At 36.4% G+C, this 81,416-nt stretch carries 77 protein-coding genes, 7 tRNA genes, 3 pseudogenes and 1 riboswitch; of the genes and pseudogenes, 58 read left to right on the forward strand and 29 right to left on the reverse strand.

The genetic code is table 11. The features are described from left to right. Positions 1 to 79: 79 nt before the first annotated feature. The 6 genes from AC58NB_RS14535 to AC58NB_RS14560 all read left to right on the forward strand — a co-directional run bounded on the left by AC58NB_RS14535 (position 80) and on the right by AC58NB_RS14560 (position 618). Positions 80 to 153, forward strand: a tRNA-Trp gene (locus tag AC58NB_RS14535). 5 nt (positions 154 to 158) lie between these two features. After that, positions 159 to 234 (forward strand) — tRNA-His (locus AC58NB_RS14540). A 53-nt stretch (positions 235 to 287) separates the two neighbouring features. Next, positions 288 to 362: transfer RNA gene (locus AC58NB_RS14545), tRNA-Gln, on the forward strand. A 7-nt stretch (positions 363 to 369) separates the two neighbouring features. Beyond that, positions 370 to 444, forward strand: a tRNA-Gly gene (locus AC58NB_RS14550). Between the two features lie 11 nt (positions 445 to 455). Beyond that, positions 456 to 529 (forward strand) — tRNA-Cys (locus AC58NB_RS14555). A gap of 7 nt (positions 530 to 536) precedes the next feature. Beyond that, positions 537 to 618: transfer RNA gene (locus tag AC58NB_RS14560), tRNA-Leu, on the forward strand. 258 nt (positions 619 to 876) lie between these two features. Here the strand turns inward: AC58NB_RS14560 and AC58NB_RS14565 are convergent. After that, positions 877 to 1,104, reverse strand: a complete 228-nt coding sequence (locus AC58NB_RS14565) for a hypothetical protein (protein WP_497427550.1) — start codon at positions 1,102 to 1,104, stop codon at positions 877 to 879. A 673-nt stretch (positions 1,105 to 1,777) separates the two neighbouring features. Here AC58NB_RS14565 and arfA point away from each other — a divergent pair. Continuing rightward, the gene (gene arfA, locus AC58NB_RS14570) at positions 1,778 to 3,289 is read left to right on the forward strand and encodes an arabinosylfuranosidase ArfA (protein WP_497427551.1); all 1,512 of its coding nucleotides are present in this window, start codon (positions 1,778 to 1,780) and stop codon (positions 3,287 to 3,289) included. Positions 3,290 to 3,714: 425 nt separating this feature from the next. On the opposite strand, the gene AC58NB_RS14575 is transcribed toward arfA, so the two are convergent. Both AC58NB_RS14575 and AC58NB_RS14580 read right to left on the reverse strand, forming a co-directional pair. Continuing rightward, entirely contained in the window at positions 3,715 to 3,897 is a 183-nt protein-coding gene (locus AC58NB_RS14575; protein ID WP_497427552.1) for an ROK family protein, read from the reverse strand. Between the two features lie 58 nt (positions 3,898 to 3,955). Beyond that, positions 3,956 to 4,156 carry an ROK family protein gene (locus AC58NB_RS14580; RefSeq protein ID WP_497427619.1) on the reverse strand — a complete coding sequence of 67 codons (201 nt, stop codon included), beginning with the start codon at positions 4,154 to 4,156 and terminating at the stop codon, positions 3,956 to 3,958. Between the two features lie 281 nt (positions 4,157 to 4,437). Here AC58NB_RS14580 and AC58NB_RS14585 point away from each other — a divergent pair, with 281 nt between their 5' ends. The 14 genes from AC58NB_RS14585 (at position 4,438) to AC58NB_RS14650 (ending at position 19,409) form a co-directional block, all read left to right on the forward strand. After that, on the forward strand, positions 4,438 to 4,668 hold the full coding sequence (locus AC58NB_RS14585) for a lichenicidin A2 family type 2 lantibiotic (RefSeq protein WP_497427553.1): 231 nt from the start codon (positions 4,438 to 4,440) through the stop codon (positions 4,666 to 4,668). Positions 4,669 to 4,735: 67 nt separating this feature from the next. After that, positions 4,736 to 4,936 carry a lichenicidin A2 family type 2 lantibiotic gene (locus AC58NB_RS14590; protein ID WP_497427554.1) on the forward strand — a complete coding sequence of 67 codons (201 nt, stop codon included), beginning with the start codon at positions 4,736 to 4,738 and terminating at the stop codon, positions 4,934 to 4,936. 86 nt (positions 4,937 to 5,022) lie between these two features. Further along, entirely contained in the window at positions 5,023 to 8,049 is a 3,027-nt protein-coding gene (locus tag AC58NB_RS14595) for a type 2 lanthipeptide synthetase LanM family protein (RefSeq protein WP_497427555.1), read from the forward strand. A 21-nt stretch (positions 8,050 to 8,070) separates the two neighbouring features. Continuing rightward, positions 8,071 to 8,787 carry a flavodoxin family protein gene (locus tag AC58NB_RS14600; RefSeq protein WP_497427556.1) on the forward strand — a complete coding sequence of 239 codons (717 nt, stop codon included), beginning with the start codon at positions 8,071 to 8,073 and terminating at the stop codon, positions 8,785 to 8,787. Then, positions 8,780 to 9,850 carry a M50 family metallopeptidase gene (locus tag AC58NB_RS14605; RefSeq protein WP_497427557.1) on the forward strand — a complete coding sequence of 357 codons (1,071 nt, stop codon included), beginning with the start codon at positions 8,780 to 8,782 and terminating at the stop codon, positions 9,848 to 9,850. The genes AC58NB_RS14600 and AC58NB_RS14605 overlap by 8 nt, the downstream gene beginning before the upstream one ends. A gap of 4 nt (positions 9,851 to 9,854) precedes the next feature. After that, entirely contained in the window at positions 9,855 to 12,023 is a 2,169-nt protein-coding gene (locus AC58NB_RS14610) for a peptidase domain-containing ABC transporter (RefSeq protein ID WP_497427558.1), read from the forward strand. After that, complete coding sequence (locus AC58NB_RS14615) at positions 11,980 to 13,320, forward strand: S8 family peptidase (RefSeq protein WP_497427559.1); 1,341 nt, start codon at positions 11,980 to 11,982, stop codon at positions 13,318 to 13,320. Before AC58NB_RS14610 ends, AC58NB_RS14615 begins: the two co-directional genes overlap by 44 nt. Before the next feature lie 503 nt (positions 13,321 to 13,823). Continuing rightward, positions 13,824 to 13,985, forward strand: a complete 162-nt coding sequence (locus AC58NB_RS14620; protein ID WP_497427560.1) for a helix-turn-helix transcriptional regulator — start codon at positions 13,824 to 13,826, stop codon at positions 13,983 to 13,985. Positions 13,986 to 14,021: 36 nt separating this feature from the next. Then, positions 14,022 to 14,447, forward strand: a complete 426-nt coding sequence (locus AC58NB_RS14625; RefSeq protein ID WP_497427561.1) for a hypothetical protein — start codon at positions 14,022 to 14,024, stop codon at positions 14,445 to 14,447. A 258-nt stretch (positions 14,448 to 14,705) separates the two neighbouring features. Beyond that, positions 14,706 to 16,328 carry an aspartate 4-decarboxylase gene (gene aspD, locus AC58NB_RS14630; protein ID WP_497427562.1) on the forward strand — a complete coding sequence of 541 codons (1,623 nt, stop codon included), beginning with the start codon at positions 14,706 to 14,708 and terminating at the stop codon, positions 16,326 to 16,328. Between the two features lie 273 nt (positions 16,329 to 16,601). After that, complete coding sequence (locus tag AC58NB_RS14635; RefSeq protein WP_497427563.1) at positions 16,602 to 17,318, forward strand: DUF969 domain-containing protein; 717 nt, start codon at positions 16,602 to 16,604, stop codon at positions 17,316 to 17,318. Then, a complete protein-coding gene (locus AC58NB_RS14640; protein ID WP_497427564.1) occupies positions 17,296 to 18,225 on the forward strand; it encodes a DUF979 domain-containing protein in 930 nt (309 codons plus the stop codon). Before AC58NB_RS14635 ends, AC58NB_RS14640 begins: the two co-directional genes overlap by 23 nt. Positions 18,226 to 18,255: 30 nt before the next feature. Beyond that, positions 18,256 to 18,897 carry a pyroglutamyl-peptidase I gene (pcp, locus tag AC58NB_RS14645; protein WP_497427565.1) on the forward strand — a complete coding sequence of 214 codons (642 nt, stop codon included), beginning with the start codon at positions 18,256 to 18,258 and terminating at the stop codon, positions 18,895 to 18,897. Further along, positions 18,897 to 19,409, forward strand: a complete 513-nt coding sequence (locus tag AC58NB_RS14650) for a gamma-glutamylcyclotransferase family protein (protein WP_497427566.1) — start codon at positions 18,897 to 18,899, stop codon at positions 19,407 to 19,409. The genes pcp and AC58NB_RS14650 overlap by 1 nt, the downstream gene beginning before the upstream one ends. A gap of 164 nt (positions 19,410 to 19,573) precedes the next feature. On the opposite strand, the gene AC58NB_RS14655 is transcribed toward AC58NB_RS14650, so the two are convergent. From AC58NB_RS14655 to AC58NB_RS14680, 6 genes are all read right to left on the reverse strand, one after another. Continuing rightward, complete coding sequence (locus AC58NB_RS14655) at positions 19,574 to 20,260, reverse strand: YoaK family protein (RefSeq protein ID WP_497427567.1); 687 nt, start codon at positions 20,258 to 20,260, stop codon at positions 19,574 to 19,576. A gap of 290 nt (positions 20,261 to 20,550) precedes the next feature. After that, a complete protein-coding gene (locus AC58NB_RS14660) occupies positions 20,551 to 22,020 on the reverse strand; it encodes an amino acid permease (protein ID WP_497427568.1) in 1,470 nt (489 codons plus the stop codon). 218 nt (positions 22,021 to 22,238) lie between these two features. Next, positions 22,239 to 22,916 (reverse strand): ABC transporter ATP-binding protein, encoded by a 678-nt coding sequence (locus AC58NB_RS14665; RefSeq protein ID WP_497427569.1) that lies wholly within the window; start codon positions 22,914 to 22,916, stop codon positions 22,239 to 22,241. A 4-nt stretch (positions 22,917 to 22,920) separates the two neighbouring features. After that, positions 22,921 to 23,988 carry an ABC transporter permease gene (locus AC58NB_RS14670; RefSeq protein ID WP_497427570.1) on the reverse strand — a complete coding sequence of 356 codons (1,068 nt, stop codon included), beginning with the start codon at positions 23,986 to 23,988 and terminating at the stop codon, positions 22,921 to 22,923. A 174-nt stretch (positions 23,989 to 24,162) separates the two neighbouring features. Continuing rightward, complete coding sequence (locus AC58NB_RS14675; protein ID WP_497427571.1) at positions 24,163 to 25,050, reverse strand: MerR family transcriptional regulator; 888 nt, start codon at positions 25,048 to 25,050, stop codon at positions 24,163 to 24,165. A gap of 219 nt (positions 25,051 to 25,269) precedes the next feature. Beyond that, on the reverse strand, positions 25,270 to 25,416 hold the full coding sequence (locus tag AC58NB_RS14680; protein ID WP_497427572.1) for a hypothetical protein: 147 nt from the start codon (positions 25,414 to 25,416) through the stop codon (positions 25,270 to 25,272). A gap of 271 nt (positions 25,417 to 25,687) precedes the next feature. Here AC58NB_RS14680 and AC58NB_RS14685 point away from each other — a divergent pair, with 271 nt between their 5' ends. From AC58NB_RS14685 to AC58NB_RS14705, 5 genes are all read left to right on the forward strand, one after another. After that, positions 25,688 to 26,863, forward strand: a complete 1,176-nt coding sequence (locus tag AC58NB_RS14685) for an ABC transporter substrate-binding protein (protein WP_497427573.1) — start codon at positions 25,688 to 25,690, stop codon at positions 26,861 to 26,863. A 73-nt stretch (positions 26,864 to 26,936) separates the two neighbouring features. Then, positions 26,937 to 27,815 (forward strand): branched-chain amino acid ABC transporter permease, encoded by an 879-nt coding sequence (locus AC58NB_RS14690; RefSeq protein WP_497427574.1) that lies wholly within the window; start codon positions 26,937 to 26,939, stop codon positions 27,813 to 27,815. Positions 27,816 to 27,828: 13 nt separating this feature from the next. Next, complete coding sequence (locus AC58NB_RS14695; protein WP_497427575.1) at positions 27,829 to 28,797, forward strand: branched-chain amino acid ABC transporter permease; 969 nt, start codon at positions 27,829 to 27,831, stop codon at positions 28,795 to 28,797. Beyond that, positions 28,772 to 29,551 carry an ABC transporter ATP-binding protein gene (locus AC58NB_RS14700; RefSeq protein WP_497427576.1) on the forward strand — a complete coding sequence of 260 codons (780 nt, stop codon included), beginning with the start codon at positions 28,772 to 28,774 and terminating at the stop codon, positions 29,549 to 29,551. The genes AC58NB_RS14695 and AC58NB_RS14700 overlap by 26 nt, the downstream gene beginning before the upstream one ends. Beyond that, positions 29,551 to 30,258 carry an ABC transporter ATP-binding protein gene (locus AC58NB_RS14705; protein WP_497427577.1) on the forward strand — a complete coding sequence of 236 codons (708 nt, stop codon included), beginning with the start codon at positions 29,551 to 29,553 and terminating at the stop codon, positions 30,256 to 30,258. The genes AC58NB_RS14700 and AC58NB_RS14705 overlap by 1 nt, the downstream gene beginning before the upstream one ends. An 85-nt stretch (positions 30,259 to 30,343) precedes the next feature. Here the strand turns inward: AC58NB_RS14705 and AC58NB_RS14710 are convergent, their stop codons facing one another. Next, positions 30,344 to 30,760, reverse strand: coding sequence for a DUF1796 family putative cysteine peptidase (locus tag AC58NB_RS14710; protein ID WP_497427578.1), 417 nt, complete (start codon positions 30,758 to 30,760; stop codon positions 30,344 to 30,346). Positions 30,761 to 30,889: 129 nt separating this feature from the next. Next, positions 30,890 to 31,070, forward strand: a riboswitch (Lysine riboswitch). Positions 31,071 to 31,213: 143 nt separating this feature from the next. On the opposite strand from AC58NB_RS14710, the gene AC58NB_RS14715 reads away from it, so the two are divergent. Beyond that, positions 31,214 to 32,782 (forward strand): Na+/H+ antiporter NhaC family protein, encoded by a 1,569-nt coding sequence (locus AC58NB_RS14715; RefSeq protein ID WP_497427579.1) that lies wholly within the window; start codon positions 31,214 to 31,216, stop codon positions 32,780 to 32,782. 111 nt (positions 32,783 to 32,893) lie between these two features. Here the strand turns inward: AC58NB_RS14715 and AC58NB_RS14720 are convergent, their stop codons facing one another. After that, the gene (locus tag AC58NB_RS14720; RefSeq protein WP_497427580.1) at positions 32,894 to 33,151 is read right to left on the reverse strand and encodes a hypothetical protein; all 258 of its coding nucleotides are present in this window, start codon (positions 33,149 to 33,151) and stop codon (positions 32,894 to 32,896) included. Between the two features lie 220 nt (positions 33,152 to 33,371). Between AC58NB_RS14720 and AC58NB_RS14725 the strand changes: the two genes are divergently transcribed. Beyond that, positions 33,372 to 34,157 (forward strand): glycosyltransferase family 2 protein, encoded by a 786-nt coding sequence (locus tag AC58NB_RS14725; RefSeq protein WP_497427581.1) that lies wholly within the window; start codon positions 33,372 to 33,374, stop codon positions 34,155 to 34,157. Between the two features lie 123 nt (positions 34,158 to 34,280). Beyond that, positions 34,281 to 34,351: transfer RNA gene (locus tag AC58NB_RS14730), tRNA-Gly, on the forward strand. Between the two features lie 59 nt (positions 34,352 to 34,410). On the opposite strand, the gene AC58NB_RS14735 is transcribed toward AC58NB_RS14730, so the two are convergent. Beyond that, a complete protein-coding gene (locus tag AC58NB_RS14735) occupies positions 34,411 to 35,100 on the reverse strand; it encodes a B3/B4 domain-containing protein (protein WP_497427582.1) in 690 nt (229 codons plus the stop codon). Between the two features lie 83 nt (positions 35,101 to 35,183). Between AC58NB_RS14735 and queG the strand changes: the two genes are divergently transcribed. The 6 genes from queG (at position 35,184) to AC58NB_RS14765 (ending at position 41,220) form a co-directional block, all read left to right on the forward strand. Next, entirely contained in the window at positions 35,184 to 36,323 is a 1,140-nt protein-coding gene (queG, locus tag AC58NB_RS14740; RefSeq protein WP_497427583.1) for a tRNA epoxyqueuosine(34) reductase QueG, read from the forward strand. A gap of 69 nt (positions 36,324 to 36,392) precedes the next feature. Continuing rightward, on the forward strand, positions 36,393 to 37,262 hold the full coding sequence (locus AC58NB_RS14745; RefSeq protein WP_497427584.1) for an amidase domain-containing protein: 870 nt from the start codon (positions 36,393 to 36,395) through the stop codon (positions 37,260 to 37,262). Between the two features lie 72 nt (positions 37,263 to 37,334). Continuing rightward, positions 37,335 to 37,811 carry a tRNA (uridine(34)/cytosine(34)/5-carboxymethylaminomethyluridine(34)-2'-O)-methyltransferase TrmL gene (gene trmL, locus AC58NB_RS14750; RefSeq protein ID WP_491076299.1) on the forward strand — a complete coding sequence of 159 codons (477 nt, stop codon included), beginning with the start codon at positions 37,335 to 37,337 and terminating at the stop codon, positions 37,809 to 37,811. Positions 37,812 to 37,923: 112 nt separating this feature from the next. Continuing rightward, the gene (gene nfsA / locus AC58NB_RS14755) at positions 37,924 to 38,661 is read left to right on the forward strand and encodes an oxygen-insensitive NADPH nitroreductase (protein ID WP_497427585.1); all 738 of its coding nucleotides are present in this window, start codon (positions 37,924 to 37,926) and stop codon (positions 38,659 to 38,661) included. Between the two features lie 414 nt (positions 38,662 to 39,075). Then, positions 39,076 to 39,318 carry a hypothetical protein gene (locus AC58NB_RS14760; RefSeq protein ID WP_497427586.1) on the forward strand — a complete coding sequence of 81 codons (243 nt, stop codon included), beginning with the start codon at positions 39,076 to 39,078 and terminating at the stop codon, positions 39,316 to 39,318. Positions 39,319 to 39,324: 6 nt separating this feature from the next. Further along, complete coding sequence (locus AC58NB_RS14765) at positions 39,325 to 41,220, forward strand: PrkA family serine protein kinase (protein WP_497427587.1); 1,896 nt, start codon at positions 39,325 to 39,327, stop codon at positions 41,218 to 41,220. 88 nt (positions 41,221 to 41,308) lie between these two features. Here AC58NB_RS14765 and AC58NB_RS14770 read toward each other — a convergent pair whose 3' ends face one another. Then, entirely contained in the window at positions 41,309 to 41,671 is a 363-nt protein-coding gene (locus tag AC58NB_RS14770; protein ID WP_497427588.1) for a hypothetical protein, read from the reverse strand. 82 nt (positions 41,672 to 41,753) lie between these two features. Here AC58NB_RS14770 and AC58NB_RS14775 point away from each other — a divergent pair, with 82 nt between their 5' ends. Continuing rightward, on the forward strand, positions 41,754 to 41,951 hold the full coding sequence (locus tag AC58NB_RS14775) for a hypothetical protein (RefSeq protein ID WP_497427589.1): 198 nt from the start codon (positions 41,754 to 41,756) through the stop codon (positions 41,949 to 41,951). Between the two features lie 416 nt (positions 41,952 to 42,367). After that, positions 42,368 to 43,537 (forward strand): sporulation protein YhbH, encoded by a 1,170-nt coding sequence (gene yhbH, locus AC58NB_RS14780; RefSeq protein ID WP_497427590.1) that lies wholly within the window; start codon positions 42,368 to 42,370, stop codon positions 43,535 to 43,537. Between the two features lie 75 nt (positions 43,538 to 43,612). Here the strand turns inward: yhbH and AC58NB_RS14785 are convergent, their stop codons facing one another. Next, positions 43,613 to 44,992 (reverse strand): peptide MFS transporter, encoded by a 1,380-nt coding sequence (locus tag AC58NB_RS14785; RefSeq protein WP_497427591.1) that lies wholly within the window; start codon positions 44,990 to 44,992, stop codon positions 43,613 to 43,615. A gap of 426 nt (positions 44,993 to 45,418) precedes the next feature. Here AC58NB_RS14785 and arcA point away from each other — a divergent pair, with 426 nt between their 5' ends. After that, on the forward strand, positions 45,419 to 46,651 hold the full coding sequence (arcA, locus tag AC58NB_RS14790) for an arginine deiminase (protein ID WP_497427592.1): 1,233 nt from the start codon (positions 45,419 to 45,421) through the stop codon (positions 46,649 to 46,651). A gap of 67 nt (positions 46,652 to 46,718) precedes the next feature. On the opposite strand, the gene ald is transcribed toward arcA, so the two are convergent. The 5 genes from ald to ltaS all read right to left on the reverse strand — a co-directional run bounded on the left by ald (position 46,719) and on the right by ltaS (position 53,434). Next, positions 46,719 to 47,858: an alanine dehydrogenase gene (ald, locus tag AC58NB_RS14795; protein ID WP_497427593.1), complete on the reverse strand. Its 1,140-nt coding sequence runs from the start codon at positions 47,856 to 47,858 to the stop codon at positions 46,719 to 46,721. Positions 47,859 to 47,972: 114 nt separating this feature from the next. Then, positions 47,973 to 49,214: a PucR family transcriptional regulator gene (locus tag AC58NB_RS14800; RefSeq protein WP_497427594.1), complete on the reverse strand. Its 1,242-nt coding sequence runs from the start codon at positions 49,212 to 49,214 to the stop codon at positions 47,973 to 47,975. A gap of 131 nt (positions 49,215 to 49,345) precedes the next feature. Beyond that, positions 49,346 to 50,344, reverse strand: a complete 999-nt coding sequence (locus AC58NB_RS14805; RefSeq protein WP_497427595.1) for an inorganic phosphate transporter — start codon at positions 50,342 to 50,344, stop codon at positions 49,346 to 49,348. Positions 50,345 to 50,364: 20 nt separating this feature from the next. Next, complete coding sequence (locus AC58NB_RS14810; RefSeq protein ID WP_497427596.1) at positions 50,365 to 50,985, reverse strand: DUF47 domain-containing protein; 621 nt, start codon at positions 50,983 to 50,985, stop codon at positions 50,365 to 50,367. A 466-nt stretch (positions 50,986 to 51,451) separates the two neighbouring features. Beyond that, the gene (gene ltaS, locus AC58NB_RS14815; RefSeq protein ID WP_497427597.1) at positions 51,452 to 53,434 is read right to left on the reverse strand and encodes a lipoteichoic acid synthase; all 1,983 of its coding nucleotides are present in this window, start codon (positions 53,432 to 53,434) and stop codon (positions 51,452 to 51,454) included. Between the two features lie 1,200 nt (positions 53,435 to 54,634). On the opposite strand from ltaS, the gene AC58NB_RS14820 reads away from it, so the two are divergent. After that, positions 54,635 to 54,889: a GlsB/YeaQ/YmgE family stress response membrane protein gene (locus AC58NB_RS14820; RefSeq protein WP_497427598.1), complete on the forward strand. Its 255-nt coding sequence runs from the start codon at positions 54,635 to 54,637 to the stop codon at positions 54,887 to 54,889. A gap of 98 nt (positions 54,890 to 54,987) precedes the next feature. Here the strand turns inward: AC58NB_RS14820 and AC58NB_RS14825 are convergent, their stop codons facing one another. After that, positions 54,988 to 55,872, reverse strand: coding sequence for an RluA family pseudouridine synthase (locus AC58NB_RS14825; RefSeq protein ID WP_497427599.1), 885 nt, complete (start codon positions 55,870 to 55,872; stop codon positions 54,988 to 54,990). Positions 55,873 to 55,978: 106 nt separating this feature from the next. Between AC58NB_RS14825 and AC58NB_RS14830 the strand changes: the two genes are divergently transcribed. Further along, complete coding sequence (locus tag AC58NB_RS14830) at positions 55,979 to 56,371, forward strand: DUF5365 family protein (protein WP_497427600.1); 393 nt, start codon at positions 55,979 to 55,981, stop codon at positions 56,369 to 56,371. A gap of 33 nt (positions 56,372 to 56,404) precedes the next feature. Here the strand turns inward: AC58NB_RS14830 and AC58NB_RS14835 are convergent, their stop codons facing one another. Both AC58NB_RS14835 and AC58NB_RS14840 read right to left on the reverse strand, forming a co-directional pair. Then, complete coding sequence (locus AC58NB_RS14835) at positions 56,405 to 56,866, reverse strand: thioredoxin family protein (RefSeq protein WP_497427601.1); 462 nt, start codon at positions 56,864 to 56,866, stop codon at positions 56,405 to 56,407. Then, the gene (locus tag AC58NB_RS14840; RefSeq protein WP_497427602.1) at positions 56,863 to 57,300 is read right to left on the reverse strand and encodes a disulfide oxidoreductase; all 438 of its coding nucleotides are present in this window, start codon (positions 57,298 to 57,300) and stop codon (positions 56,863 to 56,865) included. The genes AC58NB_RS14835 and AC58NB_RS14840 overlap by 4 nt, the downstream gene beginning before the upstream one ends. Before the next feature lie 213 nt (positions 57,301 to 57,513). Here AC58NB_RS14840 and AC58NB_RS14845 point away from each other — a divergent pair, with 213 nt between their 5' ends. From AC58NB_RS14845 to AC58NB_RS14855, 3 genes are all read left to right on the forward strand, one after another. After that, positions 57,514 to 59,199 carry a glycoside hydrolase family 13 protein gene (locus tag AC58NB_RS14845; RefSeq protein ID WP_497427620.1) on the forward strand — a complete coding sequence of 562 codons (1,686 nt, stop codon included), beginning with the start codon at positions 57,514 to 57,516 and terminating at the stop codon, positions 59,197 to 59,199. A gap of 178 nt (positions 59,200 to 59,377) precedes the next feature. Further along, positions 59,378 to 60,919 (forward strand): GNAT family N-acetyltransferase, encoded by a 1,542-nt coding sequence (locus tag AC58NB_RS14850; RefSeq protein ID WP_497427621.1) that lies wholly within the window; start codon positions 59,378 to 59,380, stop codon positions 60,917 to 60,919. Between the two features lie 119 nt (positions 60,920 to 61,038). Next, entirely contained in the window at positions 61,039 to 62,766 is a 1,728-nt protein-coding gene (locus AC58NB_RS14855; protein ID WP_497427603.1) for a phospho-sugar mutase, read from the forward strand. 104 nt (positions 62,767 to 62,870) lie between these two features. Here AC58NB_RS14855 and AC58NB_RS14860 read toward each other — a convergent pair whose 3' ends face one another. Next, a complete protein-coding gene (locus AC58NB_RS14860) occupies positions 62,871 to 63,122 on the reverse strand; it encodes a YhdB family protein (protein ID WP_497427604.1) in 252 nt (83 codons plus the stop codon). 452 nt (positions 63,123 to 63,574) lie between these two features. Beyond that, complete coding sequence (locus AC58NB_RS14865; RefSeq protein WP_497427605.1) at positions 63,575 to 63,805, reverse strand: hypothetical protein; 231 nt, start codon at positions 63,803 to 63,805, stop codon at positions 63,575 to 63,577. Between the two features lie 316 nt (positions 63,806 to 64,121). On the opposite strand from AC58NB_RS14865, the gene AC58NB_RS14870 reads away from it, so the two are divergent. Further along, entirely contained in the window at positions 64,122 to 65,534 is a 1,413-nt protein-coding gene (locus tag AC58NB_RS14870; protein ID WP_497427606.1) for a SpoVR family protein, read from the forward strand. A 789-nt stretch (positions 65,535 to 66,323) separates the two neighbouring features. Here AC58NB_RS14870 and AC58NB_RS14875 read toward each other — a convergent pair. The 3 genes and pseudogenes from AC58NB_RS14875 to AC58NB_RS14885 form a co-directional block, all read right to left on the reverse strand. Next, positions 66,324 to 66,827, reverse strand: coding sequence for a DnaA N-terminal domain-containing protein (locus tag AC58NB_RS14875; protein ID WP_497427607.1), 504 nt, complete (start codon positions 66,825 to 66,827; stop codon positions 66,324 to 66,326). Between the two features lie 34 nt (positions 66,828 to 66,861). Continuing rightward, positions 66,862 to 66,970, reverse strand: a pseudogene (locus tag AC58NB_RS14880) (SpoVR family protein); the annotation flags it as partial. A 262-nt stretch (positions 66,971 to 67,232) separates the two neighbouring features. Then, a complete protein-coding gene (locus AC58NB_RS14885) occupies positions 67,233 to 67,454 on the reverse strand; it encodes a hypothetical protein (protein WP_497427608.1) in 222 nt (73 codons plus the stop codon). Positions 67,455 to 68,437: 983 nt separating this feature from the next. On the opposite strand from AC58NB_RS14885, the gene AC58NB_RS14890 reads away from it, so the two are divergent. The 9 genes and pseudogenes from AC58NB_RS14890 to AC58NB_RS14930 all read left to right on the forward strand — a co-directional run bounded on the left by AC58NB_RS14890 (position 68,438) and on the right by AC58NB_RS14930 (position 77,186). Beyond that, the gene (locus tag AC58NB_RS14890) at positions 68,438 to 69,049 is read left to right on the forward strand and encodes a TetR/AcrR family transcriptional regulator (RefSeq protein ID WP_497427609.1); all 612 of its coding nucleotides are present in this window, start codon (positions 68,438 to 68,440) and stop codon (positions 69,047 to 69,049) included. A gap of 185 nt (positions 69,050 to 69,234) precedes the next feature. After that, positions 69,235 to 69,466 (forward strand): annotated as a pseudogene (locus AC58NB_RS14895) (SpoVR family protein); the annotation flags it as partial. Between the two features lie 390 nt (positions 69,467 to 69,856). Further along, positions 69,857 to 70,057 carry a cold-shock protein gene (locus AC58NB_RS14900; RefSeq protein WP_050614125.1) on the forward strand — a complete coding sequence of 67 codons (201 nt, stop codon included), beginning with the start codon at positions 69,857 to 69,859 and terminating at the stop codon, positions 70,055 to 70,057. 677 nt (positions 70,058 to 70,734) lie between these two features. Next, positions 70,735 to 71,205, forward strand: coding sequence for a CarD family transcriptional regulator (locus tag AC58NB_RS14905; protein WP_497427610.1), 471 nt, complete (start codon positions 70,735 to 70,737; stop codon positions 71,203 to 71,205). Positions 71,206 to 71,779: 574 nt separating this feature from the next. After that, positions 71,780 to 72,256 (forward strand): annotated as a pseudogene (locus AC58NB_RS14910) (SpoVR family protein); the annotation flags it as partial. A 329-nt stretch (positions 72,257 to 72,585) separates the two neighbouring features. Further along, the gene (locus AC58NB_RS14915) at positions 72,586 to 73,578 is read left to right on the forward strand and encodes a DNA/RNA non-specific endonuclease (RefSeq protein WP_497427611.1); all 993 of its coding nucleotides are present in this window, start codon (positions 72,586 to 72,588) and stop codon (positions 73,576 to 73,578) included. 767 nt (positions 73,579 to 74,345) lie between these two features. After that, positions 74,346 to 75,626 carry an MFS transporter gene (locus tag AC58NB_RS14920; RefSeq protein WP_497427612.1) on the forward strand — a complete coding sequence of 427 codons (1,281 nt, stop codon included), beginning with the start codon at positions 74,346 to 74,348 and terminating at the stop codon, positions 75,624 to 75,626. A 240-nt stretch (positions 75,627 to 75,866) separates the two neighbouring features. Continuing rightward, positions 75,867 to 76,631, forward strand: coding sequence for an SDR family NAD(P)-dependent oxidoreductase (locus AC58NB_RS14925; RefSeq protein WP_497427622.1), 765 nt, complete (start codon positions 75,867 to 75,869; stop codon positions 76,629 to 76,631). A 354-nt stretch (positions 76,632 to 76,985) separates the two neighbouring features. After that, positions 76,986 to 77,186: a cold-shock protein gene (locus AC58NB_RS14930; protein ID WP_066102150.1), complete on the forward strand. Its 201-nt coding sequence runs from the start codon at positions 76,986 to 76,988 to the stop codon at positions 77,184 to 77,186. 606 nt (positions 77,187 to 77,792) lie between these two features. On the opposite strand, the gene AC58NB_RS14935 is transcribed toward AC58NB_RS14930, so the two are convergent. Both AC58NB_RS14935 and AC58NB_RS14940 read right to left on the reverse strand, forming a co-directional pair. After that, positions 77,793 to 78,368 (reverse strand): cupin domain-containing protein, encoded by a 576-nt coding sequence (locus tag AC58NB_RS14935; RefSeq protein ID WP_497427613.1) that lies wholly within the window; start codon positions 78,366 to 78,368, stop codon positions 77,793 to 77,795. 90 nt (positions 78,369 to 78,458) lie between these two features. Beyond that, positions 78,459 to 78,980, reverse strand: a complete 522-nt coding sequence (locus tag AC58NB_RS14940; RefSeq protein ID WP_497427614.1) for a hypothetical protein — start codon at positions 78,978 to 78,980, stop codon at positions 78,459 to 78,461. Between the two features lie 385 nt (positions 78,981 to 79,365). Between AC58NB_RS14940 and AC58NB_RS14945 the strand changes: the two genes are divergently transcribed. From AC58NB_RS14945 to AC58NB_RS14965, 5 genes are all read left to right on the forward strand, one after another. Next, positions 79,366 to 80,136, forward strand: a complete 771-nt coding sequence (locus AC58NB_RS14945; RefSeq protein ID WP_497427615.1) for a hypothetical protein — start codon at positions 79,366 to 79,368, stop codon at positions 80,134 to 80,136. Between the two features lie 83 nt (positions 80,137 to 80,219). Beyond that, entirely contained in the window at positions 80,220 to 80,393 is a 174-nt protein-coding gene (locus AC58NB_RS14950) for a hypothetical protein (RefSeq protein WP_497427616.1), read from the forward strand. A 150-nt stretch (positions 80,394 to 80,543) separates the two neighbouring features. Beyond that, complete coding sequence (locus AC58NB_RS14955; protein WP_497427617.1) at positions 80,544 to 80,780, forward strand: hypothetical protein; 237 nt, start codon at positions 80,544 to 80,546, stop codon at positions 80,778 to 80,780. 24 nt (positions 80,781 to 80,804) lie between these two features. Continuing rightward, on the forward strand, positions 80,805 to 81,035 hold the full coding sequence (locus AC58NB_RS14960; protein WP_497427618.1) for a hypothetical protein: 231 nt from the start codon (positions 80,805 to 80,807) through the stop codon (positions 81,033 to 81,035). Positions 81,036 to 81,321: 286 nt separating this feature from the next. Next, a partial coding sequence (locus tag AC58NB_RS14965; protein ID WP_497427471.1) for a cold-shock protein occupies positions 81,322 to 81,416 on the forward strand: 95 nt, incomplete at its 3' end.

Consider the following 81,416-nt stretch of genomic DNA (forward strand, 5'->3'; position numbering starts at 1 on the left):
AAGTGGCTAAACGCGGCGGACTGTAAATCCGCTCCTTCGGGTTCGGCAGTTCGAATCTGCCCCCCTCCACCATTTATATAGGGGCATAGTTTAAAGGTAGAACAGAGGTCTCCAAAACCTCCAGTGTGGGTTCAATTCCTACTGCCCCTGCCAATATGGCGATTGTGGCGAAGTGGTTAACGCATCGGATTGTGGTTCCGACATTCGTGGGTTCGATTCCCATCAGTCGCCCCATTTTTTTATAAATCTTGAATAATAGCTTATACTAACTATTTAATTTTAATTGTTGGGCTATAGCCAAGTGGTAAGGCAACGGACTTTGACTCCGTCATTCGTAGGTTCGAATCCTGCTAGCCCAGCCAACTTTATGCGGAAGTAGTTCAGTGGTAGAACATCACCTTGCCAAGGTGGGGGTCGCGGGTTCGAATCCCGTCTTCCGCTCCAACAAATATATTGGCGGCATAGCCAAGTGGTAAGGCAGAGGTCTGCAAAACCTTTATCACCGGTTCAAATCCGGTTGCCGCCTCCAAAATCATGCCGGTGTGGCGGAATTGGCAGACGCGCACGACTCAAAATCGTGTTCCGTAAGGAGTGTCGGTTCGACCCCGACCACCGGTATCATTAGACAGTAAGCCAAAGCTGTCAAATCAAGGTTCTCAGCATTTTATGCTGGGAGCCTTTTTTATTTTTCCTACACGACAAAAACGATGCATAATCGTGTGCAATGAATCGTGCGAATAGGAGTAGTAATAATGAGTGAAGAGACGAGATTCTATACTATGTAGAAGTTAGTTAAACAATTAATTCCTGTACTTTTCACGATCAGTACAGGAATTTTTATTTACTGCTATATTTCTTATTATATAAGCGTATGTATTAATCTTTCTCTAGTTCTCTTTTAAGTCGATTTATATATAAATCATGTATTCCCAGCTTCTCTGAAAGATATTTAACATCTTGTTTTAGTAGTTTCATTTCCTCATTAAGTTCTAATTCATTACCGACAGGTTCTTTAGTAATATTTATAATATCTTTAATAAGGCTATATCGTTCATCAAATCCCATTTGCTTAATAAGTTCCATAGCTTGATCATGTTTTTCCATGTTAAAATTCCCCCATTAATGATTAGTCCATAACGTATCCGAAATTCATCACCCTAATTTATCCATCATGGAAATTGTAACATTCTTTATTTCCAAATTAAATTCTCAAGATAGAAGAATTCCTTTATTAGTTCCTAATTTGCCCATAATAAAGTATGGAGAGGGTAGAGTTAGACAAGATAAATATGGTTAATATTCTGCATAAAGCCTATCCTTTAGTGTGAAAAGAGGTTAAGTATATAAAACTGAATGATAAAATGTCATTATAAAACATAATATCATAATTTTGTTACTTTACACTCATCCATACTCGATGAGTGTAGGAATAATACGAGGTAGCTATGTTTTAGAAAATAAGGCTAGAAGGGAATGAAGTCATGATTAAGTCTAATTCCGCTAAAAAAAGTAGAAGTAAATGAGGAGTTTTGAATAAGTACAAACGCATAGTGGCTAATGAGGTTATACCCTTACCCTATCAACAATCAATGTCCTTCCTTACAGTATAGAACGACCTGCGCTCATAGTGGCTCGATCATACGCTATCAAGCGAAACTTAAAAACCAAACCTGTCCATTTTCTAGGAAATCAAAATGGGAAACGATATCAAGCTGAACAGTTTGCATGTTTTTATAAAGGTAAGTTAGAAAAGACACCTAAAATGGAGGTATAGTAAATGACAGTCAATAAAGCAAATATGTTTCTAGAGAAAGATTTTAAGGTCGCTGAAATTGATAATCGTATATATGGTTCATTCATTGAACATTTAGGAAGAGCTGTCTATGGTGGTATTTATGAACCAAACCATCCTCAGGCTGATGAAAACGGATTTCGTAAGGATGTTCTTGAATTAGTAAAAGAATTAAGAGTGCCGTTAGTCCGATATCCTGGAGGAAATTTTGTTTCTGGATATAATTGGGAGGATGGTGTGGGGCCTAAAGAAGAACGCCCAAATCGTTTAGATTTAGCATGGCGTACTACTGAAACAAACGAAATGGGCACCAATGAATTTATGAAATGGGCTAAATTGGTGAATGCAGATGTAAATATGGCCGTTAACTTAGGAACAAGGGGGATTGATGCTGCAAGAAATCTAGTGGAATATTGCAACCATCCTGGAGGCTCCTATTATAGTGATCTACGTATCTCTCATGGTGTCAAAGAACCCTATCATATAAAGACATGGTGCCTTGGTAATGAAATGGATGGACCTTGGCAAATTGGACATAAAACTGCAGCTGAATACGGAAGAATAGCACAGGAAGCAGCAAAGGTGATGAAATGGGTAGATCCCACTATTGAATTGGTTGCATGCGGAAGTTCAAATCGCAACATGCCTACATTTGCTGATTGGGAAGCAACAGTTTTAGATTATACATATGACCATGTTGATTTTATTTCTCTTCATCAATATTATGGGAATCATGATAATGAATTATCAAATTATTTAGCGTTATCTCTAGAAATGGATGATTTCATTAAGTCCGTTATCTCCATTGCTGATTATATAAAGGCTAAAAAACGTGGTAAGAAAACGATTAATCTATCCTTCGATGAATGGAATGTTTGGTATCACAGTAATGAACAAGACAAACTGATTGAACCATGGAGCATAGCGCCTCCACAATTAGAAGACATTTATAATTTTGAAGATGCGTTATTAGTTGGCTGCATGTTGATTACTTTATTGAAGCATGCAGATCGAGTTAAAATAGCCTGTTTAGCGCAGTTAGTGAATGTTATTGCTCCTATTATGACTGAAAATAACGGACCTGCTTGGAAGCAAACCACATTTTATCCTTATATGCATACGTCAGTTTATGGGCGAGGAATATCGTTGAATCCTATTATCACTAGTGCTAAATACGATAGCAAAGACTTTACAGATGTTCCGTATTTAGAATCAACAGCGGTTTATAATGAAAGCGAAGACACTTTAACGATTTTTGCAGTAAATCGTCACCTGGAAGAAGGCTTGGAGTTAGAGGTTGATATACGTAATTTTAATGGGTATCAAGTTATAGAGCATATTGTCCTGGAAAATGAAAATATTAAACAGACCAATTCAGTCGATAAAGAGACAGTAAAACCACATTCAAATGGGAATGCAAAATGTGATAATGGCAAAATATTATCTGTTTTGCCAAAGTTGTCTTGGAATGTTATTCGTTTAGCAAAACAGAGATAATTAGAACGGCTGCCATATTTCCGGATCTAGAAAATATGGCGGATTTCTAGTTTTCCAGAAGGGACGATACACTTATTTTAAGCCTCTCAAGTATTCTAAAGTTTGGATAGTGCTTCTAGGCTTGACCATTAAAAAGTTACATCCAACAGGTTGCTTGAAAGAGCAAAAACCCTCTAAGTATCTATAAAGTTTTTGCTTCTCCCGTGATAAAGTTTTCTACCACGAACGCCGATACACCTAATGCGGTCGAATATATGCCGAGCTCTGAAAAATTAAATTGCAGTTCATTTTGAAGATAGGAAATAGCTTGGCTTTCAATCGTACTCAGGATTGGTTACTCATCCATTCCTTTACCATGGCTAACCAATTTCCGATGACATCCTGGTTAGGGTTAAAGATGTTTATAATATTATTAATACCGTATCCTAGATACTGGTCAATTTCTTCAAAGTGGCTAATAGCCGTTTCATCCCATTCTTTTGCTTTTTAATCAATGCCTCCAACGAATCTGTTTTTGCCGAGTCCAACAATGCATTTTCTGAAGCATATGATTCATAACAACCCCGACTGCCACAGCTGCATGTTTTTCCGTTTAGTTTAATGAACATATGGACCTCGCCTTAATAACCATTTTTTTCTTGATATAATTCTTTGTTCAAAATAACATCAATTCCGATTCCAGCACTGACATTTATGATGTTTTTGATAGTTCTGGCCTACACCGAATTGCTGCTCACCAAACGCACCGGAATTTACTTCGTTCTCAACTAAAAAAGGAACATTGCATAATGCCTCAAGTTCTTGTTTTAATGCGATATTAGTCCATCCTAGGTAGATAGTGCCTATAGTGCCTGATTTGTTTACAATGCCAGGGACCCCCTACACCAATTCCTGCAACACCATATTAGCTTACAGGATATAAATTCATATATATAGGGTTAGATTAAAGATAAAATTATCGATCACTTTCTATTTTTATAGTAAATATAGTGATTATTTACTATTTTTTGATTTTTCTGTAGATTACTAATGGTAATTCTGGTAATATTTAACTTGTTCACAGGTAAATTATCACTTGTTTTTTGTAACTATTTAAAACATTAATAGTTTAATTGTCGAACAATAATACTCAAAGGAGAGGAATAGAAATGACAGAAAAAGAGATTATGTTAATGAATTCAACATGTGGGGAAGGGTTAAAATCACTTGATATGAACAAAATGTCAGAGATTTATGGGGCATCTGATGTTGATCCGCGTTGGACACCGGTTGCATCAGCAGTAATTCGGTCTGTAGCCAAAAGTTCAAAGGCATGCATTGGTGGAGGTATATCTGCAATTAGTGGAATTGTAAGTTATAACAAAGACTGTTTAGGTTGATTTATTAGCTCAATGGTTTCCAATTATATAAGGAGTAATGAACAATTACTTAGATCGGAGGCAAGTCTTGTTGAGAGATACGTTTGTGAATGAGAGTCCGGTTGGACAAAGTTTAAAACAAATTAGTTTAGATGAAATGAATGTAATTTACGGTGGAACAGGTAGTGATGCAGATGTTAGGTCATCATTAGTATGCACAGCGTTAGCCTCATTCATTGGTAGTTATCTTGGATCAGCTGCATTCAAATGCGGTAAAGATAATAAATAACTAGGTAAAGGAGAAAGAGCGATTAAAGTTAGTCGCTCTTTTAACACTTGAATACTCATAAATATTAGTTGAATTGAGGAACCATAATGATTAACTTACATAAAGCTTTAACAATTGATGAAAGATATAATATTTTAGAAGACTCATCAATCACTGAAAACAATACAGCTCTATTTCGTTGGAGACAAGAGATGTCAATCATTTCTGAGCAAACTTTCAATGAATCATTAAGAGTGAAACAATATAAAAAAATTCTATTTTCGCATGCGGTCGATTATAACCCTCCTGAAGAGCTAAAAGAGAAATACACACTTGCTTCTAGAAATTCGGAATGGTACAAATTCTTTTTAGCGGGAATGGAGTTAGTTACCCCAAATGATTATAAATACAATAACTTCCTGCATTTATTACGTCCATTTTTGAAAAGTGCCTTTTTGTTATTGAATCAGTTTTTCAGTGAAAATAGATACCAATCGCTGCTAACTGAGAATGGAATGAACGATATTTTTGCGTTTTTAGAAACCGAATTGTCAGATATCGCCTATCGTACGATTGTCCTTGAACTTAACCTTGAACGAGAACAAGGTTTACTTAAAGGAGACACTCCTGAAGAAAGATTTTTGTACTTTATTAGAGGTTATAATTCTAAAGAAAAATTAAATGTATTTTATGACAAATACATAGTCTTAACTAGGCTTCTTTCAACGCGTACACAATTCTATTTGAAAAATATAAAAGAAATGATCCGTAATATTGAAGTGGATTCAGATGAAATAAAAAAAACCTTCGGTATTGACCGATTGGAAATAAATTCAATCAAATTTGGGGAAGGAGATACTCACCAACAAGGTAAAACAGTGACTGTTTTTCATTTAAAGGATGGTCCTAAACTTGTTTATAAGCCAAAGAATCTATATATAAATCATGCTTATAATCGTTTTGTCAATTGGTTGAACTCCATTGAGGAACCGAAATATAAAAAGCTGAAAACCCTACCTACTTTGTCAAAAGAAGAACATGCATATGAACAATTCATTGAGTACAAAAGTTGTCAGGATATGTTTGAAGTAGATGAATTTTATCAACGCTTTGGTCAACTAATGGCGATTATCCAGCTTTTAAATGGGACAGATATTCATATGGAAAATCTTATCTCTCATGGTTCGCATCCGATTATTGTAGATTTAGAAACACTGGTTCAACGACAAAATCCGATTTCAGGAGAAAATGAAGAATTGACCTTAAAGGAAATTCGAAATCGAACCTTTCGTCATGTAACAAGAACACTATTCTTACCAACCAATGGGGTTAAATTGGAAAAACTGGATTTAAGCGCGTTAAACGGCAGGGAAAGCGTATTGAATTATAAAGTACTCCAGCCTGTTAATGAAGGGACAGACCAACTAAAATACGATTATCTTGATTATAAGCTTAAAGGTTCGAATAATTTACCGTTTTTAGAAGCGGATTCCCTCACAGTTAATTATAAAACCTTTAAAAAAAGCATCATTGCTGGATTTGAACTTGTCTATAACATGGTCATACAAAATAAAGAAAAACTACGAGCAAGTGGTGTAATTGAAGAATTCGAGAAATTGAAGGTCAGAGTGTTATTACGGGACACTAGCCAATATGGCACGATTCTTATGCATATGCAGCATCCTGAAATGTTAACCGACATGCTTGATCGTGAAAAGGCACTTGAAAATATGTGGGCTTTTCCTTTTGCAGATAAGGAAATTATCAAGCTAGAAACCAAAGATATGATGGATAATGATATTCCGATTTTCTATAATATCACAACTGAACATGATTTAGAGGGTTCCTTGAATGATTATGTGAGAGGTTATTACGACTATACTCCGTATGACTATTTGGTATCGTCTCTTGATGAATTATCTCATGAGGAATTAAAAAGGCAGCTTTCAATCATTTCTTTGAGCTTTGGAGACTTTTCTACTACTAAAAGAGAGTTTAATAAAGGTCTATTAGGTTTTTCTGAACCTTTAATACATATTAATGGTTCAGTTGATAAAAGTGAATTTTTGCAAGAGGCCGTGAAAATTGCTGACCGGATCATGGAGAAATCAATCAATATTGATAAGGTTAATTGGATTATCCCTTACAATGTTTCCGAAAATGAATGGTCGTTAAATCCGATGAATGACGATTTTTATAATGGGATTGCAGGGATGTATCTCTACTTTAACCAAATGTATAACGTGACGAATGACACTAAATATAAGATATTTTACCAAAAAATTCTAAATCAATGCGAACCAAATTTGAATTTTGAGGCTAAGTTAGGGCTCACAGGTTATCCGGGATATTTACATGCCTTTTCATTAATCGATGATTATGCTGAAGATAAAATTAAGATTTACAAATATATCAATGATTATTGTATGAGAATAGAGGAAATTATCGATGAAAATTCGGAATCGGTTCAGGAATACGATTTTATCAATGGTGTGGCGAGCCTGATTAATTCCTTGGTCCGACTACACACTAAAACTCTAATTCCAAAATATGTTGAGCTTGCGATGAAATACGCAGATTTAGTCATCGAGAACTATGAGATAAAAGAGGATAACAGTTTTGGTCACGGAAATTTAGGGATAGGCATTTCCATTATGAAACTAGCCAAGCTAACTCGAGTGAAGAAGCATGAAGAATATGCACAGAAATTAATTCAATCCAGTCCCATTGCTTTAGAACATTTTAATAACAAACAACATTGGTGTACCGGTGCACTAGGAACCGTTATCGGTTTAAGAGAGTTAAATACGTTCTTGGATGCAGATGTACTTGTTGAAGAAATAGCTAAACTTCAAAGTGAATTGCAGAAGGAAGCATTTTTGAATAATGACAGTCTGTGTCATGGAAATATGGGGATTACAGATTTGTTTTTATCTTCCTCTGATCCTCGGGACATAGAATTGGCTAGAAAAATTGGCTTAACCATAAAGAACTTAAAAGAGGCCAATGGCTGCTACAAACTAATGGATACGGAAGAATATCCTGATGTAACATTGTTTACTGGTCTTGCTGGGGTAGGTTATCAATATTTACGTTTATTCAGCCCAAGAAAGGTTCCATCCGTATTATCTTAAAGAGGGTGAGGGTGATAAGTCATGAAGAAAAAGGTTTTTGTGTATATAGGATCACGTAATCCGGAATCAAGGCTCTACCAAAATACGTATGAAATACTCGAAAATTTCAAAAAGAAGGCAGAAGGGAAAATTGAATTAATGATTGAGCTTTATTCGCCATTAAATTCTCATTTAAATCCTTCTACTGGTTGCAAGGGCTGTTTTAACCATGGGAAATGTCCAAGTGAACTAACGGCTGAAGATGCTGGGGCGGAGATTAAGCAGAAGATGAGTGAAGCAGATATTGTGATTTTAGCCAGCCCGGTATACGCCCATAATGTTTCTTCAGATATGAAGGTACTAGTGGATCGCTTGTCCTATTGGAGCCATTTATATAAATTGGCGAAAAAGGTCGGGATCGTAATTACAACAGCCGAAAGTAATGGCTCCCACTTTGTTTCGGATTATTTAGATAAAACCTTAACTTTTATGGGTGCTTCCGTTTTATATAAAGCTAACTTCATTAATTCAGAAAATTTTTTACGGGCAGCGTATATCGAGGAAACAGTTGATGCCTTACTCATTGCTTGTGACGAAAACTACGAATGTAAGCCTACGAATCAACAAGAAACAACCTTCAATACATTGAAAATGGTATTGACTGGCTATGCTAAGGACCACTTTGAATACAGATACTGGGATGAAAATAGACTATTTGAATGTGAAACACTTGAAGAATATTTTAGAAAATATGCCTAACATAAAATATTTAGTTCTTCACCCATTATTCTGTGTGGTTTGTCTAGTTTTCTTATTAGCCTTTCTGTATTTAGTGACAGCTGACACCCTTTATTTATTAATTGGTCAAATAGCAGTTATGCTCATTATTACGATTGGCTTCCACGAACTGGGGCATTGGCTGTTTGGTACCTTATTGAATATGAAATTTAATTTCCTCGCGTTTTTATTTGTCTTGCTGACGAAAAGAGAGGGAAAAATAAGATGTGAGTTAAACAACAGCCTGCCGCTTTCTTTTGGAGTGACGAAAATGTATTTTGATGACAGCCTGTATGAAGGTAAGATTAGGAAAAGAAAAATCTGGTATTATGCTGGCGGACCATTAGTAAATCTTTTCTTGCTTACCGTGTCTTCTTTTTTATACGTCATGTTGGACTGGGAGAAAGGGAGTTTCAGTGATGTATTGCCTTATTTCATCATTCTGAATTTCATGATCTTAGTTGCCACTGTGATTCCATTTGAAGGAACAGACGGGTGGAATATTCTGCGAATTGCCAAACAAACAGATGAGGAGGTAAGAAGCGATAGTCAGTTACAATCATTCTATCACAGCCCCATCCAACAACTTACAACTCAAGACATTCTCTGGTTGAAGATGAAAATGGAAGATACTTCTAAGCCTGATGATGTCTTTAGTATAACGCTTCTGCTACTGCATTATTATCTGGCTACCCATCGTCCAGAGAAAGGGAATAAAGCCCTTCAAGCTGGGCTTGATAAAATTGAGGTAGGAAAGGAACAGGAGTTGCTAAGACAGATTCTTAATTTTTATAAAACATTAGTGGAATTCTATATGAACGAGAAACTCTCAGATAATGGTTACCAAGAACTGCAGAAGATTACCTTTTGGTATGGTGAGGCTTTTTATACGATAGCCCAGGCAATCATACAAGAACAAAATAACAAGAATGGACAAATGGTAGCAGAGCTTGAAAAGGGCTTATCAAAAACAGGCGAGTTATTAGATCCGAATCAACAAGAAATTCTTAGGATTGTCCTAACCTCAATCGGTAAAGTGAGATGATAATATGAATAAGGTAAATTTTATTCAACAAATGGAATTCAGTGAATGTGGATTGGCTTGTATGGCGATGTTACTTAACTTTTACAATCATCAGATAAGTTTAAATGAATTGCGCGATGAATTCCCCTCTCCTCGTGGAGGCTACTCATTTTTAAACTTGGTTCAAATCGCTACGAAAAAAAAGATGGAAGCACAAGCCTATCAGGTGAATATTGAGCAAATCCATTCTCTGAACCTACCTGTCATTCTCCATTGGGAAGATACTCATTTTGTGATTTTAGAAAAAGTGACGAAAAAGCATTATAGGATTGTCGATCCTGCTAAAGGAAAGATGAAGCTGTCACAGGATGAATTTCAAAGAAAGTTTACAGGATATGCCTTGACCGTAACGCCATCAACTGCATTTGTTGAGCGAAAGAAACAGGAAAAGAACATCATTTTTCAGTATTTAAAAAAACATAAAAACCTTTTGTTCGGTATCTTACTTCTCACTTTATTCTTGCAGGGAGTCATGATTACCGTTCCCCTTTTTACAAAATGGTTTACGGATTCTATTCTTATTCAAAAGGATAAATCCATGTTTGCTATGACAGGATTAATGGTAATAGGTATCTTTTTTTCTTACCTATTGTTAACGAGTTTAAGAGTTTGGATCTTGTCTCGCACGGAAACAATTTTAGATCGTTCGATTATGTCTGATTTTATGAGTAAGCTAGTTCATCTTCCTTTTTCCTTTTTTGACAATAGGACGAGTGGGGATATTATTTTCAGAACGAATTCTAATTTTTATATTCGCGATATCTTATCGACTATATTAATTACCGTATTTATCGATGTTTTACTTATTATCACCTATTCAATTATTATGTTCATTTTCTCTCCGAAACTTACGGTGCTGCTCTTATTTTTAACTATAGTCCTAATTATCGCTTTGTTTTTCAACAGCAAGGTGATTCGCAATCTGGTAGATAGGAATATTAAGGATAAAGTAAAAGTTCAGTCACTAGTCACGGAGTTCGTACATAATTCTTTGGATGTAAAAGTACTCGGAATCGAGAACCAACTATTCAACAAGTGGAAAACTAACTATCAAACTCAATTAATGAGCACGCAAAAACTGAATATCTGGGAAGGGATGATTCATACAGTCACCTCATCCATCCAAGTGATCATACCTCTTGTCATTCTTTGGATAGGAAGCAGGATGCTGATGAATAACGAACTGACGATAGGAACCATTATTGCTTTTAGTTCAATTGCCACCGCCTTTATTACACCTGTTGTTTCTTTGGGTAATCATTATACACAAATTGTGTCAATAAAGTCGTATTTTAGTAGAATAGAAGATGTGCTCAAGACTAAGGAAGAACAAGTTGAAAAAGATTATTTATTGAAAGTTAATAAGGTAGCAGGAAAAGTAGAATTCATAAATGTGGATTTTAACTATAATGTTTTCGGTGAAAAAATAGTAGATAAAATTTCATTTTCGATACAACCTGGGGAAACCGTTGCTATTGTAGGACCTTCAGGGTCTGGTAAAAGCACGATTGCCAAATTGCTTTTAGGATTGCATAAAACTTCCGGTGGAAAAATCTTAATCGATGATGTCCCAATCGAGAAGTACCACTTATCTTCATTGCGAAGCGCAGTGGGATCCGTTTTACAGGAGGCACAGCTATTTAATGGAACGATAAAAGAAAACATAATGATGAACGCAGATGTCTCTCAGGAGCAAGTAGAAGAAGCCGCAAAAATGGCTGCAATCTATGAGGATATCATGTCTACACCGCTTAAATTTGAAACGATCATTTCTGAAGGAGGAGGTAATTTATCAGGGGGGCAAAGACAGCGGATGATTATTGCTCGTGCCCTGTTAAACAAGCCTGGATTAATCGTTTTAGATGAAGCGACCAGTAATCTAGACAATATTACCGAACAGAAAATAAAAAGCTCCATAGACCAATTTAAAAGCAGTAAATTAGTTATTGCTCACCGGTTGGATACAATCATCAATGCTGATAAAATAATTGTTTTGAACCAGGGTGTCATTGTTGAAATGGGAAATCATGAATCTCTAATTAGCCAAAGAGGATATTATTATCATTTATATAATGAAAAGGGAGGACAAAATGAAGAAAAAAATTGCGACACTCTCGTTCATATTAACACTTAGCTTTGGAGCAGGTGTAACTATACATGCTGAAGAGCGAGAAAAGACCGAAAAGACCATCTTATTCAAAGAAAATATTTCTGAAAAGGAAATTGATATATTTATTAAAAAAAACAATTTAGAGGTTAGATATGACGTACCAGAAATTAATTTACTGAGTGTAAAGAGTATATCTGATAAACAATCCGACGTATTGGAAGAATCTCCGATTATTGAGGAAGTCTATTCTTCATCTATAGTAAAGTCTACAAAAGATACTGAATCTCTACAAAATGAGTATGATGATTTAGTCTGGAATATGCAGTGGGATATGCAGAAAGTGACAGGAAACAAGAAAAGCTTTAAAATGCAAAAGGCCGACAAAAGTACGATTATAGCTATTGTCGATTCTGGGATTACTTCTAATCATCCGGATTTAGTTGGTAGTTTAGTAAAAGGGTCAAAAAATATGGTTCCTAAGAATGGTTACAATGGCACAGAGCCATATGAAACTGGTGATATTCAAGATTTTAAAGATAAAATGGGCCATGGGACTGGGGTTGCAGGTCAAATTACAGCAAATGGTGTGATGAAGGGCGCAGCACCAGGAATCGGTGTTCGTGCGTATCGAGTGTTTGGTTTGAAGTCGGCCAAAACAGAGTGGATCTTAAAAGCTATAATCGAAGCTTCAAAAGATGATGCCGATATCATTAACTTAAGTTTAGGCGAATATATGCTCATTTCCGGAAAATATAGTAATGGTCAGAATGACCAGTCTGAATATAAGGCTTATAAAAGAGCCATTAAATATGCATATAAAAAGGGAAGCATTGTCGTTGCAGCAGTAGGAAATGATGGGGTTGATGTAACTAATAGAAAAGAAATAGGTAATCTTTATCAAGATCTGTTAGTAGATGACTCAATTTACGGAAATCCGAAGGTTGTAGATATGCCTGCAAGTATTTCCGAGGTCGTATCTGTAGGTTCAACAGGACCAACGGGAGAAAGGTCGATTTTTAGTAATTATGGGAAGCATTTTATTGATGTTTACGCACCTGGCGGAGATTTTAGGTATTTAAATACGTATGGACAAGAAGAGTGGATTAACGGTGGATGGTTTGAGAAGGAATTTGTTTTAACAACGTCCATTGACGGAACGTATTATTATGATGCAGGGGTTTCATATGCAGCTCCAAAGGTTTCTGCGGCTTTAGGTTTGGTCATTAGTAAATATAAGTGGGAGGACCGTCCATATAAGACATTACACCATTTAAAAAAACATGGGAAGGAATTAAATATTCCAAAACTGTTAGCTAAATAGTAGTACTGTTTTGGATTTTCTTCTATTAATTGGATATTTATGTTTACATTTAATAGTCGCCGCCAAAAATCTTGCTAAAAGATCAACCAGAGGTATCAGGTTGGTCTTTTTATTTTTCTAGAAGTGAGCCATATCCTTTTGGATTAACGAACTTAAAGCAGGATGGGGAGACCTAGAAGGCCTGGCTAAGTAATCCTTATTATAGACGTGAAATACCTGTGAACACTTAGAAGTTACCAATTATTTCTAATGCAGGTCAAGTGCTCAATAATATATTTGACCGTTATCAATGAAAATTTGGAAAATGATAGGGTCGTTTACATGTCCTTGGTTACGATGATGTTAGAGGTCGGAGGATAATAGTCTCCTACATTTTGACTGTGTAAGTCAACAAATAATAATAGAGATAATAAGATAAGGTATACAACAAGTTAACTTTACGCAAATATGTCATTATGTTACATTAATGGAAAGTATACTTTACATTTTGAAAGGGTGATTAGTTGAAAAATAGGTTGGAGGAAATTGGGAGAAAGCAAGGTATTAAACAAGAGGAATTAGCTGAGGTCTTGGAGATTACTAGACAAACAATAGGCTCGTTGGAAAATGGAAGATATAATCCATCCATCCTCTTAGCTTTTAAAATTCACGTTATTTCAATTTAAGTATTGAGGACATTTTTATATATGAGGTGGAAATAAATGGATAATAAACTTCACTGGTTATTAACGATTGTTGGCTGTGGGTTATTGATAATTGGGATTGTCATTGAATTGACTCAACCGAAGGAATTTATTACAGTGTTTACTCGACCAGATTTAGTTCCGTTTGCTATGTTATTTAGTGGGGTGCTGCTAGCTCTCATAGGGTTTACCGAGATACTAGATGCGAAACGAAAAACAAAGTTGCAACAAATAGAGGAAAATGATGAAAGGAATATTAAATTGAAACAATATGCGAAATCAAAAGCATTTGATTTTATGTCTTCATTATTTGGGATAGGACTATTACTATTGGCGATCTTTGGTTTAATAAACAAACTTTCCTTCTTTTTTATAGTCAGCTTGTATTTAGTTGTTCAAATTTATTACCTTTATCAGCAATCAGTTATAAAGAAATTAATATAGTGATGTCCAAACGAAAATTATCTGTTTTACCCAAGTTGTCCTGGGATGACATCTGTTTAGAAAAAGAGAGTAGGATAAGCGGCTTCCATATTTAGAATATGGAGGCTTTTCTAATAGGTTAAAGAGAACAATTTGACTTTTATACTCTTCTTTCCCCCGAATAATCTGTTACCCAAGAGAAATATCCGAGTCCGATAATATTCCATGTTTATTTGTGGAATACTTTTCTTATGGATACAGTTTGTTAGGAGGATTTTGATGGATGAACTAAAAAGAGAAAGTCTTCAATTAGAGAAAATAAGTCCGTTCGAATTAAAAGATAAACTCATTGATCTCGCTAAAGGAAAAAAGAGAATGACTAGAGCAATGCTGGATGCGGGCCGTGGTAATCCTAATTGGATTGCAGCTACTCCTAGAGAAGCTTTTTTCACACTTGGTCAATTTGCTATCACTGAATCAAGACGCATATGGGATGAAGGTGATTTAGCTGGCATGCCTAGTCGGATAGGAATAGCAGAACGTTTTCATCAATATGTAGAGGAAAATCAGCAAGCGCCAGGGATCCAATTACTAAAAGAAATCATTGATTACGGCATCACCATTAAAAAGTTTGAACCAGATACATGGATCTATGAATTAGTAGATGGGATTATTGGCGATAATTATCCAAATCCGGATCGAATGCTTGTTAGAACTGAACAAGTTGTGCTTGATTTTTTTATAAAAGAGTTGTGTGGTGAAAATACATCATCTGGTCCGTTTGATTTATTTGCTGTTGAAGGGGCGACAGCAGCCATGTGCTATGTATTCGATACGTTATATAAAAATTACTTACTGCCTAAAGGCTCAAAAATTGCAGTGATGGTTCCGATTTTTCCACCGTATATCGAGATTCCAGAACTTCCTAGGAATGATTACGAGCTTGTAAAAATTGAAGCATCTGCATTAGACAATGAAGGACAGCATACATGGCAATATCCAGTTGAGGAATTAGAAAAGTTAAAGGATAAGGATATTAAAGCACTCTTTTTAGTAAATCCGAGCAATCCGCCCTCCGTTTCAATGAATAAGGAATCCATTGAACAGATTATTCGAATTGTAAATCATGATAACCCAAATCTTATTATTATTTCAGATGATGTGTACGGCACTTTTGTTGAAGGTTTCCGCTCTCTAATTGTCGATTTACCATCCAATACAATTGGAGTGTATTCATTTTCAAAATACTTTGGTGTGACGGGTTGGCGATTGGGGATAATTGCCATAAATCAATCCAATATCTTTGATAAATTAATGAATGAGTTACCAGAAGAAGAGAAAGGTATTCTCAATAAAAGGTATGCTACCCTTACACCGGATCCAGATAATCTCAAGTTTATAGATCGAATAGTGGCAGATAGTAGAGATGTTGCGATGAACCACACAGCTGGATTATCTACTCCTCAACAAGTACAAATGGCGTTGTTCTCAATATTCTCCATGCTCGATACGAGAAATGAATATAAGCAAAAAACAATGGAGATTTTACATCGAAGAATGAATTTATTATACGAAGGATTAGGTTTACCTAAGAAACATTTGCCTAACGACGCAGATTATTATACAGAGATTGATTTGGAAATCTGGTGTAATCATCATTTTGAGAAAGGGTTTTTTGATTACCTGAAAGAGAATTATAAACCGGTTGATATTTTATACCGCTTAGCAGAAAAATCATCCATTGTCTTATTAAGTGGGGAAGGGTTTTTAGCACCAGTGTGGTCCATTCGCGTATCTCTTGCTAATTTAAATGATAAAGACTACACACATATTGGCCAAGAATTAAAAAATGTACTAGATGATTATGTAGTTGAATGGAAAGGGAAAATGGGCAATCATTAATTTTACATTTAAAGAAGCGAACTATATGTACAAGATACTTTTAAAAACTATTTTTAAATAATAATGTAGAACAAGCTTTGTTACAAAATTTATGTAGCAAAGCTTTTTTCTTTGTATTATTTCATGTATTCTCAATGACAATACCCATATTTTACTCCTTTACCCAATTAAAACTTTAAAGTATCTTACACCTCTTATTTACAATATTAGAAGATGAATATATAATTATAAATTATTGTAGAATAACAATTTGTTGGAACAGGAGAGTAGAGAATGGAGCTAATAGGGATCATTATTATAATAATTGGATTTGCCTTAAAGTTAGATACTATTGCAGTAGTAGTAGCAGCGGGTATTTCTACTGGACTAGTGGCAAATATGAATATCGTAGAAATACTCAATACACTTGGAGAAGCATTTGTATCAAATAGAGTAACTTGTTTATTTTTGATAACCATTCCTGTTATTGGGTTGAGTGAAAGATATGGATTAAAAGCAAAGGCAGTTATGCTTATTAAGAAAGCAAGCAGCTTATCGGCAGGAAAATTACTAAGTGGTTACACATTAATAAGAGAAATAACAATTGGTATGGGGGTAACACTTGGTGGCCACCCACAATTTGTTAGACCTTTAGTAAGCCCGATGGCAGAAGGTGCAGCCGTTGCTAAGTATGGAGATCAAGTCGACGAAAAAGATATTGAAAAAATAAAATCGTACTCAGCAGCATCTGATAATATCGGTAATTTCTTTGCGCAAAATGTATTTATTGCAAATTCAGGTGTACTTTTAATTGCTTCTACATTGGAAGGTCTCGGCATGCAGGTAGACACACTTGAAGTAGCGAAAGTTGCAATACCAATTGCGGCTATTGCATTTATATTCTGGACTGCTCAAAATATATTATTCGATAGAAAAATGAAGCAAAAGTATTCTAGTGAAAATATGGAGAAGGACGAGGTGACCAATAATGAATATAGCGCAACTCTCTAATATTTTATTAGAAACATTTTATATCATGATCGGTTTATTCATGGGAGTTACCATGGTGTTTACCTTAAAGGATAAAAACCACAAAACAAGAATCGGTACAGCTATGTTTTGGGGGATATTAGCGGTTATTTTCATACTGGGAAACTATATTCCAAGTACGATAGTAGGTATTTTAGTAGTTGTTATCGCAGTATTGTCGGCAACTAAGCAAATAAATATTGGAACGTTAAAACAATTAGAAGAGACATTTGCGCACTTAAAAGCAGAAAAATTAGGCTTGAAAATTTTCATTCCATCGCTGTCTATCGCAGTTATAGCTATGCTTGTGGCTCAATTTACAAGTTTCCCTGGAACTGTAGCGATTGGTATAGCATCCGCATTTGCTTTAATATTTACGTTTGTCTTAACTAAGGCGACTTCTAAAGAGCTATTAGAGGATACTAATAGAATGTATCAATCAATCGGATCATTTGCTATTCTACCTCAATTATTAGCTTCATTAGGGGTATTATTTACGACTGCAGGTGTAGGTGATAAGATCGCCTCTATTATTTCAAATGTTATCCCAACAGGTAATGCATTTATAGGTGTAGCAACTTATTGCGTAGGTATGGCTATCTTTACAGCTATCATGGGTAATGCATTTGCTGCATTTGCGGTAATAACTGCTGGAATTGGTGTACCGTTTGTATTTGCTATTGGCGGAGATCCTCTTATCTGTGGAACTCTAGCATTAACAGCTGGATACTGTGGAACATTATTAACACCGATGGCTGCCAACTTCAATATGTTACCAGCCGCATTGCTTGAACTTAAAGATAAGAATTCAGTCATAAAAGCTCAAGCTCCAATCGCTTTAACATTATTAGTTGTTCATATAGTTATGATGTATTTTTGGGGCTTTTAAGATAAAAAACGTACAATAGGAGAATAAGTGATGAAAGTATTACTAACGGGGTTTGATGCATTTGGAGGAGAACCAGTAAACCCGGCTGAAGAAGCTGTTAAAATGGTGAGCAATCAAATAGCCGGAGCTGATGTTATTAAAGTCATTATACCTACGGTTCAAACTAAATCTGTTAAAGCTATAGAGAATGCTATAGAGCAGCACAAGCCTGATATTGTCATATCGGTAGGTCAGGCAGGAGGACGGTTTGATATCACTCCTGAAAGAGTTGCTATTAATCTGGATGATTATCGAATTAAAGATAATGAAGGAAATCAACCAATCGATACAGTTATTGAATCAGATGGCCAACCAGCTTATTTTTCAAATTTACCAGTAAAAGCTATGGTTAAGCATATGAATGAACATAACATCCCGGCAACGGTATCAAATACAGCCGGAACATTTGTATGTAACCATGTTATGTACGGAATTCTGTATATGATTGATAAGAAGTATCCGAATATAAAAGGTGGATTTATTCACATTCCATATATGACTTCACAAGTGATGGATAAGAAAAATACTCCGTTTATGTCTTTAAATGATATTGTTAAAGGCTTAGAATTGGCTATTGAAGCTTGCGTTATCTATGACGAAGACATAAAAGCAATCGGCGGAGAGATTTGTTAATGAAACGGATCAATCTTTTTGTTTATGGAAGTTTAAGAGAAGGGTTTTTCAATTATAATAAGTATTTAGCTAATAAGGTTATTGAGAGAAAAGAAGCCAAGTTAGAAAATATGAAATTATATCATATGCCATATAAAGGATACCCTGCTATTACACCTGGTGAAGATGTAGTATTAGGGGAAATAATGGTCATTAACGAAGATTGTTATGAGGATACTATGAAGGCAATGGATGCAATGGAGGGATTTATCAGTGAAAATAATCCCGAAAATGAATACAATAAAGTTACTCTCGAAGTAGAAAATCTTCATACCAAACAAACAGAAAAATGCTTTGTTTATTTCTATAATAAAGACAAAGATATGTTTTTTGACAGTAATGCCATTTATATTCCGCATGGTGATTGGAAAATATATATGGTTGACGGAAATTTACAAAAAGATCTACCGAATAGAAAGATTATGGTAGGAATAGAGGAAAATGAAATGCGAGAGAGCTATGTTTTAAGCTAAGATCTCGCTTGAAAAATACTGATAGTTTATTTTAATTTATTTATAAGATTAAACAGCTGTATAGATGCAGCTGTTTTCTTTTTGTGATTTATCCTCAATATGCAAGCCCTTTTGTTGTAATCAGAAGGGCAAGTTTTGTGACAGGTATTGAATTATTATAGGGGTTATGATCTATCATTGTCTTCAGTTATTACCTTGTTTCTAGGATATAAAATAACAATGAAAAGAATAATTCCAGCAGCGATCCAGATAGACGTATTCCCCATATGGATACTGGTATAGGTCCCGATTAAGGCACCGGATATAAAGGAGAGGATAATAGCAGCAAACCCTTTAAATTTTCGCATTGAATCCGAATTGTGTTCTACGAATGCACCGTAAAAAGCCGAAGAAGCGGTTCTTAAATTTCCGGTTGTGATGGTCGAATTATAGCTCCAATTTTCCAGTTTGTTAAAGGTGGCAATTTGCAGAGAGGATACAAAGGCAATGCTCATCGTGACAATCATATTGGGAACACTTCCTGGTAACCAACCAACAATAAATAAAATGGCACATTCCAATAATAAAACAGCTCGTCTGTGCATCTCGTGTTTATCTTTTATGTATTCGGCTGTTAAAACTCCGGCAATGAAAGCTAAGAAAGGTGGAACATTTTGTATGGCTGCTCCATATTTTGTACTGGCTGCTCTCACTGCAAATAGAACAGTATTTCCTGTTTGTGCTGTCGCAAATACTCCGTCTCTTGTCACGTATGTATAAGCATCTAAAAATCCACCCACTAAGGCCAGAATCATTCCCATGGTTAAAGAATTAGCTGATAATGAGAAAAAATTTCTTATTCTGTGTTTCATAGTTGTCTCCTTACTACAGGCCCACTTTTAGGTAAGATTCCACATATCAAGGTGGATTATTCACAGACTTATCAAGAAATCCTTAAAGCTAAACCTGAAAATACGTACATGAGGAAACAGATGCAATATGTTAACTGTTACTAATGACATGAAATGACTTTATCACGGGCTGTTAGGCTATTTTGTTTTGAGGAATAGAAGAGAAGGTGTGGATGGTTTGTCTTCATCCAATACATAATAGAAAAAGAACCTCCATTGATAACTGGAGGTTCTTTATTCATATCATACCTTTATTTTTTAACATTCATTTCCATTAATGAGACAACTTTTGTCTTCTTAACAAATTTATATCCAAACCACAGAATCAAAAATAGTGGAAGACTGATGTAGGATACCATTAAGCCATACCAATCAATAGGTCCGCCAATTAGAGCATCAGTATTTTGACCAAGAATGATCAGGATGCATAGTGTAGCAGCGGTGAGCGGTGCGAACGGGAACCATTTTGCTCTATAAGGTAGATCATTTAAATCATATCCCTGAGCCACATATGCTCTGCGAAAACGATAGTGGCTAATGGCTATGCCAAGCCATGCGATAAATCCAGATAAACCAGCTGCATTAATGAGCCAGACATAAACTACACCATCTCCGAAAAATGAACTTAAAAATGCCAAACAGCCAACCAGGCCTGTTGCAATTAAGGCATTGACTGGTACACCCTTTTTGCTCAATTTTCCAAGGAATTTTGGAGCATGACCTCTTTCTGCTAAGTTCCATAGCATTCGGGCTGCTGCATACATTCCTGAATTACCTGCTGAAAGAATGGCAGTCAGGATAATTGCGTTCATAATAGATGCAGCAAAGGCAAAGCCAGCGCGCTCAAATAAAATAGTGAAGGGGCTTTTTGCCACATTATCAGTTGCAGCCAACTCTGGACTAGTATACGGAATAACAAGACCAATGACTAAAATAGATAGGATAAAGAATATTATGATTCTCCAAAAAACTGAATTGACTGCTTTAGGAATAGTTTTGCCGGGATCTTCACTTTCACCGGCTGTAATTCCAATTAGTTCTGTCCCCTGAAATGAGAAGCCAACTACCATGAAGACACCTAAAATAGCCATTATTCCTCCATTAAAAGGTGCATCATCAACGGTGAAGTTTTTGAATCCTATTGCTTCTCCACCCATAATTCCGAATATCATTAAGACACCTGAACCAATAAAAATAATAATAGCTATAACTTTAATTAATGAAAACCAATATTCAGACTCTCCAAAGCTTTTAACGGAGAGTGCGTTTAACAGAAAGATAATGAGCAAGAATAATCCGCTCCATAAAGCTGAAGGACTATTCGGAAACCAAAATTTCATAATTAACACAATCGCAGAGAGTTCTGCTGCTATTGTGACGGCCCAGCTATACCAATAATTCCAACCTTGTGCAAATCCAAAAGCGGGATCAACGAATTTCTCTCCATAAATACTGAATGACCCGGCAACTGGCATATGAGCAGCCATTTCTCCAAGACTAGTCATTAAAAAGTACACCATTATACCGACAATGCTATAAGCAACAAGTGCACCACCGGGTCCAGCTGTATGAACTGTATTTCCACTGGCAAGGAAAAGACCAGTTCCAATGGTTCCTCCGAGAGAAATCATCGTTAAATGCCGTGATTTTAAATTCCGCTTTAATTTTCTTTTCTTTTTATGCTTAAATATAGGTCGTTTTTTCTTTATGGAAGATTCCATTTTGTATGCCTCTTTCCTTCTTTTCTATCGTTTTTTTAATATAGTAGTTTTATATACCAATTTAGCAGGCAAGCTTAAACATTTTAGTAATAGTCGGAATTCACTGGAAATTAAACAGGATTGGATATGGATAAGTAGGGAGTTGGCAATAAAAAGAGCATCACCTCATTAGGGGAGATGCTCAAATTCTATACTATTGCATGGATAGAGAGAGGAATTTATCTGTTTGATTCTAGAGTAAGTGTCCCGTCAACGATTTTATAAACTTTATCACAATAATCGATCAGTCTAGTATCATGTGTAACCACAATCGTTGTTTTCCCGCGATTAGTCGTAGCAGCCTTTAACATTTCCATGACCTCAAAGGCCCGGTCTGAATCAAGGGAAGCAGTTGGTTCGTCGGCGAGAATGATACTTGGATCAGTATATAAGGCTTTAGCGATTGCAACACGCTGACGTTCACCGCCGGATAGATCAGATGGGAAACTGTTAAGCAGATCTTCAATTCCCAGTGCATCAATAAGGTTCTGAAGTTGTTCTGGCTGCATATTGCCTTTTTTTACTTTATCCAGTAATTGCATTTGCTGATTTACTGTAAGAAAGGGGACAAGGTTAGAAGCTTGCAAAACAAAGCCTATTTCTTTTAATCGGACAGCTCCTCGCTCTTTTTCCTTAAAGTTAGTCAAGTTTTGGCCGTTTACATAAACTTCACCATTGCTTGGTGCTTGAAGCCCACCTGCAATGGTTAGAAATGTACTTTTCCCGGAACCAGAGGGACCGATAACAGCAATTAATTCTCCTGCTTCAGCAGTAAAGTTAGTCGTTTTTAGAGCTTCAATTTCTGTACGACCGGATTTGAAGACTTTATTGACTTCTTTTAATTCCAATAATGCCACTATATTAACCTCCTATCGCATCTAAAGGATCGATTTTAACAATGGTTTGAACAGAGAATAGTGCTCCCAATATGGATACAACAATCAGGACTACACCGTAAATCAGCATGTCTATATAGTTAAAGGCAACAGGAACGGCAGCGGGTAAGAAATAACCCGTTATAAGGGTTAGAATAAAACCGACAATTACGCCTGCCAAAGATAGAATAAAGGTCTGCGCGATCACTGATTTTGATAAGTAGCTGTTAGAAATACCCTGAGCTTTCATAACTCCAAAAATACTAATTTTTTGAATCGTTAATACATAAAGGAAAATTGCCAGGATAACGGCAGATATAATAAATAAAAAATAAATCATAAAGGTTAAAGTTAAGTTTTGTTCAGAATATCCGGGCATATTTTCGATAAATGTTTGTGTAGATACAACTTTATGAGAATCATCGACAGTGACGTTGTCTAAGTTATCTGTACGAATGACGAAGCCGCTAATTTGGTCTTCTTTTTGTTTTGCAGCATCACCGAAACGAACTTCTTGAACAGTCTCTAGAGATCCGTACAAGACTGGAGCAGCATTGAATTTTGCGTCTTCTGTAAATCCAGTGATGGTAAGAGTGGTATCGGTGGAAGAAAGGCTCAATTCGTCACCAATTTTAAATCCCTCATCCTTAAGAGAATCATCAGCGATTACCTCACCAGCTTTGTTAAAAGATTTCCCCTCAGTTACCTCTGGCATGATAAATTCATCTTCACGAATTCCAAAAAGAGAGACATTTGATTTACGATCATCTACTTTTGCAATCGAGTTAAACTGAGATAATACGGCATACTCATCAGTACCATTACCTTCAAAATCACCAATTTCCATACTTGATTGAGGGAGTGTAATATCTGATTCATCTGTCAAAATAATCCCATTTGCATCCCATTTATCAACGGCTTCCTTATTAAGGTTTTCAAGCCCATTAGCTAATCCGGATAAAAAGAAGACAAGATAAGAAACGAGTGTTAAAACCCCAATAATTAAAATAAAACGTAGTTTATTATTTTTAATTTCATTCCAAGCTAAAAACATGCATCCCCATCCTCACATAATTCATATTGAAAATATAGTTAATATATAAATAATGTATAAGAAATATATAATAATAGCAAATAATTGAATTGCAGGTAAATTTGGTTAAGGGAAGGCAAAAACGCCCCAATTTCGATAAATTGGGGCGTGAATGGCTATTTTATTTTAGGATCATTAATTGATTTCGTTCATAATCTGTAGCCAATCCTTATCAGATGGAGATATATTCCAACGAAGACCTTGTTGTTTGCTTTCTTTAATTCCTAGCCCACCAACGATAAATTTAATCTGTGGATTTTGCTTAGAAACGGCATCTATATATTTTTGGACTGTCATTTCGTGTTTATCGCTGGAAATTGAAATAGCAACTATTCTAATATCTTTTTCCTCAATCAATTGATCTAACCCATCGAGTGGTGTGTCGGCACCAATATAATAGACCGGATAATGTTGCTCTTTTAAAAAGAGTGTAAACAGGATCAATCCGAGTTGATGGTGTTCACCTTCCGGGCAAATTGCCAAAACTTTGGGTAAAACAGGAGATGGTTGGAAAATCGTAAAAAAATTAATGGCGCGCTGAAGCACAATATTACTGATCATATGCTCCTTAATAACAGACAATTCTCCCTGCTCCCATGCATCACCTACCCTATACATAAGTGGGACTATAATAGAATAAAAGACTGTCTTATAGTGAAACTGGGAAAAGTATAAATCAAAAAGCTGATTGCATTTTTCAGAATCAAATTGCAAAACTGCATTAAAAATTTCATTAACTTGCATGGAGAAGGTTTGTTTTAATGTGTTGTCGTTGGATTGTCCCTGCTTGAAGGTACTATTATCTTTTTGAACTTTCAGAAGCTGGACAGCTTGGCTTACGCTCATTTTATTGTTATAAACCTGCTTTTTAAGCCATTTTAAATCATTTATATTTTCCTCAGTATATATTCTGTGACCTGTTTCGGTACGTTTGGGAGTAATGGCATGATAGCGAGTTTCCCATGAACGAATGGTAACAGAAGGCATATCTAACAGTTTAGAAACAGCGTTAATTTTATACATAAAAGAACATTTCCCCTAAAATACTTTAAATTCCTATATTTTAACAGTATATTAAATACATAAAAAAATGCAATTTTAAGCTGCTAAGGATGTATATTAATAAACAATCTCATCTTTTAAAAACAATAGGTATGTAAACTTGTTAGCTTATCAAATTTAATCTAACAACCAAAAGTAAACCCAGTCATAAGACTGGGTTCTTTTTGTTCATTATTTGTTTTAAGGTAATCTAGTTTCTTGATCCTTTAGGCGGTTTTGTTGATCGGGTTTACGTCCTTTATCAAATGCATTTTTAGGCTTTTCTTGCTCATTTTGCATTTTTCTTTCAAATTCACGTAATCCTTCTTTGTTATTTTTGTCTGTCATATTTTCGCCTCCTAAATGTGTTGGTTATATCTTCTATTCCCTTGTTACGGAGTTGAAAACGTCTTTATTCAAACAGGGGAGGCAATGTTTAACTAATTATTCCAATAGAATTAAAGGAATTTTTAAAGAGATAGAGTGTAAAATTTTAATCTAAAAAAATATATGTACATATTTTCCAGTAGGGGTTAAACTATATTCAGAATATTTTAATCTTTCAATCAAATCACCGTTTCATATCTTTATCTATATGAAAAAACAGGGGGCATGTGTAATGAAAAAGAAGAAATTCGCAGGTATTATTCTTTCATTATCATTAGGTATGGGTGTTTTGGCCGGATGCGGTGGAGAGAAATCAAGCGGTGGAGAAAAAGAGGATACCATCAAAATTGGAGCTAATCTTGAGTTAACCGGTGGTGGAGCATCATACGGGCAATCAATAGTGGAAGGTATGGAACTGGCACTTGAGGAAATAAACAAAGATGGTGTAGGAGGCAAAAAGCTAGAGGTTGTGAAGTACGATAATAAATCAGATGCTGCAGAAGCAACGACCGGAGCTATAAAGCTCGCCAGCCAAGATAAGGTGGATGTCATGATTGGTGCAGCAACAAGTACGAATACACTAGCACAGGTCCAAGTCGCTAATGATAATAAAGTGCCATTGATTACACCAACAGGAACGAACGAAACCATTACTTCCAAGGATGGTAAGGTTAATGAATATGTCTTTAGAACTTGCTTTATTGATCCGTTCCAGGGAACGGTTGCAGCGAACTTTGCTCAGCAGGAATTAGGTGCAAAAACGGCTGCTATTTATATTGATAGCTCAAGCGATTATTCCAAAGGGCTGGCAGCTGCTTTCAAAGATGCATTTACAAAATCAGGCGGTCAAATTGTAGCGGAAGAAGCATTCCTACAAAAAGATACTGATTTCCAATCGACACTGACAAGGATTAAAAAAGCAAATCCGGATTTTGTTTTTGTCCCAGCATTCTATGAAGAGGTAGGCTTAATTTTAAAGCAAGCTCGTGAAGCAGGGATTGATGTTCCGGTTATGGGAGGAGATGGATGGGATTCTCCTAAGTTAATAGAGATTGCCGGTACAGAAGCATTGAATAATACTTTTATCACGAACCATTATTCGGCTGGAGACCCGGACAAAAAGATCCAGGATTTTGTATCAGCTTTTAAAGAGAAATATAAAGATAAATCGCCTGACGCCTTTGCTGCCCTTGGTTATGATACAGCCCACTTCATCGCTGATTCAATCAAACGTGCAGGGGATGATGCGACACCGGAGAAGATAAAAGACGCACTTGCTGAAACAAAAGATCTACCACTTGTATCTGGTAATTTAACGATGGATAAAAATCATAATCCGGTTAAGTCAGCGGCCATTTTGAAATATGAAAATGGTGAGCAAGTTTTTGAAACGAAGGTAAATCCATAAGAAAGAGGAATAGGAAGCTTTGTTAAAAAGCTTCCTATTTTTAAAATATAAGGACCGAGGGGAGTCTTGGGTTATGGAATTCATTCAGCAACTTGTAAACGGTATATCACTTGGTAGTATTTACGCATTAATTGCACTCGGTTATACGATGGTATATGGAATTGTAAAACTAATCAATTTTGCGCATGGTGACGTATTTATGGTTGGGGCTTTTATAGGCTTTTATGCCATTACGATTATGGAATTATCTTTCTTTCCTGCACTTCTTCTTGCTATGGTTGTCTGTGCCATCTTTGGGGTTTTGGTTGAACGAATTGCGTACAAACCCCTGCGTAATGCGACTCGTATAGCAGCACTTATTACGGCCATAGGGGTATCCTTATTAATCGAAAACGGAATGATTTTTATAAGAGGAGCACAGCCTGAAGCCTATCCAACGAATGTTCTTCCAAAAGATACAATAGATATTTTAGGTGTGACGATAAAAAGTCAGTCTCTGATGATTTTGGGAGTATCCCTCTGCCTGATGATGATCCTACAATTTGTTGTTCATAAAACGAAAATCGGCCGAGCGATGCGTGCAGTTTCATTTGATGCAGATGCAGCTAAATTAATGGGAATCAGCGTAAATAATACAATCTCTGCTACTTTCGCTATTGGGTCAGCCCTTGCCGGAGCGGCAGGTGTTATTTTTGGGACCTATTATACAAAAATCGAACCGTTAATGGGTGTTATGCCAGGTTTAAAGGCCTTCGTTGCTGCCGTGCTTGGTGGAATTGGGATTATTCCGGGAGCGATGGTTGGCGGCTTATTGCTTGGTGTAGTAGAGGCTTTAGTTAGTGCGGCCGGTTTATCCTTGTGGAGAGATGCAGCTGCATTTGTTGTTCTTATCTTAATCTTAATCTTTATGCCACAGGGCTTATTCGGAAAAAATAAAAGAGAAAAAGTGTAAGGGAGACATAGCGATGACGATTCTAAAGAAGGTTAAAGGTTTTTGGCTCTCTATTTTACTCTCATTCGTCTTGTTTACCGTGATACAGATTCTCATTTCAGGCGAATTTTTAAATGTTTTTTATATCAATCTTATTATTACAATAGGAATCAATATCATTCTTGCTGTTAGTTTACATCTGATTATAGGCATCACAGGTCAGTTTTCGATTGGACATGCAGGCTTCTTGGCAGTGGGGGCATATGCTTCTGCAGTGATGTCCATGAATTTTGAGATGTCTTTCTTTATCGCCTTGTTAATTGGAGGCATAATAGCAGCCTTGGTCGGTATGATTATTGGAATACCAAGCTTACGGCTAAAGGGGGATTATTTAGCCATTGCTACACTTGGGTTTGGAGAAATTGTCCGTATTGTTTTTCTTAATATGGATTATATTGGCGGAGCAAGAGGAATGATGGTCACTCAAATGACAACCTGGTCTTGGGTTTTTGGCTGTCTATTAGTGACGATTATCGTGATAAGGAATTTCACTAATTCTACCCATGGGCGTGCTTGTATATCCATTAGAGAGGATGAAACAGCGGCCGATTCCATGGGAATTAACACAACATACTATAAAGTGGCTGCCTTTGTCATAGGAGCTTTTTTTGCCGGAATCGCCGGTGGGTTATATGCTCATAATTTTTATATTATCCAGCCATCTACCTTTGGCTTCCTGAGGTCCTTTGATATTTTAATTTTCGTTGTACTTGGAGGATTAGGCAGTTTGTCTGGCTCTGTGATTGCAGCGATTCTCTTAACATTCGTTTCCTCCTTCTTATCAGATTATCCTGAAACGAGAATGATCCTTTACAGTATTGTTTTAATTGTAACAATGCTATACAGACCACAGGGATTAATGGGGACAAAAGAGATTACTTCATTTTTCAAAAGGAAGACAAAAGGAGGCGCGAAGGATGCAAACCAGCAAACCACTGCTTAAGGTTGATCATATTGGAATTCGCTTTGGGGGATTAAGAGCGGTAGCAGATGTTAATATGGAGCTGTTTCCGGGGGAATTATGTGGGTTAATAGGCCCGAACGGAGCAGGAAAAACCACTTTTTTTAACCTTTTAACCGGAGTATACGTACCGTCAGAAGGAACCATCCATTTAGAAGAAAAAAAACTAAATAAACTGCCACCCTATAAGATTACTAGAAAGGGAGTTAGCAGGACGTTCCAAAATATTCGTCTATTCGGAGATCTGTCTGTTATTGACAATGTGAAAGTTGCCTACCATTCACAGGCTAAACATTCTATGGTCAGTTCGATCATAAGATTGCCAGGTCATTTTTCAGGAGAAAAAGATATGGACCAAAAAGCCGTCGAGTTCTTAAAAATATTTAATCTGGATTCGTATCGAGATGAAAAAGCCAAGAATCTTCCCTATGGAATGCAGCGCAGGCTTGAAATAGCAAGAGCTTTAGCGACGAGCCCACGGCTACTCTTACTGGATGAACCGGCAGCAGGTATGAATCCTAAAGAAACGAGCCAATTGATGGAGCTAATCAGCTTAATACGTGAAAGATTTGATTTAACGGTACTTTTAATTGAGCATGATATGCAGCTTGTGATGGGGGTATGTGAACGTATTTATGTACTTGATCACGGACAATTAATCGCACACGGAACACCGGATGAAGTACGGAATAATCCTAAGGTTATAGAGGCCTATCTTGGCGAGGAGGTATCCTGATGCTGAAGGTTGAAGATATTAATGTTTACTATGGGAACATTCAGGCATTAAAAGGTATATCCTTTCATATTGAGGAAGGGGAAATTGTCACATTGATCGGTGCAAATGGAGCGGGAAAAAGTACATTGCTCAAAACAGTTTCAGGTTTACTTAAACCGAAGCAAGGCCAAATCATGTATCAGGGTAAATCGATTGCCGGAAAAGCAGCACAAGCGATTGTGAAGCAAGGAATCTCTCATGTACCGGAAGGACGCCGAGTTTTTGCCAATATGACCGTGGATGAAAATTTACAGCTTGGTGCTTATTTACGTAAGGATCGAGTTGGGATTAAAGAGGATATGGAGAAGGTCTTTGATCTTTTCCCCAGGCTGAATGAACGATTGAAACAACCCGCAGGAACCCTGTCTGGTGGAGAACAACAAATGCTTGCAATGGGAAGGGCCTTAATGGCTAAGCCAAAATTACTTTTACTCGATGAACCATCTATGGGACTGGCTCCGCTTCTTGTTAAAACGATTTTTCGTATTATTGAAGAGATTAATGCGGCGGGAACAACCATCCTGCTTGTTGAACAAAATGCTAATTTAGCCTTATCGATTGCTGATCGGGCCTATGTCGTGGAGACGGGTAAAATCGTTCTCTCAGGATCGGCAGATGAGTTAACCTCGAGTGAAAAGGTTAAGATGGCTTATCTTGGCGGGCATTAAAGGGCTAAAACTTCTCTGTAACTTCCTGCAGAGGAGTTTTTTATGTAAGCCATTATCCCTATAATAGGTTCATGGCTTGCTATCATTACGGCAATTGAATATGAATACCAGATAAAATTCTTGCCCAATCTTCCGGGTCCAATTTTTTAATCATATTATTATAGAAATCATACGCTGAATTAATGGGAACGTTCACACATACCATTTGATCTAAATTCCAATCTGTCTCCTCAATGGCTGAAATTCCTTCTATAGGATTTACAATGAGAATGGTAAAAGGCTTGTCTGTTAGGGAACTTATAACAGTTCGAAATTCAAGGGCCTCTTCATAAGTTGCTTGTAATCTAATATATAAAGAGGACTGACTTGTTCTAATTTTATCCATAAATCTATCAATTCTCCGGTTCAATTTTACTCGAAAATCATTATAAGCTGAAGGCCAATCTGGATTTTCAGTTACCGGAAAATCATGAACGGATGTAATATTGTTGACCGTATCCAAGAGGACGTAGGTTTAGTTCTAACTAATTAATCAAATGATTGTAAAAAAATACACATCTATTCTACATTGTGTATAATATCGCAATCTGTTATATTAAAATAACAATAATAGAATAGTACCTTATCATTCCGATGGGGTAGAGGTGCAGGCTTCAAGAGTAAGCTATGTGAGGATGACAACAGAGAGCATAGCTGAAAGGGGAGACTGCCGAAGCAAGTTGATTAGTCAAAAATGAATTTGCTGGGGTTGTTTTGAACAAAAGCAACACTGTCATTATAAGAGGTTCTTATAATGAGGAGCTACAGGTCGTGATGGAGAAAGAAAAGCTGATACAGGGCTGCAGTAGATATTTCTCTAGTGCAGCCCTTCTTTATTTTCTTTTATGTTCAAGCAAAGAGGGCAAGTATACAGCACTCACGGCGGGTTGCCTCTAATTATTTGAAGGAGGAAAAAATGGAAGCGACAGTTTATACAATCATTCCCCCCTTATTAGCCATTTTAATGGTGGCTGTAACACGGAAGGTTTTATTATCCCTTGGAGTCGGAATTGTAGCATCAGCTTTAATGCTTGCTGATTTTAAAATGGGAGAGACGTGTATCCTTATATGGGATGCTGTAAAAGGAATCTTTATTTCAGATGGATCACTTAATGTATCCAATATATATATTATTTTATTCTTGCTCATCCTTGGTGTTATTACTGCCTTTATATCCATATCAGGTGGGAGCCGTGCTTTTGGCGAATGGGCGGTGAAGCATGTAAAAACAAGAGTAGGTGCACAATTAGTAGCGGCATTACTTGGAATACTGATTTTTATTGATGATTATTTTAATGCCTTGGCAGTTGGTCAAGTATCACGTCCGATTACAGACAGGCATAAGATACCGAGAGCTAAACTTGCCTATCTGATTGACTCTACCTCTGCTCCCATCTGTGTAATCATGCCGGTTTCCAGCTGGGGAGCTTATATTATTGCATTGATTGGGGGCATTTTCGCTACACATCAAGTGACAGAATATGGTTCCTTATCAGCATTCATTCAAATGATTCCGATGAATTTTTATGCGATTGCAGCCTTAGCGATGGTATTTATTGTGATCTATCGTAACTGGAATATTGGTCCGATGAAATTACACGAGGAAAGAGCTGTAGAGGAGGGAATCCTATATAATCCGTCCAAAACAGTCCCGGGTGAATTAAAAGAAGATTTACCGAGAAGCACGACAGGCGGGGTCGGAGATTTGGTTATCCCCATTGTGTCTCTTATTTTTGGTACAGTAGCAGCAATGATTTGGACTGGCTACCAGGCAGTTGCCGGTCATGCGACACTTCTGACTATTTTTGAAAATACAGATGTCACGAAATCATTGGTGCTTGGTGGTACAATTGGCATTATTGTAACAATCATTATGTTTTTAAGACAAGTCTTTACTTTGAATGGAATATCTATAAATGTTTTCATGACAGGAGTAAAACACGGAATCGGTGCCATGCTACCGGCAGTTTATATTTTATTATTTGCCTGGACAATCGTCGATCTAATAGGAAAATTGGGAACTGGCCAGTATTTGGCTGGACTTGTACAAGATTTAAACTTAAATGTATCTTTCCTTCCATTACTTTTATTTTTAATAGCAGGATTGATGACATTTGCAACAGGTACATCATGGGGATCGTTTGGTATTTTGCTTCCGATCGCGGGAGAAATCACTGCAGCGACAGATATTACAATGATACTACCAGCTATGGCAGCTGTTTTGGCAGGTGCGGTATTTGGTGACCATTGTTCCCCTATATCTGATACAACCATTCTTTCTTCCACGGGTGCCTGTGCCAATCATATCGACCATGTCATGACGCAAATTCCATACGCTTTAATCAGTGCAGGTATTGCTATGGTAGGGTATATTGTTCTTGGGTTTACAGGAAGTACTCTTCTTTCATTGATAATTGTCATGCTTTTGCTTGCATCCTTTATTTTATTGGCTAAACCGCAAAAAAGAATATCTACAAAAGTGTAAGGAATTCATATAACAGGATGGCTGGGAAACCAGTCATCTTTTTCATTTTTACAAGAAGAGCGTGATAACCTAGGTTTCTCTAGCTTGTTTCTTTTTCCATATCGATATCTTTCAATTAATCATTTTCTTATAGGCACTGGATAGTAAACTGTAAATTATAGCAACTCCGAAGAAGCTAACTAGGAAAGTCAGAGGAGAGACAGATATTCCAAAAGCAACGTCATTCTGAAGGAGTTTAACGTTCTCCCATTTATGATCAAGATCAGGTATATAATTCCTCGTTTTTATATAGCCTGCTAGGAGCAATCCTCCTATATAGATTAAATGAATAATAAGGGAAACAACCAATGATTGAATAATCATCTTCAATGAAAGACACTTCCCTTCCACACTTATTCTTCCATGATAATCCATATAAGATATTATAGTAAATATTACTTATGAAAAACTTTTAAATAGTCTGAAAATCACTTTCTTAAAAGTGTTTAATCGGTTAATCAAATGGATACATAATATTATATTTATATAATTTATCTTTAGGAGATTTATTTCATCAGAGTATGAATGCTTTAGGAGTGTGAGGGAGATCATGAGAAGCAGTATTCCATTTAAGACATTAGTATCCATTATTATGCCAAGCTATAATTCAGAGGTATTTATTCGTCAAACCATTGAGTCAGTTAAAAAGCAAACCTATGAGAATTGGGAATTAATTATTGTTGATGATGCCTCTACTGATCATAGCAGGAGTATAATAAGGGAGTACTTGATGGCAGATTCCAGAATAAAATTAATTACCCTGCAGGAGAATGTAGGGCCGGGAGAAGCCAGAAACATGGCTATTCAGGCAGCTAAAGGTCATTATATCGCCTTTCTTAACAGCGATGATCTGTGGGCAACGAATAAATTGGAAAAACAGCTTGAATTTATGGAAGCGCATAACTTGGCATTTAGTTACACGGATTATCAATTTATTGATGAGGGGAACCAAGCTTATGAGCCTGTTATCGAGATGCCTAATCAACTTACATATCAAGACCTATTAAGAAATACAACAACAATTGGCACTTCGACTGTCATGATTGACCTATATCAGGTCGGTAAGATCCGATTGACTAACAATCGAAATATACCTGAAGATTTTGCCCTCTGGCTAGCAGTGTTAAAAAGAGGATTTAAAGCGAAGAGATTAAACAAGGTTCATGGTTATTTAAGAAAAAGCAATTATATATTGGAAAAGAACAATTACCGAACTGCGACAAAGATTTGGTCATTATATCGTGAAGTGGAAAAATTAAGTGTCGTTGAATCTGCATTTTGCTTAGTGAACTATGCGAAACATGAGGCTAAGAGAAATCGTAGTTTAAAAGAATAAGATGAGACAGGCATCTGTTCCTTCTAATGATGCCTGTTTATTTATTGGATTTTTTTTGCGGTTTTTGTCGAAAAAAGGTTGAAATGAGATAAACTTTCTGCTAGTATAAGATTTATCATCTTTGCGGGTGTAGTTTAGTGGTAAAACCTCAGCCTTCCAAGCTGATGATGAGGGTTCGATTCCCTTCACCCGCTCTTTCAACCCATTAACAACGCAGTGTTTCGTAACCTTGGAGTACGAAGCATTGCGTTTTTTATATTTTGATAGTATTTTGTTTTTGATTTAATAGATGGATGGTAGACTCTCCGCCATGGACTTGGATAAACATTTTGGATATCGCCTGCAGGATTTGCTGTGCATGTTCATTAGTCATTTCAGGATAAAAATAAATGACTTGCAATGCCTTTGAAGTATGCTCATTTACACTGGTGCGTACAGAATCTACATAAGGGCTGCCAAATGGACCTGTCTGATCAAAAGAACTGATAATCCCCTCCAATTTGTTTACACGGCCATTTAAACCTTCATATGAATCCTCAAGTGTACCGATTCGGAACGCTACATCACCTTTCACGTTTGCTAAATCGTATATTCCCAATGGGCATGTATATTGCAAGGAGAAAAAATTATTAAGAGCGATCGCTGAATTGCCTGATGGCGTATACGCTTCTTTTTTGACGCGACGAAATAATGATTCCACAGAAGGGCGATAGCGGGAAGGATCGCTTCCTGTTTGTTTAAATACTTTCCTCCATGATACAATCCCTTCGTATGCATTCAAGGGTTTACTTTCCAGTTCAGTATGTAAATGTTCGATAAAGAGCTGAAGGCGTCCTACCAGCATGGAAGGTATAACATCTGCAACTATCTTTTGATGGGAGATAATACCGAATTTTATATCGCCGGCCCTTTCAAACAATTGGCGATCTACATGAATTTGCATAAATTTACACCTCCAAAAATGATTGGATATAGTTTACCATAAATACGAGAGTTATACATATTTCCTAGAAAGGAGAGGCTAAGATGGATTTTCGTATCCTTAAGGATGAAATCATTGAATACAGCAAGACAATCGGGATTGATAAAATAGGATTTACATCAGCTGATCCTTTCCAGGTGTTAAAGAAACGGCTGATTGACCAACAGAATCTTAATTTTGCATCAGGTTTTGAAGAAGCAGATTTGGATAAACGGACCGATCCAAGAAGGCTAATGCCTGAAGCTCAATCAATTATAGCGATTGCCGTAGCTTATCCTTCCAAACTCAAGAATGCACCTAAAAGTAAAGCAGGCGACAGGCGTGGTATTTTTAGCCGTTCCTCATGGGGGATGGATTATCATTACGTAGTAAAGAATAGATTGGCTAAGCTTGAAGCATTTATTTTAGAGCGGGTGCCGAACTCCCTCGTATCCTCAATGGTTGATACTGGAGAATTAGTGGATCGCGCTGTAGCAGAGCGGGCTGGTATTGGTTGGAGCGGGAAAAATTGCTCTATTTTAAATGAGGAATTTGGGTCGTATATGTATCTGGGTGAAATCATTACAAATATTCCTTTACCATCAGATACGCCAATGGAGGACTTGTGCGGAACGTGTACAAAATGTCTGGATGCCTGTCCTACCGGAGCTTTAGTTCAGGGCGGACAAATTAATGCTAAGAAATGTATATCTTTTTTGACTCAAACGAAGGACATAATTCCTTATGAATTCAGAGATAAAATGGGCAACCGGGTGTATGGATGTGATTCCTGTCAGACATCCTGTCCATATAATCGCCGTATAGACTTTCATATTCATCCTGAATGTGAGCCGAATCCTGAATTGGCTAAACCTCAGCTTGAGGCCATGTTAACATTAAGCAATCGCCAATTTAAAGAGAAGTTTGGCAGTGTTTCAGGTTCATGGCGTGGAAAGATGCCAATTCAAAGAAATGCTATTATGGCGCTCGCACACTTTAAGGATCAGGATAGTATTGGTTCTATAAAAGAATTGCTGCAGAAGGATCCTAGACCTGTTATCAGAGCTACAGCAGCATGGGCTATTGGGAAAATAGGTGGGCAGGAAGCAAAAGATATTTTAACGGATTGTCTAACAAAAGAGGACGATCAGATAGTAGTGGATGAAATAAAAGGAGCAATCGATCGCCTTATTTTACCGGAGTAACTTTTTTACTCCGGTTTTTGTATGGATTTTATACATTCATCATACTTTTTATAAAGGAGTGTGAATGAATTGATAAAAGAGAAATTGCAAAAATTGGTCGAGGAAAGAATACAAAAACTTAGCGAAAATTCATCTGTGGATAAGAAAGATAAAATGGAAAGCCTGTTGAAAAAGAGGGATGGATTACTAAAGCGTGAGGGAGAAATCGTAAAAGTAATGGCTAAGGGGCAAGTGAAAAAAAGGGTCGAGCGGGCAGAAGTGATAGATGCCATTTATGATATACACTGGAAGTTTGTGATTAAGCAGGGAACACAATTTTATTTGGAGGAAGAAGTGGAATTACGCAAAGCTTCTTTTAAAGGAATGGAGCTTTTATATGATCAGGAATTAAGCATCAAGCATGAAGTACTGGAACCAGAGCTCCTTCAGAATTTAGATTTGACTTCACCACGCGTAAAGATTGCTTATAATCGGTTGAAGGCTGTGCAATATGCAGAAAGATGGTGGAATTCCTTTAACCCCAACTATCCACAATTTACGGATGATTGTACGAATTATATATCTCAATGCTTATATGCAGGTGGTTTACCAATGTGGGGTAAGCCTAATCGTTCAAAAGGTTGGTGGATTGAAGGGAAAAGTAATTGGAGCTTTAGCTGGACAGTGGCACATGCTTTTATGCTGATGTTAAAGGCGGCTTCCTGGACGAAGGAAGTGAAGAATCCTGCCCAATTAATGATCGGGGATATTATTTGTTATGACTTTGAAGGAGATGGCCGGTACAATCATAATACGATTGTGACAGGGAAGGATGAGTATGGGAATCCATTAGTGAATGCTCATACAACAAACAGTCGTTTAAGATTTTGGAATTACGAAGATTCCACAGCTTACACTCCCAATATTCAATATAAATTCTTTCATATCCTAACGAATTAGGGCTTTCATTTTTGGAAAAGGAAAAATAATGTTATAATAAAGGCTGCTTATACTATCCAGAGGTGAGAAAAAGTGTCTTTACATATTGTTTTATATCAACCATTAATTCCGGCAAATACGGGTAATATTGCACGTACATGCGCGGCTACTGATACAACTCTGCATTTAATCCGTCCATTGGGATTTTCAACTGACGATAAGGCGCTGAAGCGTGCCGGACTTGATTATTGGGAGCATGTAACCATTATTTATTATGATTCAATTGAGGAATTTTTTGAAAAGAACAGTGGTGGGGAATTTTTATATATCACGAAGTTTGCTAAGAATTATCACAGTGATATTTCATATGAAGATACCACTAAAGATTACTTCTTTATTTTCGGCAGAGAAACGACGGGTCTGCCAAAGCATTTATTAGAAGAGCATCCTGAAAGAGGATTACGCCTGCCTATGAATGATACTCATGTTCGTTCACTTAATTTATCGAACACAGCAGCGATTGTCATTTATGAAGCATTACGCCAACAAAATTATATCCATTTAACATAACTTCTCTTTTGCGAGAAGTTTTTGTTTTATCAATCGTTAAACATATCTTTAGATAACATCCGTATAGTTTGGTATATTGGTTGACGAAACATTAGAAAGGAGCTTTAGTCCAGTGAATGAAACGATTGAATTATTAAAGAATCATCGTTCGATTCGAAAATTTAAAGATCAATCTTTATCAACAGAGCAAGTTGAAGCGATAGTCAGCGCAGCTCAATCTGCTTCAACATCAAGTTTTGTACAGGCTTATTCAATTATTGGGGTCAGTGACCCTGATAAGAAAAGACAACTGGCTGAGCTAGCGGGCGGACAGTCCTATGTAGAACAGAATGGATATTTCCTAGTGTTTTGTGCAGATTATCATCGACATAAACTGGCTGCTGATCTAGAAGGTACAAATATAGATCAAAATCTGGAAAGTATGGAGACATTCATAATTGCATTAATTGACACAGCTTTGGCTGCGCAAAATGCTGCCATTGCCGCTGAATCGATGAAACTAGGTGTTTGCTTTATCGGTGGAATCCGGAATAATATTGAAAAGGTTTCTGAGCTATTGAAATTACCTGACCGTGTCATTCCGCTCTTTGGAATGGCGATTGGTTATCCGGAAGATGATTCGGCCATTAAACCGCGTCTGCCATTGAAAGCAGTCTTTCATGAGAATAGTTATGAGGACAAACAGACCGAACTTCAAGAATACAATGAAATCATCTCAGCCTACTACAACGAACGTACAAACGGCTTAAGACAAGACAGATGGACAGAACAAATGATTGGTATGCTAACAAGCAAACAGCGTGAATTTATGATGGATTTCGTAAAATCCAAACACTTTGCTCTAAAATAAATAAAAACACAACAAACCCCTTACTTTTAGGTGAAAGTAAGGGGTTTGTTGTTGCATAAGGCTGTTTTAGCCTTTTAGTCAATCTAGCTTCAGGGCCTAGGAGTTCGGGACATAAGCAAATACTCTGCGGGAGAAGAACCCTCCCTCCGAGTATTCGTCTTATGCTTGTCGCGGGCCTACAGGATGTAGGTCATGAAGACGTTGCCACACGATGTGGCGATTTTAGTCTTCGTTCCTTAATTGAGTCGTCTCAGCTTCTTAGTTAATCTAGCTTCAGGGCCTAGGAGTTCGGGACATAAGCATAGCCTCTGCGGGGGAAGAACGTCCCCTACGAGCCTCTGTCTTATGCTCCTCACTCCTGACCAAGGCCCTTCAGCTTTTTAGTTTATTTTGTCGTTGTAGCCGCCGGTGAAGATGGCAGCTAGGAATGCGAGGGATACGGCAATTATTATAGCAACAGTCATTGGATGTTCCTCCTTATATTGGTTCTTTGGAAAAAGTATACCATATAAGTTAATTTTTTTCTTTAACGAGAATATTTTAGTGAATCAAAAATTGCGTAATTCATTTATCGATTCTGGAGGGCTAAGCACATGTTTGGCTTATTACGTGCATACAGTATTAGTAGCAGCTGAATCACAGCTAGGGGAGGATTAATACTGAATGGATATCATAAAAAAAATAGAACAATTTAGAGAAGAAGAGGAAAAGTTGAAGTGGGAAGGTACATTCGGTGACTATTTACAAATAGTAAAGAAAACACCCTTAGTCGCTCAATCAGCTCATTCCAGGGTTTACAACATGATTAAGGATGCAGGCGTAGAAATTATTGATGGAAAGAAAAGATATAGCTTCTTTAAAGGTGAGTTATTTGGTCTCGAAGAATCACTTGAGCGCCTAGTAGAGGAATATTTTCATCCAGCTGCTAAACGATTAGATGTGCGAAAACGTATATTATTATTAATGGGGCCTGTGAGTGGTGGGAAATCGACCTTAGTGACACTTTTAAAAAGAGGAATTGAACGATATTCACGGACGGATCGGGGAGCGATTTATGCAATAAAGGGTTGCCCGATGCATGAAGATCCATTGCATTTAATACCGGCACATTTACGCAATGATTTTTTTGAAGAGTATGGAGTAAGGATTGAAGGAAATCTTTCGCCTTTAAATTTGATGAGATTGGAACAGGAATATGGCGGAAGAATTGAAGATATGCCCGTAGAAAGGATTTTCCTATCTGAAGATAAACGGGTTGGGGTGGGGACGTTTAGTCCATCTGATCCCAAATCACAGGATATTGCTGATTTAACTGGCAGCATAGATTTTTCTACGATTGCTACGTATGGATCAGAATCGGATCCGCGTGCGTATCGATTCGATGGGGAATTAAATAAAGCAAACCGTGGGATGATGGAATTTCAAGAGATGTTAAAGTGTGATGAGAAATTCTTATGGCACTTACTTTCATTAACACAGGAAGGGAATTTTAAAGCGGGTCGATTTGCGCTTATAAGTGCGGATGAATTAATTATTGCGCATACTAATGAAACAGAATATCGTTCCTTTATTTCTAATAAAAAGAACGAAGCCTTGCATTCCAGAATTATTGTTATGCCTGTTCCGTATAATTTAAAAGTATCTGAAGAAGAAAAAATTTATAAGAAAATGATTCATGAAAGTGATGTAGCGAATGTTCATATTGCGCCGCACACCTTAAGAGTGGCCGCCATGTTTACTACTCTTAGCAGATTGAAGGAACCGAAAAAAGGTGATATTGACCTTGTTAAAAAGATGAGGTTATATGATGGAGAAAACGTGGAAGGCTTTAATTCTGCAGATGTTGAGGAATTAAAGAAAGAATATGCGGATGAAGGAATGGGTGGTATCGACCCACGCTATGTCATTAACCGAATATCTTCAACTATTATTAGAAAAGAAACTCCGTCCATTAATGCCTTAGATGTATTGCGTTCCTTAAAAGAAGGGTTGGATCAGCACGCTTCCATTACAGCAGAGTTGAAAGAACGCTATATGAACTATATCTCTCTTGCACGAAAAGAATATGATGATATTGCCAAGAAGGAAGTACAGAAGGCCTTTGTTTATTCCTATGAGGAGTCAGCAAAGACATTGATGAACAACTATTTGGATAATGTGGAAGCTTTCTGCAATAAATCGAAACTACGCGATGTCCTAACAGGTGAGGAAATCAATCCTGATGAAAAATTAATGCGTTCTATTGAAGAACAAATTGGCATATCTGAAAATGCTAAAAAAGCATTCAGAGAAGAAATTTTAATACGAATCTCTGCTTATGCACGTAAAGGTAAGAGGTTCGATTACAATTCTCATGACCGTTTACGGGAAGCCATCCAGAAAAAGCTATTTGCTGACTTGAAAGATGTTGTAAAGATTACAACTTCATCTAAAACTCCAGATGAAAGTCAATTAAAGAAAGTAAACGAAGTGGTTGCCAGATTAATAGACGAACATGGGTATAATTCTACATCAGCTAATGAGCTTCTTCGATATGTAGGAAGTTTGTTGAATAGATAGGGATGAACAAGGAGAGCCATCCGGCGAGTCGAAGTATTCGACCTGCGGATGGTTCTTTTTCGGATGCTATTGGGTTTAATGATAGTACCTAATTTAGTTTGGCTGAATACTCGAGGGAATCGGCTGGATAAAAGGCGAGATTGGCTGGATTCAGAAGATAAATAGGATGGAAGACTGTATGTATGATTAAGATCAAAAGGCTGAAACCTAGTTTGGCTGAATAATTGAGGAATCGGCTGAATAAAAGATGAGATTGGCTGGATTCCGGGTAGAAACGGCTGGATAATGTATCAGATTGGCCGGATTCAGAAGATAAATAGGATGGAAGACTGTATATATGATTAAAATCAGAAGGCCGAAACCTAGTTTGGCTGAATAATCGAGGGAATGGGCTGGATAAAAGCTCAGATTGGCTGGAATCAAGGTTAAATCGGTCTTGGCGACTGTTCATTTTAAGCATGTTTCACTGCCTTTAACTGGAAAATAATGTTTATCTTGCTAGAATGCTGGGAATATGCCTTATGAGGTGATTAATGATGAAAAAGGATGCAAAGGCCGATACAATTGCTGAAAGTCTCGCAGAAAATGGTTCAATGGCTCCAGATTTAGAGGAAATGAAAAACCTTGGTAAACAAATGGAAAACCTGCGAACAAATGAAGAGTTAGCTAAAGATTATAATAAACAGCCAGATCCCGTTCAGCATGAGGAAGAAGAGATAGAAGATAAGTAATCAATAGGTGGTATAGCATAACGCTTGGTATATGAATGGCTTTTCTTATTGTAAGTAAGACCTTACAATTTGGGCTATATCCAAGCTTTTTTTTATGCCCTTTTAGTTGTACACCTCATCCAAACCTCCCCAATTTTCGTAATTAAACGCACTATTCTTCCGCTCTTTCAGGCTCATATCCGCACCCTTAATAGCCACATATCAATATTAAGATCCCATATATCAAGGCATTGATCTAAAATGACTTGATTATAAAGTTTGAATGAAGAGGGAGGAGCGAATCTTTGTCTTATTTTAAGAATATTTTGGCAATAAATCGTAGTTTACGCATAGGATAGAGTAATCAGACATTGATTTGATTTAAAAGAATCCAAACTAAAAAATATTGATAAATGCTTTATAGGAGGGGAAAAACGATGTCGGATAAGAACAATAGCCATCAGTTCGCCATTTCAAAGGAAGATTGGGCCCTCCATCGCAAAGGTTTTGATGATCAGCAAAGACATCAGGAAAAAGTTCAAGAAGCGATACGAAATAATTTACCTGATCTAATAACTGAGGAAAGCATTATTATGTCCAATGGTAAGAATGTAGTAAAAATCCCGATTCGTTCTCTTGATGAATATAAAATTCGCTATAATTATGATAAAAATAAGCATATTGGTCAGGGTGATGGAGATTCCCAGGTTGGAGATGTAGTTGCAAGAGATGGAAGTGGGCAAAAGGCACCGGGAAAGGGAGGAGAAGCGGGAGACCAAGCAGGAGAGGATTATGTAGAGTCTGAAGTTTCTTTAATGGAAATTGAAGAAGCATTGTTCGCAGAACTCGAGTTACCCAATTTAAAGGAAAAAGAACAAGGGGATCACACAATCGAGCATTATGAATTTAACGATATTCGAAAAACAGGTTTAATGGGGAATGTAGATAAGAAAAGAACAATGATTAGTGCTTTTAAAAGAAATGCTTTAGGGGGTACTCCTGGATTCACACCTATCTTTCAGGATGATCTTAAGTTTAAAACGTGGAATTCAGTTGAGAAGCCAGAATCTAAAGCGGTCGTATTAGCCATGATGGATACATCCGGATCGATGGGGTTATGGGAAAAATATATGGCACGCAGCTTTTTCTTTTGGATGACTCGATTCTTAAGAACCAAGTATGAAACAGTTGATATTGAATTTATTGCGCATCATACAGAAGCCAAGGTGGTTGAGGAGGAGGATTTCTTTTCTAAAGGAGAGAGTGGTGGAACGATTTGTTCCTCGGTTTATCGTAAGGCTTTAGAAATCATCGAACAAAAGTATCCGATGGAACGCTATAATATTTATCCTTTTCATTTCTCAGATGGTGACAACTTAACTTCAGATAATCCTCGCTGCCTTAAACTAGTTGAAGAATTAATGGGTGTATCCAATATGTTTGGGTATGGGGAAGTTAACCAATACAATCGTAATTCCACATTAATGTCCGCTTATAAAAATATTAAGAATGAAAAGTTTCAATACTATATATTGAAGCAAAAGGCTGATGTCTTTCATGCAATGAGAAGCTTCTTTAGAAAAGAAGTGGAGAATACTGGTTCATAATATAATAATTAAAAAGACTGACGGTAAGGGCAGATTCAATCTTGCGCCTTGCGTCAGTCTTTTTTAATAGAATAATTATTTCATTTCCATCATTGATACAAGTTTCTTAGATAAGGTTAAAAGTATTAGGCCGAAGAAAATGGCTACACCGCCGATTAGGGCGAATACTTCAAAGTATCCAAGTGATTGAGTGATAACAGCTAATTGACCAGCGATGATGTTAGCGAAACCAGATGAAGCTAACCATACACCCATTAGCAGAGAAGCTAATTTAACTGGTGCAATTCTACTTACAAGGGAAAGTCCTACTGGAGATAGGAACAATTCACCCATTGTATGAAGGAAGAATGTTACCACGATAAACATGATGTTTGCTTTTTGTTCAATGCTTGCAGCATCGTTACCCGTTTGGAAAATCGCAAATAATAAAACGATATAACCTAAACCGAGTGTAATCATACCCATTGCCATCTTAGTTGGAACTGGAATATCACCACGTTTGGAACTTGCAAGTTTAACCCATAATGCTGATACAAGTGGTGCCAATAGGATGATGAATAATGGGTTAAGTGATTGGAACCAGGATACTGGAACTGTCCACCCTAATACATTACGATCCACAAAATCTTTTGTATATAAAGTTAAGGAACTTCCGGCTTGTTCAAAACCAGCCCAGAAGAAAACTACGAAGCAAGTAATGATAATGATTACCCATGTACGTTGTTTCTCACTGCGAGTTAATGGAGCATTGGATTTATCTTTAGATTCATTTGTTTGATTAACTGATGGGCGTTTACCGGCATCACCTAAGTATTTATTAGCAAATAGGTTGAATAGAACTTGACCGATAATCATACCAATCGCTGAAATTAAGAAACCATATTTGTAGCCATACGTCATAACACCGTTAACTGTAGTAGCAAATAAATCTTCTGAAACAAAACCAATGATTAATGGGGCAAAGAAAGCACCAACATTAATACCCATATAGAAGATCGTATAGCCTGCGTCACGGCGAGATTCATTGCCTTCATATAATTGTCCAAGCAATGTAGAAATATTCGGTTTGAAGAAACCATTACCTGCGATTAACAAGGCTAAGCCAATGTATAAAAATGTTTGACTTTGATGGCTGAATAAAGCAATATTACCTAAAGCCATCATGACTCCACCAATCGTGATTGATAAACGGTGGCCCAGATAACGGTCTGCTAACCATCCGCCAATAAGCGGTGTAAAGTAGACAGCACCAGTGTAGAATCCATAGATACTAAGAGCTGTTTTATTATCAATACCTAATCCTCCGCTGACTAATTCAGTAGTCAAATAGAGAATTAAAATGGCGCGCATGCCGTAATAACTAAATCTTTCCCACATTTCTGTTAGGAACAATAAATACAATCCAGGAGGATGCTTCTTCTTGCCTAGCTCCTGAGCTTGAGTATTAGCTGACATTTTATTTCCTCTCCTTAGTTCATTTAACAACATAGATACTATTTTAAGAAAATTTTCAATAAATAACAATAGTTTTTTTAACGCTTTAGCGAAGTAAAAAAATTCATAAATATTCAACAATTGCGATTATTTAATTAAAAATATCTATTTTCTAGCAGGTAATATGTCACTCATTGAATATAAGGATAACGTTTATGCATATAAATACATTTCGTATAATGGTAGTTTAACACAGACTATTATATCGAAAAAGGAAAAAACGTAATTTAATAAAAGTCAGTCTATTGGAAAAAGTCTTACAAACAGTGTGATAGTAATGAAAAGCACCTGTGTCATAATTAATTTACTGAAATAGGATTACTTTTCCTAAAAAAGGGAAAATATCCGAATAAAACAAAATATATGTTTAAAAGAGGGATTAGTGAAATGAATAAAACAGAAAACCGATTACATATTTCATCTGAAATAGGTCAACTAAAAAAAGTACTTTTACATAGACCGGGTAAGGAAATTGAGCATGTAATCCCTTCAAATATGGAAAGATTGCTTTTTGATGACATTCCCTTCCTTCCGAAGATGCAAATGGAACATGATGCATTTGCTGCAGAACTAGTAAAACGGAATGTAGAGGTCGTCTATCTGGAGAGTTTAGTTGAAGAATCATTTACCACTCAAGAGGTGAAAATGATGTTAATCGATACCTTTTTGCGGGAAAGCAAACATCACCTTGTTGGAAGCTATGAATTGGTTAAAGAATACCTTGAGAGCTTATCCGATACAGAATTGGTAAAGAAATTAATGGAGGGTGTGTTAAAAAAAGAATTGGATGATCATAAAAAGGTACATCTTGATGACTTTTTATCAACCTATTATCCTTTTTATATTGACCCACTTCCAAATCTGTATTTTACAAGGGACCCTGCAGCGATAATTGGAGAAGGGATGACCATCCATAAAATGTCCACGGCAGCGAGAAAAAGAGAATCTCTATTCTGGGAATTTATTATGAATCACCATCCTGAATATCAGACTCAGAATTATTCGCACTGGTTGGATCGTTCGGACCCGTTTGCAATAGAAGGAGGGGACATCCTTATTCTCAGTGATGAGGTTGTGGCGATTGGAGTCAGTGAGCGAACATCTGCGCGAGCTATTGAAAGGATGGCCTATAATCTGCTTAGCGGTTCAACGACCTATAAAAAAGTACTGGCTGTCGAAATACCTAAAAAGCGTGCATTTATGCATCTGGATACAGTTTTCACCATGGTGGATAAAGATAAATTCACTATTCACCCTGAAATTGAAGGTACAAATGGTCAAATGAACATTTTCATCTTAGAGCTGACAGATCAAAAAAGTATCCAAATATCAAGAAGATATAATTTAGTAGATACATTGAAGGAAGTATTGAGATTAACAGAACTGGCTTTAATTCCTTGTGGCGGAGGGGATGATATCTTTTCACCGAGAGAACAATGGAATGATGGATCTAATACTTTGGCAATAGCACCGGGTGTTGTGATTACATATGATCGTAATGTGGTAACTAATCAACTATTGGAAGACTATGGAGTGGAAGTTATCCAAATCCCAAGTTCCGAGCTTTCTCGGGGCCGAGGAGGCCCTCGTTGTATGAGTATGCCTCTTTTGCGGGTATAAAGAAATAAAGAAGAAGGTGTCATGGTGATTTTACCATGACACCTTCTTTTTTTAGTGATAAATATTCCTAGTTTATACTTCCTTGAGTTGTTCGGTTCAAAGCTTCTGTAATTGTTTTATAAGGATATCCAAGGTCTCTCGCTACAGCTTCAAAGGTGACGTAACCGTTTAGCGTGTTAACTCCTTTAGCTAATGCGGGAATATCCTTAATAGCTTGATGTGCTCCCTTATTAGCGATTTGGAGGGCATAAGGAATCGTCACATTAGTTAATGCTAGAGTAGAAGTCCTAGGGACGGCGCCCGGTATATTGGCTACTGCATAATGAATTACACCATGTTTGATATAAGTCGGATGATCATGCGTGGTTATATGGTCAACTGTTTCAAAAATACCACCCTGGTCGATTGCCACATCAACAATCACTGAGCCCGGTGTCATAGCTTGTACCATAGAATCTGTCACCAGCTTTGGAGCTTTAGCCCCAGGAATAAGAACAGCGCCAATTACTAAATCTGATTCAGCAACTGAATCAGCAATATTGAAAGGGTTAGAGATAATGGTAGTCACTTGGTTGCCAAATATATCATCAAGCTCTCTCAAGCGATCTGGGCTTAAATCAATGATGGTCACATCTGCCCCTAATCCAATGGCAATTTTGGCAGCGTTTGTTCCAACTACTCCACCGCCAATGATGGTCACTTTTCCTCTTTTAACCCCTGGAACACCACTTAGTAATATACCTTTTCCACCATGTGGCTTTTCAAGAAATTGTGCACCGAGCTGGACAGCCATTCTGCCGGCAACTTCACTCATTGGTGTTAATAATGGCAATGTTTTTTCTGTAGAGACTGTTTCATAAGCGATTGAAAATACCTCTGATTCTACTAATGCTTTTGTTAATTCAGGACAGGCAGCCAAGTGAAGGTAGGTAAATAAAATTAAACCAGTACGAAAATATTTATATTCCTCTGGCAGAGGTTCTTTAACTTTCATGATCATTTCTGCTTTTGTCCAAATCTCTGCAGCACCAGGATAAATCACAGCACCTGCAGATTCATAATCTGCATCTGTAAATCCACTGCCCATTCCAGCAGAGGATTCAATCATGACCATATGTCCAGCGTTTACTAAAGTCACTACACCTGCTGGAGTTATGGCAACACGATTTTCGTTGTTTTTAATTTCCTTTGGGATTCCTATCAGCATGTTTTATCCTCCAGTCTTATCTTATATATAGATATTATAATCCGCATTTTATCTGAATAGTATGTTAAAAACAGAAAATTTAAAAATAACGTTTTGTGAATTTTCACAAAACGTTTAATTATAATAGGTTGCTAATTTTATTTCGAGCAGAAGGTGGGATGTTATCTTATTATCCTTTAAATCATAATGACTGATGTCAGCTATTCTTTTTAACCGATAGGAAAGAGTATTAGGGTGAATATGTAGAGTGATAGCTGTGACAGCTGGATTGGAATTATTGGTTAAATAGGTTTCTAAAGTATCGTAAAGCTGTGTTTGATGTTCTTCATCATATTTTTTTAATGTTTTCAGACCAATAGGGAGCTGTTTGGTCTGACTAGTACGTTTTTCATTAATGATAGGAAGGTATTGATAAAAACCAAGTTCATCATACCAATATACATTGGCCAGTTCATTTTTATATCTTTTTTTTAAACTAATGACTTCCAGAGCCTCGGAATAACTTTTATAGGTATCTATATAATCGGAATAAAGTGTTCCGCAACCTTCTGTACAGATCATGACATTAAAACGATCTTTCATATCAGCCGTAAAGGATTGAATAAAAAAGGATATAGAATCTTTCGGTTGATCCTTATTGGTATTTATTAAAAGGATAAGCTTATTTTGATCGAACGTATGGAAGACAATAGACACTTTTTGTGTGGTACTGATAAGATAGACAATTTGCTTATCCAAATCGAGATCGATAGGGGATTCAAATTCAATGACAAGAATGGTGTAGTAGTTAGATAAGGCAAATGGAAATTTAATTGCATCTGTAAGGATTTCCTTCTCGGTCGTATAATGTCCAGTTAACAGTTTCCAAAAAAACTCTTGATAGTTTTCTTCTTGGCTTTTTATACGAGATTGATAAAGCAAGAGTTGATTTTTTGCCTCTTTTGCAGCAAATACCAAAATGGATAGTTTTTCATCTGTAATGGGCGTATCAGATTCAAGAGCCCAAATAAATCCAAGTACCTCATTATTTTTCCTTATAGAAACGGCTATCCTTTTGCCAAGTCCTACTTCCTGCAAGGGATCGACAACGATTGGCTTTTCACTGTGAAGAAGGAAGGGAATGACCCCTTTTTTCCAAAGGGCATTAATGACTTTTTCAGGTACACGCCTGCCCATAATGGTTAGAATACGGGCCTGATCGGTAATATTGGTATGAGCACTATAAGCGAGTAGTTGATGATTGGCATCCTCAATTGTTATCGGATAATGGATTAAAGAACTGATCCGGTCTGCAAATTCATCTAGGCTTCCATATAATCCTTTAAAAAAATCTTTTGAATGGTACTGTTCCTCCATTGAAAAACTCCTTAATCAAAATGGTTGGTATTACCATTATACAAGAAATATCCATTTGATATGTATAATGAGCATGCTAATTAAAAAAAGGAGATTGGATATCACTCCAATCTCCTTCTAGGAAGTTTTTATTAAAACATAAAATTTAAAAGAAGATAAATCAAACCAGCTAAAGTAGCAGAAATCGGCATTGTTATAATCCAGGTGATAACCATTCGCTTTGCTGTACTCCATTTTACACCTTTAACACGGTGGGAAGCACCTACACCCATGATAGAAGATGAAATAACATGGGTTGTACTTACAGGAAGGTGGATAAAGGTTGCACCAAAGATAATAGCTGCAGATGTTATGTCAGCTGCTACACCGTTAACAGGACGAATCTTCATAATGTTACCGCCGACTGTTTTGATAATTCTCCAACCGCCTATAGACGTTCCAAGCCCCATCGCGGCAGCACAGGAAATTTGAACCCATAAAGGAATATCAGTAGAAGTAGTAAAACCATTAGCGATTAATGCCAGGGTGATAATCCCCATGGCCTTTTGAGCATCGTTAGTACCATGTGAATATGCCTGCAAAGCAGCCGTACCAATTTGAATGAAACGGAAATTTTTATTCGTTTTTGTTAAATTGTTATTTTTAAAGACTACCTTAAAGATGCTATAAACAATATAACCAGCAACAAAAGCAATGACTGGTGAGAATAATAATGCATAGATAATTTTTAGGAATCCGTCGAAATGAATCGCACCAAATCCAGCTGCTGCAATTGCAGCCCCAGCTATAGAACCGATAATAGCATGGGATGAACTACTTGGAATACCGTAGTACCAGGTGACTAAATTCCAGACAATAGCTGAAATCAAAGCAGCCATAATAACAATTGAACCATTTTCGAGTGTAAATGGGTCAACAATATCCTTCGTAATCGTTTTTGCCACACCCGTAAAAGTCATGGCCCCAACAAAGTTCATGATTGCTGCCATAAAAATGGCATGGCGAGGTTTTAGGGCCTTGGTTGATACAGCAGTAGCAATCGCATTGGCAGTATCATGAAAACCATTGATGAAGTCAAAGGATAAGGCCAATATAACAATCAATACTGTAATTAAAAGTAATGTATCCATAATTGTTTAAGAACCTTTCCTTAAGCGTTTTTCATGACGATAGTTTCTAACGTATTGGCAACAGACTGGCAGTAATCTGCAATTTCTTCTAGGTTTTCGTAAATTTCTTTATATTGGATAATGCGTATTGGATCTTTTTCACTTAGGAATAGATGTTTGACAGATTGACGATGTAGCGTATCACAGTCAGATTCATGTTCTTTAATTTTAATAGCAATTGGACGAATATCATTTAATTTTTTCGTCATCAGTAATTCTACAGCACGGTCAATTTCATGAGAAGCGTTGCGAATCTCGTCGACAAATTTCAGCATATATTCATTTGCATTGACAATTGAATACATCTCAAATAAAGCAGCACAATGCTCAAGACCATCTAGAACATCATCCATAGTCATGGCAAGCATTAATATATCTTCACGTTCAATCGGAGTGATGAAGGCATTATTAAGCTCCTTGATCACCTCGTGCACATAATCATCCCCAGTTGTTTCATATTGCTTCATTGTATCGGAGAAAATTTTTAAATCGCTGATGTTTTTTAATTTATAATCCGCGAAATAATCCGAGCTTTCTTTTAAATTCGATGAAATATTTAAAAGCATCACAGCAAATTTATCTTTCTTAGACTTGAATACCATAGTGACCTCCGCTTTCAGAAAATAATTAAAATATTTAATGCAAAGTTAATTTTAAACTTTTTATTTATGCATGGAAAGGAAAAACATTTGCTTTAGGGAATATTTACATAAATGTGGTTTTAAACAACTAAAATTTACGCTAAGTTTACAATTCTGTAACATTCGGAAATAAAGTTTACAAAAAAACATCTTTAAAAGGGTGATTTTTACATTTTATTATCTTTAACGTCTATACATTTTATTGGTGCTGATTTAAGGGAGAAGGGGGATAGTTATTGAGAAATTTATGAAGTGAGTGATAATTGAGCATTGCCGCTAGACTTTTTTGTATTTCTTGCTTATCCATTTAAATGTTTGTTGAGTATGATTTCCATATCTGGTTAGATATATGTTTTTTCAGTAAAGGCAACGTATCCAGTTTTACTATAAAAAAGCCCCCAATCCTAAAAGAATTGAGGGCTTTTGTTCACTCATCGTTGGTTTTCAATGAACTATTCGTATTATTCGCATTTATATTGTAATTGTATTTTGATGGATCTACTGGTTTAAATCCTTCTGGTGTATAGAATCTGAGTAAATCACCGTAAATAATCTTATCGGATAATGAGAGCATGGTAGAGGCATATTCCGTCATTTTTGCATACTCTTCAGTTTCTTCTACCAGATTCCCAGTGGAATCATAGTACTTACCATCAATGTATTTTACACCCGGGCTCACAAAGTCACCATCTCTAAAAGGTACAATTTCATTATGGTCTTTTGATAATAAATCAGTACCAAGTTGAATGTAGTTTTTAGAATCAACACCTAGTAAGTGTAATAATGTTGGCAGTAAATCTATTTGTCCGCCATATTGGTGTTGTACTCCGCCTTCCATACCAGGAACTCGGATGATTAATGGAACTTCCTGAAGTTCAGCAGAATCGAACTTCGTAATTTCCTCTTTATTAAGCACTTGTGCCATCGCTTCATTATGGTTATCTGATATACCATAGTGGTCGCCATAGAATACAAGTACGGAACGATCATAAAGACCTGTTTCTTTTAAATAGTTAACAAACTCTTCTACAGATTCATCTAAATAGCGAGCTGTTTGGAAATAACGGTCTACAGATCCATCTCCTGTTGTTGCCGGACCAATGGTCGCATCCTCTTCTGAAATCGGATATGGGAAGTGATGGGTTACTGTAATGAATTTTGTATAGAACGGTTCAGGCAATGATTCAAGCAAAGGCTGAGACTGTTCGAAGAATGGTTTATCTTTTAAGCCATAGTTTAAAACATCTTCATCCTTCATGTCATAATAGCTGGCGTCAAAGAAATTTTGAACACCCCAATTTTTATATACCTCATCGCGGTTCCAGAAGGATTTGTAGTTACCATGGAACACGGCAGAAGAGTATCCTTTTTCTTGTTCAAGAATTGCAGCAGCTGATTGGTATCTATTTGTACCATTCGTGGTCATTGCTGATCCTTGAGGTAATCCAAACAAGGAGTTTTCTAAAAGCACCTCTGAGTCAGATGTTTTTCCTTGTCCCGTTTGGTGGTAGAAATTATCAAAGTAAAGCGAGTTTTTATCTTTTGTAAGCGAGTTAATAAATGGTGTCACTTCTTCACCGTTCAATTTGTAATCGATCAGGAAGTTTTGGAAAGATTCCAAATGAATATAAATGACATTCATTCCTTCAGCAGCGCCAAAATATTTCTTGTTTGGTTCTGCATGATTTGCCTGTACAAAGTTTTGTACTTCTGTTAGATCACTGGAATCAGCCGATGCTTTTTGGGCATTAACCTTCATCGTCTTTAATCCATCGTAGATTGTGTAATTATAGGTTCCCAGATATTTGACCAGGTAGTTTCGGTCAAATGTTCTAGTTAATAATTGCGGACGATCAATCTCAGCTAATACGATATTCAATACGAGCATTCCGACACCAAATACGAAAACTGCACCCGTTTTACGGAATTTCAGACGGCCTTCACTTGGTTGGAACTTTTTATAAACGATCAACAAAATCAGAATGATCGTATCCAGGAAGTACAATGGGTCATAGATTCGTACAAGCTCAATGATACTTCCGAGTAATCCGCCGCCGTCTCCAACATTAAGATTTTCTGTCTGCTTTAATGTTTGCCAAGTAATAAAGTCGTTAAAGAAACGATAATAAACGATATTGGCATACTGTACAATGGATAGAATGACATTAATGAAAACTAACCATTTGAATGCACGTTTACCTTTTGCCAATAAAGCAAGACTAAAGAATATCACAGCTGAACTGATTGGATTAATAAAAAGTAAAAATTCTTGCATGGCATTCGTAATACCAAGATCGAATTCAACTAAATAACTTGTATATATTTTAATCCAAAAGAGAACAACAGCGACTATAAGGAAACCAACAGGCCCACTTAAGCTTTTCTTCGCTTTGCTCATAAATGCACTCATTGTTTCACCTCGATAATATATTTAGATTTATACTAGTCTCGCATTTTTATGCTTATTTTTGTTTGGCTAAAAAAAGAGATAACAATATTGAATTATAAACTGTATCTGGGAAAAGTCAAATGGAATTCTTTCGACAAAATTCATATAAAACCCTTATATATAAGGGTTTACATATTTAAACCAGGCCTTTGAACAGGCACTTTTTAAGTTATCTCCATTCTTTTCAGAATATTGTTATTCCCACGCTGCCAACTAAAAAAGGACATGTATTCTATGAGTTAGGCTGGGTATTAAAAGAAATTCTTGAGATAAGTGGTTGATTCTGTATTGTATGCTCTCGACATAGAGGACAAGAACATAAAATGAAGGATCAAACAATAAATATAGTGGTTCTTTTCATCTAAAAAAGTGGAGTAACACATGATGGAGAGATTGAAATTTACAAAGATAAACATATGTTTAATTTACGATTAATAGTAAAGGGTTGTTAAGAAAACGGTGGTGCATATTGATAACTGGTGGATTTGGATTAAATATCCAAATGCTTTGGAGCCATTATATAATGAAAACGCCACAAAGACAATTTGTATGAATTTAGATATTTTGTTTTGTGGATAAATTTCTTTCTAAGGAAAGGTGGATCTAGGTATTTATTTTAATCTCGAGGCGGGGAATGTAAATATATTATATTTGGATGGTGACTATTTAATCTATATATAATGTATAAATCAAATGAACCACCAATCGTTCGTTTTCCGGTTTTTTCGATTTTATCTTCCTATATATATAGTAGGAACTGAAAGTGATTATTTAACTCTTTTTTAGTGTACCATTATTCCATAATAATTATGAAAACATATTATTTACCCAGTTAGAGAATACCTTAATCCTCTATATTAAATTTACCAATAATTATTTATAGACATGTTTATTAGTGTGAAGAACGGGAATGTATAGAGTATTAACGGCGCCGTTGAATAATAACAAGACAGTAAAAAGTTTTTCTAAAAGAATAACTTATCTGTAAGTAACCACAGCTCTTGTAAATAAATATCTGAAAATAATCAGATTAGGGATAAACTTGAGTCTGTTGGCTACTCTATATATTGAAATCTATTTTTAAATAAAGAAGCAATTATCCCTAATCCGGTTCTGACAAAGGTCAGGCTATTGAACACAAATTTTAAGGAGGAATATATCATGAGTTTTATTATTTCATTAATCGTAGGCGGTATTTTAGGTTGGGTTGCAAGTTTAATCGTAGGTAAGGATGTACCAGGTGGTATTATCGGTAACATTATTGCAGGTATTATTGGTTCTTGGTTAGGAACAGCTATTTTCGGAGATATGGGACCATCAATTGCAGGATATGCCATTATCCCGGCTTTAATCGGTGCGATTATTTTAATCTTCATCGTAAGCATGATCATGAAAGCTATTAACAAAACAGCTTAAGTATCAACTAAAACTTTTTAATAAAAGCAAAAGACAAATCCTTTCTACCCTATAGGTAGGAGGATTTGTCTTTTTTTGATTGATCGGCTGTCAGGCTATTAAGAAAATGGTATTTCGCTTTCAACTGATAATTTTTCGCCGGTAAGCGGCTGTACAAACTCTAATCTGTATGCATGAAGGGCTTGCCTATTGAGACGTTTTTTTTCCTTTCCACCATATAAAGTATCGCCAACAAGGGGATGCCCAATGGAACTCATATGGACCCGGATTTGATGTGTACGGCCAGTTTCCAATTTACAGGATACAAGGGTTTGATTTTTAGATTTTATTCTTTCTAATACCTTGTATTGTGTCACTGCTTGTTTTCCGGAAGGGGATACTCTCATTTTCCCTGCGGTATGTCGATCCCTGGCAATTGGAGCCGTTATGCTATCGTGGTCTTTTTTTACAAGCCCGTGAACAAGTGCGGCATACGTTCTTTTAATTTCACCTAAAGTCAAAGCCTGATCCAAAATAGCTCCGGCATAAGCGTGCTTAGCTATAAGTATCGCACCTGAGGTATCCTTATCTAAACGATGGATATGCCGAGGCTTTATTTTTTCATTATTAATATAAGCGGTTACAGCATTCATTAGAGAGTGATGGTCGTTTTCTGAAATGGGATGTGTATTAAGGAAGGGTGGCTTGTTCACAACCATAATATCATCATCCTCATAAAGAATATCTAAATTTAATTTTAATGGAACTAATACATTTAAATCATCTGCATAAATGGGTATATAAATAATAGAAGAAGATTGAATTACTGTTGACCAGGAAATCGCCTCACCATTTAGTAAAACGTTCTTTTCCATCCGCCATTGATGCAGCATTTTCTTTGGAATACGCAGATTTTCTTTTAGTATTTTTTCTACAGATTTTCCTACCCAGTCAGATGGGCAGGTGATTAGAGCATAAGAGTCTGATTTAATTACGTTTAACATGTAAATACCTCGCTTTAGCAAAGTCAATTAGTATTATCAATAAAGTATCATGTGCTATCCTATATATGCCAACAGAGGGAGATTGCAGAAAGTTAGGGTGATCACTATGAAAATTGTCGAAGGTTCTCTTCAATTACAGGATATCGAACTTAATAAAGCAGTAGAAAAATTTTATAATGAATTGTTCCCGATGTACTTCACAAAAGAACAAATTGATTTGTTTGTCCTGAATGAAGTACTTTCTTTACCAAATTCAAATTCTTTTATCGGCACATTAGCAGGTGCCTTTCAAGCATTGTCATGTATTCAAACCTTAATGATCATTCTAGAAAATCAAAATAAAAATCCAAAGGCTGTTCAATTGTTTGATCACAATTCTAAGCTATTAAATGAACTTGGTATCTTTTTTCCGTTTGAGCATAAACATTTTTTTGGTGAGGACAGACAGATTGAACTTCCATTGTACCAGACAAAAGCAGCCAATACCTATTTAATCTAAAGAAACACGCCGAGTTGTGTACCCGGCGTGTTTTTATAAATTATTGAACCATTGTTCAAATTCTTCGGCGGTATGCTCACCTTCGATTCTGCTTTTTTCTTTCCCGTCTTCATAATGGACAAGAGTTGGTGTAGCATCAATTTCATTCCAGCCCTGTTCAAATTCAAGTACATTATATTGATAGACCTGTTTGTCCATTTCTTCTGCTACCGGCATTAGAACGGGTGTAGTTTTTACACAATGTGAACATTCCGGACTAAAATAATAAACGGTAACGGATTTTTCCTTTTCAAGTTTCTCATCCAAATCATCTGGTGTGATAATATTTTGATACAGCGGGTCATCCAATTGTTCAACAGTCGCAGACTTTAAATCATCTTTTCCATATGGGTTGTTGTTACCTGACGTTTTTTCTGTTTGTTGCTTATTGGTTAAGAACGCGATAGCAGCAAAAATTAGAACGATCACAGCGACGAAAATAACGACTTTCTTCATTTTGTTTCCCCCTTTGTCACTTTGAATATATACAAGCTGCATGCAAAAATAATAATGAAAGCAGTCAATGCAAGCATTGGTATTGTAATGAAGCCGAGCCAGTTAATGTAGTCGCCAGTACACGGAATCCGTCCGCATGAAACGGCTCGATCCATAAAGAACGGTACCTTTTGAATGAGCACATGATAGGTTGAAATACATATCCCAATGGCTGATAAAATCATTGTATAAAAGGCAATATGATAGTCTTTTTTCCAGATTGCCAGTACTAAAATAACCGTAAATGGATACATGACAATCCGTTGATACCAACATAAAACACATGGTTCATAACCTTTAATCTCTGAAAAATACAGACTGCCAGCCATCGCTATAAAGGCTGCAGCAAATGCCAGAAAAAGGGCGTTATCACGATTTATCACTTTCTTAAGCATGAAAATTCCCCCTTTTCAATTCATTTCCTTTATTAAAATTATAGTATGTTATCATAATATTGTAAAAAGAAATCGCTTTATTATCATATGGTCAGAATAAAATGACCTTTTAGCCTCATTTTTGGATATTAAAGGGGTATAAGGAAAAAGAAGTCTTTTTATAGAAGGACTTATTGATTTTGCACATATCATAAGGAAGGTGCTGAACGAATGATGAAAAAACAATGGTGGAAAGAAGCTGTCGTTTATCAAATTTATCCGCGAAGTTTTATGGATTCTAACGGAGATGGAATAGGAGATATTCAGGGAATCATATCACGTCTGGATTATTTAGAAGAGCTTGGTGTGGATGTGGTTTGGCTATCTCCGGTGTATAAATCACCAAATGATGATAACGGTTACGATATTAGTGACTATCGCGATATTATGGACGAATTCGGAACGATGCAGGATTGGGATACGATGCTTGAGGAAATGCACAAAAGGAGCATTAAACTTGTGATGGACCTTGTTGTGAATCATTCATCTGACGAGCACGCCTGGTTTATTGAATCAAAAAAATCTAAAGATAATCTATATAGAGATTATTACATATGGCGTCCTGGAAAGAACGGGAAGGAGCCGAATAACTGGGAATCCTTTTTTAGTGGATCGACGTGGGAATATAATGAAGCAACTGATGATTATTATTTACATCTGTTCTCCAAAAAACAACCAGATCTTAACTGGGAAAATGAAAAGGTCCGAAAAGAAGTATATGATTTAATGAAGTTTTGGCTGGATAAAGGTGTAGATGGTTTCCGAATGGACGTCATAAACCTAATATCAAAAGATCCTGATCTTCCTGATGGGCCAGTAGTTGAAGACAAAGAATATGCATCTGGTGCGAATTATTATATGAATGGTCCGAAAATACATGAGTATTTTCAAGAAATGAATAAAGAAGTTCTGTCTAAATACGATGTAATGACGGTGGGGGAAACACCTGGTGTAACGCCGGATGAAGGGATATTATATACAGCTGAGGATCGTGAAGAGTTAAATATGATCTTTCAATTCGAGCATATGGACGTAGATTCCGGTCCAACAGGGAAATGGGACCTCAAGCCCCTCGATTTAGTAAAGCTGAAGAAAATCCTTTCAAAATGGCAGACTGAACTGCATGGAAAAGGGTGGAACAGCCTTTATTGGAATAATCATGATCAACCGAGAATTGTGTCACGTTTTGGAGATGATGGAGCATACCGAATAGAGTCAGCAAAAATGTTAGGAACATGTCTGCATTTTCTCCAGGGGACACCTTATATTTACCAAGGTGAAGAAATTGGGATGACAAATGTACAGTTTCCGAATATAGAGTATTACCGGGATATTGAGAGTATTAATATGTATAAAGAGAGACTGGCAAAAGGTATAAAGCCAGAGGAGATTATGAAGAGCATTTATGCAAAAAGCCGTGACAACGCTCGAACTCCGATGCAATGGGACGATACCGAACAGGCTGGTTTTTCAACGGGGGAACCTTGGATTAACATAAATCCAAACTATATAGATATTAACGCTAAAAATGCTCGAAAAGATCCTGATTCGATTTTCTACTATTATAAAAAGCTAATTGCCCTGCGCAAAGAAATGCCGATTATAGTAAAAGGAAGCTATGAGTTAATTGAAGCAGAAAATGAGCATATTTTTGCCTATATGAGACATTTTAATCAACAAACATTGCTTGTATTAACCAATTTCACAAATGAAGAACAACATATAACATGGCCAGAAAGTGTAAAAGATTATTCTGGACAAAAGGTAATAGGAAATTACTCTGATCGTGCGGAAAAAGAAACAATTGCTGAAACATTCCTGAGACCGTGGGAAGCCATTGTTTATTTAATTGAAAGATAACACCATTATCAAAGCCATTGGAAACTAATTCCAATGGCTTTTCTTATTGTGACGATGATTAAACAAGGAATCCCTTTCTGGCAGGGCTTTGCAGTCATATGGATTGTTTAAAAAAAGCAATAAGTGGGAAAAAGCAAAGGATAGAGAGAATGGGTTTAATAAAAGGAGTGTCATGTCCGTGACTGAAGAATTGGATTTAACTAAATATGAACATAAAATGGAAATCAGGCGAATGGAGATTCGCGATATAGATGATATTCTGGAGCTGCAAAAGCTTTGTTTTCCGGGGATGGACCCTTGGAAACGCGAGCATTTGGAAAGCCATTTATCCATTTTTCCGGAAGGGCAATTTGTTGCAGAATTAAATGATGAAGTGATTGGCTCATGCTCCAGTTTAATCATCAATTTTGATGAATATGATGATCGCCATACCTGGTCTGAAATAACAGATGATGGATATATTACGAACCATAATCCTGACGGTTTAAATCTATATGGAATTGAAGTTATGGTTCATCCAAAATATAGAAAAATGAAGGTTGGCCACCGCTTATATGAAGAACGTAAGGAGTTAGCCCGCAAGTTAAATTTGAAAAGTATTATTATTGGCGGCAGGATTCCAAACTACCATAAATATTCAGATCAAATGACTGCTCGTGAATATGTGGAAGAAGTACGCTTACATAAAATATATGACCCGGTTTTATCCTTCCAATTTTTGAATGAATTTACGTTAACCCGTATTAATCAAAACTATTTGGAGGATGATCGAGCATCAGGAAAATACGCTACACTAATGGAATGGAATAATGTGGATTATCGTCCTAAATCAAAACGGTATTATAAAACTGCTTATCCTGTTCGAATATGTGTTGTGCAATATATGATGAGAAAAATTCACTCATTCGAAGATTTTGCAAACCAAGTTGAATATTTTGTTGATGTTTCTGCGGATGCTGATTCTGATTTTGTGGTATTTCCAGAAATATTAACGACTCAACTGATGTCCTTTTTAGATGAAAAGGTTCCGAGTCAGGCAGTCCGAAAAGTAACCGATTTTACAGAACAATATATTGAGTTGTTTACCAACCTGGCTGTCCGCTATAACGTGAATATTATTGGTGGTTCCCATTTTGTGAAAGAAGAGGATGATAATATCTATAATATTGCATACCTCTTTAGGAGAGATGGGACAATTGAGAAGCAATATAAGCTTCACATAACACCAAATGAGAAAAAATGGTGGGGAATAAATGCTGGTGATGAGGTACATGTATTTGATACAGATTGCGGAAAAATCTCCATGCTCATTTGCTATGATATTGAGTTTCCGGAATTGTCCAGGATTGCGGCAGACAAAGGAGCTAATATTATTTTCACACCATTTTGTACAGAAGATCGACAAGGTTATTTGCGCGTAAGATACTGCGCACAGGCTCGTGCAGTGGAAAACCAGGTATATACCGTCATTTCTGGAACGGTGGGGAATTTGCCACAAACGGAAAATATGGATATACAGTATGCACAATCAGCAATCTTTACTCCATCTGATTTTGAGTATCCACGTGATGGGATTGTAGGCGAAACGAATGCCAATATAGAAATGGTGCTTATTGGAGATGTTGACCTTGAGATTCTTAGACGCCAGAGATTATCTGGAACGGTACGCCAATTAAAAGATCGCAGAAGAGATTTGTATGAGATTAATTACAAACGGTAGTGTTTGGAAAATATTTCTTCAAAGATATTCGCTAATAATATTCAAGAAATATTAAATATTTAGTAAAATAAAAAGGATCGTATATGTGGTTAGCAATATAATTAGGAGGAATACAATAAATGGACTGGAAAACAGCTTATAATAGATGGAATGATCATTTAACGCTTGAACCAGAGTTACATGAAAAATTAACTACGCTTGTGGATGATGAAGTCGAGTTAGAAGAATGCTTCTACAAAAATTTGGAATTTGGTACGGGCGGTATGCGTGGTGAAATCGGTGTTGGAACAAACCGTATGAATGTTTATACAATCCGAAAAGCAACGCAAGGTTTTGCATCCTATATTGAAAAATTAGGGGAAGAAGCTAAACAGCGTGGAGTGGTCATTGCTTATGACTCCAGACATAAATCACCCGAGTTTGCGATGGAAGCGGCAAAAACTCTTGCTACTAATGGCATTCAAGCCTATGTATTTGATAGTCTTCGCCCAACTCCGGAACTATCTTTTGCTGTTCGTTACTTACGTGCAGCCGGCGGAATAGTTATCACAGCAAGCCACAACCCGCCAGAATATAATGGCTACAAAGTGTATAACGAAGATGGCGGACAATTACCACCTGCTGATGCGGATGCTCTAATCGAGATGGTGAATGCGATTGAAAATGAACTTGAAATTAAAGTAGAAGAAGAGTCCGTGTTACGTGATAAAGGGTTGATTAAAATAATCGGCAAAGAAGTCGACGATGCCTATAATGAAAAAGTCCTTACGATTTCTGAACAACCAAATTTAGCAAAAGAAGTAGATGTGAAAGTTGTTTTCACTCCATTGCATGGTACAGCTAATCTTTCTGTACGTCGTGCTTTAAAAGATTTGGGCTATGAGCATGTGGAAGTGGTAAAAGAGCAAGAATTACCAGACCCTGAATTCTCGACTGTAAAATCCCCAAACCCAGAAGAACATGCTGCATTTGAATTAGCAATCGCTAAAGGAAAAGAAATGGGCGCTGATATCTTAATCGGTACAGATCCAGATGCTGACCGTGTTGGTTTGGCTGTTAAAAACGAAAAAGGGGAATACACGGTTTTAACCGGTAACCAAACAGGTGCGTTATTCTTAGACTATATTCTGTCCCAGAAACAAGAAAAAGGAACATTGCCTGATAACGGAATCATGTTTAAAACGATTGTAACCTCAGAATTTGGCCGTTCAATTGCTTCCAGCTATGGAGTAAAAACGGAAGATGTTCTGACTGGCTTTAAATTCATCGGGGAAAAAATCAAGCAATATGAAGAGTCTGGTGAGTATTCATTCCTATTTGGATATGAAGAAAGCTATGGTTCATTGATTAAAGATTTTGCCCGTGATAAAGATGCGGTTCAGGCTGCAGTAATGGCAGTAGAAATTTGCGCTCACTACAAACGCCTTGGAAAAACCATGTACCAGGCACTTGAAGATTTGTATGAAAAACATGGATATTATTTAGAGGGAATGCGTTCCTTGACCTTAAAAGGAAAAGAAGGGGCTGCACATATTCAGCAAATTCTTGCTACATTCCGTAAGGAGCCGCTTACTTCTCTTGATGGTGTAAAAGTAGTAGCTGTAGAAGATTATAAAGAAAGTACACGATTAGATTTGGTTACAAATAAGGAAGAAGCCATCCATTTGCCTAAATCAAATGTTCTCAAATACTTCTTTGAAGATGAATCATGGGTATGTTTGAGACCATCAGGAACTGAGCCTAAGATTAAGTTCTACTTTGCGGTTAAGGATAGCCAAAAACAAGCAAGTGAGCAAAAGTTACAATCCTTTATGAATGAAATGATGCAAAAGGTATCAGAAATATAAAAACAGAGAGCTGACTAAAGGTCAGCTCTCTATTTATTTACACCGAGTTTCGCTGTTTACATTTTAACCGTATATTTTTCCCACCACAGAAAAAAATAAGGATATTAAAAAGTTTGCATTGCCCAGCCTTCTTCCTCATCATCAGGAAGGAATGTGGCATGGTCAATATAGTGAAGAAGAGCATTCAATGTCTTTTCAACAGAAGTTTGCTCTTTTGAAAAATGATAAGCATGCAAAAAATGTTCGATTTTTTTGGACAAAAAGTGGTCTTTTGTCCTTACCATCAGAAGTAGAAGGTTATCCCATTCTGAGCGATGTGTGTAGTACAAAGCACGATCATAATCAACTTTATCCATTTGCTTCACACTCCTTTAAGTGGAGGAGTTAAAATTAGTTTGTTCAAAGTCATGATTTTATCACCCTGTAAAAGTTGGGCAGTTTGTAAAATGTATATTTGAAACTTTCCATGGCTTAATATTTGGCGAAGCGGATATCCTAACCCATATCAATGGATTTCTATCCTATATTTAATGTGGGAAGTGAGAACTTTGTGTAAGATATGGGCAGGCATTTTATATAGAAGAAAAAAGTTAGCGTTATCCGATGATACAACAGAGGTATAACTAATTGTTGGCTTTATAAGGGGAAATATAAAAAAGAAGTGCTTTATTTTTGACCACAGTTAGAGGCAAAAATTAGATGTGGGGTGAAAGATGTTTTGCCTAAGGATTTAGGAATACCATATCATCATTAAGAAGCAAGGGGATTTAGCAATAAACCAATAACTCCTAGGGTTAACGGATACTTCTCATGCGTCGCCATAATAGCCATGCGCCTGTAATTGAAACTTACCGTTATATCCATATATTAGGTAGGTTCCACTTACATTGAAAGTTTCTTGTAGCCAATCTTGCGTCGTATCTTTCACGACGGTCCGCGGGTCCGGCTCACCTTTATAGACAGTATCTACTTGGATAACGAACTTACTTCCATCATGTTTCTTCACAATTCCTTTAAATACCGCATCGGCAAGGCCCATCCCGTGTTAGGAAAGGACAGAATACCTAGCAGGAGTAACAGAACCCATGCATGCCCTTTAGCTATTCGCCAACCGTTCATACTACTCGCCCTCCTATAATGGTCTATAATCTTATAATTTTACCATATTATACATACTGTGGAATATAATGTTCTACCCTAAATAGTCATTTAAAAAGAATCGGTACGGTTATTAAAAAGGCTAATTCATAGATGCTTTGTCTACTTACTTTAACTCCACAGTCTTCTGAGTTCTTTTAACATGATTTTCTCATCTCTTCATATTAATAAGATAAGAGTAATAAAGGGGGGATTGGGTGAGAGCAGACGAGCAAAAGGATTTAGAGTATGCCATTGATGAAATAACTGAAATCGCGGTTGGATTTGGACTGGATTTTTACCCAATGAGATATGAAATCTGCCCAAGTGAAATTATTTATACATTTGGTGCCTATGGAATGCCAACTCGATACTCTCATTGGAGTTTTGGGAAACAATTTCACAAGATGAAGCTTCAGTATGATGTGGGATTAAGCAAAATTTACGAGCTTGTTATCAATTCGGATCCTTGTTATGCCTTTTTATTAGATTCTAATTCCTTGATTCAAAATAAGTTGATTGTAGCGCATGTGCTGGCCCATTGTGATTTCTTCAAAAATAACGTTCGTTTTAAAAATACAAAGCGGGATATGGTTGAAAGTATGTCTGCCACTGCGGAAAGAGTTAGGCAATATGAGATAGATCATGGGAAGATGGAGGTAGAGAAGTTTCTTGATTCCGTTCTGGCAATTGAGGAACATATTGATCCATCACTTGTTCGGCCGAAATTGAATTGGTCGATGGATGAAGACGAAATTGAAGATGATTCTCCACAATTCACTACTCCGTACGATGATTTATGGAACTTGGATGGCCAGCAAAAGGGACAAAAGAAAAAGACAAAGGTTAAGAAATTTCCTCCGCGCCCAGAAAAGGATATCCTCTTATTCATTGAGCAATATAGTCGAAATCTAGAGGATTGGCAGCGAGACATATTGACCATGATGCGGGAAGAAATGCTCTACTTCTGGCCGCAGCTAGAAACTAAAATCATGAACGAAGGCTGGGCAAGCTACTGGCACCAAAGAATCCTCCGCGAACTTGATTTAACAGGCGGGGAAGCAATTGAATTTGCAAAGCTGAATGCAGGAGTCGTACAGCCGTCCCGAACAGGCATTAATCCTTATTATTTGGGTATTAAGATGTTTGAGGATATTGAAGAACGTTATAACAATCCAGACGAAGAGATGAGAAGGCGCGGGGTTAAACCGAATTCAGGCCGAGAAAAAATGTTTGAAGTGCGGGAAATTGAATCGGACATTTCCTTCCTCCGCAATTACCTCACAAAGGATCTAGTCATGCGCGAGGATATGTATCTGTTCCAGAAAAAAGGTCGCGATTACAAGATTGTTGATAAAGAATGGAAAGCGGTACGCGATCAGCTCGTCGGTATGAGGGTTAACGGTGGATTCCCCTATATCACTGTGATTGATGGTGACTATTTGAAAAATGGTGAGCTCTACCTGAAACATTGGTATGAAGATATTGAATTGGATGTGAAATACTTGGAGAAAGTCTTGCCGCATATGCATTATTTGTGGGGCCGTACGGTTCATATGGAAACGGTGCTGGAAGGCAAGGGGATTTTGTTTAGTTATGATGGGAAGAGTGTGAGTCGGAAATATGTATGAGTAATGTGAAGGGGCTGGGACAAAAGGTTTCCAGTAACTAAAAAGGCCGAACTATTATTAAATGCAGTGTTAGCATTATTTATAATAGTTCGGCTTTTTCTATTTAGATTAATAAAAATCCAATACATCATTCGGCTTTAGACATAGTAAATTTAGTTATGTCCCAGCCTCTTTTTATTTGAGAAGTGTTACTTTTTGAATATAAGTTCGTGCTCGATAATTGAAGAATGGGAATATAATTTGGTTACCAATTCTCTAAATTTCCTTATCTACAAACAAAATCTTCTACTATTAAAATTGGGAGTGGAACAATGGTTGAAACTAATTGACACTATTATTTTTCCTGATCTCGTCACGAATGTCCTTTAGATAATCATTTTTTTGTTTCATTAACTTTATGATAGTACTTGCAACATAAGTAGCAAAAATGAGAATTCCTAAATATATTATGATAGGAATAATTCCTAAGAAATTCAACATTTCCATAAATTAACCCCTCTAAACTATATTTTATTATTATATTATCATATTTATCACAAATTAATCGTTAATAAACTTATACTCTCATGGTAGATTGCAAAATGAGGGCAATCGCTTTTTTATTAAAGGGGAAGGCTAACAGAAAAAGACAAACGGCATCGATGATAATTTAATCAAACATCAACAGTATTGTTTAATGGGACCAAATAAAAGGAAACCGTGAGCTAGCCTGCACACGGTTTTTATCTTTCTAATTCCATCATTCTAGTTGTCTCTAAAGGTCAATAGGCTAACTTACGCCATTATTTTTTAGGATTCCAACGAATCAGGGACAACAAACTTCACATCATGTTCCTTGCATCTGGTGTCACTCAACACATTTTTTACCTTATCGGTGTACCGCTCCTCTAACCAATCTCTTGAGAAAGAATTCGTCGCTGAGACGAAGAGAGTATCTTCTGTTTCTTTGATTAGATACGTATCTCTTAACCAAGCATTGAAACTGGGTTCACTGATGACACCTGATAAGCTTTCTAAAGCTTCACTCCAGATTTCGTTTGTTACCGAATTTAAAGAAGTATCTGTTTTGATTTCTGGATTCACTTTCATATAAGCCGCTAACATCTTATCGAGCAGATATCCAAAATTCTCATAATAGCCAGAATCGATCTCAAACAAGATTTGTTCCTTTTGAGGAAAATCGATTTGCACTATGAATAGCTTGAAGACCGTTCGTACCTCAGCCACCTGGAGAAGTGATACTAACACATCCTTGTTATTATATATGAGTTCCATCTCTTTCTTCGTAAGCATCCCTTTCCATCCCATCCTTAAGAAATTAATAAGTCAAGTATATCGGAACCAGTGTATAAACTCTTGACGGCTGTACGATTCCTGCATTAACCTTTGTAAATTCGATTGACTCGCCACTTGTAAATCAACTCGCGGAGGATTCTCTAAACAGTATCACTAAAAAAGAGGATATTTTTAAGCTTCTTTATTCTGTTAACGCCCCTGTTTGTTTAAGCACGTTTCTTCACAAACTTGCTTCATACTCTTCATACATTACAGGTATGCTTCCCTTTTTGTGAAAAAAGCTATAATCACAGATCCTGATAGAAGTAATCTCCTTTGCAGCAGTGAAATAAAGGATAGTATTATAAATACTTTTCTAGAAATCAACTTCATAAATATTTGTTTATTTAAAAAAGTTTTTATCTATTTTAAAAGTTTTTTTACTAAATCTACTATTTCGTTGTAATCGTTATAACTGATTTGTTTATTTTTTGTTAAATCTGTTACTTCAAAATGCCCCAAAGTATGTAGGTAACGTACTCTTACTTTAGGTATATTATTTTTGGTAAATACTTCTTCAATTTCACAATCAGGAAATGTCTCCATAGTTTTCAGCATTTTTAGTATGTGATTTGTTGTAGGCATTGCTTCACCTCTTCAGTTGGTAATAAATGGAAAGGTACTGATACCCAATTAAATGAAATAGTGTGTCTGATTATAATCTATCCAATGACCTATCGACCAAGGCCTTCAAAAATAAAGACTACCCATTAATCCTTTTATTATTAGTAATAATTTGTTGCATTTAAATATGAGTTCATTCAATAAAAAAGAGTTGAATTTTCTTCAGCTCCCTCTTTACTACTCTTACTTCTGGAAAATAATCATAGCTTCATCGCCCGAATATTTAATTTCAAGAAAGGTTTTCTCTGAATTGGCTTCCAACCATTCTGTAATACCTTTTGTTTTATTTGGCAAAACACCCAATCTAATAACTTCAATACATATTGAAGTTGCTTTTCCTTATATGAGGTATTACTCTTTAACAACCGTCTACTCCATTCCAGAGTTGAGGTAATTCAACAGTGTTTTGTTTAGGAAGTAGGAATCGAAAATTAAACATAATTGTTTCGACCACTTTCATATAATTGCAGTGGTAAATTTCTGTTTTTGTATTGTTTACCATATCGATAATTTTATAAGAACCAGATGAATAATAAATCATAATAGTTGGAGAGTCATTTTTGCAAAAAACTTCTATGATAGCGGTCTTACGATAAATATACAAAGTTTTCAACCTAGTTATAAGATAGCAAGTCGAACGCATACGTATAAATCCCCTTCGTATTTTCGATGATAAGTCCCATATTTATAAATAAGATTGCAAACTATAAACAAAACTTTCTAACAGTTTTTATTTGAATTCTTCCACTTTATCAATATAAAATGTTAACAGATTTAGTAAACAACACGTGTCGGCTAACATATCATTTATCATCATTATTATAACTCGATAGTTTTTTTCTTCAATCCACAATAAAACAGATATGTATTAGTATTCAACATTCCGTATAAAAGTGTTGAAAAAAAACACGTTAAAAAGATTAAAAAGTCGGGGTGCTTATGTTATGAAACATAAAAAAGAAGATCGGAGAGTAATCAGAACTAAAAGGGATTTGAAAGATGCTTTTTTTACTTTATTAAACGAAAAGAATGATATCGAAAAGGTATCAATTGTTGATATAACAGAAAAAGCCAATTATAATCGAGCAACTTTTTATGTCCATTATCTGGATAAACAATCATTAATCGACGAAATTATTGATGAAACACTCGAGGGTTTTCTTGCCGCCTTTAGAGAGCCTTATAAACAAATAAAAACTCTCGAATTAGATAAGGTTTCCATACAAGCAATTCAAATATTCAAATACATTGAAGGTAATTCGGAAATTTTCAGATTGTTATTTACTAATAAGGCATTTAAGGGGTTTAATAAAAAATTCAGTAGTGTACTGGAGGAATTATTCCTAACTGAAGTAAGCTACTGCGACAATCAATCCCAATATTTCGAAAAAATTAACAAGGAATTATTTGTTCGTGCACAGTCTTACTCTATGATAGGAATTATCTCCTATTGGGTTGAACACAATTTTGTCTATTCAGCCGATTTTATGAACGAACAACTACTAATGATTACTAGGTATTATGATTCAACTAAGATAACGTTTGTTAAACCATAAAATATATGGAATTTCCCATATATTTTATGGTTTTTATTCCGCTAACCTCCCTGCCCCTTTACTTCCAAAAGGAATTCAACACAAAAAGGCATTAATCCTTCTTGGATTAACACCACATTAGCTGAATAAGAATTACGGCAAAATGGGGTAAATAAATTCAATGCAACCGCAAAAGATTTCCCGAAAATACTGGATTCCCGTACATCACAGTTAACGATGGAGATTACCTTAAAAATGGAGAGTTGTATCTCAAACACTTGGTTTGAAGATATTGAGCTCGATGTGAAATACCTGGAGAAGGTCTTGCCACATGTCCATTATTTATGGGGAAGAACGGTTCATATAGAAACCATGTTGGAAGGCAAGGGGATTTTGTTTAGTTATGATGGGAAGAGTGTGAGTCGGAAGTATGTATAGAAGGGAAAGGGGTGCCGAATGGATCGGTTCCCCTTACTTTGTTATGCACAATAGGGGTTATAGAATAAGAAGGCATTTGGGTTTTATTGAATCCCATTCTTCTTCAATAAGTTCAAAGCATTTGTGAAAGTGAATAGCTCTTATTTGGTCAATGATTTCTGTAATTTGCAACTCTTTGGAATGTGTAATCCCCTTACATATGGCACTAACTAACCCTATTCCAACGCATTGTCCGTCTTATTATTTGCTATTTTAAAATTTAACTGTTATTCTTAAGAAGAATTATTTTTGTTCGGTTTCAGATTGAGAAGCGATTTTGATTTTCGTCTAAGGTGTTTGAGCAAGGATAGTAACACATTGTGTGGATATCCACACTAGGAGGCAACAATTATGGAACAAGGTAAAGTGAAATGGTTTAATGCAGACAAAGGTTTTGGATTTATCGAACGTGAAGGCGGAGAAGACGTATTCGTACATTTCTCAGCTATTCAAAGCGAAGGTTTCAAATCTTTAGACGAAGGTCAAAGCGTAACGTTTGAAGTAGAACAAGGTCAACGTGGACCTCAAGCTACAAACGTTCAAAAAGCTTAATAAGAGCTAATGAAAGGATCCTGCATATGCAGGGTCTTTTTTTGTTTTTAAATCAACTTGCTCAATAAAAAAACCCTATTCAAGAAAATGAATAGAGCTTAGACAACAAACGAAATGAACTTGTATAGCAAATGGTAGGCTAAGTATAGCACAGTGCTAGAATAATCCCTAATTTAAAACAGCTTATTTGTATGGGATTGTTTAGCTTTTGTTTTTTTGATACAGTCACTTATATTCTAAACACCTTTCATTGATTACATATAGAATGTCCTACATATTTTTGCTTAGGCTGTTTCGTAAAGATTGTTGCTTTTGAATAAAAAGGGAAGATGCTATCCATCTGAGTGGTGAGGACCTTCTTGAACAAAAGGGGCAGCATTCCTGTAATGAATGAAGTAAGTTAGTGAAGAATTGTACTTAAACTAACGGGGGCGATTGCAAAACAAGGCAGTCGCTTTTTGTGTTATTTGCGCAGGAAGGTTTTATAAAGAAAAATAATATTATGGTTAGTAGAGGTTTCAGGATATACGTGGGAAAATCAATCCGACACGATTCCTATTATTTGTGCTTTTTCTGATCTTTAAGAAAAAAGCAGTTGACAACTAAAAATAATTTATGATATATTAAATATTTGCTAAAAGATAATATATATGTTAAGGTTAAGAAGGTTACCATATATGGAGGTGGATTATTTGTTTCAGATTGGCGATAACATTGTTTATCCAATGCATGGAGTAGGTATAATTAAAGCCATAGAAGAAAAGGAAATCTCAGAGGAAAAACAACAGTATTATGTCATAAAAATGTTAATCGGTAATATGCAAGTCATGATTCCTACGGGTAAGAGTTCAAGTATACGCCCTGTTACTGATATAATTGCATTAAAACACATCATAAACATCTTTCATCATGGAGAATCAGATAGATTACTGCCGTGGAAACAAAGGTATAAAGTGAATACGGACAAAATAAAAACAGGTAAAATACAAGAATGTACTGAAGTTGTACGTGATTTAATGCGTATGAAGAAAGAAAAAGCACTTAATACAAGCGAAAAAAAAATGTTAGATAACGCATATGAATTTTTGATTAGTGAACTGGGATTAATTAAAGGTATTACTGAAAATCAAATAAAAAGTTTCTGTTAAGTTTAATTTAAGAAAATTGATTACATTTCCTTCGAAAAATATCCTGATTTTTTGGAAATATGTTTATTATTAAAATAAATCTTTTCAAAGACATTCAACTTCTCCAACTCACCTTTAGAGCATTAACCTCTTTTGTAAGATCTACAATCTAATCCATTTTTATTATTTAAATTTCTTTTACGAACGTTTGAAGTTTCATCAAATAACTTGATAAAATAGTCACTTGATTTTTGCAATCCTGATTCACACTGGCGCGGACAAGGAGCCGTAAGGATGAAAGAGAGGTAGGGCTTTCATTGTTTTAGGTATACAATATATTATTTAAGTCATTATTTCTAGAAGAAAAAACAATTAATCTCACCTCTATCTTTAAGAATTTTTTATATCATCTGAGACAGTGAATAGTAATTGTTTATTTTCTTTACGTAAAAGAGAGAAACGAATTGGTAACACCATATGGTCAACTACAAAAATGGATTCCAGACCAGGAAACCGTTTTTTATTTTATTTACATAACAATAGTAAAGATTACTAGTGAGGGTTTATATCCTTTGAAGGGAAGGATCTTATTACTATCGAAGAAAGATATAACAATTCTGATGATGAAATGAAAAGGCACGGCGTTAAACCAAATTCAGGCCGTGAAAAAATGTTTGAAGTTTGAGAGATTGAATCGGATATTTCTTTCCTCCGTAATTATCTTACCAAGGATCTGGTCATGCGTGAGGATATGTATCTGTTCCAGAAGAAAGGCCGCGATTATAAGATTGTCGATAAGCAATGGGAAGCAGTACGCGATCAGCTTGTCGGCATGCGGGTTAACGGAGGCTTCCCGTATATAATGGTGAATGACGGGGACTATTTAAAAAATGGAGAACTTTATTTAAAACACTGGTTTGAAGATATTGAACTGGATGTGAAATATCTGGAGAAGGTCTTGCCGCATCTGCATTATTTATGGGGCCGTACAGTTCATATGGAGACGGTGTTGGAAGGCAAGGGGATTTTGTTTAGTTATGATGGGAAGAGTGTGAGTCGGAAGTATGTGTGAGGGATGAGAAGGAGACAATCGGGAATTTTGTTGGACCGTTTTTTACATTTTTATACCTTTATTAACACAAGACATTCCTAGAATGGCGTTCGAGAAAGATATTGGAAAAATAAATGAAAACGCACAGTATTTCGAATTTGAAATCACCGTGCGTTTTTTGTTATTAAATCAGGGTTTATTACGCTTTATTATGACTGTCATAGGAGAAGCGTTCTATATCATGTTTGGTGGAAATCAAAGGAAATAGAAACCGGAAATAAAAATAGACTAGCATTATGTGATAAAATGCATTTACATGTTATAAAAGTTATTTATAGGGGAGTCCTAAATTGAAAAAGAAAATAAATTATTTAATCTCACTATTAACAATTATCTTTATAGTGGGTTGTACGAATGTAGATGATGTATCTGTTACAGATGGAGAAACAGATTCACAAGAAGTAACCACAGTTAATACACAAGAGAATAGCGAAAAACAAGATAAAGAAGAAAAAGAAGAAGAAACTACACCTACGGTTGAAGAGGAACCAGTAGAAGAGGAACAAGTAGATGAAGAAACACCAACCCAATCAAATGATGAAATGTTCGCAGGGTACAAGCGGATTGAAGTGGATGGTGGAAATTTATCTGGATATCGTGAATCTAAAGTTGTCGTTGATATAGGCTTTGGAGATCGTGAATATTGGGCATTTACGAATGAATACAGACAGTTAGTCCGTGTCGTTGCTGACGAAATTATTCTGCAAGATGACGATAGCGAACCTGTAACATCTTCTGGAAGATACTATTCTGATGAGGCAAAAGTTCCTGGTGTTGAAAGTAGCGATTTAGATGAAGGACATATCATCGCTGATTCTCTCGGAGGGGTATCGAATGCGTATAATATAACCCCGCAAGATAGTACACTTAACCGACACGGTGACCAAGCCTATATGGAAGACGCGATTCGTCGTGCAGGTGGAGCCACTAACTTTGAAGCGATTATCACCTATCCGAATACCAAAACACAAATTCCTTCCCAGTATAAGTATACCTATACGATAAGGGGCAACAAGATTGTGGATACATTTGACAACGTGAACCCTGATGAAGTCAACGCCTCACTCGGTTTAACGGAGAGCAAACCTTCTGAGTCAACTAATTCAAGTAATTCATCCAGCCCCAACCAAAAAGGTGATATTTCTAGTGTGGATACGAACGGTAATGGACAAGTGACGATTAAAGAAGCAAAAGATGCAGGTTTCAGTATGCCTATAACGAGTGATCATTGGCTATATCCTTATATGCGTGATAACGATAACGATGGAATGGTAGGGGAGTAAGCACTTATAACTTTGAGGTAAACTAGATGACCAAAAGAATATTGAACGTTTTATAAAAATAAGCTTGGGATATCCTAAGCTTATTTTTTATTAATAGCTATATTTGTGGGGAGGAACGATTCATATGGAACCTGTTCTGGAAGGCAAGAGGATTTTGTTTAGTTATAATGGGAAGAACATGAGTCAGAGATATCTATAAGAGGGAAAGGAGAACCGTCAAATCGGTTCTCCTTTCTTTATTTTTTGGTCAACAGTGGAGTTGTAAATATACTGGAACAGTTCGTTTTAGATCACTTTAGGTAGTATATGCAATTTAGTTGAAAATCTTATTTATTATGGATTTGGATGTGCAGGTAAACCCAAGAATTTATCTTTTTACAGATTAAATGAAAAGGAAATAACGCCTGGGTAGTTGTTTATGCTATTCCGAAAAATTATTTGAAACATTTAATAATTTTTTATTATTATATTTTTGTAATATGTGTTAATATTTGTAATTGACAGTTGATGGAGGTGACCAAGGGAATTAAGGGAGTAAGGCTCATAGAGGAAAAGAAAATTGCATTCATTATACATATTCATTTGTGTAAACGTTTTAAATTATTACAGTTCAACTGTCTTTTTAGTGAGAAGTACTTCAACTATAGCTCGTAGCAAACCATCATGGTTGATGGGGAACCATGAAACTGAGTTAAACGGGATTGGAGAAATCTAAACGGAAGCATTTTAGGCTTCCTCGGTACAGATATAAACTAAGGGGGATTTATATGACAAGCAAGAAAAAAATTCATTATGCTTGGTGGATACTAGCGGGACTTTGCATAATTGTTGGCATTGGAAAAGGGGCAGTGAATAACTCCGCAAGTCTTTTCTTAACACCGATATCAAAAGATCTGGGCATTGGGCTTGGAAATTTAACTTTATATTTAAGTGTATCAGCTGTGGTGACCTTGCTATTTCTTCCGTTCGGCGGAAAATTGATGGCAAAGTACGATATTAGGTTGCTCTTGATTCTAGCAATCTTTTTACAAGCAGGCTCATATGTGGTGTTCAGCATGATGAATTCGGTATGGGGTTGGTATGTGTTTGCCATTCCGTTGGCTGTTGGAGGTGTGTTTATCACCGTGATTGCAGGACCTGTCCTGATCAACCAATGGTTTAAAAAAAGGAATGGGTTGGCGCTGGGTATTTTGACGGCAACTGGCGGTCTGATTGGAGCCTTTGCTCAACCTTTGATCGGAAATTTAATTGTGAGTCATGGGTGGAGATATTCGTATGTAGCTGTCGGAGTTGCTGCTATTATTATCGTGGTTCCTATCGTTCTTCTTCTGATTAAAACCTTGTCTCCAGCAAAAGGGTTATACCCATACGGAACCGCTGATATAGGGGAAAACTCAACAGACCAAACGGAGCGCAGGCAAGAAGAGGGTGTCACTATGGCGGTGGCGAAAAAATCATCTGCTTTTTATGGTTTGGCTATCTTCTTCTTCCTAATCACTTCGATATCTAGTTTCTCCATGCATTTCCCGACTTATCTGGTTGGCAAAGGGTATACTCAATCGTTTGCCGGAAGCGCTATGGGCGTCTATATGTTGGGCGTGGTATTAGGATCACTCGTGGTCGGGCTTTTAAATGACAAAATCGGCTCGAAAAATACCACTATATTCACGATGGTTTTAGGGATGATTTCCGTTGCCCTTCTATTGTTCGCTTCATCCAGCTCGGTAATAATTTTCGTTGCGCTCATTCTTTTTGCTTTTGTAACTTGTGGGATTGGCACATTGGCGCCTGCTTTGACCCAAAGTTTATTTGGAAATAAGGAGTATAGCCAGATATATTCCACTGCCTCTTTAGGATTAGCAGTCGCATCTATTGTGGCCCTTCCTGCTTACGGATATATCTTTCAATTCACTGGAAGCTATACAGCAGGACTGTACGCTATCTTAATCATGTTAGTCATCAATATTCTTTCCGTTCTCTTTGCATATAAAGGGAAGGATAAATTAGTCGAATCAGGAGTCTGGGATTCTAAAAACTTGAATATCTGAAATCATGGACCTGCTTAGCAGGTCTTTTTTTACCATGGATTGTTTGGTGGCTTTTTTGGTTTTAGCATGTTGAACTCAATGTAAATACCGGGTGATATGAAACATTGGCTATTGTCTAATCCATTGCAAGCAATGAAATAAAAGAGGACTATTTTTACAAAATTATATAAAACTTCTATTTATTTACTTTATAATAAAATAGCATTAGACGATTTTTTTAAGGGGGAACTTTTTGTGGGAATGATGGAAAATAAAGCTGGATTGGTCACTGGGGCAGGTTCGGGAATTGGACGGGCAAGTGCATTAGCATTCTCGCGGGAAGGTGCCCAAGTGATGGTTTCGGATGTGAATGAAGAAGCGGGAAGGGAAACAGTTAGAATAATTGAAGAAGAAGGCGGAATTGCTGACTTTTATCCATGCAATGTGGCGTCTGAAGAAGAAGTCAAAGCCTTGGTACAGGCAACCGTCATGCGCTTCGGACAATTGGATTTTGCCCATAACAATGCAGGTATTGGCGTCAAAACAGCGCCGATTGCAGAATCGGATACGGATAGCTTCGATCGGTGTATTCAAGTGAACCTCTATGGGACCTACTATGCAATGAAATATGAAGTGCAGGAAATGCTGAAAACAGGTGGAGGAGCCATTGTGAATACTGCTTCCACAGCAGGACTTGAAGGAGCGCCCAACCTGGCAGGTTATTCCGCCAGCAAATGGGCAATCAATGGACTCACAAAAACTGTCGCATTGGAAGTGGGTCAACAGAATATACGTGTAAACAGCATATGTCCAGGCATGACGATAACACCGGCAATTGAGCATTGGTTTAACGAAGTCCCTGAACAGGCAGAAGCATTCAAAGCCTCCTTACCAGCTGGGCGGGTGGCAACAACAGAAGATCAAGCGAATGCAGCTGTTTACCTATGTTCGCCCCTGGCTTCTTACGTGAGCGGCGTGACGTTGGCAGTTGATGGCGGCGGAGTAGCTGGAAAAATGCAAAAATAAGCTATTCGAAAGTGAAATATGTTATTTCCACTAAAGGGTATTGATTTAAGAAGGATCAATACCCCTTTCTATTAATGTAGATTTATAAGGGTTGTATTCTCTGTTTGGGGTAGAAATCATTCTCGCCGATAAAGCTATCCATATTGATATATTCTCGAAGTATGCACATGGATATACTTCCTAACTTTAAAGTTGAGGGCCGTATGATTTGCTATTATTAAATATACCTGTTATTGTTAAGAAGAATTATTTTTGTTCGGTTTCAGATTGAGAAGAGATTTTGATTTTCGTCTAAGGTATTTGAGCAAGGATAGTAACACATTGTGTGGACATCCACACTAGGAGGCAACAATTATGGAACAAGGTAAAGTGAAATGGTTTAACGCAGAAAAAGGTTTTGGATTTATCGAACGTGAAGGCGGAGAAGACGTATTCGTACATTTCTCAGCAATCCAAAGCGAAGGTTTCAAATCTTTAGACGAAGGTCAAAGTGTAACGTTTGAAGTAGAACAAGGACAACGTGGCCCACAAGCTACAAACGTTCAAAAAGCTTAATAAAAGCTAAATCAAAGACCCTACATTTGTAGGGTCTTTTTTTGTTTTTTAGTTCTTTTAGTGGTCAATAAAAAAAGCCCTATTCAATAAATGAATAAAGCTTGTGCAACAAAAACGAATGAAACTGTAATAGCAAATGGTAGGCTAAGTATAGCATAGCCTTTGAATTATCCCTAATTTAAATAGGCATAATTGCAAAGGGATTGTTTTTATTCTTTTTCACGATAGTGAAACGCCTAATTTTTAACAATTATGCATTTGAATATTTAACAACGTAACAAAAGTTTCCCTCATTAATGACATCCTATATAGGTTTCTAACAGTCAACTTTCCAAGCCTTCTTCAGATGCTCAATTCCTTTCATATATATTATAATTTACAAGCTGGTTTTACATTCAAGTACAAGGAGCAAGGGTCAAAAGAAATTTTGATTAAAAGGTAAAAAAGTAATTTTATTAAATACTCGTGGCATTATCTATAGTTCTCCTGAAATGAATGGTATGGACATGGCTATGAACTATATGGCAAATTCAGATCAGGTCCTCCCTGTTTTTAATATCTTCTAACCCTTTTTTATTATATATTCAGTTATAAATTCAGTGAAATTTACTCATGGCCTTCTTCCATTGCCAAAGCATCTGCTTTAGTAGGATGAACCGTACCGTATGGATGGTGTGGTGGAGCATATATAGAGTATAGTTTTAACGGAATAGTACCAGTATTGGTTACATTATGCCATGTTCCAGCAGGTATCATGATCGCAGAGTCATCATAGACATTTCTTTTAAAGTCTAACTCTTCTTTGGTTTTGCCCATTTGAACAATTCCCTGTCCTTGTTCAATACGTAAGAATTGATCAACGTCAGGGTGGATTTCCAAACCAATATCTTCCCCCACATTGAGGCTCATTAAAGTAACTTGTAAATGTGTTCCCGTCCACAGCGCAGTACGATACGTATTGTTCTGCTTTGCTGCTTTATTGATATTAACCACAAATGGGTTTGTTCCATGATCTGTTAATCTAATCCTTTTTTTATCATAGGAAGCGTAAGAAGGTTCAAATCTGTTTCTGTATATGTCATTAGAATAAGTCCTGTAAACAGACTGTCTTTGGAAGTTATGTCTTGCTATATGAATATAATAAGGATATGGATGTGGATAAATATAAGGAACATAGTACATTTTTTCTCAATCCTTTCACTGTGATGGAATTATCCTATTCACTATTTAAAGGAATGTACGTAGAGCGGGTGAAATTATTTAAAGTAAGCTTCATAGATTATATAAACCGTTAATACGGATTAACATACCTTCTATTTTATGTTCTTCATTTAAATTTGCTTGCCCAGTCACTATTTCAACTTCTGATTTTTCACTGCCATCTTCTTGGCGTTGTAGTTCTACTGAGAAATTATAAACGCTATCTTTTTCATCTACTTTTACGTATTTAATGGTTTTTATCTTAAATTTGTAGTTATTTTTTATCGGTTCAATCATTAATGATGATCCATAGCTGTTAACAAATTCTGTATACGACGTTTCATTTGCAAAATAGTCTTTAAATAGGTTTTCTTCATATTGATTTAAGGCTTCAACCTTTTCTTCACTTTCTTTATCTAATATTTGTACCAATTCATAGCTTGGGCCATTAAGACTTTTTTGTAATACAGCTTTAATGGTCTGAATATTTTTATCTTGCATTTTCGTTGCCTTTTCGTCAGTACAACCACCTGAAAGTAATAGAAGTAGAGTAAATAAGATGATGCCACAAAAACTGTTCATGTGTTTTTTCAAATAAATCTCCCTCCGTAAATCTATTAAAACAAATTTATCCAATTATCTTTTAATATTAGTAGCTTCCTTATTTAAGAAAATATCCTTGAGTTAATTATTTCAATCCATACAAATATTCTAGTCAGGCTTTAACACACCTCACACATATCTAGAGTGTGTGTTACTTAATTATTATGCGTATGCTATACATCTATTATTAACTTAATTCTGTTAAGACATTGATCTAAAAAAAGAGATATCTATTATATATGAGTTTGTTCCCAATTATTCGTTGTTGTCTGCAAAATTGATTTTGTATTCGATTTTAGAAGTTTTCTATAATTTTAATTTGGATTATTATGGTAATCTAAAGTTGTACACCTATCAATTAAAAGGGAGGGGTCACATGAATGAGGAAAGTTTATTAAATCGTAAACTGACTGCCACCTATGTTACGACCCTGATTGTGTCGATGATTCTAGCCTCTTGGTATATTGCTTGGGGATTGAGGGGAGAACCTCCTTATCAACTAGGAAAAGCATTTTTAGGCTGGACTTTTTTATATAGCCTATATGTGGGTACGATTGTATTGTTTTATGGGAATCTGGTTTCGGTAGGAATTGAAGGACTGCGGAAAAAGAGATTGATTCCTAAACAAACTTGGTTGTACGTTTTGCTTCACGGTTTTTTCGGTCTAGCCAATGGAATTTTGTTTCAGGAACCTTCATTAGCCATCACGGGAATGGTTGTTGCACTCTTTTATGCATGGGTGGACCGATGGCTCTATGCAAGAGCGAAGGTTCAACGAAGTACCGGGATGTTTTATTTGTTTCCTATTGTTACCTGCGGCTTGCTTTTTGGAGTTTTTCAGCTTCAGTCCGAACCTCTGCGACCGTTTGGCATAAAAGAGGCAGTTGCCTTTGCCATGGATGGGGAGGGGACGGTTACCGATCAGTTTCCCAAACAAGTGGGTAAATGGAAAGGGAGGATTGACGGGTATCAGGTCGAGCGGGAAACAACGGCGCAAGAAACAGGAAAAGAAACGTACCTTATTACTTTTACAGAAAGATGGACCAAAGGCGAAGAAAAAAGCTCCTGGTTCTTGTCATATGAAGTAGACCGTGGAAGTGTAACCGCAAAGAGGGAGAAGGGGATGTCCCCACCGTATCCTCACTAACGGTTGAGAATTCCCAAGCTTTTGTGAAGAATGAAATGAGATATAGGCTTAAAAGTCTAACAAGTCTTTAGGAGGTGAGTGTTTTGTCGATCGGGATTCTTGCCCTTGTAACTATGGTGATATGGATCATACAAATTAATGAATTCATTAAACCTGAAGAAAAGCAAGACAATAGAAAAATAATAGTATTAACGTCCTTTGGGTGCTTGTTAACTACGATTTTGACCGTCCATCTTCTGGAAAATTTCATCGTTTAAAATGTAATCATACCTGCTTCTGACTAAGGAGCCTTTTTATCGATCCGTTTATGGACACAATGAACGAGTTGAGTTTTATATTACAAGAGATTGGATTCAAGCGTTATGAATGTTTTATAGGGATCAGCTGTAATAAGGGGAGGATGTGAGATGCATATATTTTTAAAATTAGTTGCAGGTATGTTTTTGGCTTTTGCTCTGACAGGATGCATTGGTGAGGATTATGATGTGTGGGTTCCAACTGCTTATTTAAGCACAGAGAATGCTTCCCTTCATAACAATATCCAATTAGCAGAAGCCAATATCAGTTGGAGTTCATCGAGTGGAGATGTCCATAAATTGATTGATGATATCGAAGAGATTGGATTATCACAAGATAAAATTTAGGTCTCCCCGGGGCAAGGCGCTTCTTTGTATTTTGAAGAAAATGAAGATAATGGAGGTTCATCCACCTCTTCAAACTCCATCACAGCGTCTTTATGGAATCATGGAGAACAAATAGACTTCGAATTGAATGAAGACGATGAATTTACCTTTCCTTTTCAACCAGGGACCTATGTGTTGGATGTGTCCATTGGATACTCAACCAATCGTGCTCAATATGTTGGACATATTGTCGTCAGAGAAGCTGAAACAAGATAGACATTATGGGGCTCTAAGGTGATAGGTGTAGTCGGTGGTAGACCAATGACTTTTTTATTTATTGATGGATACAAACAAATGGTGAAGCGGTAGTTAAACATGGATAGACATCCTAACATGGAAGAATCAGAACATATTCTTTGCTATTCATAAATCTATCTGTTATTCTTAAGAAGAATTATTTTTGTTCGGTTTCAGATTGAGAAGAGATTTTGATTTTCGTCTAAGGTATTTGAGCAAGGATAGTAACACATTGTGTGGACATCCACACTAGGAGGCAACAATTATGGAACAAGGTAAAGTAAAATGGTTTAACGCAGAAAAAGGTTTTGGATTTATCGAACGTGAAGGCGGAGAAGACGTATTCGTACATTTCTCAGC

Source organism: Pradoshia sp. TA40_28, from assembly GCF_059694525.1.

Excerpts from the sequence above, each read along its gene's own strand:
- AC58NB_RS14800 (WP_497427594.1), bottom strand. The coding sequence starts at position 49,214 with ATGGAGGAACAGTACCATTCAAAAGATTTTTTTAAAGGATTATATGGA.
- ltaS (WP_497427597.1), bottom strand. The coding sequence starts at position 53,434 with ATGAGTGCATTTATGAGCAAAGCGAAGAAAAGCTTAAGTGGGCCTGTT.
- AC58NB_RS14835 (WP_497427601.1), bottom strand. The coding sequence starts at position 56,866 with ATGAAGAAAGTCGTTATTTTCGTCGCTGTGATCGTTCTAATTTTTGCT.
- ald (WP_497427593.1), bottom strand. The coding sequence starts at position 47,858 with ATGCTGATAGGAATCCCAAAGGAAATTAAAAACAACGAAAATCGTGTT.
- AC58NB_RS14690 (WP_497427574.1), top strand. The coding sequence starts at position 26,937 with ATGGAATTCATTCAGCAACTTGTAAACGGTATATCACTTGGTAGTATT.
- AC58NB_RS14765 (WP_497427587.1), top strand. The coding sequence starts at position 39,325 with ATGGATATCATAAAAAAAATAGAACAATTTAGAGAAGAAGAGGAAAAG.
- pcp (WP_497427565.1), top strand. The coding sequence starts at position 18,256 with ATGAAAGTATTACTAACGGGGTTTGATGCATTTGGAGGAGAACCAGTA.
- AC58NB_RS14935 (WP_497427613.1), bottom strand. The coding sequence starts at position 78,368 with ATGTACTATGTTCCTTATATTTATCCACATCCATATCCTTATTATATT.
- AC58NB_RS14700 (WP_497427576.1), top strand. The coding sequence starts at position 28,772 with ATGCAAACCAGCAAACCACTGCTTAAGGTTGATCATATTGGAATTCGC.
- AC58NB_RS14760 (WP_497427586.1), top strand. The coding sequence starts at position 39,076 with ATGGCAGCTAGGAATGCGAGGGATACGGCAATTATTATAGCAACAGTC.
- AC58NB_RS14865 (WP_497427605.1), bottom strand. The coding sequence starts at position 63,805 with ATGGGCCTTGCCGATGCGGTATTTAAAGGAATTGTGAAGAAACATGAT.
- AC58NB_RS14715 (WP_497427579.1), top strand. The coding sequence starts at position 31,214 with ATGGAAGCGACAGTTTATACAATCATTCCCCCCTTATTAGCCATTTTA.
- AC58NB_RS14770 (WP_497427588.1), bottom strand. The coding sequence starts at position 41,671 with ATGAACAGTCGCCAAGACCGATTTAACCTTGATTCCAGCCAATCTGAG.
- AC58NB_RS14655 (WP_497427567.1), bottom strand. The coding sequence starts at position 20,260 with ATGAAACACAGAATAAGAAATTTTTTCTCATTATCAGCTAATTCTTTA.
- AC58NB_RS14625 (WP_497427561.1), top strand. The coding sequence starts at position 14,022 with ATGGATAATAAACTTCACTGGTTATTAACGATTGTTGGCTGTGGGTTA.
- AC58NB_RS14705 (WP_497427577.1), top strand. The coding sequence starts at position 29,551 with ATGCTGAAGGTTGAAGATATTAATGTTTACTATGGGAACATTCAGGCA.
- AC58NB_RS14635 (WP_497427563.1), top strand. The coding sequence starts at position 16,602 with ATGGAGCTAATAGGGATCATTATTATAATAATTGGATTTGCCTTAAAG.
- AC58NB_RS14565 (WP_497427550.1), bottom strand. The coding sequence starts at position 1,104 with ATGGAAAAACATGATCAAGCTATGGAACTTATTAAGCAAATGGGATTT.
- AC58NB_RS14920 (WP_497427612.1), top strand. The coding sequence starts at position 74,346 with ATGACAAGCAAGAAAAAAATTCATTATGCTTGGTGGATACTAGCGGGA.
- AC58NB_RS14885 (WP_497427608.1), bottom strand. The coding sequence starts at position 67,454 with ATGCCTACAACAAATCACATACTAAAAATGCTGAAAACTATGGAGACA.
- AC58NB_RS14845 (WP_497427620.1), top strand. The coding sequence starts at position 57,514 with ATGAAAAAACAATGGTGGAAAGAAGCTGTCGTTTATCAAATTTATCCG.
- AC58NB_RS14650 (WP_497427566.1), top strand. The coding sequence starts at position 18,897 with ATGAAACGGATCAATCTTTTTGTTTATGGAAGTTTAAGAGAAGGGTTT.
- AC58NB_RS14725 (WP_497427581.1), top strand. The coding sequence starts at position 33,372 with ATGAGAAGCAGTATTCCATTTAAGACATTAGTATCCATTATTATGCCA.
- AC58NB_RS14860 (WP_497427604.1), bottom strand. The coding sequence starts at position 63,122 with ATGGATAAAGTTGATTATGATCGTGCTTTGTACTACACACATCGCTCA.
- AC58NB_RS14585 (WP_497427553.1), top strand. The coding sequence starts at position 4,438 with ATGACAGAAAAAGAGATTATGTTAATGAATTCAACATGTGGGGAAGGG.
- AC58NB_RS14820 (WP_497427598.1), top strand. The coding sequence starts at position 54,635 with ATGAGTTTTATTATTTCATTAATCGTAGGCGGTATTTTAGGTTGGGTT.
- AC58NB_RS14775 (WP_497427589.1), top strand. The coding sequence starts at position 41,754 with ATGATGAAAAAGGATGCAAAGGCCGATACAATTGCTGAAAGTCTCGCA.
- AC58NB_RS14660 (WP_497427568.1), bottom strand. The coding sequence starts at position 22,020 with ATGGAATCTTCCATAAAGAAAAAACGACCTATATTTAAGCATAAAAAG.
- AC58NB_RS14830 (WP_497427600.1), top strand. The coding sequence starts at position 55,979 with ATGAAAATTGTCGAAGGTTCTCTTCAATTACAGGATATCGAACTTAAT.
- AC58NB_RS14955 (WP_497427617.1), top strand. The coding sequence starts at position 80,544 with ATGCATATATTTTTAAAATTAGTTGCAGGTATGTTTTTGGCTTTTGCT.
- AC58NB_RS14575 (WP_497427552.1), bottom strand. The coding sequence starts at position 3,897 with ATGTTCATTAAACTAAACGGAAAAACATGCAGCTGTGGCAGTCGGGGT.
- AC58NB_RS14855 (WP_497427603.1), top strand. The coding sequence starts at position 61,039 with ATGGACTGGAAAACAGCTTATAATAGATGGAATGATCATTTAACGCTT.
- AC58NB_RS14930 (WP_066102150.1), top strand. The coding sequence starts at position 76,986 with ATGGAACAAGGTAAAGTGAAATGGTTTAACGCAGAAAAAGGTTTTGGA.
- AC58NB_RS14600 (WP_497427556.1), top strand. The coding sequence starts at position 8,071 with ATGAAGAAAAAGGTTTTTGTGTATATAGGATCACGTAATCCGGAATCA.
- yhbH (WP_497427590.1), top strand. The coding sequence starts at position 42,368 with ATGTCGGATAAGAACAATAGCCATCAGTTCGCCATTTCAAAGGAAGAT.
- AC58NB_RS14735 (WP_497427582.1), bottom strand. The coding sequence starts at position 35,100 with ATGCAAATTCATGTAGATCGCCAATTGTTTGAAAGGGCCGGCGATATA.
- AC58NB_RS14805 (WP_497427595.1), bottom strand. The coding sequence starts at position 50,344 with ATGGATACATTACTTTTAATTACAGTATTGATTGTTATATTGGCCTTA.
- AC58NB_RS14680 (WP_497427572.1), bottom strand. The coding sequence starts at position 25,416 with ATGACAGACAAAAATAACAAAGAAGGATTACGTGAATTTGAAAGAAAA.
- AC58NB_RS14825 (WP_497427599.1), bottom strand. The coding sequence starts at position 55,872 with ATGTTAAACGTAATTAAATCAGACTCTTATGCTCTAATCACCTGCCCA.
- queG (WP_497427583.1), top strand. The coding sequence starts at position 35,184 with ATGGATTTTCGTATCCTTAAGGATGAAATCATTGAATACAGCAAGACA.
- AC58NB_RS14785 (WP_497427591.1), bottom strand. The coding sequence starts at position 44,992 with ATGTCAGCTAATACTCAAGCTCAGGAGCTAGGCAAGAAGAAGCATCCT.
- arcA (WP_497427592.1), top strand. The coding sequence starts at position 45,419 with ATGAATAAAACAGAAAACCGATTACATATTTCATCTGAAATAGGTCAA.
- arfA (WP_497427551.1), top strand. The coding sequence starts at position 1,778 with ATGACAGTCAATAAAGCAAATATGTTTCTAGAGAAAGATTTTAAGGTC.
- AC58NB_RS14875 (WP_497427607.1), bottom strand. The coding sequence starts at position 66,827 with ATGCTTACGAAGAAAGAGATGGAACTCATATATAATAACAAGGATGTG.
- aspD (WP_497427562.1), top strand. The coding sequence starts at position 14,706 with ATGGATGAACTAAAAAGAGAAAGTCTTCAATTAGAGAAAATAAGTCCG.
- AC58NB_RS14900 (WP_050614125.1), top strand. The coding sequence starts at position 69,857 with ATGGAACAAGGTAAAGTGAAATGGTTTAATGCAGACAAAGGTTTTGGA.
- AC58NB_RS14890 (WP_497427609.1), top strand. The coding sequence starts at position 68,438 with ATGAAACATAAAAAAGAAGATCGGAGAGTAATCAGAACTAAAAGGGAT.
- AC58NB_RS14675 (WP_497427571.1), bottom strand. The coding sequence starts at position 25,050 with ATGTATAAAATTAACGCTGTTTCTAAACTGTTAGATATGCCTTCTGTT.
- AC58NB_RS14945 (WP_497427615.1), top strand. The coding sequence starts at position 79,366 with ATGAATGAGGAAAGTTTATTAAATCGTAAACTGACTGCCACCTATGTT.
- AC58NB_RS14640 (WP_497427564.1), top strand. The coding sequence starts at position 17,296 with ATGAATATAGCGCAACTCTCTAATATTTTATTAGAAACATTTTATATC.
- AC58NB_RS14670 (WP_497427570.1), bottom strand. The coding sequence starts at position 23,988 with ATGTTTTTAGCTTGGAATGAAATTAAAAATAATAAACTACGTTTTATT.
- AC58NB_RS14595 (WP_497427555.1), top strand. The coding sequence starts at position 5,023 with ATGATTAACTTACATAAAGCTTTAACAATTGATGAAAGATATAATATT.
- AC58NB_RS14810 (WP_497427596.1), bottom strand. The coding sequence starts at position 50,985 with ATGGTATTCAAGTCTAAGAAAGATAAATTTGCTGTGATGCTTTTAAAT.
- AC58NB_RS14840 (WP_497427602.1), bottom strand. The coding sequence starts at position 57,300 with ATGCTTAAGAAAGTGATAAATCGTGATAACGCCCTTTTTCTGGCATTT.
- AC58NB_RS14905 (WP_497427610.1), top strand. The coding sequence starts at position 70,735 with ATGGAGGTGGATTATTTGTTTCAGATTGGCGATAACATTGTTTATCCA.
- AC58NB_RS14605 (WP_497427557.1), top strand. The coding sequence starts at position 8,780 with ATGCCTAACATAAAATATTTAGTTCTTCACCCATTATTCTGTGTGGTT.
- AC58NB_RS14925 (WP_497427622.1), top strand. The coding sequence starts at position 75,867 with ATGATGGAAAATAAAGCTGGATTGGTCACTGGGGCAGGTTCGGGAATT.
- AC58NB_RS14695 (WP_497427575.1), top strand. The coding sequence starts at position 27,829 with ATGACGATTCTAAAGAAGGTTAAAGGTTTTTGGCTCTCTATTTTACTC.
- AC58NB_RS14615 (WP_497427559.1), top strand. The coding sequence starts at position 11,980 with ATGAAGAAAAAAATTGCGACACTCTCGTTCATATTAACACTTAGCTTT.
- AC58NB_RS14610 (WP_497427558.1), top strand. The coding sequence starts at position 9,855 with ATGAATAAGGTAAATTTTATTCAACAAATGGAATTCAGTGAATGTGGA.
- AC58NB_RS14685 (WP_497427573.1), top strand. The coding sequence starts at position 25,688 with ATGAAAAAGAAGAAATTCGCAGGTATTATTCTTTCATTATCATTAGGT.